The sequence below is a fragment of the Actinacidiphila yeochonensis CN732 genome (genome assembly GCF_000745345.1).
Taxonomy (GTDB): domain Bacteria; phylum Actinomycetota; class Actinomycetes; order Streptomycetales; family Streptomycetaceae; genus Actinacidiphila; species Actinacidiphila yeochonensis.
Genome location: NZ_JQNR01000005.1, coordinates 1 through 115,343 on the forward strand (window position 1 = coordinate 1; position 115,343 = coordinate 115,343).

81 protein-coding genes, 3 rRNA genes and 2 pseudogenes (1 of these 86 running past the window's edge) are annotated in these 115,343 nt (G+C 73.4%); 33 read left to right on the forward strand and 53 right to left on the reverse strand.

Going from position 1 to position 115,343, the window contains the following annotated elements; translation table 11 throughout:
* A pseudogene (locus BS72_RS39875) lies at nucleotides 1-141 on the reverse strand (S-methyl-5-thioribose-1-phosphate isomerase); the annotation flags it as partial.
* Between the two features lie 1,198 nt (nucleotides 142-1,339).
* Between BS72_RS39875 and BS72_RS32250 the strand changes: the two are divergent.
* Entirely contained in the window at nucleotides 1,340-1,690 is a 351-nt protein-coding gene (locus tag BS72_RS32250; protein WP_051951045.1) for a hypothetical protein, read from the forward strand.
* The gene (locus BS72_RS32255; protein WP_051951046.1) at nucleotides 1,684-1,872 is read left to right on the forward strand and encodes a hypothetical protein; all 189 of its coding nucleotides are present in this window, start codon (nucleotides 1,684-1,686) and stop codon (nucleotides 1,870-1,872) included. Before BS72_RS32250 ends, BS72_RS32255 begins: the two co-directional genes overlap by 7 nt.
* A gap of 347 nt (nucleotides 1,873-2,219) precedes the next feature.
* On the opposite strand, the gene rrf is transcribed toward BS72_RS32255, so the two are convergent.
* The 12 genes from rrf to BS72_RS12295 all read right to left on the reverse strand — a co-directional run bounded on the left by rrf (nucleotide 2,220) and on the right by BS72_RS12295 (nucleotide 16,280).
* Nucleotides 2,220-2,336: ribosomal RNA gene (rrf, locus tag BS72_RS12245) — 5S ribosomal RNA — on the reverse strand.
* Nucleotides 2,337-2,467: 131 nt separating this feature from the next.
* Nucleotides 2,468-5,582, reverse strand: a 23S ribosomal RNA gene (locus BS72_RS12250).
* Between the two features lie 311 nt (nucleotides 5,583-5,893).
* Nucleotides 5,894-7,418: ribosomal RNA gene (locus BS72_RS12255) — 16S ribosomal RNA — on the reverse strand.
* The 16S, 23S and 5S rRNA genes sit together here, the layout of an rRNA operon.
* A gap of 586 nt (nucleotides 7,419-8,004) precedes the next feature.
* Nucleotides 8,005-8,619 carry a hypothetical protein gene (locus tag BS72_RS12260; RefSeq protein ID WP_037910291.1) on the reverse strand — a complete coding sequence of 205 codons (615 nt, stop codon included), beginning with the start codon at nucleotides 8,617-8,619 and terminating at the stop codon, nucleotides 8,005-8,007.
* Nucleotides 8,620-8,743: 124 nt separating this feature from the next.
* Nucleotides 8,744-10,195, reverse strand: a complete 1,452-nt coding sequence (ahcY, locus tag BS72_RS12265; protein ID WP_037910293.1) for an adenosylhomocysteinase — start codon at nucleotides 10,193-10,195, stop codon at nucleotides 8,744-8,746.
* Between the two features lie 225 nt (nucleotides 10,196-10,420).
* Nucleotides 10,421-11,380 carry a cation diffusion facilitator family transporter gene (locus BS72_RS12270; protein ID WP_037910295.1) on the reverse strand — a complete coding sequence of 320 codons (960 nt, stop codon included), beginning with the start codon at nucleotides 11,378-11,380 and terminating at the stop codon, nucleotides 10,421-10,423.
* Between the two features lie 107 nt (nucleotides 11,381-11,487).
* A complete protein-coding gene (manA, locus tag BS72_RS12275) occupies nucleotides 11,488-12,693 on the reverse strand; it encodes a mannose-6-phosphate isomerase, class I (protein WP_037910296.1) in 1,206 nt (401 codons plus the stop codon).
* Complete coding sequence (locus BS72_RS39880; protein ID WP_407638965.1) at nucleotides 12,690-13,286, reverse strand: SIS domain-containing protein; 597 nt, start codon at nucleotides 13,284-13,286, stop codon at nucleotides 12,690-12,692. Before BS72_RS39880 ends, manA begins: the two co-directional genes overlap by 4 nt.
* Nucleotides 13,280-13,822 (reverse strand): hypothetical protein, encoded by a 543-nt coding sequence (locus tag BS72_RS39885; protein ID WP_407638966.1) that lies wholly within the window; start codon nucleotides 13,820-13,822, stop codon nucleotides 13,280-13,282. Before BS72_RS39885 ends, BS72_RS39880 begins: the two co-directional genes overlap by 7 nt.
* A gap of 35 nt (nucleotides 13,823-13,857) precedes the next feature.
* On the reverse strand, nucleotides 13,858-14,037 hold the full coding sequence (locus BS72_RS12285; RefSeq protein WP_037910297.1) for a Trm112 family protein: 180 nt from the start codon (nucleotides 14,035-14,037) through the stop codon (nucleotides 13,858-13,860).
* Between the two features lie 318 nt (nucleotides 14,038-14,355).
* Complete coding sequence (locus tag BS72_RS12290) at nucleotides 14,356-15,714, reverse strand: phosphomannomutase/phosphoglucomutase (protein WP_037910301.1); 1,359 nt, start codon at nucleotides 15,712-15,714, stop codon at nucleotides 14,356-14,358.
* A 146-nt stretch (nucleotides 15,715-15,860) separates the two neighbouring features.
* A complete protein-coding gene (locus tag BS72_RS12295) occupies nucleotides 15,861-16,280 on the reverse strand; it encodes a DUF3499 domain-containing protein (RefSeq protein WP_078901792.1) in 420 nt (139 codons plus the stop codon).
* Nucleotides 16,281-16,621: 341 nt separating this feature from the next.
* On the opposite strand from BS72_RS12295, the gene BS72_RS12300 reads away from it, so the two are divergent.
* Complete coding sequence (locus BS72_RS12300; protein WP_037910305.1) at nucleotides 16,622-17,083, forward strand: metallopeptidase family protein; 462 nt, start codon at nucleotides 16,622-16,624, stop codon at nucleotides 17,081-17,083.
* An 82-nt stretch (nucleotides 17,084-17,165) separates the two neighbouring features.
* On the opposite strand, the gene BS72_RS12305 is transcribed toward BS72_RS12300, so the two are convergent.
* From BS72_RS12305 to BS72_RS12315, 3 genes are all read right to left on the reverse strand, one after another.
* Nucleotides 17,166-18,665 carry a DUF5719 family protein gene (locus BS72_RS12305; RefSeq protein WP_037910307.1) on the reverse strand — a complete coding sequence of 500 codons (1,500 nt, stop codon included), beginning with the start codon at nucleotides 18,663-18,665 and terminating at the stop codon, nucleotides 17,166-17,168.
* On the reverse strand, nucleotides 18,662-22,549 hold the full coding sequence (locus BS72_RS12310) for a glycosyltransferase family 2 protein (protein WP_037910310.1): 3,888 nt from the start codon (nucleotides 22,547-22,549) through the stop codon (nucleotides 18,662-18,664). Before BS72_RS12310 ends, BS72_RS12305 begins: the two co-directional genes overlap by 4 nt.
* A gap of 511 nt (nucleotides 22,550-23,060) precedes the next feature.
* Nucleotides 23,061-23,324: a WhiB family transcriptional regulator gene (locus BS72_RS12315; protein ID WP_031519519.1), complete on the reverse strand. Its 264-nt coding sequence runs from the start codon at nucleotides 23,322-23,324 to the stop codon at nucleotides 23,061-23,063.
* A 677-nt stretch (nucleotides 23,325-24,001) separates the two neighbouring features.
* Here BS72_RS12315 and BS72_RS12320 point away from each other — a divergent pair.
* Genes BS72_RS12320 through BS72_RS12330 form a run of 3 tightly spaced genes read left to right on the forward strand, consistent with a single transcriptional unit; the run spans nucleotide 24,002 to nucleotide 26,826 of the window.
* Nucleotides 24,002-24,517 (forward strand): cysteine dioxygenase, encoded by a 516-nt coding sequence (locus tag BS72_RS12320; RefSeq protein WP_051951047.1) that lies wholly within the window; start codon nucleotides 24,002-24,004, stop codon nucleotides 24,515-24,517.
* Between the two features lie 12 nt (nucleotides 24,518-24,529).
* Nucleotides 24,530-25,486, forward strand: coding sequence for a 2-phospho-L-lactate transferase (gene cofD, locus BS72_RS12325; RefSeq protein ID WP_037910316.1), 957 nt, complete (start codon nucleotides 24,530-24,532; stop codon nucleotides 25,484-25,486).
* Entirely contained in the window at nucleotides 25,483-26,826 is a 1,344-nt protein-coding gene (locus BS72_RS12330) for a coenzyme F420-0:L-glutamate ligase (RefSeq protein ID WP_037910319.1), read from the forward strand. The genes cofD and BS72_RS12330 overlap by 4 nt, the downstream gene beginning before the upstream one ends.
* Before the next feature lie 46 nt (nucleotides 26,827-26,872).
* On the opposite strand, the gene BS72_RS12335 is transcribed toward BS72_RS12330, so the two are convergent.
* Both BS72_RS12335 and manB read right to left on the reverse strand, forming a co-directional pair.
* Nucleotides 26,873-27,790 (reverse strand): DNA-3-methyladenine glycosylase family protein, encoded by a 918-nt coding sequence (locus tag BS72_RS12335; protein ID WP_407638967.1) that lies wholly within the window; start codon nucleotides 27,788-27,790, stop codon nucleotides 26,873-26,875.
* Nucleotides 27,791-28,152: 362 nt separating this feature from the next.
* The gene (manB, locus tag BS72_RS12340) at nucleotides 28,153-29,301 is read right to left on the reverse strand and encodes a mannose-1-phosphate guanylyltransferase (protein ID WP_078901306.1); all 1,149 of its coding nucleotides are present in this window, start codon (nucleotides 29,299-29,301) and stop codon (nucleotides 28,153-28,155) included.
* Between the two features lie 119 nt (nucleotides 29,302-29,420).
* On the opposite strand from manB, the gene BS72_RS12345 reads away from it, so the two are divergent.
* The 5 genes from BS72_RS12345 (at nucleotide 29,421) to BS72_RS12365 (ending at nucleotide 36,481) form a co-directional block, all read left to right on the forward strand.
* Complete coding sequence (locus BS72_RS12345; RefSeq protein ID WP_037910322.1) at nucleotides 29,421-30,188, forward strand: TIGR03089 family protein; 768 nt, start codon at nucleotides 29,421-29,423, stop codon at nucleotides 30,186-30,188.
* Nucleotides 30,189-30,496: 308 nt separating this feature from the next.
* Nucleotides 30,497-32,089: an LCP family protein gene (locus tag BS72_RS12350; RefSeq protein ID WP_107498769.1), complete on the forward strand. Its 1,593-nt coding sequence runs from the start codon at nucleotides 30,497-30,499 to the stop codon at nucleotides 32,087-32,089.
* Nucleotides 32,090-32,132: 43 nt separating this feature from the next.
* Complete coding sequence (locus tag BS72_RS12355; RefSeq protein ID WP_037910324.1) at nucleotides 32,133-33,902, forward strand: LCP family protein; 1,770 nt, start codon at nucleotides 32,133-32,135, stop codon at nucleotides 33,900-33,902.
* Nucleotides 33,903-34,337: 435 nt separating this feature from the next.
* Nucleotides 34,338-35,006 carry a hypothetical protein gene (locus BS72_RS37185; RefSeq protein ID WP_198546038.1) on the forward strand — a complete coding sequence of 223 codons (669 nt, stop codon included), beginning with the start codon at nucleotides 34,338-34,340 and terminating at the stop codon, nucleotides 35,004-35,006.
* Entirely contained in the window at nucleotides 34,997-36,481 is a 1,485-nt protein-coding gene (locus BS72_RS12365) for an LCP family protein (protein ID WP_232792377.1), read from the forward strand. The genes BS72_RS37185 and BS72_RS12365 overlap by 10 nt, the downstream gene beginning before the upstream one ends.
* A gap of 120 nt (nucleotides 36,482-36,601) precedes the next feature.
* Here BS72_RS12365 and BS72_RS12370 read toward each other — a convergent pair whose 3' ends face one another.
* The gene (locus BS72_RS12370) at nucleotides 36,602-37,651 is read right to left on the reverse strand and encodes a glycosyltransferase family 2 protein (RefSeq protein WP_037910326.1); all 1,050 of its coding nucleotides are present in this window, start codon (nucleotides 37,649-37,651) and stop codon (nucleotides 36,602-36,604) included.
* 123 nt (nucleotides 37,652-37,774) lie between these two features.
* Between BS72_RS12370 and BS72_RS12375 the strand changes: the two genes are divergently transcribed.
* Nucleotides 37,775-39,340 carry an LCP family protein gene (locus tag BS72_RS12375; protein ID WP_037910329.1) on the forward strand — a complete coding sequence of 522 codons (1,566 nt, stop codon included), beginning with the start codon at nucleotides 37,775-37,777 and terminating at the stop codon, nucleotides 39,338-39,340.
* 21 nt (nucleotides 39,341-39,361) lie between these two features.
* Here the strand turns inward: BS72_RS12375 and BS72_RS12380 are convergent, their stop codons facing one another.
* Entirely contained in the window at nucleotides 39,362-39,829 is a 468-nt protein-coding gene (locus BS72_RS12380) for an acyl-CoA thioesterase (protein WP_051951902.1), read from the reverse strand.
* Between the two features lie 557 nt (nucleotides 39,830-40,386).
* Here BS72_RS12380 and BS72_RS12385 point away from each other — a divergent pair.
* On the forward strand, nucleotides 40,387-41,583 hold the full coding sequence (locus tag BS72_RS12385) for an LCP family protein (RefSeq protein WP_037910332.1): 1,197 nt from the start codon (nucleotides 40,387-40,389) through the stop codon (nucleotides 41,581-41,583).
* A 393-nt stretch (nucleotides 41,584-41,976) separates the two neighbouring features.
* Here BS72_RS12385 and BS72_RS12390 read toward each other — a convergent pair whose 3' ends face one another.
* The 3 genes from BS72_RS12390 to BS72_RS12400 form a co-directional block, all read right to left on the reverse strand.
* Entirely contained in the window at nucleotides 41,977-42,699 is a 723-nt protein-coding gene (locus BS72_RS12390) for an LAETG motif-containing sortase-dependent surface protein (protein ID WP_051951050.1), read from the reverse strand.
* 668 nt (nucleotides 42,700-43,367) lie between these two features.
* A complete protein-coding gene (locus BS72_RS12395) occupies nucleotides 43,368-44,531 on the reverse strand; it encodes an acyl-CoA dehydrogenase family protein (protein WP_037910338.1) in 1,164 nt (387 codons plus the stop codon).
* A 120-nt stretch (nucleotides 44,532-44,651) separates the two neighbouring features.
* On the reverse strand, nucleotides 44,652-45,662 hold the full coding sequence (locus tag BS72_RS12400) for an LCP family protein (protein WP_037910340.1): 1,011 nt from the start codon (nucleotides 45,660-45,662) through the stop codon (nucleotides 44,652-44,654).
* Nucleotides 45,663-46,186: 524 nt separating this feature from the next.
* Between BS72_RS12400 and BS72_RS12405 the strand changes: the two genes are divergently transcribed.
* The 4 genes from BS72_RS12405 (at nucleotide 46,187) to BS72_RS12420 (ending at nucleotide 51,725) form a co-directional block, all read left to right on the forward strand.
* The gene (locus BS72_RS12405) at nucleotides 46,187-47,527 is read left to right on the forward strand and encodes a UDP-glucose dehydrogenase family protein (protein WP_037910341.1); all 1,341 of its coding nucleotides are present in this window, start codon (nucleotides 46,187-46,189) and stop codon (nucleotides 47,525-47,527) included.
* A gap of 977 nt (nucleotides 47,528-48,504) precedes the next feature.
* A complete protein-coding gene (locus BS72_RS12410) occupies nucleotides 48,505-49,401 on the forward strand; it encodes a lysylphosphatidylglycerol synthase transmembrane domain-containing protein (RefSeq protein WP_232792378.1) in 897 nt (298 codons plus the stop codon).
* Between the two features lie 368 nt (nucleotides 49,402-49,769).
* Complete coding sequence (locus BS72_RS12415; protein WP_037910344.1) at nucleotides 49,770-50,444, forward strand: response regulator transcription factor; 675 nt, start codon at nucleotides 49,770-49,772, stop codon at nucleotides 50,442-50,444.
* 12 nt (nucleotides 50,445-50,456) lie between these two features.
* Nucleotides 50,457-51,725, forward strand: a complete 1,269-nt coding sequence (locus BS72_RS12420; RefSeq protein WP_037910346.1) for an ATP-binding protein — start codon at nucleotides 50,457-50,459, stop codon at nucleotides 51,723-51,725.
* A gap of 128 nt (nucleotides 51,726-51,853) precedes the next feature.
* Here the strand turns inward: BS72_RS12420 and BS72_RS12425 are convergent, their stop codons facing one another.
* Nucleotides 51,854-52,408 (reverse strand): GtrA family protein, encoded by a 555-nt coding sequence (locus BS72_RS12425; protein WP_078901307.1) that lies wholly within the window; start codon nucleotides 52,406-52,408, stop codon nucleotides 51,854-51,856.
* A gap of 342 nt (nucleotides 52,409-52,750) precedes the next feature.
* Between BS72_RS12425 and BS72_RS12430 the strand changes: the two genes are divergently transcribed.
* From BS72_RS12430 to BS72_RS12440, 3 genes are all read left to right on the forward strand, one after another.
* Nucleotides 52,751-53,971 carry a 5-(carboxyamino)imidazole ribonucleotide synthase gene (locus BS72_RS12430; protein ID WP_078901308.1) on the forward strand — a complete coding sequence of 407 codons (1,221 nt, stop codon included), beginning with the start codon at nucleotides 52,751-52,753 and terminating at the stop codon, nucleotides 53,969-53,971.
* 85 nt (nucleotides 53,972-54,056) lie between these two features.
* Nucleotides 54,057-54,554 (forward strand): 5-(carboxyamino)imidazole ribonucleotide mutase, encoded by a 498-nt coding sequence (gene purE / locus BS72_RS12435; RefSeq protein ID WP_037915464.1) that lies wholly within the window; start codon nucleotides 54,057-54,059, stop codon nucleotides 54,552-54,554.
* Nucleotides 54,555-54,676: 122 nt separating this feature from the next.
* A complete protein-coding gene (locus BS72_RS12440; protein ID WP_037910352.1) occupies nucleotides 54,677-55,849 on the forward strand; it encodes a dipeptidase in 1,173 nt (390 codons plus the stop codon).
* A gap of 66 nt (nucleotides 55,850-55,915) precedes the next feature.
* Here the strand turns inward: BS72_RS12440 and BS72_RS38185 are convergent, their stop codons facing one another.
* Nucleotides 55,916-56,602: an ATP-binding protein gene (locus tag BS72_RS38185; RefSeq protein ID WP_232792379.1), complete on the reverse strand. Its 687-nt coding sequence runs from the start codon at nucleotides 56,600-56,602 to the stop codon at nucleotides 55,916-55,918.
* Nucleotides 56,603-56,745: 143 nt separating this feature from the next.
* Entirely contained in the window at nucleotides 56,746-57,117 is a 372-nt protein-coding gene (locus tag BS72_RS12450) for an STAS domain-containing protein (RefSeq protein ID WP_037910354.1), read from the reverse strand.
* Between the two features lie 208 nt (nucleotides 57,118-57,325).
* On the opposite strand from BS72_RS12450, the gene BS72_RS12455 reads away from it, so the two are divergent.
* Nucleotides 57,326-58,231, forward strand: a complete 906-nt coding sequence (locus BS72_RS12455; protein ID WP_037910356.1) for an RNA polymerase sigma factor SigF — start codon at nucleotides 57,326-57,328, stop codon at nucleotides 58,229-58,231.
* Nucleotides 58,232-58,363: 132 nt separating this feature from the next.
* Here BS72_RS12455 and BS72_RS12460 read toward each other — a convergent pair whose 3' ends face one another.
* Together BS72_RS12460 and BS72_RS12465 are read right to left on the reverse strand one after the other, a co-directional pair.
* On the reverse strand, nucleotides 58,364-59,713 hold the full coding sequence (locus tag BS72_RS12460) for a formimidoylglutamate deiminase (protein ID WP_037910359.1): 1,350 nt from the start codon (nucleotides 59,711-59,713) through the stop codon (nucleotides 58,364-58,366).
* Nucleotides 59,704-60,921: an allantoate amidohydrolase gene (locus BS72_RS12465; RefSeq protein ID WP_037915470.1), complete on the reverse strand. Its 1,218-nt coding sequence runs from the start codon at nucleotides 60,919-60,921 to the stop codon at nucleotides 59,704-59,706. The genes BS72_RS12460 and BS72_RS12465 overlap by 10 nt, the downstream gene beginning before the upstream one ends.
* Before the next feature lie 331 nt (nucleotides 60,922-61,252).
* On the opposite strand from BS72_RS12465, the gene BS72_RS12470 reads away from it, so the two are divergent.
* Nucleotides 61,253-62,605, forward strand: a complete 1,353-nt coding sequence (locus tag BS72_RS12470; protein ID WP_107498770.1) for a type III PLP-dependent enzyme domain-containing protein — start codon at nucleotides 61,253-61,255, stop codon at nucleotides 62,603-62,605.
* A 165-nt stretch (nucleotides 62,606-62,770) separates the two neighbouring features.
* Here BS72_RS12470 and BS72_RS12475 read toward each other — a convergent pair whose 3' ends face one another.
* Nucleotides 62,771-63,313, reverse strand: a complete 543-nt coding sequence (locus BS72_RS12475; protein WP_037910361.1) for a hypothetical protein — start codon at nucleotides 63,311-63,313, stop codon at nucleotides 62,771-62,773.
* 321 nt (nucleotides 63,314-63,634) lie between these two features.
* Here BS72_RS12475 and BS72_RS12480 point away from each other — a divergent pair, with 321 nt between their 5' ends.
* Nucleotides 63,635-65,287: an LPXTG cell wall anchor domain-containing protein gene (locus BS72_RS12480; protein ID WP_157856214.1), complete on the forward strand. Its 1,653-nt coding sequence runs from the start codon at nucleotides 63,635-63,637 to the stop codon at nucleotides 65,285-65,287.
* A 233-nt stretch (nucleotides 65,288-65,520) separates the two neighbouring features.
* Here the strand turns inward: BS72_RS12480 and BS72_RS12485 are convergent, their stop codons facing one another.
* Nucleotides 65,521-67,692, reverse strand: a complete 2,172-nt coding sequence (locus BS72_RS12485) for an MMPL family transporter (RefSeq protein ID WP_037910366.1) — start codon at nucleotides 67,690-67,692, stop codon at nucleotides 65,521-65,523.
* Between the two features lie 260 nt (nucleotides 67,693-67,952).
* Nucleotides 67,953-69,284 (reverse strand): AMP-binding protein, encoded by a 1,332-nt coding sequence (locus BS72_RS12490; protein ID WP_037910368.1) that lies wholly within the window; start codon nucleotides 69,282-69,284, stop codon nucleotides 67,953-67,955.
* A gap of 86 nt (nucleotides 69,285-69,370) precedes the next feature.
* On the opposite strand from BS72_RS12490, the gene BS72_RS12495 reads away from it, so the two are divergent.
* A complete protein-coding gene (locus tag BS72_RS12495; protein WP_037910370.1) occupies nucleotides 69,371-69,784 on the forward strand; it encodes a hypothetical protein in 414 nt (137 codons plus the stop codon).
* Between the two features lie 458 nt (nucleotides 69,785-70,242).
* On the opposite strand, the gene BS72_RS12500 is transcribed toward BS72_RS12495, so the two are convergent.
* Nucleotides 70,243-71,625 carry a cystathionine beta-synthase gene (locus BS72_RS12500; RefSeq protein WP_037910373.1) on the reverse strand — a complete coding sequence of 461 codons (1,383 nt, stop codon included), beginning with the start codon at nucleotides 71,623-71,625 and terminating at the stop codon, nucleotides 70,243-70,245.
* A 210-nt stretch (nucleotides 71,626-71,835) separates the two neighbouring features.
* Here BS72_RS12500 and BS72_RS12505 point away from each other — a divergent pair, with 210 nt between their 5' ends.
* The 3 genes from BS72_RS12505 to BS72_RS12515 all read left to right on the forward strand — a co-directional run bounded on the left by BS72_RS12505 (nucleotide 71,836) and on the right by BS72_RS12515 (nucleotide 76,529).
* On the forward strand, nucleotides 71,836-72,870 hold the full coding sequence (locus BS72_RS12505; protein WP_078901310.1) for an SGNH/GDSL hydrolase family protein: 1,035 nt from the start codon (nucleotides 71,836-71,838) through the stop codon (nucleotides 72,868-72,870).
* Nucleotides 72,871-73,451: 581 nt separating this feature from the next.
* Complete coding sequence (locus BS72_RS12510; RefSeq protein ID WP_037910377.1) at nucleotides 73,452-74,837, forward strand: NAD(P)/FAD-dependent oxidoreductase; 1,386 nt, start codon at nucleotides 73,452-73,454, stop codon at nucleotides 74,835-74,837.
* 369 nt (nucleotides 74,838-75,206) lie between these two features.
* On the forward strand, nucleotides 75,207-76,529 hold the full coding sequence (locus tag BS72_RS12515; protein WP_037910379.1) for an SAM-dependent methyltransferase: 1,323 nt from the start codon (nucleotides 75,207-75,209) through the stop codon (nucleotides 76,527-76,529).
* A gap of 944 nt (nucleotides 76,530-77,473) precedes the next feature.
* Here the strand turns inward: BS72_RS12515 and BS72_RS12520 are convergent.
* Together BS72_RS12520 and BS72_RS12525 are read right to left on the reverse strand one after the other, a co-directional pair.
* Complete coding sequence (locus BS72_RS12520) at nucleotides 77,474-78,343, reverse strand: bifunctional DNA primase/polymerase (RefSeq protein WP_037910382.1); 870 nt, start codon at nucleotides 78,341-78,343, stop codon at nucleotides 77,474-77,476.
* 1,012 nt (nucleotides 78,344-79,355) lie between these two features.
* Complete coding sequence (locus BS72_RS12525; RefSeq protein ID WP_037910384.1) at nucleotides 79,356-79,589, reverse strand: DUF4287 domain-containing protein; 234 nt, start codon at nucleotides 79,587-79,589, stop codon at nucleotides 79,356-79,358.
* Nucleotides 79,590-79,710: 121 nt separating this feature from the next.
* Here BS72_RS12525 and BS72_RS12530 point away from each other — a divergent pair, with 121 nt between their 5' ends.
* Nucleotides 79,711-80,037: a hypothetical protein gene (locus BS72_RS12530; protein WP_037910386.1), complete on the forward strand. Its 327-nt coding sequence runs from the start codon at nucleotides 79,711-79,713 to the stop codon at nucleotides 80,035-80,037.
* 635 nt (nucleotides 80,038-80,672) lie between these two features.
* On the opposite strand, the gene BS72_RS12535 is transcribed toward BS72_RS12530, so the two are convergent.
* The 9 genes and pseudogenes from BS72_RS12535 to BS72_RS12580 form a co-directional block, all read right to left on the reverse strand.
* Nucleotides 80,673-81,503 (reverse strand): hypothetical protein, encoded by an 831-nt coding sequence (locus BS72_RS12535; RefSeq protein ID WP_037910388.1) that lies wholly within the window; start codon nucleotides 81,501-81,503, stop codon nucleotides 80,673-80,675.
* A 434-nt stretch (nucleotides 81,504-81,937) separates the two neighbouring features.
* A complete protein-coding gene (locus BS72_RS12540; protein ID WP_037910390.1) occupies nucleotides 81,938-83,158 on the reverse strand; it encodes an acetyl-CoA C-acetyltransferase in 1,221 nt (406 codons plus the stop codon).
* Between the two features lie 774 nt (nucleotides 83,159-83,932).
* Nucleotides 83,933-84,904, reverse strand: a complete 972-nt coding sequence (locus BS72_RS12545; RefSeq protein ID WP_322942216.1) for a Ppx/GppA phosphatase family protein — start codon at nucleotides 84,902-84,904, stop codon at nucleotides 83,933-83,935.
* Nucleotides 84,905-85,044: 140 nt separating this feature from the next.
* A pseudogene (locus tag BS72_RS12550) lies at nucleotides 85,045-85,563 on the reverse strand (DUF501 domain-containing protein); the annotation flags it as partial.
* Nucleotides 85,564-85,777: 214 nt separating this feature from the next.
* Nucleotides 85,778-86,275 (reverse strand): FtsB family cell division protein, encoded by a 498-nt coding sequence (locus BS72_RS12555; RefSeq protein ID WP_037910393.1) that lies wholly within the window; start codon nucleotides 86,273-86,275, stop codon nucleotides 85,778-85,780.
* Between the two features lie 604 nt (nucleotides 86,276-86,879).
* Nucleotides 86,880-88,160, reverse strand: a complete 1,281-nt coding sequence (gene eno, locus BS72_RS12565) for a phosphopyruvate hydratase (RefSeq protein WP_037910398.1) — start codon at nucleotides 88,158-88,160, stop codon at nucleotides 86,880-86,882.
* Nucleotides 88,161-88,630: 470 nt separating this feature from the next.
* Complete coding sequence (locus BS72_RS12570; RefSeq protein ID WP_037910399.1) at nucleotides 88,631-89,347, reverse strand: LysM peptidoglycan-binding domain-containing protein; 717 nt, start codon at nucleotides 89,345-89,347, stop codon at nucleotides 88,631-88,633.
* Nucleotides 89,348-89,851: 504 nt separating this feature from the next.
* Nucleotides 89,852-90,931 (reverse strand): LysM peptidoglycan-binding domain-containing protein, encoded by a 1,080-nt coding sequence (locus tag BS72_RS12575; protein WP_198545880.1) that lies wholly within the window; start codon nucleotides 90,929-90,931, stop codon nucleotides 89,852-89,854.
* A 272-nt stretch (nucleotides 90,932-91,203) separates the two neighbouring features.
* Entirely contained in the window at nucleotides 91,204-92,439 is a 1,236-nt protein-coding gene (locus BS72_RS12580; RefSeq protein WP_037910403.1) for a cytochrome P450 family protein, read from the reverse strand.
* A gap of 298 nt (nucleotides 92,440-92,737) precedes the next feature.
* On the opposite strand from BS72_RS12580, the gene BS72_RS12585 reads away from it, so the two are divergent.
* Nucleotides 92,738-93,403, forward strand: a complete 666-nt coding sequence (locus tag BS72_RS12585; protein ID WP_051951051.1) for a Uma2 family endonuclease — start codon at nucleotides 92,738-92,740, stop codon at nucleotides 93,401-93,403.
* A gap of 7 nt (nucleotides 93,404-93,410) precedes the next feature.
* On the opposite strand, the gene BS72_RS12590 is transcribed toward BS72_RS12585, so the two are convergent.
* The 4 genes from BS72_RS12590 to BS72_RS12605 form a co-directional block, all read right to left on the reverse strand.
* Nucleotides 93,411-94,112, reverse strand: a complete 702-nt coding sequence (locus tag BS72_RS12590) for an endonuclease V (RefSeq protein WP_037910405.1) — start codon at nucleotides 94,110-94,112, stop codon at nucleotides 93,411-93,413.
* 4 nt (nucleotides 94,113-94,116) lie between these two features.
* Nucleotides 94,117-95,298 carry a MazG family protein gene (locus BS72_RS12595; protein ID WP_063836058.1) on the reverse strand — a complete coding sequence of 394 codons (1,182 nt, stop codon included), beginning with the start codon at nucleotides 95,296-95,298 and terminating at the stop codon, nucleotides 94,117-94,119.
* Nucleotides 95,299-95,332: 34 nt separating this feature from the next.
* Complete coding sequence (locus BS72_RS12600) at nucleotides 95,333-96,010, reverse strand: SurA N-terminal domain-containing protein (protein WP_037910408.1); 678 nt, start codon at nucleotides 96,008-96,010, stop codon at nucleotides 95,333-95,335.
* Nucleotides 96,011-96,286: 276 nt separating this feature from the next.
* Nucleotides 96,287-97,021 (reverse strand): HNH endonuclease family protein, encoded by a 735-nt coding sequence (locus BS72_RS12605; protein ID WP_107498929.1) that lies wholly within the window; start codon nucleotides 97,019-97,021, stop codon nucleotides 96,287-96,289.
* A gap of 974 nt (nucleotides 97,022-97,995) precedes the next feature.
* On the opposite strand from BS72_RS12605, the gene BS72_RS33985 reads away from it, so the two are divergent.
* Nucleotides 97,996-99,588, forward strand: a complete 1,593-nt coding sequence (locus tag BS72_RS33985; RefSeq protein ID WP_037910410.1) for a DUF2079 domain-containing protein — start codon at nucleotides 97,996-97,998, stop codon at nucleotides 99,586-99,588.
* Nucleotides 99,589-99,647: 59 nt separating this feature from the next.
* Here BS72_RS33985 and BS72_RS12615 read toward each other — a convergent pair whose 3' ends face one another.
* Both BS72_RS12615 and mfd read right to left on the reverse strand, forming a co-directional pair.
* The gene (locus BS72_RS12615; RefSeq protein ID WP_198545881.1) at nucleotides 99,648-100,571 is read right to left on the reverse strand and encodes a TolB family protein; all 924 of its coding nucleotides are present in this window, start codon (nucleotides 100,569-100,571) and stop codon (nucleotides 99,648-99,650) included.
* Between the two features lie 124 nt (nucleotides 100,572-100,695).
* Nucleotides 100,696-104,274, reverse strand: coding sequence for a transcription-repair coupling factor (mfd, locus tag BS72_RS12620; RefSeq protein ID WP_037910412.1), 3,579 nt, complete (start codon nucleotides 104,272-104,274; stop codon nucleotides 100,696-100,698).
* A 609-nt stretch (nucleotides 104,275-104,883) separates the two neighbouring features.
* Here mfd and BS72_RS12625 point away from each other — a divergent pair.
* Nucleotides 104,884-108,060 (forward strand): N-acetylmuramoyl-L-alanine amidase, encoded by a 3,177-nt coding sequence (locus BS72_RS12625; RefSeq protein WP_051951052.1) that lies wholly within the window; start codon nucleotides 104,884-104,886, stop codon nucleotides 108,058-108,060.
* A gap of 158 nt (nucleotides 108,061-108,218) precedes the next feature.
* On the opposite strand, the gene BS72_RS12630 is transcribed toward BS72_RS12625, so the two are convergent.
* The 4 genes from BS72_RS12630 to BS72_RS12650 form a co-directional block, all read right to left on the reverse strand.
* Nucleotides 108,219-110,786 (reverse strand): ABC transporter permease, encoded by a 2,568-nt coding sequence (locus BS72_RS12630; protein ID WP_037910414.1) that lies wholly within the window; start codon nucleotides 110,784-110,786, stop codon nucleotides 108,219-108,221.
* Complete coding sequence (locus BS72_RS12635; protein WP_037910417.1) at nucleotides 110,783-111,559, reverse strand: ABC transporter ATP-binding protein; 777 nt, start codon at nucleotides 111,557-111,559, stop codon at nucleotides 110,783-110,785. The genes BS72_RS12630 and BS72_RS12635 overlap by 4 nt, the downstream gene beginning before the upstream one ends.
* 717 nt (nucleotides 111,560-112,276) lie before the next feature.
* The gene (locus BS72_RS12645; protein ID WP_037915496.1) at nucleotides 112,277-112,762 is read right to left on the reverse strand and encodes an SUKH-3 domain-containing protein; all 486 of its coding nucleotides are present in this window, start codon (nucleotides 112,760-112,762) and stop codon (nucleotides 112,277-112,279) included.
* A gap of 8 nt (nucleotides 112,763-112,770) precedes the next feature.
* Nucleotides 112,771-113,280 (reverse strand): YwqJ-related putative deaminase, encoded by a 510-nt coding sequence (locus tag BS72_RS12650; RefSeq protein WP_037910426.1) that lies wholly within the window; start codon nucleotides 113,278-113,280, stop codon nucleotides 112,771-112,773.
* Between the two features lie 694 nt (nucleotides 113,281-113,974).
* Here BS72_RS12650 and BS72_RS12655 point away from each other — a divergent pair.
* Complete coding sequence (locus tag BS72_RS12655) at nucleotides 113,975-114,634, forward strand: sensor domain-containing protein (protein WP_037910429.1); 660 nt, start codon at nucleotides 113,975-113,977, stop codon at nucleotides 114,632-114,634.
* Between the two features lie 160 nt (nucleotides 114,635-114,794).
* Nucleotides 114,795-115,343, forward strand: the 5' portion of a protein-coding gene (locus BS72_RS12660) for an SMI1/KNR4 family protein (RefSeq protein WP_078901311.1). 462 nt of this gene lie beyond the right edge of the window; only the first 549 of its 1,011 coding nucleotides appear in the window; its start codon is at nucleotides 114,795-114,797; its stop codon lies beyond the right edge, outside the window.

Sequence of the window (115,343 nt, forward strand, 5' to 3'; positions counted from 1 at the left end):
GCGCCACCCCGTAGGCGCCGGCCAGGCCCAACAACGGGGCGCCACGGACGGCCAGCGACCGTATCGCGCCACCAGTGCGTGCACGTCCGTGCACACCAACTCGACTTCCTCGTGGGGCAACCGGGTCTGGTCCAACAGCACCAGGACCGGCCCCTCGGGCGGCTCCGCCCAGCGCAGTGCGGGGGGGCAGCGTTCTCAGCTCGCGTCGCTTGATCAGCCATCCCCTCAGTCTGCCTCCACACGGCGCCCTGACGTGAGCCCGTGACACGATGGCGCTCCGAACAGGCCGTGCAACCCAAAGGGGCAGCCTCCGATGACCGACAATCCGGGCTGGGCATCGCCCGGACCCTCCGACTCCCGCGAGCCGCGAGACGGCGACCGCCCCGATCCGTCCACCCAGGACCCCGATCCGCCCGTCCCAGGCCCTGATCCGTCCGTGCCATCCGCTCCGCATTCATCCGTGCCATCCGCTCCGCATTCATCCGTGCCATCCGCTCCGAACGAGCGGCCCGCTGACGACGCGTCCGCGGACACTTCCGAGGGTCGGGGTTCCGGACAGGGTCACGCCGACCGACGGGCGGAGCCGGCGACGGTGCCGGGAGAGTCGAACCCGCCGCCGCGTCAGGCGAGTCCGCGGGAGCGGAGCGACAACGGATCGGTGCTGACGACGAGTCCGGCCCGCCATCCGCTCCGCCGGGAGCACCGCCCGCCGGCTGGTCCCACCGACAGCCGCCGCCGCAGGCCGGATGGACCTCCGCCGGCCTTCCGCCGGCCGGGCCTTCGGCTCCTCAGCCGCCGCAGTACCAGGGCGGCCCACGCTGGGGGCCTCAGGTCCAACGACCCGGCGGGCAGCAGTCCGGGTGGCAGCGCCAGGCCCGGGCGGTGGCTGGAACGGCGGTTGGGGCGCCGGCTGGAACGGGGCTCCGCAGGCCCCCAAGCCAGGCGTGATCCCGCTGCGGCCGCTCGGCTTCGGCGAGATCCTCGACGGCGCGATCAGCACGGTACGCCTGCACTGGCGGTCCGTCCTCCCCCTCACCTTGGGCGTGGAGCCGTCACCCAGGCCGTCAGCGTCGTCACCCAGCACGCCTATACCGACAACGGCCGTCTCAACAGGCTGACGCACGAGCAGAACCCCTCGATGCACGACATCGTGTCCGCCTACCGCGACGCCTACTGGCCGACCCTCATAGCGGGCTCCTCATGGCGTTCGGCGTCCTCCTGGTGACGGCGGTGCTGACGACGGTGGTCAGCCGCGCGGTGTTCGGCTGGACGGTGACGCCTCGGCCATGTGGCGCGACGCCCGGCCCCGCCTGCCCAGGCTGGTGGGCTCACGTTGCTGATGTCCGTCGGCTACGTGGTAGTGCTGCTGATCGCGATGCTTCCGGGGATCCTGCTCATCGCAGCCGGGTCGGATGATGCGGGCGCAGCACTGACAGTGCTGGGCGCGATCGTCGGTTCGGCCTGTGTCATCTGGCTGTGGGTGCTGCTCTCCCTCGCTCCACCGGCCCTCGTCCTGGAACGCCAGAAGGTCTTCGCGGCCCTGAAGCGCTCGGCCAAGCTGGTGCGGGGCGCCTGGTGGCGGGTCCTGGGCATCCAGATCCTCGCGCTCTCCTGGCCGTCCTGGCCTCGTCCGTGGCTCAGCTCCCCTTCGCGGGCCTCGCCTCCTGGTTCACCGGCGACAGTGTGCTGACGGACTCCGGCCATCCGGGCTGGACGTACCTCATCATCGTCGGTGTCGGACAGGCGATCGCCAGCGCGTTCACGATGCCGGTCATGGCCGGTGTGATCGCGCTGCTGTACGTCGACCAGCGCATCCGGCGTGAATCCCTCGACATCGAGCTCGCTCAGGCGGCTCAGGCCCAGCAGCGCTGATTCCTTCCCCGTCCCTTTCCTATTCCTTCCCTTCCCGGGCCCGGCCGGCTGGTCTCCCTGCCGGCCGGGCCGGCGGGCGAACTCCGGGGAGGAACGGGGCCTCCCTGACTTACCGGCCTGGCGGGTGGTCCGGGACGGTCCGGGACAGCCAGCGGCAAGGTGCAACGTCCGGGCCCTGGAAGTGCTGGGTTGCTGGGTGCTGGAGGAGAGGGCGGCCGCAGGAGCATCGCACCCAGCCCCCGGCATGAAGGCGCACGCGAGGCGGCGGGCCCCAAAGGGCACGAAAATGGGCATGAAAAAAGCGTCAGCCCCGTACTTCAGAAGTACGGGGCTGACGCTGAATGATTGTTCGGCGGCGTCCTACTCTCCCACAGGGTCCCCCCTGCAGTACCATCGGCGCTGAAAGGCTTAGCTTCCGGGTTCGGAATGTAACCGGGCGTTTCCCTCTCGCTATGACCACCGAAACTCTATCGGGCCACCCCCACATCACACAGGGGCGTCGACAAGGCTCCAGGAACCAGCACGATCTTCAATTAACCAGTTCACCGGTGCGACCTTTCGCAACCCGGGAACCAAACAGTGGACGCGAGCATACATGGACAATCCCTCGGCCTATTAGTACCGGTCAGCTCCACACCTCACGGTGCTCCACATCCGGCCTATCAACCCAGTCGTCTACTGGAGCCTTACCCCTCAAGGGGGTGGAGTCCTCATCTCGAAGCAGGCTTCCCGCTTAGATGCTTTCAGCGGTTATCCCTCCCGAACGTAGCCAACCAGCCATGCCCTTGGCAGAACAACTGGCACACCAGAGTCCGTCCGTCCCGGTCCTCTCGTACTAGGGACAGCCCTTCTCAAGACTCCAACGCGCGCAGCGGATAGGGACCGAACTGTCTCACGACGTTTCTAAACCCAGCTCGCGTACCGCTTTAATGGGCGAACAGCCCAACCCTTGGGACCGACTCCAGCCCCAGGATGCGACGAGCCGACATCGAGGTGCCAAACCATCCCGTCGATATGGACTCTTGGGGAAGATCAGCCTGTTATCCCCGGGGTACCTTTTATCCGTTGAGCGACGGCGCTTCCACAAGCCACCGCCGGATCACTAGTCCCTACTTTCGTACCTGCTCGACCCGTCAGTCTCACAGTCAAGCTCCCTTGTGCACTTACACTCACCACCTGATTGCCAACCAGGCTGAGGAACCTTTGGGCGCCTCCGTTACCCTTTAGGAGGCAACCGCCCCAGTTAAACTACCCACCAGACACTGTCCCTGATCCGGATCACGGACCGAGGTTAGACATCCAGCACGACCAGAGTGGTATTTCAACAGCGACTCCACCACGGCTGGCGCCATGGTCTCACAGTCTCCCACCTATCCTACACAAGCCGAACCGAACACCAATATCAAGCTATAGTAAAGGTCCCGGGGTCTTTCCGTCCTGCTGCGCGAAACGAGCATCTTTACTCGTAGTGCAATTTCACCGGGCCTATGGTTGAGACAGTCGAGAAGTCGTTACGCCATTCGTGCAGGTCGGAACTTACCCGACAAGGAATTTCGCTACCTTAGGATGGTTATAGTTACCACCGCCGTTTACTGGCGCTTAAGTTCTCAGCTTCGCCACACCGAAATGTGACTAACCGGTCCCCTTAACGTTCCAGCACCGGGCAGGCGTCAGTCCGTATACATCGCCTTACGGCTTCGCACGGACCTGTGTTTTTAGTAAACAGTCGCTTCTCGCTGGTCTCTGCGGCCACCCCCAGCTCAGAGCGCAAGGCCCATCACCAGAATGGCCCCCCTTCTCCCGAAGTTACGGGGGCATTTTGCCGAGTTCCTTAACCATAGTTCACCCGAACGCCTCGGTATTCTCTACCTGACCACCTGAGTCGGTTTAGGGTACGGGCCGCCATGAAACTCGCTAGAGGCTTTTCTCGACAGCATAGGATCATCCACTTCACCACAATCGGCTCGGCATCAGGTCTCACCCTGCATGGACGACGGATTTACCTACCGTCCGGGCTACACCCTTACCCCGGGACAACCACCGCCCGGCTGGACTACCTTCCTGCGTCACCCCATCACTTACCTACTACCCCCTCGGATCAGCGGCTCCACCACTCCCCATCACTCCGAAGAGATCAAGGGCGGCTTCACGGCCTTAGCATCAGAGGATTCGATACTGGGCGCTTCATAGCGGGTACCGGAATATCAACCGGTTGTCCATCGACTACGCCTGTCGGCCTCGCCTTAGGTCCCGACTTACCCTGGGCAGATCAGCTTGACCCAGGAACCCTTAGTCAATCGGCGCAAACGTTTCCCACGTTTGAATCGCTACTCATGCCTGCATTCTCACTCGTGAACCGTCCACCACTACCTTCCAGTGCGGCTTCACCCGGCACACGACGCTCCCCTACCCATCACAGCCCCCGTTGGGGTAATGCTGCAATGACACGACTTCGGCGGTATACTTGAGCCCCGCTACATTGTCGGCGCAGAATCACTAGACCAGTGAGCTATTACGCACTCTTTCAAGGGTGGCTGCTTCTAAGCCAACCTCCTGGTTGTCTCTGCGACTCCACATCCTTTCCCACTTAGCATACGCTTAGGGCCTTAGTCGATGCTCTGGGCTGTTTCCCTCTCGACCATGGAGCTTATCCCCACAGTCTCACTGCCGCGCTCTCACTTACCGGCATTCGGAGTTTGGCTAAGGTCAGTAACCCGGTAGGGCCCATCGCCTATCCAGTGCTCTACCTCCGGCAAGAAACACACGACGCTGCACCTAAATGCATTTCGGGGAGAACCAGCTATCACGGAGTTTGATTGGCCTTTCACCCCTAACCACAGGTCATCCCCCAGGTTTTCAACCCTGGTGGGTTCGGTCCTCCACACGGTCTTACCCGCGCTTCAACCTGCCCATGGCTAGATCACTCCGCTTCGGGTCTTGAGCGTGCTACTGAAACGCCCTATTCGGACTCGCTTTCGCTACGGCTCCCCCACACGGGTTAACCTCGCAACACACCGCAAACTCGCAGGCTCATTCTTCAAAAGGCACGCAGTCACGACAGTGCATGCAAGCACACACTGCGACGCTCCCACGGCTTGTAGGCACACGGTTTCAGGTACTATTTCACTCCGCTCCCGCGGTACTTTTCACCATTCCCTCACGGTACTATCCGCTATCGGTCACCAGGGAATATTTAGGCTTAACGGGTGGTCCCGCCAGATTCACACAGGATTTCTCGGGCCCTGTGCTACTTGGGTGATCTCCAAGAGAGCCGTACACATTTCAGCTACGGGGGTCTTACCCTCTACGCCGGGCCTTTCGCATGCCCTTCGCCTACACATACGGTTTCTGACTCTCCGACCGGCCGGCAGACCGATCAAGGAAACTCCCACAACCCCGCTGACGCAACCCCTGCCGGGTATCACACGCCAACGGTTTGGCCTCATCCGGTTTCGCTCGCCACTACTCCCGGAATCACGGTTGTTTTCTCTTCCTGCGGGTACTGAGATGTTTCACTTCCCCGCGTTCCCTCCACACTGCCTATGAGTTCAGCAGCGGGTGACAGCCCATGACGACTGCCGGGTTTCCCCATTCGGACACCCCCGGATCAAAGCTTGGTTGACAGCTCCCCGGGGCCTATCGTGGCCTCCCACGTCCTTCATCGGTTCCTGGTGCCAAGGCATCCACCGTGCGCCCTTAGTAAATTGGCCACAGATGCTCGCGTCCACTGTTCAGTTCTCAAGCCACGACCGGTCACCCACAAACCACACCCGAAAGCATGATCCGACAGGTCCCGATAACACGAAGGAACACCAACGGCATTCCCTCAGGACCCAACAGCGTGCCCGACACCACCACCCCCGACCCCACCGTTCCATACCCCCGAAGAGGTCGTACTAGATCGAGCCGGCGAACCGGCAGTGCCGAATAGTCAACGTTCCACCCATGAGCAACCAGCACCGGACACTCGCCGATGAACTGGCCCCCTGACCACCTTGCGATGGTAGGAAGTGCTCCTTAGAAAGGAGGTGATCCAGCCGCACCTTCCGGTACGGCTACCTTGTTACGACTTCGTCCCAATCGCCAGTCCCACCTTCGACGACTCCCTCCCACAAGGGGTTAGGCCGCCGGCTTCGGGTGTTACCGACTTTCGTGACGTGACGGGCGGTGTGTACAAGGCCCGGGAACGTATTCACCGCAGCAATGCTGATCTGCGATTACTAGCGACTCCGACTTCATGGGGTCGAGTTGCAGACCCCAATCCGAACTGAGACCGGCTTTTTGAGATTCGCTCCACCTCACGGTATCGCAGCTCATTGTACCGGCCATTGTAGCACGTGTGCAGCCCAAGACATAAGGGGCATGATGACTTGACGTCGTCCCCACCTTCCTCCGAGTTGACCCCGGCGGTCTCCTGTGAGTCCCCAGCACCACAAGGGCCTGCTGGCAACACAGGACAAGGGTTGCGCTCGTTGCGGGACTTAACCCAACATCTCACGACACGAGCTGACGACAGCCATGCACCACCTGTACACCAACCACAAGGGGGGCTCTGTCTCCAGAGCTTTCTGGTGTATGTCAAGCCTTGGTAAGGTTCTTCGCGTTGCGTCGAATTAAGCCACATGCTCCGCCGCTTGTGCGGGCCCCCGTCAATTCCTTTGAGTTTTAGCCTTGCGGCCGTACTCCCCAGGCGGGGAACTTAATGCGTTAGCTGCGGCACGGACGACGTGGAATGTCGCCCACACCTAGTTCCCAACGTTTACGGCGTGGACTACCAGGGTATCTAATCCTGTTCGCTCCCCACGCTTTCGCTCCTCAGCGTCAGTATCGGCCCAGAGATCCGCCTTCGCCACCGGTGTTCCTCCTGATATCTGCGCATTTCACCGCTACACCAGGAATTCCGATCTCCCCTACCGAACTCTAGCCTGCCCGTATCGAATGCAGACCCGGAGTTAAGCCCCGGGCTTTCACATCCGACGTGACAAACCGCCTACGAGCTCTTTACGCCCAATAATTCCGGACAACGCTCGCACCCTACGTATTACCGCGGCTGCTGGCACGTAGTTAGCCGGTGCTTCTTCTGCAGGTACCGTCACTTGCGCTTCTTCCCTGCTGAAAGAGGTTTACAACCCGAAGGCCGTCATCCCTCACGCGGCGTCGCTGCATCAGGCTTTCGCCCATTGTGCAATATTCCCCACTGCTGCCTCCCGTAGGAGTCTGGGCCGTGTCTCAGTCCCAGTGTGGCCGGTCGCCCTCTCAGGCCGGCTACCCGTCGTCGCCTTGGTAGGCCATCACCCCACCAACAAGCTGATAGGCCGCGGGCTCATCCTGCACCGCCGGAGCTTTCCACCCGTCCCCATGCGAGGACAGGTCGTATCCGGTATTAGACCCCGTTTCCAGGGCTTGTCCCAGAGTGCAGGGCAGATTGCCCACGTGTTACTCACCCGTTCGCCACTGATCCACCCCGAAGGGCTTCACCGTTCGACTTGCATGTGTTAAGCACGCCGCCAGCGTTCGTCCTGAGCCAGGATCAAACTCTCCGTGAATGCTTCCAGGTAATCCTGGCAACACCCGCGAAAGAGCGGCACAGTCCAACGGAATAAGCCGGACCGTGCACAGCGTCCTCGCTGTGTGTTTTTCTTCAAAGGAACCTCGTCCTCAGAGATGATCTCCGAGAGACGGGGTATCAACATATCTGGCGTTGACTTTTGGCACGCTGTTGAGTTCTCAAGGAACGGACGCTTCCTTCGGTCACCGTCTCCGGCTGCCCTCCGGGCTTTCCCTTCGTGTCTCCGACTCTATCAGACGCTTTCCAGTGTCCGATCCCCGTCGGCGGGGTTTTTCTTTCGTTCTGCGTTTCCGACTCTATCAGACGCTTTCCGGCGCCTGACCCCCGGTCAGCGGGGTCTGTCTTTTTGCTGCTCTTTGTTGCGTCTCCGACTCTACCAGGCTCTTTCGAGTCCCATTTACCGTCCACCGTTTCGGGGACACGCATATTCCAACTGAGATTTCTCTCGGCCGGAGCGGGGGTGTCTTCGACAGGTGAAGCAGCGATGTTCGGAGGTCGTCCGCCCGTACCCTCCGGGCCGCGACAACCGTTCAAACCTACAGCGCCGCTAGGGGAGCGTCAAATCAGGTGAAGCTGGACGGTGGCGTGTCGAGCTCCTCCAGCTCCACGCCGGGTGCCGCGAGCACGACGTCGCCGGCGATGTGCACGTCGTGCCGGTCGCCGGTGGCGAGGTCGTCGACACGGTAGTTGTCCACAGCCAGGACTCCGCTGTCGGTGGTGTGTGCTGTCCTGTCCAGGAGCGACCACGCCTGGTCGACGGTGAGCGGAGCGAGGACGGGGGCCTGGAATGAGACGAGACGTACGCGCGTGGCCGGGCCGCCGGGTCCGAGGCGGAGCAGCCGGGCCGTGGCGATCCAGAAGGCGGGCGATACGCCGGTGAAGGCGTGGGCCGGCGCGTTGCCCTCCTGGGCGTGCTCGCCGGTGGGGTCCGTGCGGACCCAGGTCACCCCGTCGACGGCCGCGGCTCGTACCTGCCAGCTGCCGGAGAGGAGTTCGAGGCGGATCGGACGGCCGAGGTCGTCGATGGTGAGGTCGATGGAGCCCGTGTGGTCTCCCGCGGGCGCGGTCGTCTGTGCCGTGTAGCGCCATCCGGAGGGGCCGGTGGCGCAGTGGAAGTGCTCTTCCCCGAGGGGGGTGTGGTCGTGGGTGTCGTGGAACGAGTAGCGGCCGCGGGGCATGGTGGGGTCTCGGTGTCTGACGAGGCCCCCGCCTCGCGGGCGAGACGGGGGCCTTGGTCCGGTGGTCGGTCGGGTTGCGCCGGGCAGGACGCGCCGTAGACGGGCGGTCCGCTCGGCGTCGGCCTCAGTAGCGGTAGTGGTCGGCCTTGTACGGGCCGTCGACCTTGACGCCGATGTAGGCGGCCTGCTCCGGGCGGAGCGTGGTGAGCTTGACGCCGAGGGCGTCCAGGTGGAGCCGCGCGACCTTCTCGTCCAGGTGCTTGGGGAGCACGTAGACGCCGATCGGGTACTCCTCGGGCTTGGTGAAGAGCTCGATCTGGGCCAGGGTCTGGTCCGCGAAGGAGTTCGACATCACGAAGGACGGGTGGCCGGTGGCGTTGCCCAGGTTGAGCAGGCGGCCCTCGGACAGCACGATGATCGTCTTGCCGTCGGGGAAGGTCCAGGTGTGGACCTGCGGCTTGACCTCGTCCTTGACGATGCCCGGGATCTTGGCGAGGCCGGCCATGTCGATCTCGTTGTCGAAGTGGCCGATGTTGCCGACGATCGCCTGGTGCTTCATCCGCGTCATGTCGGCGGCCATGATGATGTCGCGGTTGCCGGTGGTGGTGACGAAGATGTCGGCGATCTCGACGACGTCGTCCAGGGTGCTCACCTGGTAGCCGTCCATCGCCGCCTGGAGGGCGCAGATGGGGTCGATCTCGGTGATGATCACCCGGGCGCCCTGGCCGCGCAGGGACTCCGCGCAGCCCTTGCCGACGTCGCCGTATCCGCAGACCACGGCGACCTTGCCGCCGATCAGGACGTCGGTGGCGCGGTTGATGCCGTCGACGAGGGAGTGGCGGCAGCCGTACTTGTTGTCGAACTTCGACTTGGTGACGGCGTCGTTGACGTTGATCGCCGGGAAGAGCAGCGTTCCTTCCTGCTGCATCTCGTACAGGCGGTGCACGCCGGTGGTGGTCTCCTCGGTGACGCCGCGGATCTCGGACGCCAGCTGCGTCCACTTCTGCGGGGTCTCGGAGAGCGTGCGGCGCAGCAGCGAGAGGATGTAGCCGTACTCCTCGCTGTCGGCGTCCGTCGTGTCCGGAACGGCTCCGGCCTTCTCGAACTCGACGCCCTTGTGGACCAGGAGCGTGGCGTCGCCGCCGTCGTCCAGGATCATGTTGGGGCCGCCGGTGGGCGAGTCGCTCCAGGTCAGGGCCTGCTCGGTGCACCACCAGTACTCTTCGAGCGTCTCGCCCTTCCAGGCGAAGACGGGAACGCCCTGGGGGCTGTCCGGGGTGCCGTCGGGGCCCACGGCGATGGCGGCCGCGGCGTGGTCCTGGGTGGAGAAGATGTTGCAGGAGGCCCAGCGGACCCGGGCGCCGAGGGCGGTGAGGGTCTCGATGAGGACGGCGGTCTGCACGGTCATGTGCAGCGAGCCGGTGATGCGGGCGCCGGCCAGCGGCTGGGCGGGGCCGTACTCCTTGCGCAGGGACATCAGGCCGGGCATCTCGTGCTCGGCGAGAGTGATCTCCTTGCGGCCGAAGGCGGCGAGGGAGAGGTCCGCGACCTTGAAGTCCGTTGCGGTGGTCGTCATGCGTGCTGCTCCTCGTGGTCGAGGTGGACAGGGCGGTGCGCGCCGCGCGGCGGGCCGGGTGGCGCCCGGTTCGGGCACACCCGTCCTCTGCGGCAGCGCAATCCGTCGGAGGCCCTCTCTCCCTCGGCCGGTCACCTTGGCGGGACCGCCCGACCGCCATCAGCAGCGACGTCTGGCTGCCCCCGAATCTACACCGCATGCGTGACCGCGCGCAGGGGGCCGCGGTCAGCGCCCGCCGGGGTTCTGGTCCGGATCGGGCCCCGCCGCCGCGGCGGCGTCGCTGTAGATGTCCGGTTCGAGGTAGATCACCCGGGCGATGGGGACGGCGGCGCGGATGCGCTCCTCTGCGGCGTCGATGGCGCGGGCGACCTCGGTCGCGGTGTCGTCGTGGCTGACCGCGATCTTGGCAGCGACGAGGAGTTCCTCGGGGCCCAGGTGGAGGGTGCGCATGTGGATGACGCCGGTGACGGTGGCTCCGTCGACCGCGGCGGCGCGGATGCGGGCCACGGACTCGGGGGCCGCGCCCTCACCGATGAGGAGCGACTTGGTCTCGGCGGCCAGGACGAGAGCGATGCAGATGAGCAGGGCACCGATGCACAGGGTGCCGACGCCGTCCCAGACGCCGCTGCCGGTGGCGAGGGCGGTGCCCACGCCGGCCAGGGCGAGCACCAGGCCGATCAGCGCGCCGAAGTCCTCCATCAGCACGATGGGGAGTTCGGGAGCCTTGGCCCGGCGGATGAACTGGACCCAGCTGAGGTCGCCGCGGGTGTGGTTGGACTCCTTCATGGCGGTGCGGAAGGAGAAGCCCTCGGCGATGATCGCGAAGACGAGGACCCCGACCGGCCAGTACCAGTCGTGGATGGCGTGCGGGTGGCGGACCTTCTCGTAGCCCTCGTACAGCGCGAACATGCCGCCGACGGAGAACAGGACGATGGAGACGAGGAAGCCGTAGACGTAGCGCTCCCGGCCGTAGCCGAAGGGGTGCTCGTCGTTGGCCGCGCGCTTGGCGCGGTTGCCGCCGATGAGGAGGAGGAACTGGTTGCCGGAGTCGGCCAGGGAGTGCACGCCCTCGGCGAGCATCGAGGAGGAGCCGCTGAAGGCGAAGGCCACGAACTTCGCCACGGCGATGGCGAGGTTGGAGCCGAGTGCCGCCATGACCGCCTTGGTTCCGCCTGACGCGCTCATGCTGGGTGGAGATCCCTTCGGTCGGCTCGGCGGCCGGGGCAAGGGCGCCCCGGCCGGTTCCGGCGATGCGGTCGGCCATTCTTGCAGTCGGCCGCGGCGGACTGCGGTCAGGCGGTGACGGTGGCCCGGAAGACGGTGCCGTCGCCGGTGAGTTCGACCTTCTCGGAGGCGGGGACGAAGGCGGACTCCCCCTGGCTGAGGGTGAGGCCGCCGGCCGGGTCGCCCTGGTGCCGCAGGTGGACCTCGCCGCCGGTGCACAGCAGGATCTGGGGGGTGCCCGCGGCGAGCGCGCGGGGGTCGGCGCCGGGGGCGAGCACGTAGCGGGAGAGCCGGAACTCGTCGATGGGCGCCGGGTAGAGCTCCTCGCCGTCGGGGGCTGCCTCGGGGCGCAGCACGCCGGGGTCGCCGGACTCGAAGCGGACGACGCGCTGGAGTTCGGGGACGTCGATGTGCTTCGGGGTCAGGCCGCAGCGCAGGACGTTGTCGGAGTTGGCCATGATCTCGACGCCGAGGCCGTCGAGGTAGGCGTGCGGGACTCCGGCTCCGAGGTAGAGGGCCTCACCCGGCTGGAGCTGGACGTGGTTGAGGAGCATCGCGGCCAGGATGCCGCGGTCGCCGGGGAAGCTGTGGGCCGCCTGGGCGCAGCCGGCGTAGGCGGCGGCGTACGGTCCGGGCTGTTCCGCCAGCCGGGCGGCGGCCTCGGTGGCGGCACGGACGGCGTCGGCGGACTCCTCGGGGTCGGCGCCCAGGATGGCGGCCAGCACCTCGCGCAGGGCCTGGTCCTCGGGCTTGGCGCGGAGGATGTCGACGTAGGGGGTGAGACCGGGGACACCGAGGGCTTCGATGAGGTCGGCGGCCTCCTCGGGGCGGCGGAAGCCGCACAGTCCCTCGAAGGGGGACAGCGCGACGATCATCTCCGGCTTGTGGTTGGCGTCCTTGTAGTTGCGCTCGGGCGCGTCGATGGGGACGCCTCGCGCCTCCTCCTCGGCGAACCCGGCGCGGGCCTGGTCGAGGTCGGGGTGGACCTGGAGGGAGAGCGGGGCGCCCGCCGCCAGCACCTTCAGCAGGAAGGGCAGGCGGGGGCCGAAGCGCTTGACGGCGGCGTCGCCCAGTTCGGCGGCCGGATCGGCGTCGATGACGGTGTTGAGCGCTATCGGGCCGTTGCCGCGGTCGACCAGGGAGGGCGCGCCCGGGTGGGCGCCCATCCACATCTCGGCCTGGGGCTCGCCGGTGGGTTCGACGCCCAGGAGCTCGGGGATGGCGGTGACGGAACCCCACGCGTAGGGGCGGATGGTGTTGGTGAGCCGGTTCATTCCGTGTGGGGTCTTTCGGTCGTGGCGACAGCCAGGTACGCGGCCGCGAAGTCGGTGAGGGCGAGGAGTTCGGCGGTGGTCTCCAGGGGGGTGCCGCCCGGAGCGGTGATCTCGCTGAGCGGGGTGCTGTGGGCGTGGGCCAGCTCGCGGGCCGCCGGCGCGGCGGAGCCCGGCTGGTCGGCGGCCTCCTGGAGGAGGACGACGCGGACGCGGAGCCCGCCGGGGTCCTCGACACGGTCGCGGAAGAAGTCCTCGGGGTCCGCGGCCTGGGCGGCGGCGCCGGCCAGCAGCGGGCCGTGGGCGGTGAGCGCGGCGGGCAGCGCCGCGGCGAGGGCGGGTCTGCGGGCCTGGGCTGCGAGCACCGCGGCGAAGCGGCGGCCGGCGGCCGCGGCCACGCGTCCCTGGCTCCAGAGCAGGGGCAGGGACGCGTCGAGTTCGGCGGCCAGCGTCTTGGCGGGGTTGGTGTAGGTGGCGACGGCGGGGCCGCAGCGGGTGGCTGCCGCGTCGAGCCGGTCGGCGAGGGCGTGCAGCGCGTCGCCGGGGGTGCTGGTGAGCCCCAGCCGGTCGGTGAGGGCCAGCAACGGGGTCAGCATGGCCCAGAAGGCCCCGGAGTCGGGGGGCCGGGCGGCGCGGCGGCCGGGGCACCGTCGGCGAAGGGCAGGGCCATGCCGCGGACCTGGGCGACCGCCTCTGCGAGGGGGGAGCCGGCCGGGGTGACGGCGCAGGCTGTGCTGCCGCGGCGGTACGCCTGCTCGACGAGGTCGGTCAGCCCGCTCTCGGTGCCGTGCGGGGTGACCAGGAGGATCAGGTCGAGCGGGTTGGCCCAGCCGGGCAGCCGCCACCGGGACCGCTCGGGGGCCGGCCCGTCGGCTTGGAGGAGCTCGACGGGGCAGCTGCCCGCGCAGAGGGCGGAGAGGTGGTCGGCGACGGCGGTGGCCTGCGGGGCCGGTCCGGCGACGAGGAGCGCGCGCGGCCGGCCGTCCGGGCGCAGGCCGCTGACACCGGCCTCCTCGGCGAGGCGCAGCGAGGTGCGGACCCGGGCTCCGGCGGACGCGGCGGCGCGAAGCAGCCCGTGGCTGTCGGCGCGGGCGAGCGCCTCCGCGTCCTCCAGCAGCGACTCGTCGAACAACGCGACCTCCCGGTCGGTTACGGCTACGGCCTGGGTCAGGCGGGGCGGCGGGCCTCGTCGACGAGGAGCACGGGGATCTCGTCGCGCACCGGGTAGGCGAGGCCACAGGTGTCGGAGGTGCACACCAGCTCGCCGGCGTCGGCGTCCTCACGCAGGGGCGCGTGGCAGGCGGGGCAGGCGAGGATTTCCAGCAGGCTGGGTTCGACGAGCGGCATCGGGCGACCTCCGGTCGGTACGGCGGGGTGGCGGCCGTGGCAGCGGGCTGTCTGCCGCGGGACGGGCTCCCGACGGCGGTCCGCCCGCTGGCCAGTGGCTTCCTGTCAGCGCCCTCAGCCTATCGTCGGGCGGAGGGCGCGGGGCGGCCGCGTTCCCCGGCCTGTGGACAACTCCGGGACGTGCCCCGCGGAGGCCCCGTCCGGGGCTCCGTCCGGGGGCGCGGTGCGGCTGGAGGGTGGCGTCCGCCGGGCGGGCTCGGCCGGGCTGTGCCCTATGCGGCCGACGCCGCCCGACGCCGCCCGACGCGGCCTGCCGGGTCAGCCTCGGACGATGCCGAGGACGCGGTCGCGGATCCGGTCGACGGCGGCCGCGTCGCGGGCCTCGACGTTGAGGCGCAGCAGCGGTTCGGTGTTGGAGGGACGGAGGTTGAACCACCAGTCGTCGCCGGAGACGGTGAGGCCGTCGAGTTCGTCGAAGGAGACCCCCGGCCGGCCCTCGTAGGCGGCGCGGACGGCGGCGGTGCGGGCCGCCTGGTCGTCGACGGTGCTGTTGACCTCTCCGGAGGACGCGTACCGCGTGTAGGCGGCGGCGAGGGAGGACAGCGGGCCGTCCTGGCTGCCCAGGGCGGCCAGGAGGTGGAGGGCGGCGAGCATGCCGGTGTCGGCGTTCCAGAACTCGCGGAAGTAGTAGTGGGCGGAGTGCTCGCCGCCGAAGACGGCGCCGGTGGCGGCCATCTGCTGCTTGATGAAGGAGTGGCCGACACGGGTGCGCACCGGGGTGCCGCCGTGCTCGGTGACGATCTCCGGCACCGCCCGGGAGGTGATCAGGTTGTGGATGACCGTGGCTCCGGGCCGCCTGGCGAGTTCCCGTACGGCGACGAGCGCGGTGACCGCGGAGGGCGGCACGGCCGCGCCGCGCTCGTCGACGGCGAAGCAGCGGTCGGCGTCCCCGTCGAAGGCCAGCCCGATGTCGGCGCCGGTCTCGCGCACCCTGGCCTGGAGGTCCACGAGGTTGGCCGGGTCGAGCGGGTTGGCCTCGTGGTTGGGGAAGGTCCCGTCGAGTTCGAAGTACATGGGCACCAGGTCGACGGGCAGGCCCGCCAGGACGGTGGGGACGGTGTGGCCGCCCATCCCGTTGCCCGCGTCCACGACGACCTTGAGGGGGCGCATCGCGGACAGGTCGACCAGGGAGCGCAGGAAGCCCGCGTACTCCTCCAGGACGTCACGGGAGGTGATGGCGCCCTGGGGGGCGGTCGCCGGCGGCATTCCGGCGGCGGACCACTCCTCGGTGAGGGCGCGGATGTCGGCCAGCCCGGTGTCCTGGCCGATCGGGGCGGCGCCGGCCCGGCACATCTTGATGCCGTTGTACCGGGCGGGGTTGTGGCTGGCGGTGAACATCGCTCCCGGCAGGCCGAGGTGGCCGCTGGCGAAGTACAGCTCGTCGGTGGAGCACAGGCCGATCTCGGTGACGTCGGCGCCCCTGGAGGCGGCTCCGCGGGCGAAGGCGCGGGCCAAACCGGGCGAGGAGGGCCGCATGTCGTGGCCGACCACGGCCGCCCGGGCGTCCGTGACCGTGGCGAAGGCGGCGCCGAACACCTCGGCGAGCCCCTCGTCCCACTGGTCGGGCACGACACCGCGCACGTCGTACGCCTTGACGATCTGGGACAGGTCGGACACGGCGTACCTCGCTGGAGAGTCCCGGCAGTTCGGACTCGCACAACCTATCCGAGACGGGGCACGCCGCCCGGCGACTCCCCCGTCCTACGGCGACCTGGCCGTGTGGCGTGACAGCGCGTCAGGAACGCGGACGGGGACGGCTGGGCTCAGGACTCCGGGGAGCGCAGGACCCGCAGGTGGCCGCGGCGGGCGACCTCCATGGGGTCGATGTCGCGGGCGGCGGCGCCGTGGGAGCGTTCCTGCGGGCGGGCGGCCTCGCGTACGGCGTTGGCCAGGGCTTCGAGGTCATCACCGCTGGGGCGGACCGGCCCGGTGTCGGTGGCCAGCCGGACGACCTCCCAGCCGCGGGGGGCCGTCAGCCGCTCCGAGTGCTCCGAGCACAGGTCGTAGCAGTGGGGCTCGGCGTAGGTGGCCAGCGGGCCCAGCACGGCGGTGGAGTCCGCGTAGACGTACGTCAGCGTCGCGACGGCGGGACGGCCGCAAGCGGTGCGCGAACAGCGACGTACAGGGCTCACGACGTTGGACGGTACCGCACTCTTGAGCGGGCCGCGACGACTCTCTGCCAGGTCACCCTCTCGTGTCGTGCGGAGAGCCCCCTCGGAGCAGGCGTCGGGTGGGCGGTTCTGACCTGCGCGCATCCGGCCGGACCCGGGACGCGCACCCGGGCGTGGAGCCCTGGTGGGAACGGGGAAACGTGGCGGGAACCGTCCCGATCAGGGGGTTCGCGTCCCGCATGGCGGATAACTGTCATCCGTATGGCCTGATGAGGCCGCCCGAGGGGGGCGGCGTGCCGGTCCTGGGGCCGCCGCTCGGCGGCGCGTGGGCCGGGGACGGGGACTCGTCCCCGGGGCTGCCCGGATGACGTGCCCTGGTGTGCGTACCGGCCCCGAGGACTACGCTCACGCTGATGGACAGCTCCGCCCAGAACCCCGCCTCCCCCGCGCCGCAGCCGCCCGCCTCCCGGCCGCGTCGCCGCGACCGGCACGGCCGCGGCATGCGGGGTCCGATCGCGCCGCCGCAGGTGCCGCTCGCGCTGAGCAGGGCGGAGGCCTTCGACGACCTGGTGCGCGACGCCGCCGACCGCCTGGAGCGGCGCTGGCCGCAGCTGGCGGACGTGGAGTTCGCCGTCCAGGACGTGCCGCTGCCGCAGGACGGGGCCGCCGAGGGCGAGCCGGTGCCCCTGGGGCGGCTGATCGCGGCGGCGAAGGACCGGCCGAGCCGGATCGTGGTCTACCGGCGGCCCGTGGAGATCCGGGCGAAGAGCCGGGACGAGAGGGCGCTGCTGGTCCACGAGGTGGTCGTCGAGCAGGTGGCGGAGCTGCTGGGCCTGTCCCCGGAGAACGTCGACCCGAAGTACGGCGAGGACTGAGGACACCCCGCGAGGAGGCCGGACCGCGTCCCCGGGGAGGCCCCTGGGGACGCGGTCCGGCACCTTGGGCGGCCGGACGGCCTCAGGGCTCCAGGATGCGCAGGTCGGAGGAGGCGCTGGGCACCGCGACGGTGCTGCGGTCGTCCGACAGGGACTGGATGGTGAACATGGGAACACCGCTGTCCGGCAGGGCGAGCATCCGGGAGGCGTACACCGTGCCGCCGGAGAGGTGCTGGACGGTGACGGCGTAGGAGCCCTTGAGGCCGGACGGCACGGGCGGCGCGATGGAGAGCGTGGCGCCCGCCTTGACGGTGACCGTGCGGGTGGCGGCGGTGCCGCCGCCCGAGCCCGCCGAGGAGGTGATCCGCACCTGTGCCGAGGAGCCCACGGCGGTCAGGCCGAGGGTGGAGCCCTTGGCGCGGTTGTCGGCGACGGTGGCGCGGGCGCCGACCGGAGAGGTCGCCGGGATGAACGCCAGGTCCTGCGAGGCGCCCTTGCCGCGGGTGACGAGCAGGGCGGCCACCACGGGCACCGGCGCGTGGGTGGTGCTGGAGCCGAGCAGCAGGGAGCCGGCCTCGCCCTTGGTGATGTCACCCAGGTCGACCGACATGGTCATGCCGCTCTTGACGTGCAGCGTCTCGTGCCCGGCCGGGACGATGGAGCCGCCGGAGGTGGCCAGCTTCAGCGTCAGGTCGGCGTCGTCCGATCCGGTCGCGAAAGTGGTCAGGCGGACGTCGGTGGCGTCCGCGGGGATGCCGGGCATGACGAGGCTGCCCGCCGGGGGCGCGGCCGCCGGCAGCCAGTCGCTGCCCTTGCCGGTGGCGGTGGCCTGGACCGCGGCTCCGACCCGGCCGCTGCGGGCCACCACGTGCACGGTCACGTCCGCGGCCTTGGACGCGGTCAGGGTGGAGAGCAGCACCGGCTTGGAGCTCTTCCCGGGCACCGTGATGCCGTCGCCGGCGGGCGTCTTCAGGGCTCCGTCCGCGCCGTACAGCTCGACGTCGACGACGGCGGGGGTGTCGTCGGGGTTGACCAGGTGGACGTAGTCCTGCCGGCCGTCGGCGGTACTGGCCCCGGGGAACCAGAACTCGGTGTCCGGTTCGGTGCAGGAGGTGGCGAGCAGGCCGCGGCTGGGGCCGTCGTCGACCACGGTGGTCTGCTGGACGGTCCAGCCGGGCGCCAGCGAGCCGTCCGCGGCGCCGATGAGGGCGGGGGCCCCCGGCTTGTTGTTCGTGTAGGTGACGGGCTTTCCGGGGGCCTTGAGCGGCTTCAGCGCCCGGGGCTTGTCGGTGGCCGGCACCAGCGTCGCCGCTCCGGAGGCGGCGGCGTCCGAACCGGTGCCCGAACCGGCCCCCGAGTCGGCGGTGTCCGTGCCCTGCGGGGTGAAGGACGTGTACGTGGTGGAGGGCAGCTCGGACGGGGACGGCTCCGGGCACAGCAGGGTGGTGTGCTGCACCGGCAGCCTGGCGGCGGTGCCGGCGGACGGTGCCGGGTCGGAGCTCCCGCCGGCCGCCGAGGCGATACCGGTCAGGACGGCGAGTGCCACGACCGCGCCGGCCAGGGAGATGGTGCTGCGGTTCACTGGTAGTCGCTCCCGTCACGCCGGCGCGGATCGCCGTCTGGGTAGTACGGGCCCTGCTCGCCGTAGGAGGCCGGGTCGTACGGCTGCTCCCCGTAGGCGGCGCCCTGCTCGTAGCCGGGGCCGTAGGAGGCCGTCCCCTGCCCGCCCGGCTGGGCCCCGGCCTCGCCCGCCGCGTACGGGTCGTAGCCAGCGGCCGGATAGCCGTAGGCGTCGCCGTAGGCCTGCGGGTCGTAGCCGGGCTGCGCTCCCGGGTACGCGCCGCCCGCCTCCCAGGCGCCGGGGCCCTGGGCGTAGGCGGGGTCGGGGTAGCCCTGCTCCTGGTAGCCGCCCTGGGCGTAACCGTCCTGCTGGTAGCCGGGCTCCTGGTAGCGGTAGCCCTCGGCGTCCTCGCCGCCCTGGGCCGCGTAGGGGTCGTAGCCGCGGTTCTCCGGGTCGTAGCCGCCGCTCTCCGCGCCCTCGTAGGCGTCCGGGGCGGGGTAGCCGTCCTCCGGGCCGCGCGGGCCGGGCACCGGTGCCTGGGCGGCCTCCGGCGCCGCGTCCGGCCCGGCTTCGGGGGCCGCGCCCGCCGAGGCCGAAGCCGCGGCCGCTTCGGCCTCGGCGGCGGCCTGCAGGCGGCGGGCACGGCGGCCTTCGCCGGCCGGGGCGGAGACCTCGACCGCGACGGCGGCCTCGGCCTCCGGCAGGTCGTCGTCGACCTCCCGGCGGCGGCCGGGCAGCGCCAGCACGATCACCACCAGGAGCAGGAACGCCTGGACGCCCAGCCATCCGACGTGGGTGAGCGGCTCCTCGTAGGTGACGTCGAGCCTGCCTCCCGAGGAGGGCAGCTCGAAGCCCTGCGCCCAGCCGTCGACGGTGATGGGGGTGAGCGCCCGGCCGGCCAGGGTGGCGTGCCAGCCCGGGGCGGTGGAGTCGGCCAGCCGCAGTACGCGGTCCGAGGCGCCGGCCGGGATCGTGGTGTGCGCCTCCAGACGGCCCGAGGCGACGGACACGGGCTTGGCGCCCTTGCTGGTGATCGTCATCCGGGCGACGCCGGTGTCGACGCTCCACAGTTCGCTGCCGTTGGACTGGCTGACCCGGGACAGGCCGGGGGTGCTGTCCAGGACGCGGCCGAAGGCCTTGGCGGCGCTGCCCTGCGCGAGGACGTAGCGCACCGCGTAGCCGGCCAGGCGGCTGCCCTGGTCGGCGCCCGAGCCGGCGACCAGGTTGGCCACCGTGGAGTCCAGGGCGTGGTCGCGAGGCGCCTCGGCGGCCAGTTCCGCATCGCCTATACGGGCGCCGGAGCCGCGCACAAGGACGTAGTGGACGCTGGTGGCGGTGCCGCCGAGCACCAGGGTGCGCGGCTGGTCGCGGGTGGTGGCCTCCTCGGCGACGAAGGCGGGTACCTGCTGCGGGTCGCCTCGGCGGATGGGGCCGTTGGCGCCGTCGGCCATCCAGGTGAACGCGGCCAGCAGCGGGGCGGCGGCGGCCGCCAGGGCGATCAGGCCGGCGACGGGCTGCCGCCAGCCGAAGCCGCTGGCGGCGATCCGCTCGTTGGCGCCCTCCGCGCCGATCGCGGCGGCCGACAGCAGCGCCAGGCCGTAGACCAGGGTGGCGGGACCCGCCCAGTCCTTGCCGTTCTCCACGGCGGCGAAGAGCAGGCCGGTGAGGGCGGCCGCCCAGGCCGCGGTGACGGCCCTGCGACGGGTGCCGCGCATCAGCGCGGCCAGCGCCGCCAGCACCACGCCCACCAGCAGGAAGCCGCCGGACGCCTTGGGGCCGCCGGGGCTGAGCAGCAGCAGGTCGACGCCGGAGGCGGTGCCCGTGCTGTACGGCAGCCCGGCCTCGGTGAGCATCCGCCCGGGGTGCCCGAGCAGGGTCAGCGACCAGGGCGCGAGCAGCACCATCGGGGTGACCAGGATGACGGCGGAGCGCAGCAGCTGCGGGACGAGCAGCGGCTGCTGGCGGGCCACCAGCCGCCACACCAGGGTGGCCGCGCACAGCACCAGTGCGACGGGCCAGGTCACCGGGGTGAAGGCGGTGGTGAAGGTCAGCATCAGGGCCAGGGCCCAGGCGGAGCGCCAGCTGGGCCGCGCGCCTCGCGCGATGGCGGCCGGGCTCAGCTGGAGGCCGGCCGCGGCGGCGGCGGAGCGGGCCATCAGCGGCAGCAGGATGGCCAGGACGGCGGTGCCCAGCCGGCCGCCCGCCAGGGCGCCGGTGACGGCGGGCAGGAACGCGTAGGCGACGGACGCCCAGGCGCGCAGCAGCCGCGACTCGACCAGTGGCCGGGAGGCGAAGTAGGCGGTGACGCCGGCCAGCGGCACGGAGGCGACCAGGAAGAGCGTCAGGGTGAGCCCGGTGGAGCCGAGGAGCACGGTGGCGAAGAGGGCGAGGACCGCGAGGTAGGGCGGAGCCGCCTGGGTGCCGCCGACGCCGACGGCGTGCCAGGAGCCGACGTAGGTGTCCCACAGGTCGGAGGCGCCCGGATCGGCGGGCAGCAGGACGCCGCCCTCCAGGGAGCCGCCGCCGAGCAGGGCCCGGCAGGCGATCAGCGAGAACACCAGGAGGACGGCGAAGAGCACCGGACCGGGGCGGCGGGCGATCCGCTTGAGGCGGGCGAACTGCTCGATCTCCAGGAAGTCGCCGTCCTCGTCGCCCGGCCCGGTCTCCACGCCGCCGCCGTGCCGGCCGACAGCGCCGGCTGAGGCGTCGGCGCGGCCGGCGATGTTGCCGGCGACCTGCTCGATGGTGGCGCGCACGGTCGCGCCGACCGGCGGGAAGAACGGGCGCAGCTCGGACGGCGGCACGGCGCCGCGGCCCCGCGCGCGGCGGGCGGCCAGCAGGCGGCCGGGGCGCAGCAGGACGCCGAGCAGGCCGACGATCTCGTCGACGGCCTGCCCCGGCACCTTGCCCACCAGGTAGGCGAGGGTGCGCAGCACGGTGCCGACGACGACGCGCAGGGCGACGTAGGGCAGCAGCGGGCCTCGGGTGTTGGCCAGCAGGGTGTAGACGGCGCCGGCCTTGTCGACGCGGTGCGGGTTGACCGCGGAGCGGCCGGCGCAGTCGACGGGGCGGCGCTCGCGGGAGGCGGCTTCGGCGTGCCCCATGACGGCGTCGGGGGCGATCAGCACGGTGTGGCCGGCGGCCTGGGCGCGCCAGCAGAAGTCGACGTCGTCGCGCATCAGGGGGAGCCGCCGGTCGAAGCCGCCGAGCTCCTCGTAGACGTCGCGGCGTACGAGCATGCCGGCCGAGGAGACCGACAGCACCGGGCGGGTCTGGTCGTGCTGGCCCTGGTCCTGCTCGCGGCGGTCCAGGCCGGTCCAGCGGCGGCCGCTGCGGGCGATGCTGACGCCGACCTCCAGCAGCTGCCTGCGGTCGTACCAGCTGCGCAGCTTGGGGCCGATGACGGCGGCCGAGGGGTTGTCCTCGGCGGTGCGCAGCAGGGCCGTCAGGGCCTCGGGCTCGGGTTCGCAGTCGTCGTGCAGGAGCCACAGCCACTGGACGGGTTCGCCGAAGGGCTGCCCCGGGTCGCCGGTGTCGTCGTTCCACGTGCGGGTGGCCGGGTCCCAGCCGGAGCGGCGCTCCAGGTAGGGCAGTTCCGCGGCGGTGAGCGGCGGCGCGGCGCGTACCGCCTCGTCGACGGCGGTGCCGAAGCCGGTGCGGCGGGCCAGGTGGAGGACGCGGTGGTCGCCGAGGGCCTCGGCCATCAGGTGCGCGGAGTCGTCGGCGCTGCCGGTGTCGGCGGCCACCACGTCCTGGACCGGGCGGTCCTGGACCAGGAGGCCCTGGAGCGCCCTGGGCAGCCAGCGCGCTCCGTCGTGTGCGACCAGCACGGCGGTGACGACATGGCGCGGGAATTCAGGGAGCTCGGTCGACTGGCTGGTCGGCGCTGGGCTGTTGACGGACATCGAGGTTTGGGCCCCGGTTCGCTGGACTGCGGTGGACGCATCGTCCCGCGACCGGCGGGGTATTGCGTCTCGGACGGCCTCCCACACTAACGGCTCACACCGGGGCGACCGTCCGGGTGGCGGAACAGGGGCGGGCTCCGGCGGGCGCGCGGCGGCCCGCCGACCGCGCCGGGGGCGCGGCGGGCGGGCCGCCGGAAGGGGTGCCCCAGGGCAGCGGGAGGCCCCATGGGACGGGAGTTGTGGAGACCGCCGAGGCCCGATGCCGCCGAGGTCGTCGGGAGGGGCGGCGGGGTTCCGCGCCGGTGCCGCGGGGCGGGCTCCCGCCCGGTGCGGCGGGCGGCGGCGCGGATTCACCGCGGCGCCGTCTCGCCGCCACCCGCCGTTCACCGCGGCGCCGGTTCACCGCCGGGCAGTCGGCGCTTCGGCGGCGCCCGGGACGGCACTCAGGACCCGGTGCTCGGACCCCGGGGCTCAGACCGGGGCCCAGGCGTTCAGAGGCCCGCGGAGACGCTCAGACGACGCCCTTCTTCAGGCGGCGGCGCTCCCGCTCGGAGAGCCCTCCCCAGATGCCGAAGCGCTCGTCGTTGGCGAGGGCGTACTCCAGGCAGTCGGAGCGGACCTCGCACGCGAGGCAGACCTTCTTGGCCTCACGTGTGGAGCCGCCCTTCTCGGGGAAGAACGATTCAGGGTCGGTCTGCGCACACAGCGCGCGCTCCTGCCAGCCGAGCTCCTCGTCGGCCTCCTCGGCCAGCAGCAGTTGGAACTGCTCGGTCATGCGCGCCCCTGTCTGTCGTGCTTCCCCGTGAGGTGCCTCCGCCGCCCGCGGTCAAGGGGTGGCGGTCGAACGACACGAGTGAAATTACAAGTGTGCCGATCCGAGCCAGTCAAGCCGAGATCTGCTATTGGGCCCGTTATTCACTCCGCTGAACCAAGGAGTGACGGATAGTGCTGATATCAGCCTGAAAGATCACATCCGTCAACGAAGGTCCGGTCGGCCAACGCCCACACACCGTCAGACGCTGCGGCGCCGAGCCGCGTTCCGCCTGATCGGGTGAAGCGCCGTGGACCGCTCCTCGACCCCGGAAGGTCCAACGTCGCACCGAACGGCGCGCCTTCCCGGACCGGAGGCGGATCTCCATCGGATCTGCACGGATGTCGCAGCACCTTTCCCACGCTCCGGGACACAAACCTCCAGCCCGCCGAGACCGCTGGATCGGGTGAAGCCCGGCGGGCAAACCAGGGATCGAGTTGACAGGCGCCCCCCGACCCCGATGTGCTGTGCCGCATGCATGCTGAGCATGACGCGCCCTTCCAGACCCGCCGCCGCGGGTCCCGCTGCGCCGCGCTCGTCCACAGCTGTTGTTGTTCCCGCTGCCGCTGATCACTGCTCGACGACCTCCGCAGGCCGTCGGCCCCCTGCCCATCGCGCGCATCCCGAGGAACACCACCCGCATGCTTTCCGACGTCTCCATCGCCGGCGACCCGCTCGAACTCCCCCACCTGTTGCCCCCGCGGCCCGCGCACCCGTCCACGGTGGCCGGGTTCGCCGGACTGGCCCGCCGCGTCGCCGCCGACCGTGCCCGGTGGGCGCCACTGGTGCGCTATGACGCCGCCTCCCGCTGGTACGCGCGCCTGTCCTCCGGCCCGGGGTACGAGGTGTGGCTGCTGAGCTGGCTGCCCGGCCAGGGCAGCGGCCTGCACGACCACGGCCTCTCCAGCGGTGTCCTCACCGTCCTGGAGGGGGAGCTGCGCGAGCGGGCCCTGACCGCCAGGGGCGAGACCTCGCGCGTACTCACCGCCGGTCACCAGCGGGTGTTCGCACCGGGATACGTGCACGAGGTGGACAACGCGTCCCTGGAGGGCGCGGTCAGCCTCCACGTGTACTTCCCCGGTCTGACGGAGATGACCCCCTACGGGTGCTCCCAGGGGCCGGTCGCACGCGCCGCGTCCGGCGCCGCCGCGGGCTGACAGACTGGCGCCATGCGAATCGTGGTTCTGGCCGGAGGTATCGGAGGAGCGCGCTTCCTGCGCGGTCTCAAGGAGGCGGCGCCGGAGGCGGAGATCACCGTCGTCGGCAACACCGGGGACGACATCCACTTGTTCGGGCTGAAAGTGTGCCCGGACCTCGACACCGTGATGTACACGCTCGGCGGCGGCATCCACGAGGAGCAGGGCTGGGGCCGCGCCGGCGAGAGCTTCGCGGTCAAGGAGGAGCTGGCCGCCTACGGCGTCGGCCCGGAGTGGTTCGGCCTGGGCGACCGCGACTTCGCCACCCACATCGTGCGGACCCAGATGCTGGGCGCCGGCTACCCCCTCAGTGCGGTCACCGAGGCGCTGTGCGCGCGGTGGAAGCCGGGGGTGCGGCTGCTGCCGATGTCCGACGACCGGGTCGAGACCCATGTGGTGGTGGAGGTCGACGGGGAGCGCAAGGCCGTCCACTTCCAGGAGTACTGGGTGAGGATGCGGGCCTCGGTGCCCGCGCACGCGGTGGCGCCGGTCGGGGCGGACACGGCCAAGCCGGCGCCCGGGGTGCTGGAGGCGATCGCCGAGGCGGACGTGGTGCTCTTCCCGCCGTCCAATCCGGTGGTGAGCATCGGCACCATCCTGGCCGTACCGGGCATCCGGGAGGCCATCGCCGAGGCCGGGGTGCCGGTGGTGGGGCTGTCGCCGATCGTCGGGGACGCCCCGGTGCGCGGCATGGCGGACAAGGTGCTGGCCGCGGTGGGTGTGGAGTCCACCGCCGCGGCCGTCGCGGCGCACTACGGCAACGGCCTGCTGGACGGCTGGCTGGTGGACACGGTCGACGCCGCCGCGGTGCCCGAGGTGGAGGCGGCGGGTATCCGCTGCCGGGCGGTTCCGCTGCTGATGGAGGACGTGCCGGCCACCGCGCGGATGGCCGCCGAGGCGCTGGCCATGGCCGAGGAGGTGCGGGCGTGACGTCGGTCGCGGGCGCCCCCCGGTACGAGGTGTTCGGAGTCCCCGGGATCGGCGAGGTACAGCCGGGCGACGACCTGGCCGCGCTGATCGCCGCTACGGGGGTGGAACTGGCCGACGGCGACGTGGTCGTCGTCACCTCCAAGATCGTCAGCAAGGCCGAGGGCCGGGTGGTGCGGGCGGACGACCGCGAGGCGGCCATCGACGCGGAGATGGTGCGGCTGGTGGCCCGTCGCGGCCCCACCCGGATCGTGGAGACCCGGCACGGCTTCGTGATGGCCGCCGCCGGCGTGGACGCGTCCAACACCCCGGCGGGCACGGTGCTGCTGCTGCCGGAGGACCCGGACGGCTCGGCCCGCCGGATCCGCGCCGGGCTGGAGGAGGCGTTCGGCGCGCGGTTCGGCGTCGTGGTCACCGACACCTTCGGACGGCCCTGGCGGGCAGGGCTCACCGATGTCGCCATCGGCGCCTCGGGGGTGCGGGTGCTGGACGACCTGCGCGGCTCCGAGGACACGCAGGGCAACCCGCTGAACGTCACCGTCACCGCGCTGGCCGACGAGCTGGCCGCGGCGGCGGAGCTGGTCAAGGGGAAGGCCTCGGGGGTTCCCGTGGCGGTGGTGCGGGGGATGCCCCGGCTGCTGCTGCCCCGGGACGGCCGGGAGGGGGCGGACGGCGCGGCGGAGGACGGCGGGGCGCGGCAGTTGGTGCGCTCGGCCGCCGACGACATGTTCCGGCTCGGCACCTCGGAGGCGGTACGGGAGGCGGTCTCCCTGCGCCGTACGGTGCGGGAGTTCACCGACGCCCCGGTCGATCCGGCCGCGGTGCGGCGGGCGGTCGCCCTGGCGGTGACGGCGCCGGCGCCGCACCACACCACGCCGTGGCGGTTCGTCCTCCTGGAGAGCGCCGAGGTCCGGCAGCGGTACCTGGACGCCATGCGGGACGTGTGGGCGGCGGACCTGCGCGGCGACGGCTTCTCCGAGGCAAGCGTCGAGAAGCGGCTGCGCCGCGGCGACGTGCTGCGCAAGGCGCCCTACCTCGTGGTGCCCTGCCTGGTCGCGGACGGCGCGCACCCGTACCCCGACGTCCGCCGGGCCACGGCCGAGCGCGAGATGTTCCTGGTGTCGGCCGGTGCGGGCGTGCAGAACCTGCTGGTGGCGCTGGCCGGGGAGCAGCTGGGCTCGGCCTGGGTGTCCTCGTCGCTGTTCTGCCGCGACGTGGTGCGGGAGGTGCTGGAGCTGCCCGCGTCCTGGGACCCGCTCGGCACGGTCGCGGTCGGCCGGACGGCCGCCCTCCCGCCGGCGCGGCCGAGCCGGGACCCGGAGGAGTTCGTCGCGGTGCGGTGACCGGCTGGGCCGGCGGGGCGCCCGCACGGCTCAGCGGATCATCAGTTCAGCGGTGGGTCGGAATGGTCGCCCGGGGGGCCTGGCGCGGGGGCGGCGGCGAGGCCAGCAGCAGGAGCCGGGTCGCACGGTGGCGCTGGCCCTCGTACGGGGCGAGCAGCCGCAGCATCGTCTCGTCGTCGCCGCGTCGCTCGCCGGTGAGCGCGTAGCCGACGTGGTGCGGCAGGTGCAGGTCGCCCACGGTGACGGCGTCGGGCGCGCCGTGGCTGCGCTGGAGTGTCTCCGCCGCGGTCCACGGCCCGATCCCGGGGAGGGTCCGGAGCAGCGCGGACGCCTCCTCGGGCGGCCGCCCGGCCAGCGCCTCCAGACGCGGCCCGAGGCGGGCGGCGCGCAGCACGGCGGTGGCGCGCTTGTCGTCCACGGCGGCGCCGCGCCAGTCCCAGGACGGCACCAGGGCCCACCCCCGCGCGTCCGGCATCACCCGCATGCCGCGGGGCGCCCCGGTGCCCGCCACGCCAGGCGCCGGGTCGCCGTGCCGCAGCACGAGCAGCCGCCAGGCGCGGTACGCCTCGATGGTGGTGACCTTCTGCTCCAGCACGGACGGGACGAGCGCCTCCAGCACCAGGCCGGTCCGCGTGAGCCGCAGGCCGGGGTGGCGCCGGTGCGCGGCCTGGATCACGCGGTGGCGCGGGACGAACACGGACGGGTCGTCCTCGGCCCCCAGGAGAGCCGGCATGGCGTCCAGCAGCCAGTCCGCGCCGGGGCCCCAGGCGGTGCCCTCGACGGCGGCGGGCGAGCCGGTGAGACGCAGCGTGGCGGGCCCTTCGGGGGTGCGGCTGGTACGCCACACGGTGCCGTCCGGGGTGATCCGGAAGGTGGGGTCGCCGCCACCGCGACGCAGGGGCATCAGGGTCAGGCGCACGTCGAGCGGGGCCCGAGGTACGAAAGTCCTGCTTTCCTGGTGCACGCGCCGAGGGTACAGCGGCGGGGTACCCGGGCGGACGAAGCCGGCGCCGCGGCCGGACGGGCCGACGGTCCCGATCCGGAACGGCGGCCCTGAGCCGCCGGACAGGCCACGCGCCGGCGTCGGGCCCCGGGGGGCGGTCCGCCGCCTCACGGCACTGCCCCACAGGGCGCGGCGCCCGCTCCTGAGGAGGCCGGCCGCGCCCATAGGTGCCCTGGCCTTCATAGGGCCCGGACCGGCCTTCATAGGTGGCGCGAATCACCGGGGGCCCATAGGGCCCGAACCAACGTCCATAGGTCGTCCGGAGTGCGCCACCCCCAGGAGGCGAGGTCCCGGTACCTGGAGGGGGGAGGACCCGCCGCGGGCTACTCGTCCGGGGAGAAGCGGACGGCCGCCGCGGGGATGCGGGCCTCGCACCAGACGCGGGCGCCGTGCAGGAACTCGTTGTCGGCGCCGACGACGGCACCGTCCCCGATGACCGCGCCCTGGAGGACGCACCGCGGCCCCACGTGCGCGCCCTGGCCGACGAGGCTGTCGCGTACCACCGCGTCGGCCTCGACGACCGCGCCCGCGAGGATGGTGCTGCCCTCGATCCGGGCGCCCGGGCCGATCACGGCGCCGGCGCCGACGCAGGTGCCGCCGGAGAGCTTGGCGTCCTCGGCCACCCGCGCGCCGGCCAGGACCAGCCGCTCGCCGCGCCGCCCCGGCACGGCCGGGGAGGGCGCCGTGCCCAGGACGAGGTCGGCCGAGCCGCGTACGAACGCCTGCGGGGTGCCGAGGTCCAGCCAGTACGTGGAGTCGACCATGCCCTGGAGGTGCGCGCCCTCGGCGAGCAGACCGGGGAAGGTCTCGCGCTCGACCGAGACCGGCCGGCCGGCCGGGATGGCGTCCAGCACGGACCGGGTGAAGACGTACGCGCCGGCGTTGACCTGGTCGGTGACGATCTGCTCGGGCGTCTGCGGCTTCTCCAGGAACGCGGTCACCCGGCCGTCCGGGTCGGTGGGGACCAGTCCGAACGCGCGCGGGTCCTCCACCCGCGTGAGGTGGAGCGAGACGTCCGCGCCGCTGGAGCGGTGGGTGGCGACCAGCGCGGGGATGTCCAGGCCGGTCAGGATGTCGCCGTTGAAGACCAGGACCGGCTCGTCCGGGGCGGAACGGAGCCGGTGGGCGACGTTCCTCAGGGCCCCGCCGGTGCCCAGCGGCTCCGTCTCCGTCACGTACTCCAGGTGCAGGCCGAGCGCCGAGCCGTCGCCGAAGTGGGGCTCGAAGACCTCGGCGAGGTAGGAGGTGGCCATCACCACGTGCTCCACGCCGGCCGCGCGGGCCCGGGCCAGCTGGTGGGTGAGGAAGGGCACCCCCGCGGCGGGGATCATCGGCTTCGGGGTGTGTACGGTGAGCGGGCGCAGCCTGGTGCCCTTGCCGCCGACCAGGAGGATCGCCTCCGTCGCGGGACGCCGGTACCGGCCGCTGGGCTCCTGCGAGGGGTCTGCCGCGGAGGCAGGGTGTGCACGCATGGGGAAGATAGTGGCATAAGCCGTAATCACGATGAGCCATACGAGCTGATAATCCATCAGGCGTACCGCTCACACCTCGCGCCCGAAGCCTGTCAGCCGGCCCGGGTAGCCTGACCGCCGTGACCTCCCGTGCCTCCACCCCCGCCGGCCTGCTCGCCGAGGCCGTCCGCGATGACGCCGGACGCCCGCTGATCACCTTCTACGACGACGCGACGGGCGAGCGCGTCGAGCTGTCGGTGGCCACCTTCTCCAACTGGGTGGCCAAGACGGCGAACCTGCTCCAGGACGACCTCGCGGCCCAGCCGGGCGACCGGCTCGCGCTGCTGCTGCCCGCGCACTGGCAGACGGCGGTGTGGCTGCTCGCGGCGTTCTCCACCGGAGTGGTGGCCGTGCCGGGCGGCGATCCGGCGGGCGCGGACCTGGTGGTGAGCGGCCCCGACACGCTCGACGCCGCGCGGGCCTGCCGCGGCGAGCGGGTGGCGATGGCGCTGCGCCCGCTGGGCGGACGGTTCCCGCAGCCACCGCGGGGCTTCGTGGACTACGCCGTCGAAGTACCGGCCCAGGGCGACCTCTTCACGCCGTACGCGCCGGTCGGTCCGGACGCCGCCGTGCTCGAACTCCCGGACGGCCGGGAGCTGACGGCCGGCGAGGTCGTCGAGCGGGCCCGCGCGGAGGCCGGGGCGCTGGGCCTGGAGCCGGGCTCGCGGCTGCTGTCCGGGCTCTCCTACGACGACTGGACCGGACTGGCCGCGGGGCTGCTGGCGCCGCTGGCCGCGCGGTCCTCGGTCGTGCTGTGCCGCCACCTCGAACAGGCCTCGGCGGAGACGCTGGACCGGCGTCGGCGCGAGGAGCGCGTCACACACCTCGCGGGGTCCGGGACGGCCTGACGGAACGGCCTGGCGCAACCGCCTGGCGGTTCCGTCCGACCGCGCCGCAGGAGGCGGCAGCGGCGAAGGGCCCGCACACCGGACATCCACAGCCGGGAGACAGCACGAGGACGGCGTGCGGAGAGCGGGAGGACAGCGGGCGCCGGACGTCCGCGCGTACCCGACTTCGCCGCCGTTCGCCCGGGCAACCGTTCGAGGTGTTCGATCGTCTGAACGGATGCGGATCGGGTGCATGGTGGGGACCCCTCCGGCAACCACTGTCGTCCGGCGTTCCCGTCGGGCCACTCGACCGAGGGACGGGTACGCACGTGACAAGGCCAGCTGGGCACCCGCGAGGCGACTCCGCCGACGGCTCCTCGAAGTCCGACGGCACACCGGAAGAGGTGCCGTCCGGCCCGGCGTCCCCGGAACCGGACGAGGACGGAGCCAGACCCGTCCCCGAAGGGGGGCAACCGGCCTCCGGGGAGCCCGGGTCAGCACCCGGGGACGGCGCCGGCACCGGGGACGGCACGGACGCCGAGGAAAGCACGGGCAGCGCCGACGACTCGGCCGCCTCGAACGCCTCGGACTCCGACGGGCCCGTCGGCGCGGGCCAGGGGCCGGCCGTCCTCCCGGAGCCCTTCGCCGCCGAGGTGCCCGCTCCCCGGCGCCGCCACCGCTGGCTGCGGTACGTCGCGAGCGGCACCGCCGTGGTGGTGCTGGTGGGCGCGGGCGGCCTCTGGTACGTCTACCGGCACCTCAACGCCAACATCACCACCGACAACGTCACCGAGAACGAGCTGAAGGCGCAGGCCCCGCAGCGACCGCCGAAGGAGACCACGGCGGCCGAGAACATCCTGCTGATCGGCTCGGACAGCCGCGCGGGCGGCGACAGCAAGTACGGCCACGACAGCGGCACGCAGCGCTCGGACACCACGATCCTGCTGCACATATCCGCCGACCGCGGCAACGCCACCGCCATCAGCATCCCGCGCGACCTGATGGTGCAGCAGCCCGAGTGCGTCAAGTCCGACGGCAGCACCGTGAAGGCCCGCTTCGAGCAGTTCAACTGGGCCTTCCAGTTCGGCGGCGCCGCCTGCACGATCCGCACCGTCGAGGAGCTGACCGGCGTCCGCATCGACCACCACCTGACGGTGGACTTCGGCGGCTTCAAGAACATGGTGAACGCGGTGGACGGGGTGGAGGTGTGCGTCCCCGAGGCGGTGCACGACACCGACGCCCACCTGGACCTGCCGGCCGGCCGGCAGAAGCTGGACGGGGAGCAGGCGCTCGGCTACGTACGGGCCCGCCACGGGCTCGGCGACGGCAGCGACACCGGACGCATAGGCCGCCAGCAGGACTTCCTGGCCTCTCTGGTGAAGAAGGTGCAGACCAACGGGGTGCTGCTCAACCCGGAGAAGGTGTACCCGCTGCTGAACGCGGCCACCAAGTCGCTGACCGCCGACCCCGGCCTGAACTCCCTGAGCGACCTGTACTCGTTGGCCCGGACGCTGCAGAAGATCCCCACCGGCTCGGTCCACTTCGTCACCACGCCGGTCGAGCCGTACGTCCAGGACCACAACCGGGACCAGCTGGTGCAGCCGGACGCGCAACTGCTCTTCGCCGCGGTCCAGGCCGACCGAGCGGTCAACGTCAGTGACAGCGGCCACACCAACGGCGTCGACTCCGGGGTCGTCGACTCCCCGAGTCCCGCCGGGGCTTCCACCGGCACGCCCGGCGGCACCCCGTCCGGCACCCCTCCGCCGCCCCACGGGCAGCCCCACCAGCAGCCCGAGCGGCGGCCCCACCGGAACCGGCGGCGCCGACCCGTCGACGAGCCCGACCGCCACCGCGGCCGCCACCCCCACGTTCATCGGGACCACCGCCGACCGAGACATCTGCGGCAAAGACCGATGAACTAAGGTAAGCGCCCCGGCACATCGCTGATGGAGGTCCCTGGAGACCGTGGACACGCAAGGCTCCGGATACGTAGACCCGGCGGACCAGTGGGTGCTCGACCCCGCCACGGGAACGTACGTCCTGCGGCTCGATCCGGGACCGGACCCCTCCGGGCAGGACGTCCCGAGAGCGGGCGTCCCCACGCAGAGCGAGGCCCCGCCGACGTACCGGGACCACGTGGGCATCGCGTCCGGCCCCGCCGCCCACCGGAGCCGCCCGGACGCCGCCTCCCCCGGCAGCACCCCCGACGGCACCCGCGACGCCGTCGCCGACCGTCCCGCGGGGGGCCGGGCCGCCGCCCGGCGGCAGGGCGGGTCAGGCGGCGGTTCGCGGCGGGACGGGGCCGGAACGGGACGGGCCGGCGGTTCCAGCCGCCGCAAGCCCAAGCCCAAGCGGTCCGGCGCGCTGCTGTGGACGGCCGGTGTCATCGGCCTGGCCGTGGTGGCCGGCGGCACCGGCGGCTACCTCGCCTTCCACCGCGCCGGCACGATCATCCACACCGTGGAGGTCGGCGACGCCGGCAGCACCTCGCTGGCGGCCGCGTCCACCGCGACGAACGTGCTCGTGGTCGGGACCGACAGCGGCGCGGGCCTCGGCCACGAGTTCGGCTCCCCCGCCGCCACCGGCCAGGCCGACACCGCCGTACTGGTGCACCTGGCGGCCGGGCGCGGCAACGCCACCGCGATCAGCATCCCGCCCGACCTCGTCACCGACGTGCCCGACTGCCCGGTGAACGGCCAGGTGGCCAAGGGCACGTCCGGGCAGCCCTTCTCCGCGGTGCTCGCCGGACGGGACGCGGGCTGTGCGATGCGGCTGGCCAAGCAGCTCACCGGGCTGCCCGTGGACCACGTGCTGGAGGTGGACTTCGCCGCCGTCAAGACGCTGACGGACGCCGTCGGCGGGGTGGACGTCTGCCTGCAGCAGCCGCTGCAGGACGCCCGTGCCGGCCTCGACCTCGCCGCGGGGACGCAACGCCTCCAGGGCACGCAGGCGCTGGCGCTGGTCCGGAGCCGGCAGTCGACGCACGGCGGGGACGACCTGTCGCGGGTGGCGGTCCAGGAGCAGTTCCTGGCCGGGCTGCTGCGGGCGGCCCGCTCCGGCGGCGTCCTGAGCGACGCCAGGAAGGTGGCGTCGCTGGCCTCCACCGCGGCCGGGGCGCTCACCGTGGACAGCCCGATCGGCAACGTCCAGGCGCTCGGCACCCTCGCCGGGCAGCTCGGCCAAGTGCCGCCGGAGCACTTCACGTTCGTCCAGCTGCCGGTGAAGGCCGCCGGGGACGGCAAGGGCGGTGTGGTGCTCGACCAGCAGCTGGCGACCCCGCTGCTGGCCATGGTGAAGGCGGACACCTCCCTCTCGCGCGGCGTCGTGAAGCCCGACCCCAAGCTGGTGGGTGCCAAGGCGACGCCGCACAACACCCGGGTGCTGGTCCACAACGGCACCGGCGAGTTCGGCGCCGCCCAGGACGTCCTCGCCTGGCTCCAGAACGACGAGGGCGTGGACCGCTCCACCAACGGCGGTGACGCGCCCTCGAAGGTGGCCAGGACCACCCTGCAGTACGCGCCCAACCAGGCCGACCAGGCGCGTTCGCTGGCCGCGATGATGGGGCTTCCTGCGTCCGCGCTGGTCGAGGGCACCAAGGACGCCGCGTTCCACGCCAACATGACGCTCACCCTCGGCGCCGACTACACCTCCCCGGGCACGCCCATCGGCGCGCCGGTCAACCCGCCCAAGGGGCTGCGGTCCATCACCGGGGCCAGCACCGCCTGCGTCGACTGACACGCCGCGAGCCGCGACACGACACCGGAGCCGGTGCCCCGCTCGTGGCCCCGACCCGTCGGCCGCGAACCAGGACCGCCGACCGTAAACCCGTTTCCGCCGCGCACCGCTGTGTCGGGCGTCACACACCTGGCCAACGCCGCATGCGGCACCGCTACGCTGACGTCGGCGACGCCCACCTCGCAGTTCGGCTCCGGCCGGGCCGCGTACGGGCCCGCGTCCAGGGAGGGTTCGGGGAGGGTTCGGGGGCGAACCGGAAAAAGGCGGACACCGAGGGCCCTCTCTGGGAGCGGCGGCAAGAGCGACCCGTAGCTGTGCAACTCTTGGCGCCGATCGGCCGTCTGTGGAGGAGGAGAACCGGCTTCCACCGCGCCGGACAGGTACGCGCAGGACGGCGGCGAGACGCCGCCGACGAGACCCACTGGAGGAGTCCGTATGCACGACGGCAGGGCCGGGGGGCCCTACGACGGCACGGCCGGCGCCTCCAACCCCGGCGAGCCGGGCTGGGACCAGGGCTACCCGGGGGGCGGCTACCGCGACGCCGGCGTGCCCCAGGGGGGCGGCTGGTACGGGCCGGACGGTGCCGAGGCGCCCCGCGGCGGCCCCTACCAGGGCGGGCCCCGGGGCGGCATGCCCCAGCAGGGCGGCCACCCCGGCTACGGGGGGTACCAGGGCCCTGGGGGCGGCGGGTACCCGGGCTCCGGGGGTGGCGGTGCTCCCGGGGGCTACGGCGGCCAGGCTCGCCCCGCGCCCCAGGGCGGAGCTCCCCAGGGCGGAGCGCCCTACGGCGGACCCTCCTACGCCGCCGGCCCTTCCTACGCCGAGGACGAGACCGCCGCCTTCGGCGCCGAGGCCGGCGCCACCCGGTCCGCGACCCGCGAGCAGGACGCCGGCCGCGAACAGGACGCCGCCTCCGAGCAGGACGCCCGCCAGGAGCAGCGGGAGCGGATACCCGGGCCGCGTACGGCCGCACGACAGGCCGCGCGCGGCGGGGGCCAGGGGGCTCCGGGGGCGACGGGCCGGGCGGGCCGGGCGGCCACCGGCACGGCGGGCGGCGCAAGGGCAAGGGCCGCAGGGGCAGGACGCTGCGCTGGGTGGCGATAGCCGCCGCCGTGGCGGTGCTGGGCACCGCGGGCGGGGCGTACGGCTACTACCAGTACCTGTCGGGCAAGATCCGCAAGGGCGAGCGCGTCAGCGGCCAGACGCACGCGATCAAGCCCAAGGCGAACGCCAACGGCGACACCCCGATGAACATCCTCATCATCGGCTCCGACGGCCGCGACTCCGCCGAGGACAAGAAGCTCGGCGGAGCGGCGGACTCCAGCGGCGACCGCGCCGACGTGATCATGATCGCCCACCTGTCGGCGGACCGCAGCAACATGTCGCTCGTGAGCATCCCGCGCGACACCCGGGTGGACATCCCCCAGTGCACCGACCCGAAGACCCACCAGGTGTACCCGCCGAAGAACACCATCATCAACGAGTCGCTCGGCCGGGGCGGCGCCGGCTGCACCCTGGCCACCGTGCAGAACCTCACCGGCGGCCTCTACATCGACCACTGGCTGACCGTCGACTTCGCCGGCGTGGTGAAGATGGCCGACGTGCTCGGCGGCGCCCAGGTGTGCGTCCAGCAGAACGTCGACGACCACTCCACCCCGGAGGCGCCGGGCGGCTCGCACCTGCACCTGGCCGCCGGAACGCAGACCGTCAAGGGTGAGCAGGCGCTCCAGTGGCTGCGTACCCGGCACGCCTTCGGCAGCGACGCGATGCGCGCCAAGGCGCAGCACATGTACCTCAACTCCCTGCTGAACAACCTGCGCCACCAGAACGTGTTCTCCAACCCGACGCGGCTCAACACCATCGCCACCGCCGCGATGTCGGCGTTCAGAGTGTCGTCCGAGATCGCCACCCCGAAGAAGCTCTACGACCTCGGCATGCAGCTCAAGAGCGTGCCGAGCAACCGGACGACGATGCTGACCATGCCGTTCATCGAGGACCCGGAGAACAAGAACCACTACGTCGAGGCCGACGCCGCCCAGACGGTCTGGTCGCTGCTGCGCAACGACATCCCGGTGGACTCCAACGGCAAGGCGAAGACCACCACCCCCGCCTCCACGAAGCCGACCGCCCCGGCGGGCCCGACGGCCGAGGCGGCGGCCACCATCCCGGTGACCGTCGCCAACGGGACGGCCGGGACCGCCGACGGCCTCGCCGTCCCGGGCCGCGCCCAGGCGATCACCGACAAGCTGACGGCCGCCGGCTTCACCAAGGCCCAGGCCAGCCAGCAGCAGGCTCCGAGCCCCACGACGACGGTGACGTACCCGTCGAGCGGCGGAGCCCAGAGCAAGGCGGACGCGGTCTCGGTGGGGAAGGCGGTCGGCATCCCGGCCGCCTCCGTCAAGGCGTCCACGAGCGTGCAGGGGATCACCCTGACCGTCGGCAAGGACTGGACGACCGGCACCGACTACGGCGCGACGCTGCCGAAGGCCGGGGAGCTGCCGACCGGCTCCGACGCGCTCAGCGGAGCCGACGACCCCTCGAAGAACTGCATGTACGTCTATCCGACCTACCGGTGGTGACCGTCTCCCGCCGCCCCTGACAGCCGTCGGGGGCGGCGGGAACGACGACGGCGGGCCTCGCCGGACATGGAGTCCGGGGCGAGGCCCGCCGTCGTGTCGTGTGCGGCCCGCGGGTGCGGCTCAGGCGTCCGCGTGCTGGACGGGTTCGCCGGTCACTGCGGGGCGGCGGCTGGCGATGACGCGGCGGGCCAGCGAGCGCGGGCTGGTCAGGAAGCCCCAGCCCCAGCACATGTGCATGGTGGCCAGCGCCAGCGGGATGCGCACCCGGGCGCCGACCGGCAGCCCCCGGCCGGCCGGCAGCGAGCCGGCGGTGACGGCCGCGAGGTAGGCGGCCGGCACCAGCAGCGCCCACGGGGTGAGCGCGGCGCCGACCACGACACCGGCCGCGTTGGCGGCCAGGGCGCCGGGGGCGGCCAGGTAGCGGAGGTTGACCGAGCCCCGGTGGTAGCGGGTGACCACCCGGCGCCAGCGGCCGTAGTCCTTGTACTGCTTGGCGAGGGTGCGCACGCTGGGCCGGGGCCGGTAGGAGACGCGCAGCTCCGGCGAGAACCAGATCAGGTGGCCTGCCTCGCGGATGCGGTAGTTGAGCTCCCAGTCCTGGGCGCGGATGAACTCCTCGTTGTAGCCGCCCTGCCGCTCCAGCACCTCGCGGCGGAAGACGCCGAGGTAGACGGTGTCGGCGGGGGCCGCCTGGCCGCCGGTGTGGAAGGCGGCGTTGCCGACACCGATCTTCGAGGTCATCGCGGCGGCCACCGCGTGCTCCCAGTCGTTCTCGCCCTCGGCGTGCATGATGCCGCCGACGTTGGCCGCGCCGGTCTCGTCCAGCAGCCGCACCGCGGTGCGGATGTAGCCCGGCGAGAGCATGCCGTGGCCGTCGACGCGCACCACGACGGGGTGCCGGGACGCCCGGATGGCGGCGTTGAGGGCGGCCGGGGTGCGGCCGGTGGGGTTGGGCACGGTGTGCACCCGGGGGTCCTCGGCGACGAGTTCGGCGGCGATGGCGTCGGTGCGGTCCGTGGACGGCCCGAGCGCGATCACCACCTCCATCTCGCCCTGGTAGTCCTGCTCCAGGATGTGCCGGACGGAGCTGCGCAGATGGCGCTCCTCGTTGAGCACCGGCATGATCACGGAGACGGCCGGGAGCGTGGAAGAGGGGGCAGCGGCGTTCATCCCGCCAAACGTTACCGCTAACGGGGGACCCCAGCGCGTGGGGTGAGGGCTGACAGTCGTATTTGTCTCTAGCCTGAACGGGTCTGGGCCGCTGTGACCGGCCGCTGTGACCGTTCACCGGAGGTGACCCCCTTGCCGTCCACCCGACGCCGGCAGCCGCCGCCCACCGGCCGCCCGCCGGCGGGCCGGCGTCCGCGCCCCCGGCCGCCGGTACGGCGCTCCACCCGGGTCGCGGGCGCGCTCGCCCTGCTGGTGATCACGGCGAGCGGCGTCGGCCACGCGGTGGTGACCGGCCTGAACGGGGCGATCAACCGGGTCGACGCCTTCGGGGGGATGGAGGACCGCCCCGGCGACTCCAAGGGCACCAACTTCCTGCTGGTGGGCACCGACGGGCGGGACGGCCTGGACCCGGCCGAGAAGAAGGCGTACCACCTGGGCGGCGCGCCCTGCCACTGCACCGACACGATCATGCTGGTGCACCTCTCCCAGGACCGGCGGCGGGCCAGCGTGGTCAGCATCCCGCGCGACACGTACGTGCAGCTGCCGGACACCGGCCCCGCGGCGTTCCACGCGGCCGGCACCCCGTCGCGGACCTCGGCCGGCGGCCACCGGATGCCGGCCACCCACCCGGCGAAGATCAACGAGGCGTACGCGGACGGCGGCCCGCGGCTGACCGTCTCCACCGTCGAGAAGCTGACGGGCGTGCACGTCGACCACTACCTGGAGATCGACTTCGTCAGCTTCATGAAGACCGTGGACGCCCTCGGCGGCGTACCGGTGTGCACCAGGAAGCCGCTGAAGGACTCCTACAGCGGCCTGGACCTGCCGGCGGGCACCACGACGCTGAACGGCGGACAGGCCCTCCAGTACGTCCGTTCCCGGCACATCGACGCCGACTCCGACCTGGGCCGGATGGAGCGCCAGCAGAGCTTCGTCGCGCAGGTCATCCACAAGATCACCAGTACCGGCACGCTCACCAACCCGGTGCGGCTGGAGCGGGTGGCCAGCACCGCGCTCGGCTCGGTACGGGCGGACGCGGGCCTGTCGCCCACCGACCTGATCTCGCTGGCCCGCACCATGAAGGGGTTCACGGCGAAGTCCTCGGAGTTCGCCTCGGTGCCGCTCAGCGACCTCAGCCACAACGTGCCCGGGGTCGGCTCCACCGTTCTGTGGGACAAGCCGGCCGCGGGCCGGCTGTGGGCGGCGATCCGGGCCGACCGGCCGCTGGCCCCGCACCGGGCCGCGCCGCGCGCCACCGCCTCGCCGCGGACGACGGCCGTGCCGGGCGCCGCGGCCGCGCCGGGCGCCACCGCCTCCGTGCGTGTCCCGGTGGCGCCGTCGCGGATCATGGTGCGGGTGGAGAACGCCTCCGGGGTGAACGGCCTGGCCGGCTCGGTGCAGCGGGCACTGCACGGGGCCGGTTTCGTCACCCCCGGCCTGCCCGGCACCGCCGACCGCCGCACCGCGCGGACGGTGATCCAGTACGACCCGCGCTGGGACCGCTCCGCGAAGTCCCTGGCCGCCGCGGTGCCCGGAGCCCGGCTGGCGCCGGTGGCCGGGCAGGGCGCGGAGATGCGCCTGGTGCTCGGCGAGGACGGCCGGGGCCGCGCGGTGCGGGCGGTGGCGGTGCAGCCGCCTCCCGCGGCGGCGGGGAACCCCCGGCAGAAGGGGGACGAGGCGGGCTGCTGACCGGCTCCCGGGGGCGTCCCGTCAGTCGTCGAGGCCCTCGGCGGCACGCTGGCGGCGCAGCTCCAGGATCGCCCGGCGGCGGGCCAGCCGGTGGGCGCGGCGGATCTGGGCCTCCTGCCAGCGGCGGCGGTCCTGGTCGGTCTCCGGTTCCACCTGCGGCACCGGACGGGGCCGCCCCTCCGCGTCCACGGCCACGAAGACCAGATAGGCGCTGGCCACCTGCTCGCCGGGGCCGGACTCGTTCCACCGCTCGGCCATGACCCGCACGCCGACCTCCATGGAGGTCCGGCCGGTCCAGTTGACCTGCGCGCTCACCTTGAGCAGGTCGCCGACCCTGACGGGTTCGAGGAAGGCCATCTCGTCCATGGCCCCGGTGACCGCCGGGCCCTCGGAGTGGCGTCCGGCGGCGGCCCCCGCCGCGTCGTCCACGAGCTTCATCACGACGCCGCCGTGCACGGTGCCCATGAGGTTGGTGTCGTGGGCGCTCATGATGTGCGACAGCGTGATGCGCGAGGCGGAGACGGGCTTCCCGGGCACCAGCGGCACCTCGGGGGTCGGCAGCGGCTGCCCGGCGGCCAGGTCCGGCGCGTCGGGTCGAGACAGGGCCGCGGCGGGCTCGGGGGTCGCGGAGGAGTCGTTCACCCACCCACTCTAAATCGGCCCGGCCTCGGCTTTTGTCCGGCACCGGCCCTTGGCGGGGGGCCGCGCAGGCCCTCCCGGAGGGGCTCGGCGGACGGCTCCGGGCCCGTCCCGGAGGGCGTGCGCGGGGCTCCGGCCGAGCCGGGCGCCGCGCGCGTGGTCGCGCATGTCACACGCGCACACGGGGCGCGGGCGGGCGGCACCCGGTCGGCGGCGACGTTCCGTGGGGGTTCCACCACGTCCGGTCCGCTCTCCGCGCCCGGAGGGGGCACCGGCGTGCGTCGGCGGGCGCCGGATGTCCGTGGTCCGTCACGGTGGGGACGCGGAGCGTGGCCGAATGCATCGGCTCTGCTACAGATTCGTCCTCGGCTTCGGTGCGGGTAGGCCGTCCGGGCACACTGGCGGACATGAACGGTTGGAGCGATGACACCGAGCAGCGTCGGCAATCGGAGCCGCCGCTGCCCCCAGAACTGTCGCCGCGTCGGGCCGCCGCTGCCGCCGGCGGTATCCCGCCGCAGCAGTCCCGGCGCCCCCAGCCGGGTCCGCCCCCGGGCGGCGGCCCCGGCGGCACTGGCGGCTACGGAACGCCGACCCCCGGCGGGCAGTCGCGCCGGCCGCGCTGGAGCACCCGCCGCAAGATCGGCTACACGGCGCTCGGCCTGGTCGTGGTGCTGCTGGCGGTCTCCGTCTCGACGTACTTCTGGGCGGACTCCAAGGTCCGCCGCGAGGTCGATCTGGGCAAGATCACCGACGCGCCCCCGAAGGGCGAGGGCACCAACTACCTCATCGTCGGGTCGGACAGCCGCGAGGGGCTGACCGCGGCGGAGGAGAAGGCGCTGCACACCGGCGCCGACTCCGGCCAGCGCACGGACTCGATGATGATCCTGCACACCGGCAAGAACGGCACGACGATGATGAGCCTGCCGCGGGACTCGTACGTCACCATCCCGTCCTTCGTCGGCCAGGAGACCCACAAGACGTACGCGGCCTCCACCCACAAGCTCAACCGGTCGTACGCCGACGGCGGCCCGGACCTGCTGGTCCGCACCATCGAGTACAACACCGGCATCCACATCGACCACTACGCGGAGATCGGCTTCGCCGGCTTCGTGAACCTGGTCGACGCCCTGGGCGGGGTGAACATCTGCCTGGACAAGCCGCTGCACGACAAGGCGTCCGGCGCGGACTTCGACGCGGGCTGCCAGGAGCTGAACGGCAAGCAGTCGCTGGCCTACGTGCGGCAGCGGCACCAGCTGGCCGACCAGGACCTGGGCCGGATGCGCAACCAGCAGAAGTTCCTCTCCACCCTGGCCCACCAGGCCGCCTCGCCCTCCACCGTGCTCGACCCGTTCAAGCTCTACCCGGTGATCGGCTCGGGCCTGGACACGCTGGTGGTGGACAAGAACATGAGCCTGCTCGACCTGACCCACATGTTCTGGGCGATGAAGGGCGTCACCGGCGGCAGCGGCAAGCAGCTGACGGTGCCGATAGCCAACGCCAACTACTACACGCCCAACGACGGGGACGCCGTCAAGTGGGACATGACGAAGGCGAACACGCTCTTCAACGAGCTGAAGCACGACCAGAAGGTCACCGTCAGCTGACCTGTGGCGGCCGGGCCCGTCCCGCCGCCCCTTGCGGACTCGCGACCTCGCACTCCTGCGAACTCGCGCTCCTGCGGCACGAAGCCGCGGCACCCCGGGAGGGTGCCGCGGCTTCGTGCTGTCCGGTGGCCACCGCCGTGGCGGTGCGGAGCGTGACGGTCGGCCGGTCCCGGCGCTGACCTCCACGACGGCCCGGACCGCCCGCTCCCGCGTGGCGTTCCCGCACGGCGGGTTTCCGTCCCGCAGCCTGGCGCCCGCGCGCCTGCCTGCCTTGGCGGAACGGCCGCGGCGCCGCCCCCATCGACCGGGGACGGCGCCGCAGCGTACCGCTGGTAAAGCTGTCGGAGGCGGATCAGGCGGGTCGCGACTCACCCGATCCGCCTCCGCGGCGGGTCAGTGACGCGCGGCCGGGGTACGGCGACGCATGAAGAACACGGCGCCGCCACCGACGACCACCAGGGCGGCCGCGATGCCGGCGATCATGCCGGTGCTGCTGCTGCTACCGGTCTCGGCCAGGTTGCCGCTGGGCGAGACGGACGGCGAGGAGGTGTCGGCGACCTGCGCGGCACCGCTGGTCGCGGAGGCGCTCGGCGTGGCGGCGGAGTCCGACGGGGCGGCGGACGGCGAGTCCGAGGCGGCGACCGACGCGGCGGTCGACGGGGTGTCCGACGGAGGCGTCTGGACCGGAGCGGAGGTGGTCTCCGACGGGGTCGGAGCCGGGGCCTCGGTGGTCGGGGCGGCCGACGGAGCGGCACAGGTGCCTTCGGCCGTGACGCTCTGGCTGCCGACAGACGACTTCCTACCCGAGTGAAGGGTGACCTTCACGGTGTACTTGGCGCCCTCGTTCCAGGTGAGCCCCGGGAACGTGACGGTGACGCCGTTCTTGCTGCCGACGACGCCCGTCTGGGTGGCCAGGGTCTGCCCCTTGGACACCACCGCGATGTCGACGGGGGTCTGGGACTTGTCCTTGTCCAGGAACGTGATGGTGCCGGTGCCCGTCCCCGAGTCGCAGGAGATGGTCGGCGCGGTGAACTCGGTGATGCTGCATGCGGACGCGGTGCCTGCGACGCCGAGCGCGAGCGCGGCCGCGGCGGAGGCGATGCCAAGGGAACGCACCGTCAGAGAGGTGCGGCGGGATATGGACACGATTGCCCTTCGCGGTTTTCGGAGCATAGGTGTGGGGCACACGGGCGGGGACTCGAAAGCGGCCCCCCGTCCCCGCCGATGGCATCCACAGCTCTACAAGTCAGCCGAACCGCTTGTCAATTGATCGGAAATCCGACGCTAGCCGCCCCCACCGGCGCAAACGCCGCCGACCTGCCCTCATCGGCATCCGGCTTTATTACAGAGTTGAGACGAAGCGAGGGCTCCAGGACACGGCCGAGCCCCCTGGGGTTGCTGGCTCCAGGGGGCTCGGGGAGTTCTCGCGCCGGCCCGCGAGCGGACCGGCGGCGGTGGCGGGGGGCTCGACCGGGGCGGGTTTCGGCCGTTAGCCGTCGGTTCGCCGTCAGTGTGGTCGTCGTCGGCCTCGGCCTCGCAGTCCGGCAGCACCCCTCGGCCTCGCAGTCCGGCAGCACAAGCAGGCACGGCCGATGGCCGGGCTGCCAGACCGCCCACACGCCGCCGGCGCGCGGGCCGGGCAGTCCCACGACGAACGCGTGGTGCTCCCCACGGCCCATAACTGGGCCGCCAGGACGCAAAAGGAGGCCCCTCCGGAACGCCGGAGGGGCCTTCGGGCTCGTGCACCACGCGTGTCCTGCCGCGCACTCCCCCCAGGAGCGCGGTCAGCCCTTGAGGAGCTGGCGGGCCATCACGATGCGCTGCACCTGGTTGGTTCCCTCGTAGATCTGGGTGATCTTGGCATCGCGCATCATCCGCTCGACCGGGTAGTCACGGGTGTAGCCGTAGCCGCCGAGAAGCTGCACGGCGTCGGTGGTGATCTCCATGGCGGCGTCCGAGGCGTAGCACTTGGCGGCGGCGCCGAAGAACGTCAGGTCCTTGTCGGAGCGCTCGGAGCGCGCCGCGGCGGCGTAGGTGATCTGGCGGGCCGCCTCCAGCTTCATCGCCATGTCGGCGAGCATGAACTGGACGCCCTGGAACTCGGCCACCGCCTTGCCGAACTGGCGGCGCTCCTTGACGTATCCGGCGGCGTAGTCGAGGGCGCCCTGGGCGATGCCGAGGGCCTGGGCGGCGATCGTGACGCGGGTGTGGTCGAGGGTGCGCATCGCGGTGGCGAAGCCGGTGCCCTCCTCGCCGATCATCCGGTCGGCGGGGATGCGGACGTTGTCGAAGTAGACCTCGCGGGTGGGCGAGCCCTTGATGCCGAGCTTCTTCTCCGGGGCTCCGAAGGACACGCCCTCGTCGCCCTTCTCGACGACGAACGCGGAGATGCCGCGGGAGCGCTGCTCCGGGTCGGTGACGGCCATGACCGTGTAGAACTCCGACACCCCGGCGTTGGTGATCCAGCGCTTCACGCCGTTGAGCACCCAGGAGTCGCCGTCGCGCACCGCGCGGGTCTTCATCCCGGCGGCGTCCGAGCCGGCCTCGGGCTCGGACAGGGCGTAGGAGAACATGCCCTCCTTGCGCGCCAGAGCGCCCAGGTACCGCGTCTTGAGCTCCTCGGAGCCGGACAGCTCCACCGGCAGCGAGCCGAGCTTGTTGACGGCCGGGATGAGTGAGGAGGAGGCGCAGACCCGCGCCACCTCCTCGATCACGATGACGGTGGACAGCGCGTCCGCGCCCGAACCGCCATAGCTCTCGGGGACGTGGACGGCGTGCAGGTCGTTGGCCTCCAGCGCGTCGCGGGCCTCCTGCGGGAAGCGGCCCTGCTCGTCGACCTCGGCGGCGAACGGGGCGATCTTGGCCTCGGCGAGCGAGCGGACCGCGTCGCGGAGCATCTCGTGCTCCTCGGTGGTGCGGAAGAGGTCGAATGCGGCGGGTCCGGCCATGGCGCTCACTCCCGAGTGCTAACTACCGTTAAGTAACCGATGACTCCACGATCGTAGGCCGCGCCGCGTCCCAGGCCCACACCCTGTGTGTCATCCCCGCGGGTGACCTTCGCGACACCCTCACGCCACCCGCCGGCCGAGTTCGTCGATGCCGTCGGTGGTGGCCACGTAATGGGCCATCGTGTCGTTGCGCATGGCCTCCCACAGGCCGGAGGCGGCGTTCTGGTCGAGGAGCACCACGGACTGCTTGTCGATGGTGTCGAAGCCGGCCACCGGGGCGTTCATGAAGGCCATGTCCTTGGAGCGCACCCCGCGCATGTCCCAGACCAGGTTCCGCAGGGCGCTGTCGGAGAGCCGGTCGTCGACGCTGACCACCGAGGTGACCTGGTCGAGGGTCCGCTTCAGCTTCAGCGGGTTGGTGAAGGTGCCGCTGGAGAGCATCTTCGCCAGCACGGCCCGCAGGAAGTTCTGCTGCCGGTGGGTGCGGTCGAGGTCGCCGCGGGGCAGGCCGTAGCGCTCCCGGACGTAGTCCAGCGCGTCGGAGCCGTCCATGTGGTGGGTGCCCTTGGTCCACACCCCGCCGGGGCCGTTGCGCCGCGAGACGGTCTGGTCGACGGTGATGTCGACGCCGCCGACGGCGTCGGTGAGCTTCTTGAAGCCGCTCCAGTCGATCACCATCAGGTGGTCGATCTTCACCTTGGTCATCCGCTGCACGGTGTCGATCAGCAGCGGCGGGCCGCCCCAGGAGAACGCGGCGTTCAGCTTCGCCTTGCCGTGGCCGGGGATGGACACCCACGAGTCGCGGGGCAGCGAGACGACGTAGGCGTTCTTGTGGTCCGCGGGGATGTGGACCAGCATCATCGTGTCGCTGCGCTGGGCGCCCGGCTTCCACTCGGCCGCCTTGGCGCCGCTGCCGGTGGTCGGCAGGTCCGAGCGCGCGTCCAGGCCCACCAGCAGGAACGTCTCGCTACCGCTCTTGGACGGCGCTGGCTGCGCGGAGGGCGGCACGTTCACCGGGAACGCGTTCGGGATGCGCTGCACCCGGCCGGTGTAGTGCTCGTACCCCCACCAGCCGATGCCCGCCACCACCAGCACGCCGGCGCACAGCAGCGCCAGCGCGCCGAACAGCACCCGGCGGCCGCGGCGCCGCCGCCCTCGGTGCCGCCGGCCCGGCGCGGGGTCGGCCTCCCGCTCCCCGCCCCCTCCTCTCCCGCACCCTCCTCCGGGTCCGGCTCCGTGAGGTCCGCCAGGCGGACCAGCGCCTCGTCCCCCTCGGCGGGCCCGCCCCACCCGCGGCGGCCGCGGGCGCGCGGCGTGCCGTCCCCGAGGTCTGAGCCGCCCGTGCCCGTCAGGGCGCCGTCCGGCCGGCTTGTGCCGTCCGAGCCGTCCGCGCCCTCCGCGCCCCCTGTGCGGTCCGCTCCCCGTCCGTCCGCCGCCGTGTCGGTGCCGTCGGTGCCGTCGGTGCCGTCGGTGCCTTTACTGGCGGCGCTGTCGTCCCTGTCGGCTCTGTCACCGGTTCCGGTCATGGTCGTGTCCCCCAGGCCCTCGGTCTGCCGGACCCGTCCGTCCATGCCCGGCAACTGCACGCATTGTGGCGCCCTGGGACCGGTACCACGCTGGGTTTGGCCCAGCCTGTGCGCACTATGCTTCGGGCCATGCCCCTCAAGCTCACCGTCATCGGCACCGGCTACCTCGGTGCCACGCACGCGGCCGCCATGGCCGAGCTCGGCTTCGACGTGCTCGGACTGGACATCGACGAGCACAAGGTCGAGTTGCTCTCCCAGGGCAGAGTGCCGATGTACGAGCCGGGGCTGGAGGAGCTGCTCGGCCGGCACGTGGCCGGTCTGGAGGGGGCCAGCGGGCGGCTGCGCTTCACCACCTCCTGGGCGGAGGTCGCCGAGTTCGGCGACGTGCACTTCCTGTGCGTCAACACCCCGCAGAAGCACGGCGACTACAGCTGCGACATGAGCCACGTCGACAGCGCCGTCGCGCTGCTCGCGCCGCACCTGAAGCGGCCGGCCCTGGTCGTCGGCAAGTCGACGGTCCCGGTGGGCAGCGCGCAGCGGCTGGCCGGGGTGCTGCGCGAGCTGGCGCCGGCCGGGGACGCCGTCGAGCTGGCGTGGAACCCGGAGTTCCTGCGCGAGGGCTTCGCCGTCCAGGACACCCTGAAGCCGGACCGGATCGTGGTCGGCGTCGCCGGGGGCCGGGCCGAGGAGCTGCTGCGCGAGGTCTACGCCAAGCCGATCGCCGCGGGCACCCCCTTCGTGGTGGCCGACCATCCGACCGCGGAGCTGGTGAAGACCGCGGCGAACGCCTTCCTGGCCACCAAGATCTCGTTCGTGAACGCCATGGCGGAGGTCTGCGAGGCGGCCGGCGGCGACGTGTCCGTCCTGGCCCGGGCCATCGGCTACGACGACCGGATCGGCCACAAGTTCCTGCGGGCCGGCATCGGCTTCGGCGGCGGCTGCCTGCCCAAGGACATCCGCGCCTTCATGGCCCGCGCCGGGGAGTTGGGCGCCGACCAGGCCCTGACGTTCCTGCGCGAGGTCGACTCCATCAACATGCGCCGCCGCACCCACATGGTCGAGCTGGCCCGGGAGGCGGTCGGCGGCGGCTTCCTCGGCCGGCGGATCGCGGTGCTCGGCGCGAGCTTCAAGCCCGACTCCGACGACGTGCGGGACTCCCCCGCGCTCAACGTCGCCGGCCAGATCCACCTCCAGGGCGGCCAGGTCACGGTCTACGACCCCAAGGGCATGGAGAACGCGAAGCGGCTCTTCCCCACCCTCGGCTACGCCCCCTCCGCGCTGGAGGCGGTCAAGGGCGCCGAGGTGGTGCTGCACCTCACGGAGTGGCGCGAGTTCCGCGAGCTCGACCCGGTGGCGCTGGGCGAGGCCGTCGCGCGACGGTGCCTGCTGGACGGCCGCAACACGCTGGACCCGGAGCTGTGGCGCAAGGCCGGCTGGACCTACCGCGCCATGGGCCGCCCCAACGCCTGAACTCCCGGCCCCTCAGCCCCCAATCGCTCAGCCCTCAACGGGCCTGGCCTCATAGGTCGCTGAGCCGTCGGGGCTGATAGGTCGCCGAACGTCTGGGCTCATAAGGACGCGCGGGACCGTTCGTGTCCATAGGTCGCCGGACGCCTGGGCACCGCTTCCGCCGGTTCGCCTGCCGAGCGGGGGGCCGGGACGCTCACAGCGGGGTCGACCGTGCGCGCCCGTCCATGGCGGGATGGTGCCCGCCGGCGGCCTGATCCACCGGCGGGCGCTACCACCGCTTGGTCCTCCTACCCCGTTCCGCCCGCTCCTACCGCCGGCCGCGGCATTTCGTCGCGATCCGACGGGTCCCGTCCGCGGCCCCGGCGCGTCCCGTCCGCGTCCCGTCCGCGTCCCCTCCGTGGCCCAGCCGTGGCCCAGGCGTGTCCCAGCCGTATCCCGTACGTATCCCGGCCGGGGAATGCTGCCCAAGGGTGTCCGCCCGCCGGACTCCGGGGCGGCGGGCGCGGCCCGGCCGACCGGTCGGCCGAGAAACCGGGCACGGGGGCGGGGAGTTGCGCGGATCGCACGGGGACGGACAGCCGTCGGCGCCGGCCGCAGACGGCTCGGGCACCGGCGTGCCGCGCTCCCGCGCGGCGGCGGCGCGGCCGCCCGTGTCCGCCGACCCGCACGCGCCGCCGCCCGGGCCGGGAGGGCCCGCACCCGCCGGGCCGGGCACCTCCGCCGAGCGGCCCGCACCCGCCGGGCCGCGGACGTCCGCGGCCGCTCTGACCGCGACCATCCCGGCAGCGCCCCCGCCTGACGGCCACGCCGCCCCGCCAGGGTCCCGAACCCGGCCGGACCCGAACGCCCCCTCTCCTCGGACCGCTCCCGCCGTTCCGGCCGGCGGCGGAAGCGGCGGGACAGCCGGCCGCGCCCGGCGGCGCGTCGCCTGGCGCACCCTCCTCGGGCTGCTGCCTGCCGTCCTGGTCGCGGCATGGGTGGGCGCCCACCGGGACGTGCTCTCCGACGGCCTGCGCGCCCTCGCGCACGCCGACCGGGGCTGGCTGCTCGCCGCGGCCGGGGGCACCGCACTCGGCTGGGCGGCCAACGCGGTGGCCCGGCAGGGCACGGTGCTCGAACCGCTGCCGAAGGGGCGGCTGCTGGCCACCCAGTTCGCCGCCACGGCCGCCGGGCAGCTCGCCCCCGCCGGGATCGGCGCCAGCGCGGTGAACCTGCGCTTCCTGCGGGTCAACGGGCTGCCGCTGGCCCGCTCCACGGCATCCGTCGCGCTGTACTCGCTGGTCGAGTCCGCCTGCCGGGTGGGCCTGCTGCTGGTGCTGCTCGCGGCCAACCCGCACGCTCTGCACGCCGGGGCCGCGCTGCCGCACCGGGGCGGGCTGCTGCTGGCGGCGGTACTCGCGGCCGCCGCGGCGGGGGCCGTCGCGCTGCTGCTGGCACTGGCACGGCCGCTGCGCAGGGCGGTCTCGGCCGGCCTCTCCGCCTTCGTCTCGGGGTTTCTCACCACTGCCCTCGCCGACGTGAGGGCGCTGCACCGGCGCCCGTCGCGGGTGGTGGCCCTGTGGGGCGGCTCGGCGGCGTTCCCACTGCTCCAGGCGGCGTCGATGGCCGCGGTGGCCCGTGCCCTGGAGGTGCCGGTGCCGGCCGGGCACGTCGTCCTGGCCTACCTCGCGGCGACCTGCGCGGCCGCCCTGGTGCCCACCCCCGGCGGCCTCGGCTCGGTGGACGGCGCCCTTGCCCTGGCCCTGGTGTCCGCCGGCTCCCCGACCGGCACCGCCGCCTCGGCGGTGCTCGCCTTCCGGATCGTCACCCTCTGGCTGCCGCTGGTCCCGTCCGCCGCCGCGCTGATGGCGCTGATCCGGACCCGCGCCATCTGAACGCGCTCACCGCGCTCACCACGCTCGTCCCGGCGCCGAACCGGAGCGTCCGCACCGGGAGCCTCCGAACCGGAGCGCGGAACCGGAGCGTCCGAAGCGAACCGTCCGAACGGAACCGTTCCCGACCCGGACCACCCCGACCCGTCCCGCCAAGCCCCAAACCGATGCGAAGCCTCCAAACCACCCAGACCATCCAAACCGTCCGAACCGAACCGTCCGGGCCCGGCCCGGTCGCGCCTCCCCCGACGCCGAGCGCCGTGATGCGCCGTCTTGTGCCGTGTTGTTCCACCCCGGACCCTCCAACCGCCTGATCCCACCTGGTGTGACCACGGGGCCGAGGCGGGTCGCCGCGGACTACCATCAACCCCATGACCCGCGTACTTCTCGCCGAGGACGACGCATCCATCTCGGAACCGCTCGCGCGCGCGCTGCGCCGCGAGGGCTACGAGGTCGAGGTGCGCGAGGACGGACCCACCGCGCTGGAGACGGCGCTGCTGGGCGCGGTCGACCTGGTGGTGCTCGACCTGGGCCTGCCGGGCATGGACGGGCTCGACGTCTGCCGCCGCATCCGCACCGAGGGCCACGCCTTCCCCGTGCTCGTGCTCACCGCGCGGGCCGACGAGGTCGACACCGTGGTGGGCCTGGACGCCGGGGCGGACGACTACGTCACCAAGCCCTTCCGGCTCGCCGAACTGCTGGCCCGGGTGCGGGCCCTGCTGCGGCGCGGCACCACCGAGCCGGCCGCGCCCGCCACCCACGGTGTGCGGATCGACGTCGAGTCCCACCGCGCCTGGATGGGCGACGACGAACTCCAGCTCACCGCGAAGGAGTTCGACCTGCTGCGGGTACTGGTGCGGGACGCCGGGCGGGTGGTGACCCGCGAGCAGCTGATGCGCGAGGTGTGGGACACCACGTGGTGGTCGTCCACCAAGACCCTGGACATGCACATCTCCTGGCTGCGCAAGAAGCTCGGGGACGACGCGGCCAACCCGCGCTACATCGCCACCGTCCGCGGGGTCGGCTTCCGCTTCGAGAAGAACTGACCCAAGGGCTCCATGCGCCGCCGCCTGATCACCTCCACGCTCGCCGTGGTCCTCGTGGTGATCGCCGTCTTCGGCATCTCCCTGGTGATCGTGGAGTCCCGCAGCATCGAGGGCAGCGCCCAGGACGGGGTGCAGTCCGAGGCGGTGCGGCTGGTCGGCATCGTGGAGAACCGCATCCTGGCCGGCGAGTCCGTGGACTCCAAGGGCCTGGACCGGCAGATCGCCGACAACCGGTACGCGATCGTGCGGGTGCCGGGCCACCCGGAGGTGCGGCTGGGCGCGCACCCGGCCGGCGCGGTGATCCACTCCACCGCGCACGGCGACCACGGCGAGGCGGTCACCGTCGAGGAGTCCCGCTCCACGGTCAGCCAGCAGGTCGGCCGTACCCTGCTGGTCATCCTCGCCGTCGCGCTGCTCGCGGTGCTGGCCGCGGTCGGCCTGGCGATGCTCCAGGCGCGGCGGCTGGCCAGCCCGCTGACCGACCTGGCGGAGACCGCGGAGCGGCTGGGATCGGGCGACCCGAGGCCCCGGCACCGGCGCTACGGGGTGCCCGAACTGGACCGGATCGCGGACGTGCTGGACGCCAGCGCCGAGCGGATCGGCCGGATGCTCACCGCCGAACGGCGGCTCGCCGCCGACGCCTCACACCAGTTGCGGACACCGCTGACGGCGCTGTCCATGCGGCTGGAGGAGATCGTGGCCACCGCCGACGACCGGGACGCCGTCCGCGAGGAGGCCGCCATCGCGCTCGGCCAGGTCGAGCGGCTGACCGACGTGGTGCAGCGGCTGCTGACCAACTCGCGCGACCCCCGGAGCGGTTCGGCCGTCGACTTCGACCTGGACGAGGTGGTGCGGCAGCAGGTCGAGGAGTGGCGGCCGGCCTTCCAGGGCGAGGGCCGGGCGGTGGACCTGTCCGGCACCCGGCGGCTGCGGGCCGTCGGCACCCCGGGCGCGGTGGCGCAGGTACTGGCCACGCTGATCGAGAACTCGCTGATGCACGGCGCCGGCACGCTCTCCCTGCACACCCGGGTCGCCGGCAACCAGACCGTGGTGGAGGTCTCCGACGACGGCCCCGGCGTACCGTCCGACCTGGGGGCGCGGGTCTTCGAACGGACCGTCAGCGGCCGCAACTCCACCGGTCTGGGGCTGGCCGTCGCCCGCGACCTCGCCGAGGCCGACGGCGGCCGGCTCGAACTGCTCCAGCAGCGGCCGCCGGTCTTCGCGCTCTTCCTGGCGCAGGAGAACGCTCCGCCGCCGTCCGGCGAGCGGACCGCCGGCTGACGATCCGGGCGAGGCGCGCCGACGAGGTCCCGCCGTCCGCCGGCCGGGCACCGCCACACGGCACCGACGGCACCGGGAGGCGGCCGGGCGCGGTGTCCCGCGGGCTCGCGGCCCGGCTCGGCGGTCCGTCAGCCCAGGCGGTTCGCGGCGGCCTTCTTCTTCTGCCGCCCCACCTGGTCCGGCCGTCCCGCCTGGTCCGGCCGCGGCTCCTCGCCCTCGGCCCGGGCGGACCGCCGCGCCGCTTCCGGCTCCGGCATCGCCCGGAACACCCAGGTGCGGTAGGACCAGAAGCGGAAGAGGGTGGCGACGCCGATGCCGACGAACTTGAAGACGTTGCTCTGCAGCGAGCTGTCCCAGCCGAAGCCGTACGTGGCGAGGTAGAGCACGCCGTTCTCGATCACCAGGCCGGCCGCGCTGAAGACCAGGAAGAGGCCCATCTCCCGGGTACGGCGGGCCCGGTCGCGGTCCCGGTAGGTGAAGTAGCGGAAGCCCACGTAGTTGAAGACGATCGCGACCAGGGTGGCCACGATGCTGGCTCGTACCGTGTGCAGGTCGGTGCTGTGCCGGAGCCAGTTGAAGACCCCGATGTTCACCAGCACGCCCGCCGCTCCGACCACGCCGAACTTGGCGATCTCGCGGTACATCAGGCTCGTCTTCATCCGCAGTGCGCGAAGGGAGCTCATCGTGTCGCTCGGCCCTGTCTGTGCGGGGATCGGGTTCCGGCGCGCATCGGCGCCGGGCGAGGCGCGAAAGGACCCCCGGGATACGGCTTGGCGTACGGGGAGGGCGCGTCGCGTCCAGGTGTCCGCCCGCTCGGGCGGTGAGGGGTTCGCGCCCCTCCTCTCTCATGCTAGCCGCCTCGTGTTCGAGCGCAGCGCGGCGGCGGCCGGTATCGGACGACCCGTACGGCGGATACCCTGGGTGTCGCCGACCCGGGGGCCGGTCCGTCCGGCACCGGTGCGGCGCAGCGGCGCGCGCCCAGGCGTGTCCGGCATCCCAGCCCCGCACTTCCGGCAGGACAGAACGTGACATTCCCCGTAGTCGGCATGGTCGGCGGCGGCCAGCTCGCGCGTATGACGCACGAGGCGGGCATCCCGCTCGGCATCCGCTTCCGCATTCTCAGCGACACCCCTCAGGACTCGGCGGCCCAGGTCGTCAACGACGTCACGGTGGGTGACTACCGCGACCTGGACACCCTGCTGGCCTTCGCCCGCGGCTGCGACGTGCTGACCTTCGACCACGAGCACGTCCCGACGGCCCACCTCAGGGCGCTGGAGGCCGAGGGGATCACCGTCCGCCCCGGCCCCGACGCGCTGGTGCACGCCCAGGACAAGGCCGTGATGCGGGCGAGGCTCGCCGAGATCGGCGCCCCGGCTCCCCGCCACCGCGTGGTGGCCGACGCCCGGGACGTGGCCGCGTTCGCCGCCGAGGTCGCCGGAGCGGCCGAGGACGGCGGGAGCGCCGGAGCGGCCGAGGACGGCGGCGACGCGCTGGCCGCGCCCGTGGTGCTGAAGACCGCGCGCGGCGGCTACGACGGCAAGGGCGTCTGGGTGGTCCGCACGGTCGCCGAGGCGGCCGGGGTCCTCGACGCGGTGGCCGCCTCGGGCGTGCCGGTGCTGGCCGAGGAGAAGGTGCCCTTCGTCCGCGAGCTGGCCGCGAACGTGGTGCGCTCCCCGCACGGGCAGGCCGTGGCGTACCCGGTCGTCGAGTCCGTGCAGGTCGACGGGGTGTGCGACACGGTCGTGGCGCCCGCGCCCGACCTGTCCGAGGAGCTGTCCGGCGAGGCGCAGCAGCTGGCCCTCACCGTGGCCCGGGAGCTGGGCGTGGTCGGGCACCTGGCGGTGGAGCTGTTCGAGGTCCGCGCGGCCGACGGCACACCGGGCATCCTGGTCAACGAGCTGGCGATGCGCCCGCACAACTCCGGCCACTGGACCATGGACGGCGCCGTCACCTCGCAGTTCGCCAACCACCTGCGGGCCGTGCTGGACCTGCCGCTGGGCGACCCGCGGCCGCGCGCGCCCTGGACGGTGATGGCGAACGTGCTCGGCGGCGACTTCCCCGACATGTACCGGGCGTACCTGCACTGCATGGCGCGCGACCCGGGGCTGAAGATCCACATGTACGGCAAGGACGTGAAGCCCGGCCGCAAGGTCGGCCACGTCAACACCTACGGCGACGACCTCGACGTGGTGCGTGAGCGCGCCCGGCACGCCGCCGACTACCTGCGAGGGACCATCGATGAGTGACGCGCCCGCCGCCGCCTCGGACACCGCCGGGGCCGCCGGCTCCGCCTCCGCCGACGGAGCCCGCCGTCCGCTGGTCGGGATCGTCATGGGCTCCGACTCGGACTGGCGGGTGATGGAGGCCGCGGCCGAGGCGCTGGACGAGTTCGAGGTGCCCTACGAGGTCGACGTCCGCTCGGCCCACCGGATGGTCCACGAGATGGTGGAGTACGGCGAGCAGGCCGCCGAGCGGGGCCTGAAGGCCATCATCGCGGGCGCGGGCGGCGCCGCCCACCTGCCGGGCATGCTCGCCGCCGTGACGCCGCTGCCGGTGATCGGCGTGCCGGTGCCGCTGGAGTACCTGGACGGCATGGACTCGCTGCTGTCGATCGTGCAGATGCCGGCCGGTGTGCCGGTGGCGACGGTCTCGGTGGCCGGCGCGCGCAACGCCGGCCTGCTGGCCGTGCGGGTGCTGGCCGCGCACGACGAGGCCATGCGGGAGCGGATGACGCGCTTCCAGGCCGACCTGCGCGACCAGGCGACGGAGAAGGGCCGCAGGCTGCGTGCGAAGGTGGGGGGAGCCGGCGGGTTCGGCTTCGCGCGGTGACCCGACTGCCCGGAAACGGGCCCGCGGCGCCCGTTTCCGGGTAGCCGCGGGCCGGGGCGGTCCACGCGCGCGGCCACCCGGCCGGCCACCGGACCGCGACCGAACGACCCTGGAGCCGCCCTGTGGACCCGCTGCTGACCCGCGCCCGCGACCTGCTCGCCGCCCACCCCGTGGTGGACGGCCACAACGACCTCCCGTGGGCGCTGCGTGCGCAGGTGGCCTACGACCTGGACCGCTTCGACCTCACCGCGGACCAGAGCGACCGCGCCCACACCGACCTCCCGCGGCTGCGGGCCGGCGGGGTCGGCGCGCAGTTCTGGTCGGTGTACGTCTCGATCGAGCTGAAGGGCGCGGACGCCGTCACGGCGGTGCTGGAGCAGATCGACGTGGTGCGGCGGATGACCGCCCGGTACCCGGCCGACTTCGCGCTCGCCACCACCGCCGACGCCATGGAGGCGGCCCGCGCCTCGGGCCGGATCGCCTCGCTGATGGGCGCCGAGGGCGGCCACAGCATCGACGACTCGCTGGCCGTCCTGCGCTGCCTGTACGACCTCGGCGTCCGCTACATGACGCTGACGCACAACGCGAACACCGCGTGGGCGGACTCCGCGACCGACGAGCCGGTGCACGGCGGGCTGAGCCCGTTCGGCGAGGAGGTGGTGCGGGAGATGAACCGGCTGGGCATGCTGGTGGACCTCTCGCACGTCTCGCCGGACACCATGCGGCACGCGCTGCGGGTGGCGCAGGCCCCCGTCCTGTTCTCGCACTCCTCGGCGCGTGCGGTGTGCGACCACCCGCGCAACATCCCCGACGACGTGCTGGCCGCGCTGCCGGGCAACGGCGGGGTGGCGATGGCGACCTTCGTGCCGAAGTTCGTGCTGCCCGAGGCGGTGGAGTGGACCCGGCGGGCGGACGCCAACATGCGCGAGCACGGGCTGCACCCGCTGGACACCACCCCGGCCGCGATGGCCGTGCACCAGGAGTTCGAGGCGGCCAACCCCCGTCCGAAGGCCACCGCGGCCACCATCGCCGACCACCTCGACCACATGCGCGAGGTCGCCGGCGTGGACCACCTCGGCCTGGGCGGCGACTTCGACGGCACCGCCTTCACCCCGGCCGACCTCCCGGACGTGGCCGGCTATCCGCACCTGGTGGCGGAGCTGCTGCGGCGCTCCTGGTCCGAGGCCGACCTGGCGAAGCTCACCTGGGGCAACGCGGTACGGGTGCTGCGGGACGCGGAGGACGCGGCGAAGGCGCTCGGGGACCGCGAACCGTCCACGGCCACGGTGGCCTGACACGCGAGCGGCGGCCCCGGACCGGGGCCGCCGTCCTCACCACCGGCCCGGACGGGCCGGTTCCGCTCAGGCGGGGGCGGCCAGATCCGCCCAGACGGTCTTGCCGGGGCGGTCCCCGTCGCGGGCCACTCCCCAGTCCAGGCAGAGCCGCTGCACGATGAACATGCCGTGGCCGCCGGGGCGGCCGGCGCGGTGCGGGGAGCGTGGGGCGGGCTCGCCGGCACCGCCGTCCACGACCTCCAGGCGCAGCGTCTTCGGGCCGCGGCGCAGCCGCAGCTCCTCCGGGCCGCCGCCGTGCAGGCAGGCGTTGGTGACCAGTTCGGAGACGACGAGCAGCACGTCCTCGGCGGCGGCCCGCCGGTCCGCGGTGGCGGCCGGCAGCCAGCCCCAGTCGCGCAGCGCCCGCCGGGTGAAGTCCCGGGCCATGGGCACGACGCCGCTCTCCCCGGACAGGGTGAGCCTTCGCGTCTGGTCGCTCACGTGTGCTTCCGCGGCGGCGCCGTCCTCGGCGACCACCACGTCCCCCACGTCCGCCACGCTCCCGACGCTTGCGACGCTTGCGACGCTTGCGACGCTTGCGACGCTTGCGACGCCCCTGACGTTCTCGACGCCCACCGCGCCTTCCGCACTCTCCAGGCTGTCCACACCGTCCACGCCCCCGATGCCTCCCACGTCCGGCTCACCGGCGCCCACGCCGTCCATGCCCGGCTCAGGACCGCGATCCCCCGCGGCATAGGGCCGGGTGGTGCTCATCGTGGCCTCACCTCACGGATGTCCGGCTGCGTTCGACTAATCTTCTGCCCGGGAGATCGCCGGGAACACGTGCCGTCCGCCATCAAAGCCGACGGCGTCCCGGCTTGTCCCGCTCACGCCTTCTGCCCCCGTTCCCCGCCCGGCTACTCCTCAAGCGCCTCGGGCAGAGTTTCATGCAGAGTGAACACCGCGTCGGCTCCGGTGATCTCGAAGACCCGTGCGACCGTCGGCCGCATCGCGGCCAGGTGGACACCGCCGCCCCGCTGCTCGACCAGCAGTCGCGCGCCGAGCAGCACGTTCAGGCCCGTCGAGTCGCAGAACTCCAGCCCCGAGCAGTCGACCACCAGCCGGACCGCTCCCGCCTCGACGGCCTCCCCCATGGGTGCCGCGAGTAGCTCCGCGGTGTGGTGGTCGAGCTCTCCCCGCGGGGTCAGCACCACGCTCGTAGGGCTGTGCCACGCCACGTCGACGTGCAGCCGGCCGAGCCCGGCCGTGCCCACCGCCTCCTGCTCCATCTGCGCTCCCTCACCGCGCCCCTGGTGTCCTGGCCGCACCCGGTGGCGCCTGCGTCGACCCTACGCGTTCGCGAGCACGTAGGGTAGCCGCTCCCCTCGTGCGGGAACACGCCGGATTTGCGATTCGCGTTCGGGTAGGAGTAGGGCTGAGAAGACGGGGAAGGGGCACGCCAGTGCAGTAACCGCGCGGCGAGGAAGGGATGAGGACATGACGACCCGGCTCGGCCTGGACCACACGACGGATTTGGACCGCGAGCAGGACCTGTACGACGCGACCGCGGTCCCTGTGGAGGAGGCCGGCGTCCCCGCGATCGAGGGGCTCCCGGAGATCCCGCCCTACGACGAGATCGGCCCGGTTGACGCGCGCGCCCTGTCCAAGACCCTCTTCGCCCGCCTCCAGGACCTGGAGGAGGGCACCTACGAGTACAGCTACGTCCGGAACACGCTGGTGGAGCTGAACCTGGCGCTGGTGAAGTTCGCCGCCTCGCGGTTCCGTACCCGCAGCGAGCCGATGGAGGACATCATCCAGGTCGGCACGATCGGCCTGATCAAGGCGATCGACCGGTTCGAGCTGGCGCGCGGGGTGGAGTTCCCCACCTTCGCGATGCCGACCATCGTCGGCGAGATCAAGCGCTTCTTCCGCGACACCAGCTGGTCGGTGCGGGTGCCGCGCCGCCTCCAGGAGCTGCGCCTGGACCTGGCCAAGGCCGGGGACGAGCTGGCCCAGAAGCTGGACCGGGCCCCCACCGTGCGGGAGCTGGCCGAGCGCCTGGACCTCTCCGAGCACGAGGTCATCGAGGGCATGGCCGCCAGCAACGCCTACACGGCCAGCTCGCTGGACGCCCAGCCGGACGAGGACGACGCCGAGGGCGCCCTCGCCGACCGCATCGGCTACCAGGACCACGACCTCGAAGGCGTGGAGTACGTCGAGTCGCTGAAGCCGCTGATCGCGAAGCTGCCGGAGCGGGACCGGACGATCCTGTCGCTGCGCTTCGTCGGCAACCTCACCCAGTCCGAGATCGGCGAGCAGCTGGGTATCTCGCAGATGCACGTGTCCCGGCTGCTGAGCCGGACGCTGTCGCGGCTGCGCCGGGGCCTGATGGTCGAGGAGTGACCTTCCCGGGAGCCGGTGCCTGCGGCTCTCCCCGCGGCCTGGGGCCGCACCCGCGACGACGCGGCGGGTGCGGCCCCCAGGCCGTTCCGTCCCGGGCGGGCCGCTCTCCGCCCCGGCTGCCGCCGTCCGCCGTCAGGCCGGGGAGCCGGCGGCGGCCACCGCCGCCGCCAGGGCCGCGGGCACGTCCTCGACCAGCAGGTGCCGCCCGTCACGCACCACCGTCCGGCCGCCGACCACGGTGTGCCGGACGTCCGCGGCGGTGGCCGCGAAGACCGCGGTCTCGGCGCCCAGCCGGGGCGGCGGCCCGGCGGTGCGCACCGTGTCGAGCGCGACGGTGGTGAGGTCGGCGAGCGCGCCGGGCTCCAGGCGTCCGGCGTCCGGCCAGCCCAGGCTCGCGTGGCCGTTCTCGGTGGCGGCCCGCAGCAGCTGGGCGGCGGTCCAGTGGCCGCGGGCGCCGCTGCGCAGCCGTTCGTCGAGCTCCATGGCGCGGGCCTCCTCGAAGAGGTCGATGACCGCGTGGCTGTCGCTGCCGAGGCTGATCGGGCTGCCGGCCCGGTGCAGGGCGGGGGCCGGGCCGATGCCGTCGGCCAGGTCCCGTTCCGTGGTGGGGCACATGCAGACGGTGGCGCCGTACCCGCCCAGGAGGTCGATGTCCTCCGCGGTGAGGTGGGTGGCGTGCACGGCGGTGGCGCGCGGCCCCCAGAATCCGTGGTCGGCCAGCAGCCGGGCGGGGGTACGGCCGTGGACGGCGAGGCAGGCGGCGTTCTCCGCGGGCTGCTCGGAGAGGTGGACGTGGAGCGGCACCTCCCGGGTGCGTTCGGCGAAGGCGGCGTACCCGTCCTCCTCGGCGAAGGCCCGTACGGAGTGCACGGCGGCGCCGATCCTGGCGTTGCCGCTGTCCCGGAGCTGCGACCAGCGGTCGTACCAGGCGTCCGCGGTGCCGTCGCCGAAGCGCCGCTGGACGCCCTCCAGCGGGCGGTGGCCGACGTGGTCCAGGCCGCCGCGCAGGTAGGCGGTGTCCAGCAGGGTGATCCGCACCCCGGCGGCCTCCGCCGCGGCGATCAGTGCCTTCCCCATGGCGTTGGGGTCGTCGTAGGGGCGGCCGCCGGCCTGGTGGTGCAGGTAGTGGAACTCGCCGACACAGGTGATCCCGGCCAGCGCCATCTCGGCGTAGACCGCGCGGGCCAGGGCGTAGTAGCTGTCCGGGTCGAGGCGGTGGGCGGCGCCGTACATCGCCTCGCGCCAGGTCCAGAAGGTGCCGCCGCCGGTCTGGGCGGTGCCGCGCAGGGCCCGGTGGAAGGCGTGGCTGTGCGCGTTGGCCAGGCCGGGCAGGGTCAGCCCGCGCAGGACCTCGGCGCCGGGCGGCGGCGCGGGGACGCCGGCGCGCACCTCGGTGACGCGGCCGTCGGCGGCGGTGAGCAGCACCCCGGACTCGACCGCGGGATCGAGCCAGGCATGCTCCAGCCAGTACGTCACCGGCACGCGAGACCCTCCAGAACGTCGGCGAGCGCGCTGACCCCCGCGGCGCAGTCCTCCTCGGCGGCGTGCTCCGCCGGGGAGTGCGAGACCCCGGTGGGGTTGCGCACGAACAGCATGGCGGTCGGCACGGCCGCCGCGAGGATTCCGGCGTCGTGTCCCGCTCCCGTGGGCAGCACGGGGACCGGGGTGCCGCCGCCGGCCAGGGCGGCCACCCGGTCGCGCAGCTCCGCCGCGAAGTCCACCCGGGGGGTGGCGGACTCGCGGACGACCTCCACGGTGGTGCCGTCGCGGGCGGCGCGCTCCCGGGCGGCGTGCTCGACGGCGGCGACGAGTCCGGCGAGGGTCTCCTCGTCGGGGGCGCGGGAGTCGAGCCAGCCGCGCACCAGGGCGGCGATGGCGTTGACGCCGCCGGGCTCCACCGCGACCTTCCCGAAGGTGGCCAGCGCGCCGGCCAGCCGGGCCTTCTTCCGGGCGGCCAGCACGGTGGTGGCGTAGGTGAGCATCGGGTCGTGCCGGTCGGCCAGGGCGGTGGTGCCGGCGTGGTCGGCCCGGCCGCGGAAGTCGAAGCGCCAACGGCCGTGCGGCCAGATCGCGGAGGCGGCGCCCAGTGGGCTGCCCGCCGGCTCCAGGGCCCGGCCCTGCTCGATGTGCAGTTCCACGAACGCCGCCAGGCCGGCGAGGCGTTCCGGGTCCGGGCCGATGGCTTCCGGGTCGTGGCCGGCCCGCTCCATGGCCTGGGCGAGGGTGGTCCCGTCGGCGTCGCGCAGGGCGCGGGCGTGCTCCGGGTCGAGCTGCCCGGCGGTGAGGCGGGAGCCGACGCAGGCCAGGCCGAAGCGGGCGCCCTCCTCGTCGGCGAAGGCGGCCACGGCGATCGGACGGCGGGGCACGGCGCCGCGGCCGTGCAGCTCGTCCAGGGCGGCGAAGGCGGAGACGACGCCGAGCGGGCCGTCGAAGGCGCCGCCGTCCGGGACGGAGTCCAGGTGCGAACCGGTCGCCACGGCCCGCTCCCCCGGTCCGGCGGCGGCGCCGGGGTGGGGGCCGCCCAGCCACGCCCACTGGTTGCCGTTGCGGTCCACCTCGTACCGCAGGCCCCGGGCCAGCGCCTGCGCGCGGAACCAGGCGCGGCAGTCGGCGTCGGCACCCGTCCAGGCGAAGCGCCGGTAGCCGCCGGACGCGGCGTGGCGCCCCACCGGGGCGAGGTCGCGCCACATCCGGTGGAAGCCGTCCCCGGTCCGCCAGCCCGCCGGCCGCGACGCGGACCCGGAGCCTCCCGCGTCCGCGCCGGCCGCCCCTGCCGTCCGTGCGTCCGCCGGCGTGCGGGCCGGCGTGTGGGCCGGCCCCGCCGTCGTACCGCCAGAGGACTCGTTCATCGGACCCGTCGTCAACACGGCCTCCTCGTCGTGGCGGACGAGCCGCCGTCCCGCTGTGGTCCCCCGCGATCCCGCCGTGATCCCGCTGACGGGACTCACGCACACACCCTGACTGGTGGATACCACCAGCGAACAGGGCCCGGCTGGCATCGACCACCACGAAGGTGATGGGATGACCGCCATGGTGCACGATCTGGGTATACGTCGGGGGCACGCGCTGCGGGCCGCGGTTGAGCGGGGACTGGCCGGTACGGCCGACCCGGTGGTGGGGCTGCTGGACGTCGCGGGCGTCGAGCACTCGGTGGCGGAGCTGCGGGCCGCCTTCTCGACCCCGGGGGTCGAGGTCACGCACACGTTCGCGGTGAAGGCCGCGTCGCTGGTGCCGGTGCTGGCGCTGCTCGCCGAGTGCGGGATGGGCGCGGAGGTGGCGAGCCCGGGTGAGCTGGCGCTGGCCCGGGCCGCGGGCGTGCCGGCCGACCGGATCGTGCTGGACTCCCCCGCCAAGACCGTCGAGGAGCTGCGCGAGGCCCTGGAGCTGGGCATCGCGGTCAACGCCGACAACCCGGAGGAGCTGGCCCGGATCGACGCCCTGCGGGAGGAGTCGGCGCGGGCCGGCCGGCCGTCCGCCTCGCCGGTCGGGCTGCGGGTCAACCCGCAGGTCGGCAGCGGCAGCATCGGCGCGATGAGCACCGCCACCGCGACGTCCAAGTTCGGTGTGGCACTGCGCGACCCGGGGGCGCTGGAGTGGGTGCTGGCCGCCTACGCCGACCGGCCCTGGCTGAACCGGCTGCACACGCACACCGGTTCGCAGGGGGTGCCGCTGGAGCTGATGGCCGCGGGGGTGCTGGCCGCCTACGAGCTGGCCGAGCGGATCAACGAGGCGGCCGGCCGGCAGCAGGTCGAGACCCTCGACATCGGCGGCGGCCTGCCGGTCAACTTCGGCTCCGACGAGGTCACCCCCTCCTTCTCCGACTACGCGGACGTGCTGCGGGCCGAGGTGCCGGGGCTCTTCGACGGCCGGTACGCGCTGGTGACCGAGTTCGGCCGCTCTGTGCTGGCCAAGAACGGCACGGTGCTGGCCCGGGTGGAGTACGCCAAGTCCTCGGGCGGCCGGCCGATCGCGGTCACCCACGCCGGCGCCCAGGTCGCCACCCGCACGGTGTTCGTCCCCGACGCGTGGCCGATCCGGGTGCTGGCACTGGACGCGAAGGGCTCGGAGAAGACCGGCGAGCCGGTCGTCCAGGACGTCGCCGGGCCGTGCTGCTTCGCCGGCGACCTGGTGGCCAGGGGCCGCGAGCTGCCGCTGCTGGAGTCCGGCGACCACGTGGCGCTGCTGGACACCGGGGCGTACTACTTCTCCAACCACTTCGCCTACAACTCGCTGCCCCGGCCGGCCGTGTACGGCTACACCGTGCGTCCGGACGGCGGCGTGGACTTCGCGCCGGTGCGCGAGGCGCAGACGCAGGCGGAGGTCGTGGCGGAGAGCGGCGGCGGCCTGCCGCCGCTGCGCCGCGCGGGCGCGTAGCCGTCGTCCTCGGGCCGTCGTCCTCGGGCCGTTGGCCCTCGGGATGTGACGGGTGAAGGGGGCGCGGGCGGACCCGGTCGGCATCCGGCCCGCCCGCGCCCCGGTCCGTGCCCTGTCCCGGTCCGCGCCCTTCCGCACCCGGCGCGCCGCTCTCGGGGGTTCCCGTCAGCCGCGGCGGGGGCCGCCACCCGGGGCCGCGTCGCCCGCGGCGATCCCGGTGAGCTGGTAGAGCCCGGGGGCGCCGTCGGGCCGCACCCACAGCAGCGCCTCCCGCGAGCGCTCGATCCGCGCCACCCGGCGGGAGCGCAGCCACAGGCCCGCGCCGGCGCCGCCCAGGAGCATCCCGGCCGCGCACGGCAGCACCAGGTTGGTCGCCGCGGCCACCAGGAAAGCGGCCAGCAGCCACCAGCGCCGACGGCGTATCCAGGCACGCGCGGTGACCCGGCGGTCCTGGAGGAAGGCGGTCTTCGCCGCCCGGGAGGCCGCGTTGGCCCGCTCCCCGTGCCGGCGGCCGCGCACCAGCAGCACCACGACCGCCGCGAGCAGGAACAGCGCCGCCCCGGCGAGCACTCCGATCCGCCGTCCGGTCGGGCTGAAGGTGACCGCCGTGCCCGGCAGGGCCGCGACCACACCCGCCCACCACAGCCATGTCCCGGCGGCGCGTACCGTCACCGCCACCCGTGCCAGCGTGTAGGCCCCGCGCACCACGTCTCAGCTCTCCTTCCCCGGTCCGTCCCGGTTCGTCCGGGCTCGCCCCGAGTCATCCGGATCGTCCGGTTTGCCCCGGTCCACCCCGGGTCATCCCGTCGTCCACCGTCCGGCCCCGCCCAGGACCCCGCGCAGCAGGCGGCGGCACCGGACGGAGCACGCTGGGGACGGAGAGTACTTCGCCAATCTCAGATTTCGGTGAGAGAGCCGGGAGGCGGGAAGGCTCCCGGAATCAGGCGACGCGGATCTCCGCGCGCGGCGCAACCTTCGGCCGGGCTCACGTGTCGTGTTGAGTGTTCCAGGGAGGGATCGTTGACGACGATGGGGGACCGCACTGTGAACATCAGCCACCGGCGCGCCGGAGGCGCCGCGCTGGCGGCCGCCCTGACCGCCGTGACCGCCACGGCCGCGGCGCTGGCCGGCCCGGCCCGTGCCGACGACGGCCCGGTGCTCCACCTTTCCGGCGCCGCCTCCGTCGGGCTGAGCCTGCCGCCGGACGACGGCGGCCGGCTCGACTGGGACCTGGACACCCAGGGCGGCACCGTCCACGACCTGCACGTCACCGTGGACCTCACGGGCGTCGCCGGCTTCGCCGCCTCGCCGGACGGCAACTGCTCGGCGGACCTGTGCGCCTGGGACCGGGGCGAGGCCGACGCGGACGGCGCCGACGGAGTGCTGGACCTGCGGGCGGCGCCGGACGCGGCGCCCGGCAGCACCGGCACGGCCGTGGTCACCGCGACCGCCGCCGACGCGACGATCAGCGGCTACACCGTCCAGGTCACCGTCGGCGGTGCCGAAAGCGGCGGCAGCGTCGGCCTGGTGGTGGGCGGCAGCCCCGCCACCGTGGCCGGCGCCGTCCCCGGCAGTACGATCAGCGCGCCGCTGACCATCGCCGACAACGGCTCGCTGGCCTCCACCGCGACGGACTGGACGTTCGCGGTCTCGCCGGGCCTGTCCTTCGCCCAGAAGTTCGCCAACTGCGACTACAGCACCGGCACCGGCCCGGCCGACGACAGCGCGGGCCGGACGGTCGAGCTGGCCACCTGCCACTTCACCACGCCGGTGGCGCCGGGGAGGAGGTACGCGCTGTCCACCCCGTTGAAGCTGAAGGTCGGGAGGTCGGCGCTCTTCGAGTTCCTCAGCTACCAGGCGGTGTCCACCTCCTCGGACACGCCGGCTCCGACCACCGGGGCGTCCGGGACACGGCTCGGGCTGGTCGCCGACGGCAGCGCGCCCGCCGGCGGCCGGACGCACGCCGAGTGGGTGGTGAACGCCGCCAACACCGCCGACCTCGCGGTCACCGGCGCCACCGTGACGGCCGCTCCCGGCGGCACGGCCGCCCTCACCGCCACGGTCACGAACCACGGCCCGGCCTCGGTCGCCCCCCTGACCCGCGACGACCGGCTCAGCCTGCTCGTCGACATCCCGAAGGGCACCACGGCCACCACCGTGCCCGCCGGCTGCGGGCGGTGGGCCGGCGGCGGCAGCGGCGGCGAGCCGGTGCCGGGCGCGTCGCAGTACCTCTGCGCCCTGGACCAGCCCTTCGACTCCGGCCACAGCGAGAAGGTGTCGTTCACCGTCACGGTGGACGCCGACGCCCCCGCCACGACGACCGGCGACGTCCGGCCGCTGCTCGCCGACGGCGGCCTGCCCGCGTACGACACCGACGCCTCCGACAGCACCGGCCGGTTCACGGTGGACGTCTCCGCCCCCGCCGCGACCGCCGTCGGCACGACGGCCCGCACCGGCGGGTCCTCGGCCGCCGGCCGCACCCCGGCCGCGCCCTCGTCGGCGGCGCCCACCCCGCCGGACGGCTCCGGCGGCGGTTCGTCCTCCGGCGGGCCGGGCTCCCTCGCCTCGACCGGCGGCAAGGGCAGCGCCCTGCTGGCCTGGCTCGGCGCCGCGGCGCTGGCCTTCGGCGGGGCCGCCTTCGCGCTCTCCCGGGTCCGCCGGGGCCGTACCGCCGGCGCCTGACCCGACTCGCGCCGCGCCGCCCCCGGTGCGGGGGGGCAGCGGCGCCCTCCACCCGTACCGGTTCCGCGTGAGAACGTGCGGCCGGGCAGCCCCGTTCGGACGCCGCGCACGGCCGGGAGACAGAAGCGGAAACGGCCCGGGGCCGGGCAGGCGGTGTGCCTGCCCGGCCCCGGGCCGGTGGACGCGGGCGGCCGGCGCCCGCGTCCGTCGTTCGTACGGTCGGTCCCGCGCGGTCAGCGCCGCCCGGTCTCGTCCAGCTCCGGCAGGCCCTCCGCCTCGGGGCCGGCGGAAGCGACGGCGCCCGGCGTCTTCGCACGGTCCGCGTGGCCGGGCCACCAGGCCGCGTGGCCGATCAGCGCGGTCAGAGCGGGCGTGAAGAACATCGCCATGACGAACGCGGCGACCACGATGCCGAAGGCGATGGCGAAGCCCATCTGGGTCAGGAAGGAGTTGCCGCCGAGCGTCAGCGTGGCGAAGGTCGCGGCCAGGATGAAGCCGGCCGAGGCGATCGTCGGACCGGCGTGCTTGAGCGCCTCCGCGGCCGCCTCACGCGGCTCGCGGCCCTCCTGCGCCTCCTCCCGGAGCCGGGCGACCATCAGGATGTTGTAGTCCGTGCCGATCGCCACCACGAACAAATACATGATGATCGGCAGCATGAACATCAGGCCGTCGCCGCGGCCGAAGAGCAGCACCGTCGTGCCCAGCGTGGCGCCGAAGCCGAGGGCCACGGAGATGATCAGGAACCACGGCGCGACGAGGCTGCGCAGCAGCAGGCACAGGATCAGCAGGATCAGGATCGCGGCCACCGGGAAGACCGTGCGGTAGTCGTGGTTGACGGCCGCGTTGATGTCCCGGTAGATCGCGGAGGTGCCGCCGACCACCGCCTCGGTGCCGGACGGGGCGTCGGCCTTGGCCAGGGTCCGCAGGTCGCCGACGGCCGAGATCGCCTTGTCGCTGGCGCCGCTGTACTTGAGCGTCAGGTTGAACAGGGCGGTGGTGTGGTCCTTGCTCAGCCCGGTCGTCGGGTCGAAGGCCGCGGTGGCCACGCCCGGCGCGCCGGCCAGCTTGTCCTTGAAGGCGTTGAAGTCCACACCGTCCAGCGACTTGCCGTCGGAGCGGACGAGGTAGACGGACGTCGGGTCGGCGGCGCCGGCCGAGTACGCCTTGACCATGCTGTCCTGGACGACCATGGACTCGGCGGTCTTGGGGATGGAGGTGGAGGCCAGGTCGAAGTTGGCCTTGAAGCCCAGGGCGCCCGCGGTCAGCGCCAGAAGCACCACGCCGGAGACCAGGGCGGCGATGCCCGGACGGCGGCCGACGGCGCGGCCGATGGCGGCGAAGCGCGCGTTGGCCGGCTCCTGCTGCCACTTCTTGCCGGGCCAGAACAGCGCCTTCGGCGGGATGAGCGAGCAGATCGCCGGGAAGAGGGTCAGACCGGCCAGCAGGGTGACCGCGACCAGGATGGCCAGGGCCGGGCCGAGCTGGGTGAGGAAGCCGAGCGTGGACAGCGAGAGCGCGAGGAACGAGGCGATGACCACGCCGGCCGCCGAGGCGATGGCCTCACCGACCTTCGCGACCGCGTTGACCATGGCCTGCTTGGGTTCGTCACCCGCCCGCAGCCGTTCCCGGTACCGGAACATCAGGAACAGGAAGTAGTCGGTGCCCACGCCGAGGACCACCACGACCAGCAGCGAGGACAGCGAGCTGTTGGCCTTGAGGTCGAACACCTTGGTGGCGTCGGCGATCAGTCCGTTGGCGGTCAGGTAGACCACGGCGGTCAGCACGATCAGCGGCAGGAACGCGATGATCGGCGAACGGAAGATCAGCAGCAGCGTGATGATGATGATCAGCACGGAGCCGAGGAAGGCGACCTTCGACGAGTTGCCGCTGGCGTCCTGCTGGTCCAGGCCCTGGGCGGCCTGACCACCCAGCAGCACCTTCAGGTCGGTGCCCTTGGCGAGGTCCTTGGCGTCGGCGCGCAGCGTCTTCGCCGCGTCGGCCTGCTTGGGCTGGCCGGCCGAGTTCTTGTCCATCTGGACCAGGGCGTCGGTGTACTTGCCGTCCTTCGACGGGGTACCGGGGATCACCCGCTGGACCTGGTCGATCTTCTTGGCGCCCAGCTTCGAGGTGATCTGCTGGATGTCGGTCTTGTCAGCGGCGGTCAGCTTGCCGCCGTCCTCGCGCTGGTAGAGCACGATCGCGGCCGGGCTGAACGCCTGCGGGAACGCCTTCTCCTGGAGGTCCATCGCCTTGATGGACTGGTAGCTCTTGGGCAGGAAGCTGCTCTCGTCGGAGTTCGACGGCAGGCTCGGCGCCGTGGCGGCGATCGCGACGGCGGCGACCACCCACGCGACGATCGTCCAGACGGGATGGCGGACGACGACGCGTCCGATGCGGTGGAACATGCGGTGCTGCCTCCATGGCAGGGACGTATCACCGCCGCCCTTCGGAGCGGAACCCGGGCATCGGCGACTCGGACGGCGCGGGGAGCGCCGACCGGAGGTTTACATATAGGTGGGTTGTCGCCCCAGATCTTACTTGCCGCCCGGCTAGCGACAAACGGCGACCCCGAGCCGGGCACACCGTCACACCATCACGCCATCGCACCGTTACGTCGCGGCAACGTACGTCGTCACAGCGGCGGCAGCGGCCACTTCCGCCGCCGTCACAGCGGGGGCAGCAGCCGCTTCTGCGGCTTCCCCATCGCGTTGCGCGGCAGCTCGGACAGGAACCGCACCGCCCGGGGGCGCTTGTGCGCCGACAGCCGGGTCGCCACGAACTCGGTGAGCTCGCCCTCGGCCACCCCGTCGGCGACCACGTAGGCCACCACCTGCTGGCCGAGGTCGGGATGCGGCGCCCCCACCACCGCGGCCTCGCGCACCGCCGGGTGGGCGAGCAGGGCGTTCTCCACCTCGCCGGCGCCGATCCGGTAGCCGCCGGACTTGATGAGGTCGGTGGAGGCGCGGCCGACGATCCGGTGGGTGCCGTCGGGGTCGATGGCGGCGATGTCCCCGGTGCGGAACCAGCCGTCGCCGGTGAACGCCTCGGCGGTGGCCGCCGGGCGGCCGAGGTAGCCGTCGAAGAGCGTGGGGCCGGTCAGCTGGAGTTCGCCGACGCCGTCGACCGGGTCGGCGATCCGCGTGGTGATCCCCGGCAGCGGGGTGCCGACCGCGCCCGGCCGGCGGGGGCCGTCCGCGCGGGCGCTGACGGTGATCAGCGACTCCGTCATCCCGTACCGCTCCACCGGCTCGTGCCCGGACAGCGCGCGCAGGCCCTCGAAGACCGGCGCGGGCAGCGGCGCGGAGCCCGAGACCAGCAGCCGGGCCGGGGCGAGCGCCCGGGCCGCGGCCTCGTCGCGCACCACCCGGTGCCACACGGTCGGCACGCCGAAGTAGAGGGTGCCGCCGGCCGCCGCGTAGGCCGCCGGGGTGGGCCGCCCGGTGTGCACCAGCGCGCTGCCCGTCCGCAGCGCGCCCAGCACGCCGAGCACCAGGCCGTGCACGTGGAACAGCGGCAGGCCGTGCACCAGGGTGTCCTCCGCGGTCCACTGCCACGCCCCCGCGAGCGCGTCGAGGTCGGCGGCGACGGCCGCGCGCGAGAGGACCACGCCCTTGGGCGCCCCGGTGGTGCCCGAGGTGTAGAGGATCAGCGCGGGTCCGTCGGCGGGCTGCCCGGCGAAGTCGGCGCGTTCGGCGAAGTCCACCGGCAGGAGTTCGGCGCCGGAGTCGCGCAGCAGGTGCTCGCGCTCGGCCGGCCCGGCGTCCGGCGCGACGGGCACCACGGGCACCCCCGCGAGCAGCCCGCCGACCACCGCCGCCACCGTCTCCAGCGAGGGCGTGGCCTCCACCGCGAACGCCCGGAGCCCGGACGCCCGCCGGGCCACCGCCCCGGCCGCGCCCAGCAGTTCCTCGTAGCCGCACGCGCGGCCGTCCACCCGCAGCGCGTCCGGGCGGTCGGCGTCCCCGTGGAGCGCGGTGAGCAGCGGCGGTGCGGTCATGGGCGTCCTCCGTCAGGGCGGGCCCCCGGAGGAAACCGGGGGATAGCCCCAGTGTCACCCACCGGCGCGGCCCCTACCGTTGCGCCATGGACGCCCGCGACGCTGAGCTGAAGAAGGAACTCTCCGCGACCCTCCAGGCGCGCAAGGACCTCGGGGAGGAGTACGAGTCGGAGCTCGTCGACTCGTTCATGGACACAGTCGCCCACCGGCTCGACAGCCGGGTCGAGCAGCGGGTGCGACGCGAGCTGGCCCAGCAGCAGACGGCGGCGGCCCGCGCGGGCCGCCGTCCCGCCGGGCCCGGCCCCCACCCCGGCTTCGCCCGCTACGGCGTCCTGGCCTTCACGCTGGTCGCGGCGATCCCGCTGTCCGCGATCGCCGCGGCCCAGGCCGGCGCGGCGGGCCTGTTCATCTGCTGGGCGGGCATCGTGGGCGTCAACCTCGCCCAGACCCTGACCTCCTGGCTCGGCCGCGACCACCCGGCGGGCCGGGACGACGACTGAGCGGGGCTCGGCGGGCTCGGGCGGGGGCTCGGCGGCCGCTGGACGGGGACCGCGAGCGGCGGGCGGGCCGCGGCCGCGCGGCAGGCCGGGAAAGAGAATGGGGCGGGGCCCGCCGCACCCCCGGGGCGAGTGCCCGGGGGGCGGGACGACGGCGGTCCCCGCCGGGACGCGGGGCCGGGTCAGGGCCGGGCCTGCACGTCCGGGTCACCATGGAGTCCGGGAGCCGCTCCGGAAGCCTTGGCGCCATTCAGGTGTCGCGCGTCCGGGTGAACCGTCCGCCTTGCGACCCCTTAAAGGTGCCGGACGCGTGTTAAGCCCGTGCTGCGTGGACGTGACGCGGGTGTACCAGTTCCGTGGGCATACGGGGCTTCCAGGGGTACACGGGGCCCGCCCAGCCACGCGGGCGCCGCGCGCCGCCATGAAGAGCCACCATGAGGAGCCGCCGTCAGGGACCGCCGTCAGGAGCCGCCGGCGAGGAAGCCCAGCAGGTCCTGGCGGCTGACCACGTTCGTCGGCTTGCCCTCGACCAGGACCACCGCCGCGTCGGCGCCCTCCAGCACCGCCATCAGGTCGCCGATCCGCTCGCCGGAGCCGACCTGCGGCAGCGGCGGGCACAGGTGCCGCTCCAGCGGGTCCTCCAGGGTGGCGCGGCCGCTGAAGAGCGCGTCCAGCAGGTCGCGCTCCACCACCGAGCCGATCACCTCCGCCGCCATCACGTCGGGGTGCCCGGCGCCCGGCTTGACCACCGGCATCTGCGAGACGCCGTACTCGCGCAGCACCTCGATGGCCTGGCCGACCGTCTCCTCGGGGTGCATGTGGACGAGGTTGGGCAGTCCGCCGCCCCGCTGGGCGAGCACGTCGGCCACCCGGGGCTCGCCCTCGCCCTCGTCGAGGAAGCCGTGGGAGCCCATCCACTCGTCGCTGAAGATCTTCGACAGGTAGCCGCGCCCGCTGTCCGGCAGCAGGACCACCACCACGTCCTGCGGGCCGAGCCGCTCCGCGACCCGCAGCGCGGCGACCACCGCCATGCCGCAGGAGCCGCCGACCAGCAGCCCCTCCTCGCGGGCCAGCCGACGCGTCATCTGGAAGGAGTCCTTGTCCGAGACGGCGACGATCTCGTCGGCGACGTCGCGGTCGTACGCGGTGGGCCAGAAGTCCTCGCCCACCCCTTCCACGAGGTACGGCCGGCCCGAGCCGCCGCTGTAGACGGAGCCCTCGGGGTCCGCCCCGACCACCCGCACCCTGCCCTCGGAGGCGTCCTTGAGGTAGCGGCCGGTGCCCGAGATGGTGCCGCCGGTGCCGACGCCGGCCACGAAGTGGGTGATCCGGCCTTCGGTCTGCCGCCACAGCTCCGGGCCGGTGGAGTGGTAGTGGGACAGCGGGTTGTGGGGGTTGCTGTACTGGTCGGGCTTCCAGGCACCGGGGGTCTCCCGCACCAGGCGGTCGGAGACGTTGTAGTAGGAGTCGGGGTGCTCGGGGTCCACCGCGGTCGGGCAGACCACGACCTCGGCGCCGTACGCGCGCAGCACGTTGATCTTGTCCGTGGACACCTTGTCCGGGCAGACGAACACGCAGCGGTAGCCCTTGCGCTGGGCGACCAGCGCCAGTCCGACCCCGGTGTTCCCGGAGGTGGGCTCGACGATCGTGCCGCCGGGCCGCAGCTCCCCGCTCTTCTCGGCGGCTTCGATCATCCGCAGGGCGATACGGTCCTTCACCGACCCGCCGGGGTTGAAGTACTCGACCTTCGCGAGAACGGTCGCGGTGATGCCCTCGGTCACGCTGTTGAGCCTCACCAGCGGAGTGTTGCCGACGAGGCTGATCATCGAGTCGTGATACTGCACCGTGTGGTCTCCGGGTTCTCCGAGATGGTGGCCCCCAGGTTAGGGGCTGCGGGCCGGGCGGGGAGGGAAGCCGGCGCAGTCCGCCCCGCACCGGGAGCGCGGGCGGCTGGGAACGCGTGCGGGTGGCGGCGTTGACGTGGGTAGAGGTGATCCGCGGGCGGTGTCCGCGTACGGGCCGGACAGTCGGGACCAGACGGAGGTGGCCGGACGATGTCGACGAGGGCGAGGGTGGCGCGGCGGATCGCGACCGCGGCGGCGGTCGGCGGCGGTGGCGTCAGCCTGCTGGGCGGGGCGGCCGTCGGCCTGCTGCTGACGGAGGTGCGGCTGGCCAAGCGGGTGGTCGGCGGCTCGGGGGACATCCCGCCGCGGGCCAACGGCCGGTACGGCGCGGCCTTCGCCGGGCTCAGCGAGGAGCCGCCGCTGCGGCTGGGCTTCCTCGGCGACTCGACCGCCGCGGGCCAGGGGGTGCGGCGGGCCCGGGAGACCCCGGGGGCGCTGCTGGCCTCGGGGCTCGCCGCGGTCGCCGAGCGGCCGGTGAGCCTGGTGAACGTGGCCCTGCCGGGGGCCCGGTCCACCGACCTGGAGCGGCAGGTGACGCTGCTGCTGGACGCGGTGGTGCCGCCGCCGGAGGTCGTGGTGGTGATGATCGGCGCCAACGACGTCACCCACCGGATGCCGCTGGCCGAGTCGGTACGGCTGCTGTCGGAGGCGGTGCGGCGGCTGCGCGCGGCGGGCTGCGAGGTGGTGGTGGGCACCTGCCCCGACCTGGGCTCGGTGGAGCCGGTCTACCAGCCGCTGCGCTGGCTGGCCCGCCGCGCCTCGCGCCAGCTGGCGGCGGCCCAGACGATCGCGGCGGTGGGGCTGGGCGCGCGGACGGTCTCCCTCGGCGACCTGCTCGGCCCGGAGTTCGAGGCCCGGCCGCGCGAGCTGTTCGGCCCGGACAACTTCCACCCGTCGGCCGAGGGGTACGCCACCGCCGCGATGGCCGTGCTGCCGACCCTGTGCGCCGCGCTGGGCCTGTGGCCGGAGGCGGACGAACGGCCGGACGCGCGGCGCGGCGAGGGCTTCCTGCCGGTCGCGGAGGCGGCGGCGGAGGCGGCGTCCGAGGGCGGCACGGAGGTGGCCGCGGCGCTGCCGGACGCCTCCGGCCGCTGGGGTCGCTGGGCGCTGCTGAAGCGGCGCCGGCGGAGGCTGCTGGAGCAGGAGCACCCGCAGCGGGAGCCGGCGGCCGAACGCGCTGAGTGACGGACGGCGGGCCGGGCGCCGCCCGCCACGGGGCAAGGCCCCGCGGAAGAAGGCGGCGGACGCTGCTCCGACCGGGTGGCGGACGGGGTGGCGGGCGCCTCGCGAGAGGTACCCGCCGGCCCCCTGCGGTGACCTCCAGGGGTGCTCTGGGAGGGCCCCGCAGAGCCCTCCGAGGGCCCTCCGGCGGCCCTCTGGTTCGCTCAAGCGAGCGCCGGGGGTACGCTGCTGAGCGGGTTTCGGGCGCCTTCCGGGGCGCCGCGGCGGTGGCGGACGAAGAACCTTTGTGAAACTCTTCACATGAACTCGCCGCCGATGGACCCGGATTTCCAAGGTTCGAGCCCTCAAACCCCCTGGATTCCTTGGCCGGTCACTGTTTCGGCCAGATTGCGGCGGACGGCACCCGCGCCGCCCCCGTCGCGATCGGCGCTGCTCAGCGCCGTGTATAACCACCAGAGGCCGTTAACGCCCCGTTCGCACCCCGGTGCCCCTTCGATTGAAGCTGGGCATTATACCAGGGGGCACCCCCATCCTTGTGAAGGGGCTCACGAGGTACCCCCTCGGACGTACTGGATACTCAAAGCATGAGCACCACGGAGCGTCCACGGATTCTCGTCGTAGGCGGCGGTTACGTCGGCCTGTACGCGGCGCGTCGCATCATGAAGAAGATGCGGTACGGCGAGGCGACTGTCACGGTCGTCGACCCGCGCTCGTACATGACGTACCAGCCCTTCCTTCCCGAAACCGCAGCAGGAAGCATCTCCCCGCGGCATGTCGTCGTCCCGCTGCGACGCGTCCTCCCCGGGGCCGAGGTGCTCACCGGCCGCGTCTCCAGCATCGACCAGGACCGCAAGGTCGCCGTGGTCGAGCCGCTCGTGGGCGACTCCTACGAGCTCCCCTTCGACTACCTGGTGATCGCGCTCGGCGCCGTCTCCCGCACCTTCCCGATCCCCGGCCTGGCCGAGAACGGCATCGGCATGAAGGGTGTGGAGGAGGCGATCGGCCTGCGCAACCACATCCTGGAGCAGCTGGACAAGGCCGACTCCACCACCGACGAGGAGATCCGCCGCAAGGCGCTCACCTTCGTCTTCGTCGGCGGCGGCTTCGCCGGTGCGGAGACCGTCGGCGAGGTCGAGGACATGGCCCGCGACGCCGCCAAGTACTACCCGAACGTCAAGCGCGAGGACATGCGCTTCATCCTCGTCGACGCCGCGGACAAGATCCTCCCCGAGGTCGGCCCGCAGCTGGGCCGCTGGGGCCTGGAGCACCTCCAGGAGCGCGGTATCGAGATCTACCTCGGTACGTCCATGAAGTCCTGTGTCGACAAGCACGTGGTGCTCGCCAACGGGCTCGAGGTCGACGCGTCCACCATCGTCTGGACCGCGGGCGTCAAGCCCAACCCGGCGCTGGCCCGCTTCGGCCTGCCGCTGGGCCCGCGCGGCCACGTGGACACCGCGACCACCCTCCAGGTCCAGGGCACGGACTACATCTGGGCCGCCGGCGACAACGCGCAGGTCCCCGACCTCGCCGCCGGCGAGGGTGCCTGGTGCCCGCCGAACGCGCAGCACGCGCTGCGGCAGGCCAAGGTGCTCGGCGACAACGTGGTGTCCGGGATGCGCGGCTTCCCGCAGGGCGACTACAAGCACGCCAACAAGGGCGCCGTGGCGGGCCTGGGCCTGCACAAGGGCGTGGCGATGATCGTCCTCGGCGGACGGAAGATCAAGCTCAAGGGCCGTCTCGCCTGGTACATGCACCGCGGCTACCACGGCCTGGCCGTGCCGACCTGGAACCGCAAGATCCGGGTCTTCGCCGACTGGACGCTCGGCATGTTCCTCAAGCGCGAGGTCGTCTCGCTCGGCGCGATCGAGAACCCCCGCGAGGAGTTCTACGAGGCCGCCCGGCCCGCCCCGGCCCCGGCCGCGGAGAAGAAGGCCGACGGCAGCCCGGAGACCGCGAAGGTCGCCTCCTGACGGCCGGCCCGACCGGCTGACGGTCGGACGCCGCGCCGGACCGGTCCGCGAGGACCCTCCGGCGACCGGCTCCGCCGTCACGCAGACGACGCCGAAGGGCGCCCGCCATCCGTGGTGCGGGCGCCCTTCGGCGTTCCCGTCGCCGGCCGCGGCCGGCCGCCCCATGCCGGCCGCCGCCTCCACCCCCGCGCACCGCCGTCCACCCCGCGCACCGCCGTCCGCTCCCGTCCCGTGCCGTCCACCCGTCCGTCGCTGTCCCATGCCTTCCGTTTGCCGTCCGCTCCTGGCAGCCCCCAACTGCGTGTATCCGCAACGTATATTTACGCGCCAGCGGCTCCGGGGAGGGGTTCCGGACGTACGCTCAAGGGCATGGCTGACGCGGCACAACGCACCATCGACCTCGCCGAACAGGCCCTCGCCACACCGTTCCCATTGCGCGTGCGCGCCTGGGACGGCAGCGAGGCCGGTCCGTCCGGCGCTCCCGTACTCGTCTTGCGCCGGCGCAGGGCCCTGCGCCGGCTGCTGTGGCGGCCCGGCGAACTGGGCCTCGCGCGGGCCTGGGTGGCGGGGGACCTGGACGTGGAGGGCGACCTCTACACCGCCCTGGACTCGCTCGCCGGGCTGCTGTGGGAGCGGGATCCCGGGGAGAGTCCGGGCGGTCTCGCCGCCGGCGCCCGCCGTACCGCGGCCCTGCTGCGCGATCCGGACACCTACCGGCTGCTGCGCGACGCCGCACGGCTGGCCGGCCCGGGGCTCCCGCCGGCCGCACCGGTGGAGGAGGCCCGCCGGCGCGGCGGGACGGCGCACACCAGGGGCCGCGACCGGGCCGCGATCTCCCACCACTACGACGTGGGCAACGCCTTCTACGAGATGGTGCTCGGCCCGTCGATGGTCTACTCGTGCGCCGTCTGGGAGAAGCCGGACACCACCCTGGAGGAGGCGCAGGCCGCCAAACTCGACCTGGTCTGCCGCAAGCTGGGGCTCTCGGCGGGACAGCGGCTGCTCGACGTGGGCTGCGGCTGGGGCTCCATGGTGCTGCACGCGGCCGAGCACTACGGGGTGCGCGCGACCGGTGTCACCCTCTCCACCGAGCAGGCCGCGTACGCGCGCAAGCGGGTGGCGGACGCCGGCCTCACCGAGCGGATCGAGATCCGGGTGCAGGACTACCGCGACGTCACCGACGGCCCCTACGACGCCATCTCGTCCATCGGCATGGCCGAGCACGTCGGCAGCGAGCGCTACCTGGAGTACGCCGGCGACCTGTACGCGCTGCTGCGGCCCGGCGGCCGGCTGCTGAACCACCAGATCGCCCGGCGCCCGCTGGCCGACGAGGACGCCTACACCATCGACGAGTTCATCGACCGGTACGTCTTCCCCGACGGCGAGCTCTCCCCGATCGGTACCACGGTGGCCCGGCTGGAGGAGGCCGGGTTCGAGGTGCGCGACGTGGAGGCGCTGCGGGAGCACTACGGCCGCACCCTGCGCGCCTGGGTGGCCAACCTGGAAGCCCGGTGGCCGGACGCGGTGGCGGCCACCAGCCCGGGTCGCGCCCGGGTGTGGCGCCTCTACATGGCCGCCTCGGCGCTGGCCTTCGAGCGCAACCGGATCGGCGTCAACCAGGTGCTGGCGGTGCGCACGGAGCCGGGCGGCGCGGCCGGGCTGCCGCCCACCCGCACCACGTGGTTGTCCTGACCGGACCGCCGCCGCTGTCTCCGGGCCGCCGGGCGGACCCCGAAAGGGTGTCCCCGGGCGGCCCGCGGGGCGGTCGCGGAGAACGCTGTCATTCCCCTTGCCCGGAAAGCCCGCCGCTCGCGGTCGCGGGGTCCTGGGCCGGAATACCGCGGCGGACACCGGGCGGGCACCGGACGGGCACCGGGCGAAAATGACGCCTCTTCAGTAACCCTTAAAATAAGACAAGATGACTAGTTCGCCGTCCTGTTGACGACCCCCAACACGGTTACGCTTTTCACTGCGCCCCGCCGCCCCGGATGGTGGAACGCAGACACGGCGAGCTTAAACCTCGCTGCCCCTCGGGGGCGTGCCGGTTCAAGTCCGGCTCCGGGGACTTCGCCCCCCGAGGGGCCTGAACCGCGAAGACGACTCGGCTGACGGGGCGGACGTGCCGCCCCATCAGCGACGCCGGGACGGAGTGCCTCCCTCCTACCGTCCCGGCCGCCCCCTCCCCCGCCAGGGGCCGCCCCCTCTCTGGAGCCGCCCGCACCGCGCGGAAAGTCCCAGGTCAGGCGTCAGAGCGGGGCTCGGGACCCCGAGCCGGGCACGGCCGCGCCCGCCGGGAACCGGCGCGGCCGCCCCCAGCGCCGCACGGGACCCCGCCGCCCGTCCTTCCACCACGCGCGAGCCCCGCCCGGCCGCTTCCCCGCCGCGTGTGCGCCCTTCCGGGGCCGATCCGACAGGCCGTGCCGCGCCCCGCGCCGCCCTCCCGAACCGCCCGCCACCCCGCACCACCACCCCAGCGGCCTCGTGCACGTGCATGTGCACACTCGGGCGGTACGACCTCGGAGGCCGCCGGAGCGCATGGAGCCCGCGCGCCAACGGCCCCGCGCGCCGGGGCGGACGGGCCATGAGCCAGAGGAGCGCATCGGCGGAGGCGCGTCAGGAGGAGTGCTCCGGGCGCGTCAGGAGGAGCGCTCCGCGGAGGCGTGGAGCCGACCCGCCGAGGCGACCGTGGCGGCGGCCTCGCGTTCACTCAGGCCGGCGTGGACGGCCGCCGTGACCAGAGCCGGCGCGAGGGCTTCGCCGAACCCCGCGTCGTACGCACGGCAGGCGGCCCAGAAGAGCCGGCCGTTGCGCTCCCCCTCCCGGGAGTCCAGCACGAAGCGCACCAGCGCCGCCGCCCGCTTCTCGGCCGGATGGCGGGGCTCGGCCCGGGGCGGGCGGTGCGGTGGCGGCGGGGCCGCCAGCCGAAGGAGTTCGGGTGGGGCCGGGGCGAGCACCTCGGCGGGGGCGCCGGGCGCGAGGGAGTAACGGCCCGCGACGGTACGGGAACCGGGCCCGACGACGTAACCGCCACCGCCGCGCACGTCTATCCCCGGGGCCAGCCGCCCCACGGAGTTGGACACCGGAGCGGGGGCGGTGAGCCACAGGTGGCGGCCGCCGCTGGGGGTCAGCACGGTCACCGTCGGCGGGAGGGCGAAGCCGTGCACTCCGGCGAGGGCCGCCAGCGCGGCCACCCCGTCGGCCCCGTGCTTCACGTCGAGGTCGAGGCCGAGCAGGAACAGCGGGCCGACCCCGCAGGCCACGCCGTACCCCGTCGCCCAGGGGGCCACGGCGAACAGGGCGCGCACCCGGGCCGGGTCCGTGCTCGCGTCGTACACGCCGTGACCCGGCCGTCCGCACGCCCCGCGGCACTCGGTCGGGCGCGGCTCGTCGCGGTGCGGGGAGCGGACCGCGGGCAGCTTGGTACGCGACAGCGGGAAGACGGGCAGCCCGCGCGCGGCGGTGACCAGCGCGGCGTGCAGGGCGCGGGTGTGGTCGGGGCGTGGCATCGCCTGCTCCCTGCTTGTCGAACGTGTGTTCGTCTGCACGGTTCAGTGATACTCCGCCGCGACCCCCGCGTCCACCGCGAATCACCGAAACCCGTGGGCGCGGCCTGCGCGATCCAGCCGATCAGGGCGCTGACCTGCGACGGACGAAGTTATCCACAGGCCAGGAACGCGGTGTGTGCCGGTGGCGCTACGGTCAGTCGTGTCGGTGCGGGCGATGCGCGGGGCGCGCGTGCGGTGGACGAACGGGATGCCCACGGGCGGGCGGGTCCCGGGGGGCCGTGCGCGGGCCGAGCTGTCGCCGGCGCGGGTCGGGCGGACGGACAGGCGGTCCGGAGGGACGGCGGGACGGACGGTCCGGTGGACGGGCGGTCCGGAGGGACGGCGGGACGGACGGTCCGGTGGACGGGCGGTCCGGAGGGACGGGCGGTCCGGTGGGCGAGGCGAGGCACCGGACGAGGCGGAATAGGCGAGGAGAGAGAACGGAGAGCGCCGTGGACGGCATCAAGGAGAAGACGGAACGCGTGCGCCGTACCGCACGCATCCGTGCGGCAGGTGGGCCGGGAAGCGGCCGGCCCGCCGTTAGCGGACGATCGCCCGGCCGGCAGGGGCCTCGCTCCCGGCGGTACGGCGCGGTCGGCCGGCGGCCGCGCGCCGGATGAACACCGTCCCGCGCGCGGGCGAGGCCGGGAGAGGACATGCCGTGAACGAGACGCGCGATGAGCGGGGAAGCCGCACGGGCCCTCTCGGGCGCGGGCACCCCACGGGTGGGAGTGGAAGGCGCTCCGCGGTCGCGGGACCCGACCGCCGCGGGTGCCGGGCGGCCGGCCGGGAGCATGTGCCCCGGCAACCAGGGCCCGAGGCCGGCCGGGAGATACGGGCGGCACCCACGAGGGTGCCGGGCAGGGGCGCTGCGCCCGGCCGGATCAGGTGCTGGGTTCCGGCGTCGTGGTCGGCCGGCCGGTGTGGCGCCGCCGCGGCTGAACCCGCCGCGGCGACGCGGCCGGCGGGGCGGTCAGAGGAGGTTGCGGGCGGCGCGCCGCAGGTCGTACTCGTGCACGAGGGCCTTGGCGTGTCCGTAGGAGAGGTCGTGCTCGCTGCGGAGCCAGCTGACCTTCTCGTCGAACCGGAGGAAGGAGGGCCCTTCGGCGAGGTCGTGCAGCCAGTCGTCGATCTGGCGGCCTGTGCGGTGGGGGATGCGGTCGAGCAGGTTCCGGTGGGTCTCGTCGGAGTGGTGCGGTTGGTACATCGGCGCCTCCGAAGTGCGGTCCGGTCATCCCACCGTGCCCGAGCGTTGGCCTGTTGGCAACCATGCCGCTGTGTCGGATATGGGTGCGAGGTGTGAAGCGGGCGCGGGTAGGGTCTCGGTCATGGCCGAAAGCACCGCGCTCACCGACGCCGTGGACCGCCTCGCCGGACGGCTCCGTTCACTGCCTCAGCGACGGCTGTCCGCCGGCGCCGCCGCACAGGGTCGGGAGCTGGCCGACTGGCTGGCCCGGCGGGCGCAGGAGTTGGAGTCTCCCGGGGCGGTGCCCCACGAGATGCCGGACGACGGGCCGTTCACCGTGGGCGACCAACTGGCCGTCGCCGGGCACGACTTGGCCGCCGCACTCGACGCGGTGGGCTCCGCGGCCGCGGCGGACACGGTCGGCGAGGCGCTCGACCGGGTGAGCCGGACGGCCCGCGCGATCGGCTGACCGGGACAGCACCCGGCTGAGCGGGGTCGGCCGACAGGGCCGGTTGGACAGTTGGACGGGATCGGCGCCCGCGCGGCGCCGGTTCGCGGCACCGCAGCCGCCGGGCGAGGTGCTGCCCGGCGGGAAGCGGGTGGATCGGGTACGGCGGTTCCGGCCGCGGTCCCGATCGAAGGCGAGCCCGTCGGCCCCGACTCCCCCAGGGCAACGAGCCAGGGAGTGAACTTCCGGCCTCCGCCCGGCCGGGAGGGCGCGGCAGGGTCGGGGGCCTCCGGTCCGGACCCGCGCTCGGGTCCCGGCGGGCCCGAGCAGGTCAAGTCCGGCGGCGGAAGGACGAGATCGGGCGGAGCGGGACCAACTCCGGCGGGACAGGCGCCGTTCGGCACTGAGGGGCGTGCCCCGGGAGCCGGTCCCAGCCCGGGCCTCGAAGCCTCCGGCTGCTCCGACTGCTCCGACCGTGCTGACCGGCCGACCGCGTTGACTGCACTGACTGGCGGACCGCGCTAGTTGTTCCGACCGCGGGCTTTCTCCGACCGCGGGCGGCTGTTCCGACCGCGGGCTTTCTCCGACCGCGGGCGGCTGTTCCGACCGCGGGCGCGGGCAGCCCAGGCACCGCCCCGCGCGGCAGCCGGTACCGGCTACAGGGAGGCGACGACGCGGTCGGCGAGGACGTAGACGCTCTCGTCGCCGTAGGCGAAGGTCAGCGCGTAGGCGCCGGATATGGCCGACCCGCCCCGCAGGAAGGGCGTCTCGCCCCGGTCGAGCGCCTGGGTGAGCTTGCGCGCGGTCTCGCGGTGACCGGGTGTCATGCACAGCGTCGTACCGTCGGCGAACACGTAGACGTCCAAGGTGCCGAGCGGGCCCGGACGGACGTCGCTGAGGGGAATGCGGGCATCGGCGAGGTCGGAGAGCCGGTCCGCCGTCTGGTCCGGGGAGGCGACCACCGGAGCGGGGGCGAAGTCAGGGCCGGAAGGGTGCGGGATGGCGCCGGGCACGGGCAGCGTCACCTCGAACGCCTCCGGGTCGGCCGCCGCGCCCGCGGCCTCGACGCCCGGTTCGAGACCGGCGAAGTCCGCCTGGCGGGGCAGGTAGGGCAGCACGGGCGGCACCTCGTAGTCGCCGAACGCGCCGGCCGCGCCCGTGCCGCCGTACAGGCCGCGCGGCAGGCCGTCGCCCTCCTCGCGGGCCTCCTGCTCGGCCCAGAAGGCGCGGGCCTCGGCGAGCTCGCGCTCCCGCTCGTCGGCGAGCGCCTCGGCGACGGCACTGCGGATGTCGGCCACCGCGGCGCGGGGGCCGGGCAGCCCGGCGGTGTCCTCCCGGCCCGCGGCCAGGTCCCCGCCGAGCCCGGCGACCTCTCGCCGCAGGGCGGACAGCTCCTGGCGGGTGGCGCGGACGGTGAAGAGGGCGGCGGTACCCGAAGCCGCGGCCAGGCCCGCGGCGACCAGCAGGACGGTGAAGTTGGCACTCACTGACGTACTCCCGACGGATGCGACCGAGCATTGCCCACCAGAGTGGCGGGCGAAACCATCCCCTCACATCACTTTGCAGGTAAACCCTTGGCCTTCGCAGTGCGGAAGGTCATGGGTGATCCGCCCACCCACCCTTCCCGTCGCCGCACCCGCTTCCCGACAACCCGTCGTGACCTGGGCAAACAAGGGCACCCGCGGGGAAATCGCCGCCCAGCGGCGCCGTCGTTGCGATGTGCGTCACACTCCGTTCACCGCGGAGTCGCACCACCACACCGGGTGACGAACACCCGCGCGGCGGCCGCCCCCGGCGCGCGGGGGCCACCGGGTCCGGCAGGGCGCCGGTGCGCCCGAGCACGCCGACCGCGTGGAACCACCCGGACATCACGCGGCATGTACGGAATGTTCCGAATATGCGGAATCACGCGGAAGGGCCGCTACGAGAGCCGTTCGAGGACCATGGCCATGCCCTGGCCGCCGCCCACGCACATCGTCTCCAGTCCGAACTGCTTGTCGTGGAACTGGAGGCTGTTGATCAGCGTGCCGGTGATCCGGGCTCCGGTCATGCCGAAGGGGTGGCCGACGGCGATGGCGCCGCCGTTGACGTTCAGCCGGTCGAGGTCGACGCCGAGGTCGCGGTAGGAGGGGATGACCTGCGCGGCGAACGCCTCGTTGATCTCCACCAGGTCGATGTCCCCGACGGACATCCCGGCCCGGCGCAGCGCCTGCCTTGACGCCTCGACCGGGCCGTAGCCCATGATCTCCGGGGAGAGCGCGGAGACTCCGGTGGACACCACCCGGGCGAGCGGGGTGATGCCCAGCTCCCGCGCCTTGGTGTCGGCCATGACGACCAGGGCGGCGGCGCCGTCGTTGAGCGGGCAGCAGTTGCCGGCGGTCACGGTGCCGTCGGGCCGGAAGACCGGCTTCAGCCCCGAGACCCCCTCCATGGTGACGCCCGGCCGAGGCCCGTCGTCCTTGCTGACGACCGTGCCGTCGGGGAGCGTGACCGGGGTGATCTCGCGGGCCCAGAAGCCTCCCGCGAGCGCCCGCTCGGCGAGGTTCTGCGACCGGACGCCGAACTCGTCCTGCTCCTGGCGGGTGATCCCCTTCAGGGCGGCGAGGTTCTCCGCGGTCTGCCCCATGGCGATGTAGGCGTCGGGCACCAGCCCGTCCTCCCGCGGGTCGTGCCAGGTGCCGCCGCCCTCGGCGGCGCGCAGCTCGGTGCGGGCCCGCGCCTCGTCGAAGACGGGGTTCATCGTGTCGGGCAGGGTGTCGGAGTTGCCCTTGGTGAAGCGGGAGACCATCTCCACGCCGGCCGAGACGAAGACGTCGCCCTCGCCGGCCCGGATCGCGTGCAGCGCCATCCGTGTGGTCTGCAGCGAGGACGAGCAGTAGCGGGTGACCGTACAGCCCGGCAGGTGGTCCATGCCCATCCGCACGGCGACGATCCGGGCCAGGTTGAAGCCCTGCTCGCCGCCGGGCAGGCCGCAGCCGAGCATCAGGTCGTCGATCTCGCGCGGGTCGAGCTGCGGCACCTTGTCCAGGGCGGTACGGATCACCGTGGCGGCCAGGTCGTCGGGGCGCAGGTCCTTCAGCGAGCCCTTGAACGCGCGCCCGATGGGCGAACGGGCGGTGGAGACGATGACGGCTTCGGGCATCGCGACACTCCTCGTCGAGGCGGCGGACGGGCGGACGGCGGGCCGCGGACGGCGGGGGCGACACGGGACGCGTGCCGTACCCGGCTCCAGGAGCCCGGCGAACCCTTGGAAGTTACCCGCTGGTTTCACCGCGCGTCACCCGCCACACCCTGTGACGCGGGCTACTTTCCGAGCGCTTGCTTACCCAATTCCCGGCTGCGCACGCCCACCCGGACACGTGAACCGGGCCCGCGCGCCCGGGTACCTGTACACGCGGGGTACGTACATCCCTATGGGCGGCAGACCGCGGTGCGCAGGTCCAGGGATACCGCACCCGCCCGGCCGATCACATCGACCTCGCCCGACGGGAACGCCGGCGGTGACCACCTTTCGCTTACCGGCCACGGCCTATCGGCAGCCGCGCGCGATGGACCGGCCCGCCGTCCTACGCGTCCCGTACCGACCACCCTGACGACCGCCCCGGCCCCTGCCCCAGCGGGGAGGTGGCCGCGCTGACGGCTCTCGGGGACGGTCCGAGCCGCGAGGACGCCGACGTCAGGAACCCGCCGGCCCCTCGGGCCGCTACCGGCTCCGGGTCGGCAACCATCCCGTCGCTTGCCAGGTCGAAAGCGGCGAGCTCGTCCCCGTCATCCTCGTCGTCGAGAGCCGGCGAGAGTCGGCGATCGGCGCGACGGCTGCCGCGGCATCTGAAACGCGGGCGGCCCGGACACGATGTGCCCGGGCCGCCCGCTCACCCAGCGGATCAGCGGATCAGCGGATCAGCGGATCAGCAGGTCACTCGGAGGCGAGTGCCGCAGAGAGAGCGATGCCGTCGAGGATGTCGTGCTCGCTGACGACGACCTCCGCCGCCCCGGTCCGTTCCATGATCCGCAGCAGGATCAGCGCGCCCGCCACGATCACGTCCACCCGGCCCTCGTGCATCGACGGGATCGCGGCCCGCTCCGCGTGGTCGGCCGCCACCAGACGGGCGGTGATCGAGCGGACCTGCTCCAGGGAGATCCGGGAGTGGTGGATCGCGGCGGAGTCGTAGCGGGGCAGGTCCTGGGCGATAGCCGCCACCGTGGTGACCGTGCCGGCCAGCCCCACGAGGGTGCGGGCCTGGTCCAGCCCGACGTGGGCGGCGGCCTGGTCGAGGGCCGCGTCGATGTCCCGGTTGATCGCCGCGATCCGCTCGGCGGTGGGCGGGTCGACGACCTTTCCGTCGGCCACCAGGTGGCGTTCGGTCAGCCGCACGCAGCCGATGTCCACCGAGCGGGCGGCGGCCACCTCGGTGGAGCCGAGCACGAACTCGGTGGAGCCGCCGCCGATGTCCACCACCAGGTAGGGCGCGTGCAGGCCGTGCGCGTCGGTGAGTTCGCTGGTTGCCCCGGTGAACGACAGCCGCGCCTCCTCGTCCCCGCTGACGACCTGCGGCTCCACCCCGAGGATGTCCAGGACGCCCCGGGTGAACTCGTCCCGGTTCACGGCGTCGCGGGTGGCCGAGGTGGCGGTGAAGACGATCCGCTCGGGCGGAACACCGTGGGCCCGGATCGCCTCGGCGTACTCGCGGCAGGCGGCGAAGGTGCGCTCCAGCGCCTCGGGGGCGAGCCGCCCGGTGCGGTCCACCCCCTGGCCCAGCCGCACGATGAGCATCCGTCGGTCGAGGTCGGCCAGCAGCCCGGTCACCGGATCGGGTTCGGCGATCAGGAGCCGGATGGAGTTGGTCCCGCAGTCGATGGCCGCGACCGGCCCGGTCAGCTCGCTCACGCGTCCTCCCCCTGGTCCCTGCCGGCGTCCGTACCCGCCTCGGCGCCCGTGTCCCTGACGACGTTGTCCGTTTCCGTGCCGGTACCGGTACCGGTGCCGGTGCCGATACCGGTGTCGGAGTCCGTGTCCCTGCCCGTGTCCGGGAGGGGGTCGGCGGCTGCGGCCACGCAGGGGCCCTTGGCCCACCAGTCGGGCAGCATCGCGAGCGTCTCGTCGCCGAGCGGGTTCACGCCCGGCCCCGCGGCCAGCGCGTGGGCGGCGAGCACGTGCAGGCACTTGACCCGGTCGGGCATCCCGCCGGCGCTGGGGAACCCCTCCAGCACGCCGATCGCGTCGCGCCGGGCCAGGTAGTCCTCGTGGGCGGCGCGGTAGCCCGCGGCGAGCTCCGAGTCCTCGGCGAGCCGGGCGGTCATCTGCTTCATCACGCCGTCCGCCTCCAGGGTGCCGATCGCGGAGGCCGCGCGCGGGCAGGTGAGGTAGTAGAGCGTGGGGAAGGGCGTGCCGTCCTCCAGCCGGGGCGAGGTCTCGACGACGTCGGGGTTGCCGCAGGCGCAGCGGTGGGCGACCGCCCGCAGGCCGCGCGGCGGGCGGCCCAGCTGGGCGCGGACCGCGGCGACGTCGGCCTCGGTGAGCGGGGTGTGTTCCGGGGAGGTGTCCATGAGCCGTTCTTGCGTCGGGTACGTCTGGTGCTTCGGGCGCTTCGGGTACTTCGGGTACTTCGGGTACGTCTGGTGCTTCGGGTACTGAGGGGTGTGCGGGAGGTACGCGGCAGACGGGGCGGGCGCGGACCGGGCGGCGCGGGCCGGGCGGACGCGCACGGCGACGTGCCCCCAGGCCGGCCTGCGCCGACCCGCGCCCGCCCGCGACGGCCCGTCAGTGGTGCGGTTCCGCCGCCGTGTCGGCGTGGTCCACACCGTCCCACAGGTTGGCGTACCAGGGCCGGTTGGCCGCCGCCTTGTCCGCGGCACCGTTCTCGGCCGCCGGGTCGAGGCTGCCGGAGGCCGCGGTGCCGACCAGGGTGAACCCGGTCTCGCCGGGCCGCACGTAGTGCAGGTAGGTACGGGCCTGGGCCTCCACGTAGGCGGGGTCCTGCCAGCGGGCCTTCTCCTCGCGCAGCTGCTTCACCCGCTGCTCGGCCTGCTCGGCCTGGCGGCGCTGGTCGGCGATGGCGGAGCGCTGCGCGATGTACTGCCGGGTCGGGTAGGCCAGGACGACGACGAGCGAGCACAGCACCAGCGCGAGCAGCGCGGCCCGCCCGGTCAGCCGGTTGCGGCGCATCGGCCGCCGGGCCGCGGCCCGGTAGACCCGCGCCTGCGCCTCCTGCCCGATGGCCTTCAGCCGGGCCGCGGTGGAGAAGCGATCCGACCCCACGCGCCTGCTCCCCTCGCCGTGCCGGCGCACCGCCGTGGCCCGCCGCCGTCAACTCGTGGCCGTACCGTACGCCGTACGTACGCCGTACCGTACGCCTCTGCCGCCCGGCCGGCGGGTGTCCGGCCGCGCCGGAACCCGGACGCGGGGCAGGGCAGCCCCGGCGCCGGAACGTCCCCGCCCACGGTACGGGACCGCGGGCGCGGAGGGCCGCAGCGCGCGCGACGCCGCCCGGGTCGGCCTGGACGGGTGTCCGGACGCGGCCCTGGCGGCGTACGAGCGGGTGGCCCCCGAGGCCCGCGAAGACCCCCAGGGCCGGCGGCGAGACCGGGCCACCGGAAGGCCCCGGCTCGCGGGGAGGCCGCTCCGTGAGGAGGCCGCTCCGTGAGGAGGCCGCTCCGTGAGGAGGCCGCTCCGTGAGGAGGCCGCTCCACGAGCGGGTCCCCGTGCCTGGAGCCAGGCGGTCAGGCGTCAGCCCGCGAAGGGCCGGGCCCTGGAGCCTCGGCTCCTCAGGCGCCGGCCCTCGAAGGGTCAGCCGTCACGTGTCGGCCCGGGACGGGCCCGGCCTGCGACGCGCCCAGCTCTGACACGTCAACCGCGCGGTGGGTCAGCCCTTGAAGCGCGGGAAGGCGCTGCGACCGGCGTAGACAGCGGCGTCGTCGAGGATCTCCTCGATGCGCAGCAGCTGGTTGTACTTCGCGACGCGCTCGGAGCGGGCCGGGGCGCCGGTCTTGATCTGGCCGCAGTTGGTGGCGACGGCCAGGTCGGCGATGGTGACGTCCTCGGTCTCGCCGGAGCGGTGCGACATCATGCACTTGTAGCCGTTGCGCTGCGCCAGCTCGACGGCGTCCAGCGTCTCGGTGAGCGAGCCGATCTGGTTCACCTTGACCAGCAGCGCGTTGGCGGTGGCGTTGTCGATGCCCTTCTGCAGCCGCTCCGGGTTGGTGACGAACAGGTCGTCGCCGACCAGCTGGACCTTCGTGCCGAGCTTGTCGGTGATGGTCTTCCAGCCGTCCCAGTCGTCCTCGTACAGCGGGTCCTCGATGGAGACCAGCGGGTACGCCTCGACCAGCTCGGCGTAGTAGTCGGTCATCTGCTCGGCGGTACGGCTCTCGCCCTCGAACTGGTAGAGGCCGTCCTTGTAGAACTCGGACGCGGCCACGTCCAGGGCCAGCGCCACGTCCTGGCCGGGGGTGTAGCCGGCCTGCTTGATGGCCTCGATGATGAGGTCGAGCGCCTCGCGGTTGGAGCCGAGGTTCGGCGCGAAACCGCCCTCGTCGCCCAGGCCGGTGGACAGGCCGCGGGACTTCAGCACCGCCTTGAGGGTGTGGTAGACCTCCGCGCCCCAGCGCACCGCCTCGGAGAAGGACTCGGCGCCGATCGGAGCGATCATGAACTCCTGGATGTCGACGTTGGAGTCCGCGTGCGAGCCGCCGTTGAGGATGTTCATCATCGGCACCGGCAGCACGTGCGCGTTCGGGCCGCCGATGTAGCGGAAGAGCGGCAGGTCGGAGGCCTCGGAGGCGGCGTGCGCCACGGCCAGCGAGACGCCGAGGATGGCGTTGGCGCCGAGCGAGGACTTGTCCGAGGTGGCGTCCAGGTCGAACATCGCCTGGTCGATCAGGCGCTGCTCGGTCGCGTCGTAGCCGACCAGCTCCGGGCCGATCTGCTCGATGACGGCCAGGACGGCCTTCTCCACGCCCTTGCCCTGGTAGCGGTTCTTGTCGCCGTCACGGAGTTCGAGGGCTTCGAAGGCGCCGGTGGAGGCGCCGGACGGAACGGCCGCACGCCCGGTGCTGCCGTCGTCGAGGCCGACCTCGACCTCGACGGTGGGGTTGCCTCGCGAGTCGAGGATTTCCCGGGCTACGACGACGTCGATCGACGGCACGTTGTCTCCTTCAGGTCCATCAGAGATGGCATCTCGGTCTTCATCCTTGTATCAGGATGAGCCTAACCGGCATCGGTGTCAGGGTCGGGCGGCGGCCCGGCCCCTGAGACGGATTGCGCCGCACGGCGGTGCGGGTCCGCCCGCCCGGAGCAGGCCGCGCGGCGGTTTCCGGGCCCGGCGGGACACTTCCCGGCCCGGCGGGGCGGTTTCCCGGCCCAGCGGAGCCGTGTCCCCGGCCCCCGCGGAGCCGTTTCCCGGCCCCGCCGGTGCGGGTGGACCCCGCCTGCGGCCGGTCCCGCAAGACACGCCGGCCGGGCGCGCGAGGACACGCGCGCCCGGCCGGGGGGTGGGGGTGTTCGGGGCGATGCCCCGTGGTGGCGGCCCCGGCCGCTGGTCAGGCGGAGGGGGACGCCTTCCGGCGCCGTGCCGCGGGCCCGGAGGGGTGGGTCCGCGGCACGGGCCGGGCGGGGTCAGCTCAGGCGCAGGTGCTGACCCGGGTAGATCAGGTCGGCCTTCTTCACGATGTCGTGGTTGAGCTGGAAGAGCTTCTTCCAACCGCCGGCCACGTGGTGCTTGGCGGCGATGCTGGAGAGCGTGTCGCCGTGCTTGACGGTGTACTTGCCGTGGCCCCAGCGGATCGCGGTGCTGTTGTGCGCCGGGGTGGCGGCGGTCTTCGCCGAGGACGACGACGCGGCGGAGGTCGTGGAGGAGGACGAGGACGTGGTCGTGGACGACGTCGAGGCCGAGGAGGACGTCGAGGCCGACGACGCGGTGGAGGCCGTGGAGGAGGAGGTGCCGGACGGGTTGATGTCCGGGGCGGGGCCGCCCGCGGTCAGGCCGCCGGCGGCGGCGCAGGACCAGGCGCTGGGGCCCTGCAGGGCGAGCAGCTTCTCGGCGATCGCGATCTGCTGGTCCTTGGTGGCGAGGTCGGCGCGCTGCGCGTACTGCAGGCCGCCGGCCGCCTCCCAGCTGGACTGCGAGAACTGCAGGCCGCCGTAGTAGCCGTTGCCGGTGTTGATGTGCCAGTTGCCGCCCGACTCGCACTGGGCGACCGCGTCCCAGGTGGCGACGGACGCGGCGGAGGCGGAGGTCGAGGCGATCAGCGGAACCGCGATCGCGGTGCCGGCGACACCGGCCAGCGTGGCGATGCGGACAAACCTCTTCGAGACACGACTGTGCTTACCCATGAGTTTCAAGCCCTCACCGACGCCTGCGAGGTCAGCTGTCGGGTTCGGACGTGAGATGCCCGGCCGGGCCGCGTCGGCGGCGTTCGGCTTCACCCCGAGCCGGACCTGGGGGCCGTACGGTGCGCGGCGTTCGCTGTCCTGCGCTGCGCGGTGTACTGCCGGTCCGGCGGAAAGACCTTGGGTCCCCCGCTCCTGCCTACGGCGCTTTCGCGTCGACTGTTCCCGTGAGGCGGCGGCAGGACTCGGCGTTCCGCTCCGACGGGGCCCGCTGTGGCGAGCGCTAAGACGTTAAGCACACCGGCTGGGGTTGTTCAAACATGCCCCTTTCGGGCACCGACCACGGGCGCCGGTTCGACGGCCGGACATCGGCGCAGGTCGGAAGGGGGCCTCTGAGCGCTCCGCGCCCGGACGGTCACAGGGGACCCGGAGATGCTTGTCACATCGGCGGCGACGGCCGGGAGTTGATACGTCCGGTTTGTCTCCGAGCCGTCGCGCGCCGCCCGTTCAGCCCAGGCTGATGATCTGTCCGGGTTTGATGAGGTTCGGGTCGTCGCCGACCAACTGGCGGTTGGCGGCGTAGAGCTGGCGCCAGCCGCCGTCGACGTGACGGGCGGACGCGATCCCGGAGAGCGAGTCGCCGGCCCCCACGGTATAGGTGTCAACGCCCTCTTGTGTGCCGATATCAGACGAACTGGACGCGGAGCCCGAAGAGTCCGAGGTGCCGGAAGAGCCGGATACGCCGCTCTTGTCCACAGTAGACGTATTGGTCGGATTGACCGGATTGACCGTCGCGTCCGATCCGGTGGTCGAGAAGACCTCGGTCCGGGTCTCCTGGTCCTGAGCGGCGAGCTCCTCCCGCGTCGGGTCGTACGGCTTGCCGTGGCGGCCGGAGCCGGTGGACGGCGTACCGGGCCGGGCGCCGGGGCTGCCGGAGCCGGACGGCGAGGGGGTGGCCTGCGAGGTACCCGTGACGGGTGCGCCGTCGATCTGGCCGGGCGGGACGACGGGGGCCGGCGTGTCGGTCGCGGTCGCCCCGGGCGCGGTGGGGGCCGCCGACGGGGTACCTCCGCCGGTCGAGGTGCCGCTGGCGGCCGAGGTGCCGCCGTCGGCCGGGGTGCCGCTGCCGGTCGCGGTGGCCGTCGGGCTCGGGGAGGCCGTCGGCGAGGAGGTCGGCGCGGGGGTCCCGCTGGGCTGGATGCCGGTCGGGCCCGAGGGGTCGGGTACCGGGGTGGCGTCGGTGTCGATGCTCGGGGTGCGGTGGTCCACGATCAGTCCGGTCGCCACCTCGCACCCGGGCCAGGCGCCCGCCCCGAGGTCGGCGAGGACCTTCTGGGCGACGGCTATCTGCTGGTCCTTGGTGGCCAGGTCGGGCCGCTCGGCGTAGGCGCCGCCGCCGTACTGGTTCCAGGTGTCCTGGGTCATCGCCAGGCCGCCGAAGAAGCCGTCTCCGGTGTTCGCGCCCCACTGGGCGCCGGTCTCGCAGACGGCCACCCGGTCCCAGGTTCCGACCGACGCGGCCTGCGCGGAGCCGGAGGCTATGAGGGGGAGTGCGATGCCGACACCTGTCGCGGCGGCGGTCGCCACGGTCACCACGGCCGCGGGGGCCTGCCGTGGGCGTCGGTGCCGTCCGGTACCGGACGAGAGCATGCGGTCGCCTTTCGTTCTGGCCGTACGCGCCCGCCGGACCCGCCGGCGCGGCCCGGGTACTCCTCGACCGGGCCGCCGCCCCGGTTGCGGCGCGGCGCGTCCCGCGAGCGTGTGTGCCTCGCGTTGACCGCAGAACGTAGCGGGGTTGACGGGCGTGTCACAAGTCGGTGTAGCACGGATCACGTGGTGATCACGCCCCTGACGTGCCGTCACCGTCCTTTGCCGGGAACGGGGGTGAACTCCACCGGCAGGCTCCGCAGGCCGCGCATGATCAGGCCGCCGCGCCAGCGCAGTTCGGCCGGCTCGACGGCCGGCCGCAGGTCCGGCAGCCGGGTCAGCAGGGCGGCGATGGCGGTGCGCGCCTCCAGCCGCGCCAGCGGCGCGCCCAGGCAGTAGTGGATGCCGTGTCCGTACCCCAGATGCGGGTTGTCCGCGCGGGAGAGGTCGAGGGTGTCGGGGGCGGCGAACCGGGCCGGGTCGCGGTCGGCCGCCGCGAGCACCACCAGCACCGGGTCGCCGGCCGCCACGGGCTGTCCGCCCAGGGTCAGCGCGCGGGTGGCGTACCGCCAGGTGGCCAGCTCCACCGGCCCGTCGTAGCGCAGCAGTTCCTCCACTCCGGTCTCCAGCAGCGCCGTCTCCCCCCGGGCCAGCGACTCCTGCAGCCGGGCCCGCTCGGCCGGGTGGCGCAGCAGCGTGTGCATGCCGTTGCCGATCAGGTTCACGGTCGTCTCGAACCCGGCGAAGAGCAGGATGAACGCCATCGCCGCCGCCTCGTTCTCCGTCAGGTGCTCGCCGTGGTCGCTCGCCCGGATCAGCGCGGAGATCAGGTCGTCGCCGAGGTCGCCGCGCTTGCGGTGGATCAGCTCCACCAGGTAGGCGCGGATGCGCTTGACGGCACGGGCGACGCCGCCGCGCGGGCCGCCCTGGTGGCGGATCATCATCCCGGCCCAGTCCCGGAAGTCGTCCTGGTCCTCGGCGGGTACCCCGAGCAGGTCGCAGATGGCGTGGATGGGCAGGGGGAAGGCGATGTCGTGGATCAGGTCGGCGCGCCCCTCGGCGGCGAAGCCGTCCACGAAGCGGTCCGTCAGCTCCCGCACGCGCGGCTCGAAGCGGGCCACCGTGCGCGGGGTGAACGCCTTGGACACCAGTCGGCGCAGCCGCGTGTGGTCCGGCGGGTCGATGTTGAGCAGATGCGTCATCAGGTCGGCGCCCCGCTCGCCGGGGATGCCGGTGCGCCCGCGCGCGCCCGGCTCACCCGCGTGGTGCACCGGGTTCTTGCTCAGCCGCTGGTCGGCCAGCGCCTCGCGGGCGTCGGCGTACCGGGTCACCAGCCAGGCCTCGACGCCGCTGGGCAGCCGGGTCCAGCGCACCGGCGCGTGCTCGCGCAGCCAGGCGTAGGCGGGGTAGGGGTCGGTGGCGAACTCCCAGGAGAACAGCTCCGGCATCCCGCCGGGCCCCCGTCCCGCACGCGGGCCGGCTCCCCGGGCCCTCCCGCCGCCCCGCCGCCGCCCGCCGGGCAGCCGCCGCCCCGCCGCCCGTACCGCCGCTCTCCCCGCTGCCCGCGCTCTGCCTCACCCGACGACCGTATCCGCCGCGCCCGCTCGCCCCGCACCCCCTCACCCGGGCCGCCCGGCTCACCCCCGCGTCGCCGCCCCCGGTCCGCCCGGCCGCCCTTCACCCGTTCGATGGACCTGCTCGGACTTTCGCCCGAGCGCGGCTCTGGCGGCGGGGACAATCCGGACCATGGAAGCGCCGAGGATCAGCACGGCCGGGAGCGGGCACCCAGCGGGCCACACGTGGCCGAAACCGCCGCCCGGTGGGTGGACGGCGCCGGACCTGGACCACCTTCCGGGCCTCCCGGCGCACACCGAGATGCTCGACGGAGGGCTCTTCTTCTCCGGCCCGCAGACGTACGCCCACATGGCGGTGCTGCGGCTGCTGGAGCACGCGCTGGTGGGGCACGCCCCGTCGGAACTCCGCGTCGTCCGGGAGCGGGCCGTCACCCTCGGGCCGCGCGACCGCCCGGAGCCGGACCTCATGGTCGTCTCCCCCGACGCCCGTACCGGCACCCGGCAGACGACGTACGCGCCGGGGGACGTGCTGCTCGCGGTGGAGGTGGTGTCGGCGGAGTCCGAGCACCGCGACCGCGCCATCAAGCCGCGGAAGTACGCGAGGGCCGGCATCCGGCACTTCTGGCGGGTGGAGGACGACGCCGGCTCCCCCGTCGTCTACGTCCACGAACTCGACCCCGGCACCGGGTCCTACGCCGTCGCGGGCGTCCACCACGGCGAGCTGAGGGTGAGCGTGCCCTTCCCCGTGGCCGTCGACCTCGCGGAAGCGGGCCGCCGCGCCCCCGGCGCCCAGCGGGGTGCCGTCGAGGGGCGGGCGGAAGGGCGGGCCGGCGCGTGACCGGGGGTCAGGCCCCGGCGGCGGCCAGGACGGTGCGGCTGAGCCGGTCGGCCTCGCGGGTGGTCTCGGGGAGGCGGAAGCGCGGCGCGAGGGCGAGGACGTGCGCGCAGGCCGTGTCGAGGTCCACGAGGTGGCCGGTGGAGACGTAGACGGGCTTGACACCGTCCTGCGTGCGCAGGGCGCGGCCCACGGTCTCGCCGCCGTCGACGAGGTCGGCGTGGCTGCCGCGGCCCGGGCCCAGGGCGTCGGGGTCGTACGAACCGATGAACGGCGTCTTGGCCACGCCCGCCGTGGGCAGCCCGGTGAGCACGCCCAGGTGGCAGGCGAGGCCGAAGCGGCGCGGGTGGGCCAGCCCGTGGCCGTCGCACAGCAGCAGGTCGGGGACGGCCTCCAGCCGGCGCAGCGCCTCCACCAGCACCGGCAGCTCGCGGAAGGCGAACAGCCCCGGTACGTAGGGGAAGCCGGTGGCCGCGGTGGCGGTGGTCCGCTCCACCACGCGCAGCTCCGCGGTGTCCACGACGACAACGGCGGCCGCCACCCGGTCGCCCGTGCCCCGGCCGTCGCCGGCGTAGGCGACGTCGAGCCCGGCGACCAGGCGCGGGGCGGCCGGCCCGGGACCGCGGTGGTCGGCCAGCGGGCGCAGCCGGTCCTGGAGTGCCAGGGCCTCGCCCTCGTCCCGCGGCCAGGCGTGGGGTACGTCGACGCGCACGGGGTCAGCCGTCCCGCCCGTCGCGGTCCGGGCCGTCGCGGTCCGGGCCGTCCTCCGGAGCGGCGTCCGCGTCGGCGGTCCCGGCGGTGCTGGCAGTGCTGGCGGTCCTGGCCGCAGCCTCGGCCGCGCGCAGGGCGGCGCGGTAGCGGCGGGCGGCGTCGCGCAGGGCGCGCTCCGGATCGAGGCCGGCCGACTGGGCGGCGGCGGCCTCGGCGAGCAGGTGGTCGCCGAGAGCGTCCTCGCCGGCGAGACCGGACACGGCGGCCGGAGCGGCCGGTTCCGTCGAAGCGGCCGGTTCCGTCGAAGCGGCCGGTTCCGTCGAAGCGGCCGGGGCGGCGGGCAGGGGCAGGCCGGCGGTGCGGGCGCGGCCGGCCAGCTTCGCGGCGAGTGCGAGCGCCGGGAGAGCGGCCGGCACCCCGTCGGTGACGGAGTCGCGCGCCTTCTCCTCGGCCTTCAGCCGCAGCCAGTTCTCCTGGACCTGCTCGGGGGTCTCGGCCACCTCGTCGCCGTAGACGTGCGGGTGGCGGTGGACGAGCTTGGCGACGAGCCCGGCGGCGACGTCGTCGATGCCGTACGGCGCCTCCGGGTCGTCCTCGGCGACGACGGCGTGGAAGAGGACCTGGAAGAGCACGTCGCCCAACTCCTCCCGGACCTCGGCGCGGTCGCCCGCCTCGATCGCCTCCAGCAGCTCGTACACCTCCTCGACGGCGTACGGGGCGAGGTCCTCGTGGGTGCGCCGGCTGCTCCACGGGCAGGCGTCGCGGATGGTCCGCATCACCTCGACGGCGTCGAGCAGGTGCGCCCCCGGCACGTCGTAGGAGCCGGGCAGCAGCTCCAGGTCGGGCATGGCGACCCGGCCGGAGCCACCGAGCCGGGACAGCTCGTCGGTGACGGCGCGGTCGGCGCCGCCGTCCGGCGGGAGGTAGACGACCGTGCGGCCGCCGGCGGTGGCGTCCACCAGCTCCTGCCCGGTGGGGTCGGCCGCCTCCACCGTGACGCCGGCCTCGGCGAGGTACGGCAGCTGCGGGTGGCCGGGGTCGGGGCACAGCACCCGGTCGGCCTCCCGCAGCACCTGCCAGGCCGCGAAGGACAGCAGGCCGGGAGCCACCCGGTGGCTCGTGGTGAGCAGCACCAGGCGTCCGGGGGCTGCCGCGTGCGCGTCGTGCGCGTCGTCCTCGTGGTTCACCCCTCGAACGTACCCCGACCGGGTGGCGCGCCGGTCAGGCGATCCCGGTGGCGGCCGCGCCGCTGCCGTCGCCCGCCGCGGCGACCTGCGTCTTGGTGACCAGCCACGGCTGCTTGTCCGGGCCGACGGAGGCGGTCTTCGCGTTCCAGGTGCCGTAGCGGGGGTTGATCCGCACGTGCAGGCCGCCCGCGGTCTTGTCCAGGGCCTTGTCGACGGCGGCCTCGGCACCGTCACTGCCGGGCTGGTAGCCCAGGGCGGTGGCGAGCTTGGCGAAGACGACCTGGTCGCGCAGGACGGTGTCCAGCCGGCCGGGCGCGATGCCCTGGCCCAGCATCTGCTGCTCGAACTGCTGCCGGCCGCCGAACTGCTGGTAGACCGCGTTCCGCTCCTGGTCCACCTCGCCGGCGGTGACGGTCACGCCGGCGTCGGCCGCGGCCCTGGCGAACACCTCGTCCTGCACCAGGCTGCTGAGCACGTGGGAGGGCAGCTGCGAGGTGCTGTCCATCGCCTGCGCCACCTGCGGGTCGGACTTCGCCGCCGACCGCAGGTCGCCCACCTGCGTCTGGAGGGTGGAGATGGTGATGCGGTGGTCGCCCACGACGGCCGCCGCCCCGGAGCGCTCCGGCCCCGAGCCGCACGCGGTCAGTGCGGGGGACGCCAGCAGCAGCGCGGCTGCGGCGATCGAGACGGCGGCGGTGCGACGGCGGACCATGGTGCCTCCCGGCGGGGAAAACTAGCCTCGCGTGCTGACGGTGGACGAGCCGTCACGAGGATATTGACCCCGACCCGCGGAGATCCAGCACTCGGCACGTGCCGAATCCTCCCGGGTGACGCCCGAAGGGTGCCGCGCGGCCCGGCGGGCGGTGCCCGGGCCGGCTCCGCGCCCCTGCTGGGGCCGACCGCTCAGGCCCGGTATCCGACGCCGGGCCTGGTGCCGGGCCGGCGGGCCGGTTCTCGTCCGCCGGCCGGACTCCGCCGGCGGCCGGCGTCACCCGCCGCACTGCCCGAGCATCGCCTGCTTGTCGGCCGCCGTCACCGGGAGGTCGTACTTCAGCGACACCTGGGCGACGCGCACCGCGTAGGAGCAGCGGATCTGCTTGTTGGGGGGCAGCCAGGTCGCGGGGCCCGAGTCGCTCTTGGACTCGTTCATCGAGCCGTCGACCGGGATCAGGTTGAGCGGGTCGTTGGCGATGTCCTCCCGCTTGCCCTTCGTCCAGTGCGCGGCACCCAGCTGCCAGTCGTAGGAGAGCGGCATCACGTGGTCGATCTGGACGGTGGTGGCGTGGGTCTTGCTCCAGTCGATCGTCTTGCCGGTGTAGGGGTCGTGGAGCGTCATGGTGGACACGACGCAGTTCGAGCCGCTGCGGTAGTGGACGTCCAGCCCGTCCCGTTTGAGCAGGTCGTTCCGCGTGTCGCAGCCGTTGTGCGCGAACGGGATGTCGCCCGGTGCCGAGTCCATCCACGCGTAGCCGAACTCGTCGCGGGTGTAGCCGGTCTTCGGGCCGCGTCCCTTCGTGGCCACCTTCTGGATCAGCGACCGGGCCCTGGCCTGGTCCGCGGACGAGGTGATCGCCGCGAGCCCGGCCTTCGTCCCGTCGGGATCGTCCAGCGGGCTCACGGCGTGGCCGTCGGGCGCGGCTTGGACGGCCGACTCGGAGGGCGCGCCGCTGACGCGCACGTGGACGTCCTTGCACCCGGTCAGCAGGAGCGAGGCACCGAGCATCGCGGTGGTCGCGAGGACGAGCGGCCGGGGCACCGGGCCGCGGCGGCCGCGGCCGGCGCCGGCCGCCTCCTTCCGGCGGTACCGGACGCGCGGACGTCCGGTCGTGGCCGCGTCGGTCCCGGCGGTCCCGGCGGGCGCCGCGGGCGCCGCGAGTGCCGCGAGTGCCGCCGGACGCGCGGGGGTTGTCGGTGTCAGCCTGTCCATCACCGCACCTCGGATCTGTCTGCGGGGCGCGGGTGTCGCGCCCCGTCCCTTCGGTGTCACTGACTCTGAACCTGCCCCAACCAGGCGAGAGTACGGCGGAGTTCGGAGGTGAACGGGTGGTGCGGCCCGTGCACGCGCTCCGCGTCGGACACCAGCGGGACCGGAATCTGCCGGACGGCGGCCCGCTCCCCCGTCGACAGCGGGACATGGCCGATGCGGCGCCGCGTCCCCGACGGAGTGCCGGACCGAGTCGGACGAGTCAGATGAGCCATACGATCATACGAGTCAGGCGAGATCATCTGGGCTGCGGACGGCGGTCGAGCCGGTTCGGACGGTTCAGCCGGGTTCCGGGGCAGTGCGTCGTGAACGCGTCGCGGGTTTGGGCGGACGGATCAGCGGCCGTCCGGAAGCCGACTCCCGGAGGAGGAACCGGACGGGCCGCGGCGGCGCGCAGACGGCCCTCCCGAGCGGCCACCGTCACGACGCACGGCGAGCCTAGCGGCCCGGCGGGGGTCCGCACCCGCCATCCCGCACAGCCTGTGGACAACTTCGCCCGCGGTCCGCGCGGGCCGCCGCGGAGCCCGCGCGGACCGGCCCGGCGGCGCCCGCCCCGCGCCCCTCGGGGCGGAGCGCCCGCGCACGTACCGCCCGGCGGCCCACCCTCCGCTGCCGCCCGAGTGCCGCCGCGCGGTCTCACGGGTCCCACCACGACAGCCTCGTCCCGTATCTTTTCCGGCAGACCCCGACCCGGCTGCCACTGGAGGACGACGATGGAGAAGGCCGAGGCGGTCTTCCCGGCGCAGGAGTCCAGGACCGCCGAGGGCGGAGCCGACGCCCGGCAGCAGGCCGGAGGCGCCCTCTCCAGGCTGCGGATGCCGGGCGCCCGACTGGACCCCTATCTCCTGGCGCTGGTCTTCCTCGCCGCCTACACGGCACTGTCCGTGACCCGTTACCGGCAGCTGCTCACGATGTCCTGGGACCTCGGGATCTTCGAGCAGGCCGTGAAGTCCTACGCCCACCTGCACGCCCCGGTGGCGGACCTGAAGGGCCCCGGGTTCAACATCCTGGGCGACCACTTCAGTCCGGTCACGGCGCTGATCGCGCCCTTCTACCGGGTCTTCCCGACGCCGGTGACGCTGCTGGTCGCCCAGGCCGTGCTGTTCGCGGTGTCCGTCATCCCCGTGACCAGGGTGTCCGGGCTGCTGCTGGGGCGGGGCCGCGGGCTCGCCGTCGGGGTGGCGTACGCGCTGTCGTGGGGGGTGCAGCGGGCGGTCCAGTTCGACTTCCACGAGATCGCCTTCGCGATGCCGCTGCTGGCCTTCTCGCTGGAGGCGGTGCTGCGCCGGCGGTGGGCACCGGCGATGTGGTGGGCGGTGCCGCTGGTCTTCGTCAAGGAGGACATGGGCGTCACGGCCGCGGCGATCGGCGCGATCGTGTGGTGGCGCACCCGCGAGGAACGGGACGCCGCCGCGGAGGCGGTGGAGGCGGGCCCGGACGCCGCCTCCGAGGACGGGCACGAGAAGGACCCGGAAGACGGCGGGGCCTCGGACGGCCCGACCTCCCCGGCACGCGAACGGCTCACCGACGCGCTGCGCTACGGCCCCTGGGCGATCGGCCTGGCCGGTTTCGGTGTCGCCATGTCGGCGCTGGCCTTCGGTGTGATCATCCCGGCGTTCAACTCGACGGGCGGCTACGACTACTGGAACAAGCTCAGCGGCGACGGCGCCCCCATGCCGGGCCACATCCCGTTGTGGACGGCCGTGCACACCCTGCTGTGGGTGCTGCTGCCGACCAGCGGCCTGCTGGCGCTGCGCTCGCCGCTGATCGTCGCCGCACTGCCCACCCTGGGCTGGCGGTTCGTCTCCCACGACGACCACTACTGGGGCACCGACTGGCACTACAGCGCCGTCCTGATGCCGGTGGTGGTGCTGGCCATGGTGGACGCGGCGGCCTCCTGCCGCACCAGCCCCCGCGCCTGGCTGCGGTCGTACGCCTCCGGGGTGCCCGCGGCGGTGGCCGGCGCCGCGCTCGCGCTGACGCTCACCATGCCGCTGGCCGCGCTGGCGCACTCCGGCACCTACACCGTCGACGCCCGGACCAGGGCGATCGAGCACGCCCTCGCCCAGATCCCCGACGGCGCCACCGTGGAGGCGAACGTCGGGCCGATCAGCCACCTGGTGGACCGCACCACGGTGTACTGGGTGGGCGACACCAAGACGGTCGTCCCGCAGTACATCGCGATCGACAACATCTCGGGCTGGGCCGGCGACCCGGTGACGTACGCCAAGCAGCTGCACCCGACGGCGGCGTACAGCCAGGTCGCCTCCGTCCAGGGCTACGTCGTCCTCAAGCGCACCGGCTGACCGCGCCCGGTGTCCGGGCGCACAAGGACGTCAGCTCCTCAGGACGGCCGGCCGGACGGTCAGCTCGTCGGATAGTCGACGTACGCGAAGCGGCGGCCGTCCGGTGCCCAGCTGTTGACGTTGAGGCTTCCCTGGCCGCCGTTGAACGCCAGCAGGTCGCGGTGGCCGCCGCCGTCCGGGGTGGTGAGCCGGAGCAGGACGTCCTGGTCGGCCGGGTGCCCCAGGGTGCCCGGCGGGAAGCTGATGTAGAGCAGGTGCCGGCCGTCGGGCGAGGGGTGCGGGAACCAGTTGACGCGCTCGTCGCCCGTGAGGCGGGTCGGTTCGGAGCCGTCGGGGCGCATCCGGAACAGCTGGGCGTGTCCGGGGGCGGCGGCGCCGTGCTCGGAGTTGAAGTACAGCCACTCGCCGTCGGGGCTGAACTCCGGCCCGTCGGCGGGCGCCGGGGTGTCGGTGAGGCGGGTGTCGGGGCCGCCCGCGGCCGGCACGGTGAAGATGTTGCGGTAGCCCCACTCGTCCCCGTTCCAGGGCTCCACTCCCACGTAGGCGAGGGTGCCGCCGTCGGGCGAGACACCGTGCAGGAAGTGCCGGAAGGGCCCGGGCCGGTGGTCGTTGGTGACCCGGCGGGCGGCACCGCCCCCGAAGGGGACGGCGTGGATGTGGCCGTCGCCGGCCGACAGGTAGATGGTGGCGCCGTCGGGCGAGATCACGTGGTCGTTGTTGGCGTCGGTGATGCCGCCGGCGTCGATCAGCTCGGGCCCGGCGCCGTCCCCGGGGGCCGGGTCGGCGGGTATCCGGAAGAGCAGACCGTCGTGGTTGTAGAGCAGCCAGCGGCCGTCCGGGGACCAGTTGGGGGCCTCCAGGGCGGTGCCGGCGGTCTCGTGGACCACCCGCGGCTCCCCGCCGTCGATGTCGGCGACCAGCAGCCTGGCGCGTTGGCCGGGGGCGAGCGGCCGAATGTTCGTCCCGGTTCCGGTGATCGTCACACCGGCACACTAACGCGCCGGCCCAAGGACGGAAGGGAGTCGGCCGACGGGGGGCGGACCGGCGCCCGGGCCGGGGAGCGCCCCGGAGGCCGCCCGCCGGAGGTCGCCACCCGCCCTCGCCGGCTCAGCCGCCGAGCACCGTCGTCAGGAACTCCGCCGTCCACTGGAGCAGTTCACGCCCCACCACCGGCTTGCCGCCGATCCGCGCCGTGGCCGGGCGGGGCACCATCAGCTGCCGGGTCGCCGGCTTGAGGACGGAGCGCGGGTAGATCCGCTGGAGCCGCAGCTCCTGCGACTCGCGCAGCTCCACCGGCCCGAAGCGCACGTTGGAGCCCTGGAGGGTGATGTCGGCGACGCCGACCCTGCGGGCCAGGATGCGCAGCCCGGCCACCAGGAGCAGGTTCTCGACCGGCTCCGGCAGCTTGCCGTAGCGGTCGGCCAGCTCCTCGCGGACGGCGGCGATGTCCTCCTCGGAGCCGGCCGCCGCGATCGCGCGGTAGGCCTGGAGCCGCAGCCGCTCGCCGGGCGCGTAGTCGTGCGGGACGTGGGCGTCCACCGGCAGCTCGATCTTCACCTCCAGCAGCTCCTCCTCCGGCTCGCCGCCGCCCTCCAGCGAGGCGCGGTAGTCCGCCACCGCCTCGCCGACCATCCGCATGTACAGGTCGAAGCCGACCCCGGCGATGTGGCCGGACTGCTCGCCGCCCAGCAGGTTGCCGGCGCCGCGGATCTCCAGGTCCTTCATCGCCACGTACATGCCGGCGCCCATCTCGGTGTGCTGGGCGATGGTGGCCAGCCGCTCGTGCGCGGTCTCGGTGAGCGGCTTCTCCGGCGGGTACAGGAAGTAGGCGTAGCCGCGCTCGCGGGAGCGGCCGACCCGGCCGCGCAGCTGGTGCAGCTGGGACAGGCCGAAGGTGTCGCCGCGCTCCACGATGAGGGTGTTGGCGTTCGAGATGTCGATGCCGGACTCCACGATGGTGGTGGACACCAGCACGTCGGCCTTCTTCTCCCAGAAGTCGACGACGACCTGTTCCAGCTGGGACTCCCCCATCTGCCCGTGCGCGGTGACGATCCGCGCCTCGGGGACGATGGCGCGCAGCCGGGACGCGGCCCGGTCGATGGACTCCACCCGGTTGTGGATGTAGAAGACCTGGCCCTCGCGCAGCAGTTCGCGGCGGATCGCCGCTCCGATCTGCTTCTCCTCGTACGGTCCGACGAACGTGAGCACCGGGTGGCGCTCCTCGGGCGGGGTGGTGATGGTGGACATCTCCCGGATGCCCGTCACCGCCATCTCCAGGGTGCGCGGGATGGGGGTGGCGGACATGGTGAGCACGTCCACGTTGGCCCGCAGCTTCTTCAGCTGCTCCTTGTGCTCGACGCCGAACCGCTGTTCCTCGTCGACGATCACCAGGCCGAGGTCCTTGAAGCGGGTCTCGGACGCGAAGAGCCGGTGGGTGCCGATGACGACGTCGACCGACCCGTCGCGCAGCCCTTCGAGTACGGCCTTGGCCTCGGTGTCGGTCTGGAACCGGGACAGCGCGCGGACGTTCACCGGGAACTGCGCGTACCGCTCGGAGAACGTGCCGAAGTGCTGCTGCACCAGCAGCGTGGTGGGCACCAGCACCGCGACCTGCTTGCCGTCCTGGACGGCCTTGAAGGCGGCGCGCACCGCGATCTCGGTCTTGCCGTAGCCGACGTCGCCGCACACCAGGCGGTCCATCGGCACGGACTTCTCCATGTCCGCCTTGACCTCGCCGATGGTGGTGAGCTGGTCGGGCGTCTCCGCGTACGGGAAGGCGTCCTCCAGCTCGCGCTGCCACGGCGTGTCGGACCCGAAGGCGTATCCGGGCGCGGCCATCCGCGCCGAGTAGAGCCGGATCAGGTCGGCGGCGATCTCCTTGACCGCCTTCTTGGCCCGCGCCTTGGTCTTGGTCCAGTCCGCGCCGCCGAGCCGGTGCAGCGAGGGGGCCTCGCCGCCGACGTACTTGGTGACCTGCTCCAGCTGGTCGGTGGGCACGAAGAGGCGGTCGCCGGGCTGGCCGCGCTTGGCCGGGGCGTACTCCACCACCAGGTACTCGCGGGTGGCGCCCTGTACGGTGCGCTGCACCATCTCCACGTACCGGCCGACGCCGTGCTGCTCGTGGACGATGTAGTCGCCGCCGGCGAGGGTGAGCGGGTCGATGGTCTTGCGGCGCCGGGAGGGCATGCGGCCCATGTCCTTGGCGGTGGACCGCTGCCCGGACAGGTCGGTCTCGGTGAGCACCACGACGCGCAGCACGGGGTCGGTGAAGCCGTGCTCGATCGACCCGGTGGCCACGTGGACCACCGACGGCGCCAGCGGCTCCCCCGCCGGCAGGTCCACGGCCGCCCGGGCCGGAATGCCCTCGGTACCCAGCACCTCCACCAGCCGGGAGGCCGGCCCGTGGCCCTCGGTGACGTAGACGGCGCGCCAGCCCTCGGCCAGCCAGCCCTTGGTGTCGGCCAGGGCGCGGGCGGTGTCGCCGCGGTAGAGCTCCGGGGAGCGCATGCCCAGGCGCAGCGTGTCGCCGAACTCCAGCTCCGGGCCGGGCGACCGGTCCGGGGCACCGGCCGCCTCGTCGGCGGCGAACGGGCTCACCGACCACCACGGCAGGCCCAGCTCGCGGGCGTGGTCGCGCACCTCGGCGATGGAGCGCAGGCTGGCGGCGCCGAGGTCGACGGGGGCCTGGCCGCCGTCGGCGGAGGCGGCCCAGGACGCCTCGAGGAACTCCCGCGAGGTGGCCACCAGGTCGGCGGCCCGGGTGCGTACCCGCTCCGGGTCGCAGACGACCGCCATGGCGCCGGCCGGCAGTACGTCGAGCAGCAGCTCCATCTCGTCGACCAGCACCGGCGCCAGGGACTCCATGCCCTCGACGGCGATGCCCTCGGCGATCTTGCCGAGCAGCTCGTCCAGCTCCGGGTGGGCGGCGGCCAGCTCCGCGGCGCGCGCCCGGACGTCGGGGGTCAGCAGCAGCTCGCGGCAGGGCGGCGCCCACAGGCCGTGCTCGGCGACTTCGAGGGAGCGCTGGTCGGCGACCTTGAAGTACCTGATCTCCTCGACCTCGTCGCCCCAGAACTCGATCCGCAGCGGGTGCTCCTCGGTGGGCGGGAACACGTCGAGGATGCCGCCGCGCACCGCGAACTCGCCGCGCTTCTCCACCAGCTCGACCCGCGCGTACGCGGCGGCCGCCAGCTTCTCGACGACCTCCCCCAGGTCGGCGCTCTGGCCGCCGGCCAGGGCCACCGGCTCCAGGTCGCCCAGCCCCTTGACCTGCGGCTGGAGCACCGAGCGCACCGGCGCCACGACGACCCGCACAGGACCGGCCGCGACATCGCCGGCGGAGGGGTGGGCCAGCCGCCGCAGCACCGCCAGGCGGCGGCCGACGGTGTCGCTGCGCGGGGAGAGCCGTTCGTGCGGCAGCGTCTCCCACGACGGGAACTCCGCCACCGAGTCCGGCTCCAGCAGGGTACGCAGCGCGGCGGCCAGGTCCTCGGCCTCCCGGCCGGTCGCGGTCACCGCGAGGACGGTCCGCCCGGCGCGGGCGGCGAGCGCGGCGATGGCGAGCGGGCGGGCGGCCGGCGGCCCGACCAGATCCACGTGGGGGCGGGCACCGGAGGCGGCCGCCTCGACCGCCTCGGCGAGGGCGGCATCCTCGACGACGATGTCGACCAGACCGTTCAGGCTCATCAGATTCCTCAGGTTTTCCGACCGGGAGCGTCCGGGAGGAAGGGGCAGGCGGTGCGGAGTGAGTGGACGGGGACGGGCGGACAGGAGACGGGGACGCGGACGGGGACGGATGCCGGCAGGACGGCACGCGGGCACGGACCGGGCCGCACGGCGAAGGCACCTGGCCGGAGCCTTCCGCCACCCCGCCCCGAACAGCGCCGGAGCCGGGCCGGACCCGCCCGGTCGCGCGCCCTCGGGGGCGAACGCGGACCACCCGACACGTGGAACGGGCCGGGTTCACCCAGCCTACGACGTGGCGGTGACAGGCACCGCCCGGACGGGCACGCGGGCCCGGCGGGGCGCGCCGTGGCTGTCGGGCTGCCCGGATCCTGTCGGCCGGCACGTGGAACCGCGGGCGGGAGCCGGAACGTGTCGATGACAGAAACGGAACGGCACTGTGTCGAACCGAAGAACATCGGTCGAACCGAAAAACAGCCGAAGACCAACCGAAGACCAACCGAAGAGCAACTGAAGACCAACCGAAGAGCAACTGAAGAGCGGGGAGGGGCATTGCACAGCAGGCGAAGAGTCCCGGAGCACGCGGGAACCCACCGGAGGTGGGCGGCCGCGGTGGCCGCGGTCGCGGCGGGGGCGCTGTCCCTGGGCGGTGTCGCGCAGGCGGCGCCTGCCGGGGGCGGCGGAGCCGCCGGCCGGGCGGAGAGCGGAGCGGACGCCCACCAGGCGCTCCAGCAGGACTTCGCGGCGGCCGCGAAGGAGTTCCACGTGCCCGAGGGCGTGCTGCTGGCGGTGGCGTACCACCAGTCGCTGTGGGACACCCACGGCGGGAAGCCGAGCACGACCGGCAACTACAACGTGATGGGCCTGACCCACGTGGACGCGGCGGCCCTGGCCGCGGCCGCCCCCGAGACCGACGAGCGGGGCCTGGGCGGCACCTCCACGGGCACCGCCGCCAGGGCCGCCAAGGCCGGGAGCACGAGCACCGGGGGCACCGGCGACACGGCCGCCTACCGCACCCTGGACGCCGCCGCCGAGCTCATTGGCCGCTCGCAGGCGCAGTTGCGCGGCGACGCCGCGCAGAGTGTGCGCGGCGGGGCGGCGCTCCTGGCGCGCTACGAGAAGCAGCTCGCCGGCTCCCTGCCGGCCGACCCCGGTGCCTGGTACGCGGCGGTGGCCCGCTTCAGCCAGTCCACGGACGCGCAGGGCGCCGCGCAGTACGCCGACCGGGTGTACGCCACCCTGAAGGCGGGCGCCGCCCGCGTCACGGACGACGGCCAGCAGGTCACCCTGGCCGCCGAGCCGGCGGTGGTGCCGCAGACCGCCACCGTCGAGGAGCTGAAGCTGCCCTCGGCTACGGCCGAGGCGCAGGCGGAGACCGCGGCGGGCGGCACCGCCGCCACCCCGGCGGCCACCCCGGCCCCGGAGTGCCCGTCCGGCCTGACCTGCAACTTCGTTCCGGCCGCGTACAAGCAGAACAGCGCCACCGACAAGTCGAAGTACGGGAACTACGACATCGCGAACCGGCCGGCCGACGGCGACGCGATCAAGTACATCGTCATCCACGACACCGAGGGCAGCTACAGCGGCTCGCTCGCGCTGTTCCAGGACCCGACGAAGCTGGCCACCCCGCACTACATCGTGCGCTCCTCCGACGGGCTGGTCACCCAGCTCGTGCAGACCAAGAACGTGGCCTGGCACGCGGGGAACTACTACGTCAACGCCCACTCGATCGGCATCGAGCACGAGGGCGTCGCCGTGGACGGGGCGTCCTGGTACAGCGAGTCGATGTACGAGTCCTCGGCCGCGCTGGTCCGCTACCTGGCGGCGAAGTTCAACGTGCCGCTGGACCGGCAGCACATCATCGGCCACGACGACGTGCCGTCGCCGCAGACCGCGCAGCTGACCGCGATGCACTGGGACCCGGGGCCGTTCTGGAACTGGTCGCACTACATGGACCTGCTCGGCGCCACGCCGGGTGGCGGGGGCACCCCGATCGTCGGCGGCGAGGTCACCATCGACCCGCCGTTCACCTCCGCCAACGAGCCGGCCCTCACCGGCTGCTCCAGCGGCACCTGCTCGGCGCAGCCGGCCAGCTTCGTCTACCTGCGCACGTCCCCGTCCGCCACGGCGGCGCTGATCGGGGACTCGGTGATGGCCGGGCTGAAGGTCGCCAACGGCAGTACGCAGGCCGCTGACGTCACCGACAAGGCGGTCGCCGGGGAGAGCTTCGTCGTGGCCGGCGTCCAGGGTGACTGGACGGCGATCTGGTACGGCGGGCAGAAGGCCTGGTTCTACAACCCGGGCGGCGTCAACGCGGTGGCCAACGGCAACACCGCGCGCCACGTCGTCACCCCGGCCGGCGGCAGCGCGGTACAGGTGTACGGGCGGGCCTACCCGGAGGCCTCGGCCTACCCGTCGGTGATCGCCGACGTGGCCACCGAGGACACCCAGGTGGTGGCGCCCCTGGGCTACACCATCCCGGCCGGCCAGTCCTACGTCGCCGACGACCCGGTGACCTCGGACTACTACTACGCGAAGAACATCGACCAGAGCGCCCCGGGCGACCAGACCCGGGTGGTGGGCACCACCGTCTACTACCCGATCCGGTACAACCACCGGCTCGGCTTCGTCAAGGCCGCTGACGTGACGGTGGGCAGCGCGGCGGTACCGCCGGCGGGCACGTTCACCCCGGTCGGCCCCACGCGCATCATGGATACCCGCAACGGCACCGGCGTCGCCAAGGCGGCGGTGGGCGCGGGCAAGTCGGTCGTGCTCCAGGTCGCCGGCAAGGGCGGCGTGCCGTCCAGCGGGGTCACCGGCGTCGTCATGAACGTCACCGCGGTCGGCCCGACGGCCGCCGGCCACGTGGACGTCTACCCGGACGGCTCGCCCGCCCCGATCACCTCGAACCTCAACTTCCCGGCCGGGCGCACCATCGCCAACCTGGTGGTCGTCCCGGTCACCGACGGCAAGGTGGACCTGCGCAACGCGCTCGGCAGCGTCAACCTGCTCGCGGACGTGGTCGGCTACTACACCGCGTCGGACGCGGGGTCGAGGTTCGACCCGGTCGGCCCGACCCGGATCATGGACACCCGCAACGGCACCGGCGTCGCCAAGGCACCGGTGCGCGCGGGCACGTCGGTGGCGCTCCAGGTCACCGGCGGCAGCACCGGCATCCCCGCGAGCGGGGTGAAGGCCGTGGTCATGAACGTCACCGCGGTCCGGCCGACCACGGGCGGCTACCTGTCCGTCTACCCGGACGGCAGCGCCCGTCCCGCCACCTCCAGCATCAACTTCGTGTCGGGCACCACGATCCCGAACCTCGTCGTGGTGCCGGTCGTCGACGGCAAGGTGGACTTCTACAACTCCGCCGGCAGCGTCGACGTGCTCGCCGACGTCACCGGCTACTACGCGGCCACCGGCTCGGTGTTCCACTCCACCGGCCCGACCCGGATCATGGACACCCGCAACGGCACCGGCGGCCTCAAGGGCGCCGTGGCCGCGGGGAAGACCGTCACCCTGAAGGTGGCCGGGCACGGCGGCCTGCCCGCGAGCGGGGTGACGGCCGTGGTCATGAACGTCACCGCCGTCGGTCCGACGACGGGCGGCTACGTGATCGTCTACCCGGACGGCACCACGCGCCCGAACACCTCGAACCTCAACTTCCCGGCCAAGCAGACCATCCCGAACCTGGTGGTGGTCCCGGTGGTGGACGGGTCGGTGGCGTTCTACAACTCGGCGACGAGCGTCAACCTGCTGGCTGACATCACGGGGTACTACACCGCCTGACCTATAGGGGCCTGTTCCCGCCCGACCTATAGAGCACGTTCCCGCCTGGCGTCCTAGGGAGGCCAGGCGGGGACGCGCTCAGGGAAGCGGGCACGAAGGCGCCCGGCCGGGGAACCGGCCGGGCGCCTTCGCTGTGCGCGGACACCGTGTCCGGGCTGTCAGTCCGTGGCGATCGCGTTGAGGACGTTCATCCGTGCCGCCCGGAAGGCCGGCAGGACGGCGGCCAGCAGGCCCACCACGGCGGAGGCGACGAAGACGGTGGCGATCGTCGTCCACGGTATGCGCAGGATGCCCAGGCCCGAGGAGGCCAGCACGTGCTGGGCGGTGGAGCCCCAGCTCAGGCCGAGCCCCAGGCCGACCAGCGCGCCGAAGAGGGCGATGACCACCGACTCCAGCCGGATCATCCGGCGCATCTGGCGGCGGGAGGTGCCGATGGCCCGCATCAGGCCGATCTCCCGGGTCCGCTCGACCACCGACAGCGCCAGGGTGTTGACCACGCCGAGCACCGCCACGATGATCGCCAGCGCCAGCAGCGCGTAGATCATGTAGAGCAGCTGGTCGACCTCGCCCTTGATCAGGCTCTTGTAGTCGGCCTGGTCGCGGACGTCGATCTGCGGGTAGTCGTGGGTGACCGCCTTGAGGGAGGCGTACGCCTCCTTCTCCTTGCCGTGGACGGCGACGCCGAAGACCATGAAGTCGTGCGGCATCGCCGTGGCGGGCAGGTAGCGGCGGGCCGTGTCGATGTCGGTGAACAGGGTGCCGTTCTCGATGGTGGAGTCGTCGCTGGTGATCGCGGCGAGCCGCAGCGAGGCCGTACGGCCGCCGACGAACGCGACCTTGAGCCGGTCGCCGAGCTTCAGGTGGTTGTCCTCGGCGAACTTCTGCGGCACGGACATCGCGTCCCTGCCGTAGGCGTCCGACAGCTTGCCGGCGGTGGTGTCCAGCCGCACGTCGTCGGCGTAGGTGGCCTGGGCGGCGCTGATGTCGTCCTTGACCTGCTTGCCGGACGGGGTGGTGATGACCGTGTTGACGATCGTGTAGTCGGTGAAGTGGGCGATGTCCTTGGCGGACTTGACGGCCTTCTCCGCGGCCGGGGTGAGCGGCATGCTCCCGCTGCTGCCGGTCTGGATGATGAAGTCGGCGCCGACGGACTTGTCGAGCTGGTCGCTGGCGGAGGCCACCATGGACGAGCCGACCACCGACATACCGGCCACCAGCGCCAGTCCGATCATCAGCGCGGAGGCGGTCGCACCGGTCCGGCGGGGGTTGCGCAGGGCGTTGCGCTCGGCGAGCCGGCCCATCGGCCCGAAGAACCGCAGGCTGACCGCGCTGACCGCGCGGACCACCACCCTCGCCAGCAGCGGGCCGACGATCACGAAGCCGACCAGGGTGAGCAGGACGCCCAGGCCCAGCAGGCTGCCGCCCGAGGACGCCCGGTCCGCCTGGGCGGCGCCCACCAGCGCCGCCGCGCCGGCGGCGCAGACCAGTACGCCCAGCACGGTGCGGACCAGGCCCGTGCGGCCGTCGGCGGTGGTGCCGGCGTCGCGCAGCGCGGCCATCGGGGAGATCCTCCCGGCCCGCCGGGCGGGGATGTAGGCCGACAGGACGGTGACCAGCACGCCGACGGCCAGACCGACCACCGGGGTGGTCGCCTTGACGGTCAGCTGGGAGGCGTCCAGGTGCATGCCGGCCTTGCCCATGAGCTTCATCAGGCCGACGGCCAGTCCGATGCCGCCGCCGATGCCGGCGACCGAGCCGACCGTGCCGAGCATGACCGCCTCGATCAGCACCGAGCGGTTGACCTGGCGGCGGCTGGCGCCCAGCGCCCGCATCAGGCCGATCTCCCGGGTGCGCTGGGCGACCAGCATGGAGAAGGTGTTGACGATCAGGAAGACGCCCACCAGGACGGCGATCCCCGCGAAGCCGAGCATCGCGTACTTCAGGAAGCCGAGGAAGCCGACCTCGTCCTTGTCCTTCTTGGTGGTCTCGGCCGCCGTGTCCACGGTGTAGCCGTGGCCGACGGCCGCCGTGACGTTCTCCTTGAGCTGCCGGTCCGTCACCCCCTTGGCGGCGGTCAGGCCGTAGCCGGTGTAGGCGTCGGTGGTGCCCAGCAGCCGGCGCTGCGCGGTGGTCGTGTCGATGTAGACGACGGCCGCGCCGGGGTTGGTGGACCTGAAGGTGACGATGCCGGTGAGGGTGACCCGGAAGTCGCCCGGCTCCGCGATGACCCGCAGCGTGTCGCCGATCCTGAGGTGCTTGGCCTTGGCGGTGTCGGCGTCGACGACCGCGTCGGCGGGCCCCTGCGGCAGGTGGCCGGAGGACAGGCGCACCGCCTTGGTCTCCGTGGAGTCCCAGTTGCTGACGATGGTCGGCGCGCCCGTGGAGGCGCCGATGCTGTCGTTGTGCGCGTCGGCGACGGTGACGTCCTCGCTGGTGACGTCCGGCACCGAGGCGGCGACGTCGCCGACCCGGGCCAGCCGGTGCTGGAGCGAGGCCGGCACGGTCTGCGGCAGACCGGTGGCCTGGCGGTCCTTGACCTCCTTGGCGCTCACCGTCACGTCGGAGGCGGTGGAGCCGAAGAGCCGGTCGAAGGTCGAGGTCATGGTGTCGGTGAACACCAGGGTGCCGCAGATGAAGCCGACGGACAGCAGGACGGCGACGCCCGACAGGGCCATGCGGCCCTTGTGCGCGAAGAAGTTGCGCACCGAGGTCCTGAGGACGGTCACGAGGTCCTCCCGCGGCCGTCGAAGGACTTCATGCGCTCCAGGACGGTCGCGGCCGTGGGGTCGGCCATGTCGTCGACGATCCGGCCGTCGGCGAGGTACAGCACGCGGTCCGCGTAGGAGGCGGCGACCGGGTCGTGGGTGACCATGACGATGGTCTGGCCGAGTTCGTCCACCGAGCGGCGCAGGAAGCCCAGCACCTCGGCGCCGGCCCGCGAGTCGAGGTTGCCGGTCGGCTCGTCGCCGAAGATGATCTCGGGCCGGGCGGCCAGCGCCCGGGCGACGGCCACCCGCTGCTGCTGGCCGCCGGAGAGCTGGCTGGGACGGTGCTTGAGCCGGCCGCCGAGGCCGACGGTCTCCACCACCCGGTCCATCCAGTCCCGGTCGACCCTCCGGCCGGCGATGTCCATGGGCAGCGTGATGTTCTCCGCCGCGTTGAGCGTCGGGAGCAGGTTGAAGGACTGGAAGATGAAGCCGATCTTGTCCCGGCGCAACCGGGTCAGCCTCTTCTCCTTCAGCCCGGTGATCATTGTCCCGCCGATCCAGATGGAGCCCTCGGTGACGGTGTCGAGCCCTGCCAGGCAGTGCATCAGCGTGGACTTGCCGGACCCCGAGGGGCCCATGATCGCGGTGAACCGGCCGCGGACGATGTCGACGTCCACCGCGTCGAGCGCGACCACCCGCGTCTCGCCGGCGCCGTACGCCTTGGTCACCGAGCGGCCGGCTGCGGCTACGGCCGAACGTTCTCCGCTGCCCCCGGCTGTGGGAACCGTCATAGCCGTCGTCACTTCGTCTCCCGTTGTGGTGGTGTCAGTGGTCGTGTCAGTGCTGGCGCGCCCTGCGGCGCTTCGGTGCGGGCCCGCGTGCCGTGCCGGCCTGCCTGCGTGCTCATCAGCCTGCCGGTCCGGCGGCTGCCGGACGATGGGGGCGTTCTCCGTCTTCGAGGGGGGTTTTCCCCACCCTCCGACGTGACGCCTGTCCCACCACACGACCGTAGGTTCGGCGCGGCGACCGAACGTCATCCGCCGGTACGAACCGGGGCATGACGAAAGTGGGTGGCGCCCCTTAGGGGTCCGTGAGGCCGGGCGGAGCCACACGTCAGGGGCGTACTCGGGGGAGCGCGCGGCTGCCGTGGAGGGATCGGCGCCGGGTCGTCCGGACGGCGTAGGGGGGCGGCGGGGCGACCCGCCGCCGACAGCCCGTCAGGCGCGGGACCGCAGGACGGCGACACCGGCGTCGAGGGCGGCCTCCAGGCGGGTCGACCGCCCGGGCCGGAGAAGGATCGACACGTCGGTCGGCCTGGATCCGGCGCCCCTGGCCCGCCGGGCCACCGGCTGCGCTGGGGTCTTCACGGCAGCGGCCGGCTGCGGCACCGGGGCCTTCACGGGCCCCTGAGGGGCCGTCACCGAGACCTCAGGGGCCGTCGGCCCGGGGCCCGCGGGCGCGAGGGGCCGCAGAGGGAGTCGAGGTCGGCACACCCGGGCGCCGTGGTCTCAGCCGAGGGTGAGCCGCACCATCCGGCCGCCGCCGACCAGGACCGTCAGGGCGTGGTCGATGTCCGAGCCGGCGTACCAGTCGCCGGTGTGGTCGACGGCGTAGACGCGGCCCTCGGCGTCGATGGCGAGCAGCGCCCCGGTGCCGGGCTCCTCACCCAGCGGGCTGATCTCGGTCTCCAGGGCGCGCCCCAGGTCGCCGAACGTGCGCGCCAGATGCAGACCGCGCAGCGGATCGACCACCACCCCGCCGGGGGCGACCAGCCGCCCCGGCCCGGTGGCCGGCGGGATCTCCAGGCCGCCGAACTCCGCCCACGCCTCGACCGCCGCGGGGAACACCGCGTGCCGGTGGCCACCGGGCGAGACATGGGCGCGCAGCCCGTCCGCCCACTCCTCGGCCAGCTTGATGTCCCAGCGGCCGGGCCGCCAGCCGGCCTCCCGCAGGGCCGCGTCGACACCGGCGGGGAACCGTGTGCTCGCCGCCATCCCCGCGCTCACGCGCGCTCCGTGCCCGGGTCGAACGGACGCACCCCGAAGTGCGCGAGCAGTGAGGCGCAGGAGCGGCAGGGCGGCGCGTAGGAGCCGTGCGCGGGGTCGCCGTCCTCGCGTATCCGCCGGGCGGTCAGCCTGGCCCCGCGCAGCGCCTTGCGGGCCTCGCTCTGGGTGAGCGGCCGGCGGGAGGCGCGCTTGCCGCGCGTCGCCTCCACCGCGGCCAGGTGGCGCGAGAGCAGAACCGGTTCCGGACAGCGCCCGGCGAACCGCTCGCGCTGGCCCACCGGGAGCGCGTCCAGGAACTCCTGGACGATGGCGTGCAGGACGGGCGGTTGCTCGCCCTTGGCACCCGTGCAGGTGAGCACCTCGTCACGGACGGACAGGGCGGCGGCCACCGCGGGCAGGATGCCGTCCCTGCGGTGGCGCAGCACCGGTGGCCCGAGCGGGTCGGCGACCGCGCTCCAGCTCAGGCGCGGGTCCGAGGCGCCCGCCCTCTGTAGGTGAGTTGTCATCTCTCCTGATCGTCCCTCCGTCCGCCGAGGCCGGCGGTCACTCCCCCGTCATGCCGGATCAGATTGCCAAACCCGGCGTCGGATGGGGAAGCGGGACGCGGCGCGGCGGGCCCTGTGTGTGGGCCTTGTCACCGTCCTGTGACGGCCAGACGTACACATGGACACGCTGAGCGCACAGGTGTACGCACTCCGGTAGAACGGTTCCGGCCACGCACCGGCTGCCGGGGGCGGGGCGCCAAGCACCGGACGGCGCCTCCTGGGGACCGGCGTTCGGCCGGAAGGGGCACAGGAGAAGGGGCACAGGAGGAGGCACCGGAAGGCACCGGCAGAGGCACCGGTGGTCGGGAGCCCCGCAAGGACGACGGCTTCAACCGGCCCCAGGGCCCTGGTCACCGGCGACGACGTACCGGGCCGGGGTGGCCCGGACGGCCGCCCGCCACGGACGGCGCGGCGCGGGACCGGTCCTGTGCGCGGTGCGCCGCAGGAGGCGGACCGGGCCCCACCGCCCCACGGGTGCCGTAGAGTCGCGCGGCAACGGGCGGCCGTCCGCGTGGGCCGTACGGGCCGCGCCGCGTCAGGAGCGGCCCGACAGGCGCCGGACGTCCGCCGGGCCGGGCCCGCTCACGGACAACAGGGGTGCGTACAGATGCGGATACGTGCAGGCAGCCGCCTACTCGCCGGTAACCGGGGAGCGTTGGCCACGTCCCTGGTCCTGCTGCCGGCCCTGGCGCTGACCGCGGCCTGCGGCGCCAAGAAGCCGGACACCCCGGCCCAGCGGCTGGTCCACGCGATGCTGGGCTCCAAGGACGTGCCGCAGGTGAAGGCGGTCCCCTCCACCGCCTCCAACCAGTTGCTCGGCGACGCGCAGAAGGCCGACAAGGCCGAGTGCCAGCCGATGGCCGACCAGTGGAGCACCAAACCGTCCCGCCACACCCCGCAGGTCTACACAGGCGGCGTCCTCACCGACACCGCGGCGACGGACCCCAACGCCAAGGAGATCACCCTGGAGGTCCTGGCCACCTACAAGCCCGGCGAGGCCCGCCAGGTGCTCGACGCCCTCACCTCGGCGCTGCGCGCCTGCCACGGCTACACGACGGTACGCAACGGCACCACCACCCACTTCACCGTCGTCGCGCACCCGGCGTCCGGCGCGCCGCTGGGCGACCAGCAGGTGTCGTACTCCGTCACCGACCCGGCGCTGGGCGCCCAGGGCACGGTGCTGGTCACGGTGGTGAGGGTCGGCGACAGCACCGCCGCGTACGAGACGGTGCGCGCCGACCACAGGACCGCCGTGCTGCGTCCCGCGATCCCGTTGAAGCAGAGCGCGAAGCTGCGCGAGCAGGAGTCGCGCTGACGAACCGTCGCCATCCGGGCGGCCCCGAGGCCCCCCGCCCGGCCGGGACCGCGACGGGTGCGCACGGGTTGTCCACAGGGTCGGACCGGGCCGTTCTTGAGCCGTGCCGGACCCCCTAGGCTGTGGTTCGTCAGCTCGCACGCAGCAGGGGGCAACCGCCATGACGACAGGCCCGCAGGGGTTGGGAGCACCTCCGGGACCCGCGGCCTCGGGGCATCCCGTGCCGCCCAACGCCGCCTACGCCGGACAGGTCGTGCACTTCCCCGACCCGGTGCGCGCCGCCCGCCATCCCCGCGGCGTGTGGGTGGACGAGGACGGCTACCCCGACTTCTCCCCGTACGCCCGCGCGGCGGCGGAGATCGCCGATCCCCCCGAGGGCTTCGGGGTGGACGAGCTGCGGCTGACGGACTACGTGTCGGCGAACGCCGCCCTGCACGCCTCCGGCCACGAGTTGTGGGGGAGCCTGCCGCCGGTGGCCACCCCGCACGGCTGGACCTGGCACCACGTGCGCGGCGGACGCCGGCTGGAGCTGATCCCGGTCGAGGTGAAGGCGCTGCTGCGGCACCACGGCGGCCTCGCCACCTCCAGCGCCGACCACGCCAAGCGCGGCACCCGCCCCCTCCAGGAGACCCACCCGGTCCACTTCGGCCTGCCCAAGGACCCGGTGGCCGTCACCGAGCGCCAGGTGCAGGAGGTGGAGGAGGAGCTG

Bases quoted from the DNA above. Each gene is read 5' to 3' on its own strand.
- BS72_RS32250 (WP_051951045.1), top strand. From the start codon at position 1,340: ATGTCCGTCGGCTACGTGGTAGTGCTGCTGATCGCGATGCTTCCGGGG.
- BS72_RS12260 (WP_037910291.1), bottom strand. From the start codon at position 8,619: ATGCCCCGCGGCCGCTACTCGTTCCACGACACCCACGACCACACCCCC.
- ahcY (WP_037910293.1), bottom strand. From the start codon at position 10,195: ATGACGACCACCGCAACGGACTTCAAGGTCGCGGACCTCTCCCTCGCC.
- BS72_RS12270 (WP_037910295.1), bottom strand. From the start codon at position 11,380: ATGAGCGCGTCAGGCGGAACCAAGGCGGTCATGGCGGCACTCGGCTCC.
- manA (WP_037910296.1), bottom strand. From the start codon at position 12,693: ATGAACCGGCTCACCAACACCATCCGCCCCTACGCGTGGGGTTCCGTC.
- BS72_RS39880 (WP_407638965.1), bottom strand. From the start codon at position 13,286: ATGCTGACCCCGTTGCTGGCCCTCACCGACCGGCTGGGGCTCACCAGC.
- BS72_RS12285 (WP_037910297.1), bottom strand. From the start codon at position 14,037: ATGCCGCTCGTCGAACCCAGCCTGCTGGAAATCCTCGCCTGCCCCGCC.
- BS72_RS12300 (WP_037910305.1), top strand. From the start codon at position 16,622: ATGGACAGCTCCGCCCAGAACCCCGCCTCCCCCGCGCCGCAGCCGCCC.
- BS72_RS12310 (WP_037910310.1), bottom strand. From the start codon at position 22,549: ATGTCCGTCAACAGCCCAGCGCCGACCAGCCAGTCGACCGAGCTCCCT.
- BS72_RS12315 (WP_031519519.1), bottom strand. From the start codon at position 23,324: ATGACCGAGCAGTTCCAACTGCTGCTGGCCGAGGAGGCCGACGAGGAG.
- BS72_RS12320 (WP_051951047.1), top strand. From the start codon at position 24,002: ATGCTTTCCGACGTCTCCATCGCCGGCGACCCGCTCGAACTCCCCCAC.
- cofD (WP_037910316.1), top strand. From the start codon at position 24,530: ATGCGAATCGTGGTTCTGGCCGGAGGTATCGGAGGAGCGCGCTTCCTG.
- manB (WP_078901306.1), bottom strand. From the start codon at position 29,301: ATGCGTGCACACCCTGCCTCCGCGGCAGACCCCTCGCAGGAGCCCAGC.
- BS72_RS37185 (WP_198546038.1), top strand. From the start codon at position 34,338: ATGCACGACGGCAGGGCCGGGGGGCCCTACGACGGCACGGCCGGCGCC.
- BS72_RS12370 (WP_037910326.1), bottom strand. From the start codon at position 37,651: ATGAACGCCGCTGCCCCCTCTTCCACGCTCCCGGCCGTCTCCGTGATC.
- BS72_RS12380 (WP_051951902.1), bottom strand. From the start codon at position 39,829: ATGAGCGCCCACGACACCAACCTCATGGGCACCGTGCACGGCGGCGTC.
- BS72_RS12385 (WP_037910332.1), top strand. From the start codon at position 40,387: ATGAACGGTTGGAGCGATGACACCGAGCAGCGTCGGCAATCGGAGCCG.
- BS72_RS12395 (WP_037910338.1), bottom strand. From the start codon at position 44,531: ATGGCCGGACCCGCCGCATTCGACCTCTTCCGCACCACCGAGGAGCAC.
- BS72_RS12405 (WP_037910341.1), top strand. From the start codon at position 46,187: ATGCCCCTCAAGCTCACCGTCATCGGCACCGGCTACCTCGGTGCCACG.
- BS72_RS12415 (WP_037910344.1), top strand. From the start codon at position 49,770: ATGACCCGCGTACTTCTCGCCGAGGACGACGCATCCATCTCGGAACCG.
- BS72_RS12420 (WP_037910346.1), top strand. From the start codon at position 50,457: ATGCGCCGCCGCCTGATCACCTCCACGCTCGCCGTGGTCCTCGTGGTG.
- BS72_RS12425 (WP_078901307.1), bottom strand. From the start codon at position 52,408: ATGAGCTCCCTTCGCGCACTGCGGATGAAGACGAGCCTGATGTACCGC.
- purE (WP_037915464.1), top strand. From the start codon at position 54,057: ATGGGCTCCGACTCGGACTGGCGGGTGATGGAGGCCGCGGCCGAGGCG.
- BS72_RS38185 (WP_232792379.1), bottom strand. From the start codon at position 56,602: ATGAGCACCACCCGGCCCTATGCCGCGGGGGATCGCGGTCCTGAGCCG.
- BS72_RS12450 (WP_037910354.1), bottom strand. From the start codon at position 57,117: ATGGAGCAGGAGGCGGTGGGCACGGCCGGGCTCGGCCGGCTGCACGTC.
- BS72_RS12455 (WP_037910356.1), top strand. From the start codon at position 57,326: ATGACGACCCGGCTCGGCCTGGACCACACGACGGATTTGGACCGCGAG.
- BS72_RS12465 (WP_037915470.1), bottom strand. From the start codon at position 60,921: ATGTGGCGCGACCTCGCCCCGGTGGGGCGCCACGCCGCGTCCGGCGGC.
- BS72_RS12470 (WP_107498770.1), top strand. From the start codon at position 61,253: ATGACCGCCATGGTGCACGATCTGGGTATACGTCGGGGGCACGCGCTG.
- BS72_RS12480 (WP_157856214.1), top strand. From the start codon at position 63,635: ATGGGGGACCGCACTGTGAACATCAGCCACCGGCGCGCCGGAGGCGCC.
- BS72_RS12485 (WP_037910366.1), bottom strand. From the start codon at position 67,692: ATGTTCCACCGCATCGGACGCGTCGTCGTCCGCCATCCCGTCTGGACG.
- BS72_RS12490 (WP_037910368.1), bottom strand. From the start codon at position 69,284: ATGACCGCACCGCCGCTGCTCACCGCGCTCCACGGGGACGCCGACCGC.
- BS72_RS12495 (WP_037910370.1), top strand. From the start codon at position 69,371: ATGGACGCCCGCGACGCTGAGCTGAAGAAGGAACTCTCCGCGACCCTC.
- BS72_RS12505 (WP_078901310.1), top strand. From the start codon at position 71,836: ATGTCGACGAGGGCGAGGGTGGCGCGGCGGATCGCGACCGCGGCGGCG.
- BS72_RS12510 (WP_037910377.1), top strand. From the start codon at position 73,452: ATGAGCACCACGGAGCGTCCACGGATTCTCGTCGTAGGCGGCGGTTAC.
- BS72_RS12515 (WP_037910379.1), top strand. From the start codon at position 75,207: ATGGCTGACGCGGCACAACGCACCATCGACCTCGCCGAACAGGCCCTC.
- BS72_RS12520 (WP_037910382.1), bottom strand. From the start codon at position 78,343: ATGCCACGCCCCGACCACACCCGCGCCCTGCACGCCGCGCTGGTCACC.
- BS72_RS12525 (WP_037910384.1), bottom strand. From the start codon at position 79,589: ATGTACCAACCGCACCACTCCGACGAGACCCACCGGAACCTGCTCGAC.
- BS72_RS12530 (WP_037910386.1), top strand. From the start codon at position 79,711: ATGGCCGAAAGCACCGCGCTCACCGACGCCGTGGACCGCCTCGCCGGA.
- BS72_RS12540 (WP_037910390.1), bottom strand. From the start codon at position 83,158: ATGCCCGAAGCCGTCATCGTCTCCACCGCCCGTTCGCCCATCGGGCGC.
- BS72_RS12570 (WP_037910399.1), bottom strand. From the start codon at position 89,347: ATGGGTAAGCACAGTCGTGTCTCGAAGAGGTTTGTCCGCATCGCCACG.
- BS72_RS12580 (WP_037910403.1), bottom strand. From the start codon at position 92,439: ATGCCGGAGCTGTTCTCCTGGGAGTTCGCCACCGACCCCTACCCCGCC.
- BS72_RS12585 (WP_051951051.1), top strand. From the start codon at position 92,738: ATGGAAGCGCCGAGGATCAGCACGGCCGGGAGCGGGCACCCAGCGGGC.
- BS72_RS12600 (WP_037910408.1), bottom strand. From the start codon at position 96,010: ATGGTCCGCCGTCGCACCGCCGCCGTCTCGATCGCCGCAGCCGCGCTG.
- BS72_RS12605 (WP_107498929.1), bottom strand. From the start codon at position 97,021: ATGCTCGGTGCCTCGCTCCTGCTGACCGGGTGCAAGGACGTCCACGTG.
- BS72_RS33985 (WP_037910410.1), top strand. From the start codon at position 97,996: ATGGAGAAGGCCGAGGCGGTCTTCCCGGCGCAGGAGTCCAGGACCGCC.
- mfd (WP_037910412.1), bottom strand. From the start codon at position 104,274: ATGAGCCTGAACGGTCTGGTCGACATCGTCGTCGAGGATGCCGCCCTC.
- BS72_RS12635 (WP_037910417.1), bottom strand. From the start codon at position 111,559: ATGACGGTTCCCACAGCCGGGGGCAGCGGAGAACGTTCGGCCGTAGCC.
- BS72_RS12645 (WP_037915496.1), bottom strand. From the start codon at position 112,762: ATGGCGGCGAGCACACGGTTCCCCGCCGGTGTCGACGCGGCCCTGCGG.
- BS72_RS12650 (WP_037910426.1), bottom strand. From the start codon at position 113,280: ATGACAACTCACCTACAGAGGGCGGGCGCCTCGGACCCGCGCCTGAGC.